At 58.8% G+C, this 115,343-nt stretch carries 91 protein-coding genes and 3 pseudogenes (2 of these 94 only partly in view); 49 read left to right on the top strand and 45 right to left on the bottom strand.

Going from position 1 to position 115,343, the window contains the following annotated elements; genetic code table 11:
- The 3 genes from GH656_RS11875 to GH656_RS11865 form a co-directional block, all read left to right on the top strand.
- Positions 1-188 carry the 3' end of a pilin gene (locus GH656_RS11875; RefSeq protein WP_246184310.1) on the top strand. 298 nt of this gene lie to the left of the window's left edge, so 188 of the gene's 486 nt are visible here — the last part of the coding sequence; its start codon lies off the left edge, out of view; its stop codon occupies positions 186-188.
- Positions 189-302: 114 nt separating this feature from the next.
- A complete protein-coding gene (locus GH656_RS11870; protein ID WP_153076117.1) occupies positions 303-2,087 on the top strand; it encodes a PglL family O-oligosaccharyltransferase in 1,785 nt (594 codons plus the stop codon).
- A 502-nt stretch (positions 2,088-2,589) separates the two neighbouring features.
- Positions 2,590-4,041: a M14-type cytosolic carboxypeptidase gene (locus tag GH656_RS11865; protein ID WP_153076116.1), complete on the top strand. Its 1,452-nt coding sequence runs from the start codon at positions 2,590-2,592 to the stop codon at positions 4,039-4,041.
- A gap of 37 nt (positions 4,042-4,078) precedes the next feature.
- Here GH656_RS11865 and moaC read toward each other — a convergent pair whose 3' ends face one another.
- Positions 4,079-4,558: a cyclic pyranopterin monophosphate synthase MoaC gene (gene moaC / locus GH656_RS11860; protein ID WP_153076115.1), complete on the bottom strand. Its 480-nt coding sequence runs from the start codon at positions 4,556-4,558 to the stop codon at positions 4,079-4,081.
- A gap of 190 nt (positions 4,559-4,748) precedes the next feature.
- On the opposite strand from moaC, the gene GH656_RS11855 reads away from it, so the two are divergent.
- Positions 4,749-6,431, top strand: a complete 1,683-nt coding sequence (locus tag GH656_RS11855) for a M48 family metalloprotease (protein ID WP_153076114.1) — start codon at positions 4,749-4,751, stop codon at positions 6,429-6,431.
- A gap of 155 nt (positions 6,432-6,586) precedes the next feature.
- Here the strand turns inward: GH656_RS11855 and GH656_RS11850 are convergent, their stop codons facing one another.
- The 6 genes from GH656_RS11850 to GH656_RS11825 form a co-directional block, all read right to left on the bottom strand.
- A complete protein-coding gene (locus GH656_RS11850; RefSeq protein ID WP_153076113.1) occupies positions 6,587-7,168 on the bottom strand; it encodes a DUF2946 family protein in 582 nt (193 codons plus the stop codon).
- The gene (locus GH656_RS11845; protein WP_153076112.1) at positions 7,161-8,282 is read right to left on the bottom strand and encodes a YheT family hydrolase; all 1,122 of its coding nucleotides are present in this window, start codon (positions 8,280-8,282) and stop codon (positions 7,161-7,163) included. Before GH656_RS11845 ends, GH656_RS11850 begins: the two co-directional genes overlap by 8 nt.
- Positions 8,283-8,348: 66 nt before the next feature.
- Positions 8,349-8,795, bottom strand: a complete 447-nt coding sequence (locus GH656_RS11840; RefSeq protein ID WP_153076111.1) for a nuclear transport factor 2 family protein — start codon at positions 8,793-8,795, stop codon at positions 8,349-8,351.
- A gap of 98 nt (positions 8,796-8,893) precedes the next feature.
- Positions 8,894-9,916: a lipopolysaccharide heptosyltransferase II gene (gene waaF, locus GH656_RS11835; protein WP_153076110.1), complete on the bottom strand. Its 1,023-nt coding sequence runs from the start codon at positions 9,914-9,916 to the stop codon at positions 8,894-8,896.
- 309 nt (positions 9,917-10,225) lie between these two features.
- Entirely contained in the window at positions 10,226-10,420 is a 195-nt protein-coding gene (locus GH656_RS11830) for a zinc-finger domain-containing protein (protein WP_153076109.1), read from the bottom strand.
- 61 nt (positions 10,421-10,481) lie between these two features.
- Positions 10,482-11,405, bottom strand: coding sequence for a branched-chain amino acid transaminase (locus GH656_RS11825; RefSeq protein ID WP_153076108.1), 924 nt, complete (start codon positions 11,403-11,405; stop codon positions 10,482-10,484).
- Positions 11,406-11,758: 353 nt separating this feature from the next.
- Between GH656_RS11825 and GH656_RS11820 the strand changes: the two genes are divergently transcribed.
- The 9 genes from GH656_RS11820 to GH656_RS11780 all read left to right on the top strand — a co-directional run bounded on the left by GH656_RS11820 (position 11,759) and on the right by GH656_RS11780 (position 21,400).
- Positions 11,759-12,508: an AzlC family ABC transporter permease gene (locus GH656_RS11820; RefSeq protein ID WP_153076107.1), complete on the top strand. Its 750-nt coding sequence runs from the start codon at positions 11,759-11,761 to the stop codon at positions 12,506-12,508.
- Entirely contained in the window at positions 12,505-12,828 is a 324-nt protein-coding gene (locus GH656_RS11815; RefSeq protein ID WP_153076106.1) for an AzlD domain-containing protein, read from the top strand. Before GH656_RS11820 ends, GH656_RS11815 begins: the two co-directional genes overlap by 4 nt.
- 335 nt (positions 12,829-13,163) lie before the next feature.
- Positions 13,164-14,363 carry a phosphoglycerate kinase gene (locus GH656_RS11810; RefSeq protein WP_153076105.1) on the top strand — a complete coding sequence of 400 codons (1,200 nt, stop codon included), beginning with the start codon at positions 13,164-13,166 and terminating at the stop codon, positions 14,361-14,363.
- A gap of 256 nt (positions 14,364-14,619) precedes the next feature.
- Positions 14,620-16,056, top strand: coding sequence for a pyruvate kinase (pyk, locus tag GH656_RS11805; RefSeq protein ID WP_153076104.1), 1,437 nt, complete (start codon positions 14,620-14,622; stop codon positions 16,054-16,056).
- A 275-nt stretch (positions 16,057-16,331) separates the two neighbouring features.
- Positions 16,332-17,396 (top strand): class II fructose-bisphosphate aldolase, encoded by a 1,065-nt coding sequence (fba, locus tag GH656_RS11800; RefSeq protein WP_153076103.1) that lies wholly within the window; start codon positions 16,332-16,334, stop codon positions 17,394-17,396.
- A 155-nt stretch (positions 17,397-17,551) separates the two neighbouring features.
- Positions 17,552-18,448 carry a phosphoribosylaminoimidazolesuccinocarboxamide synthase gene (locus tag GH656_RS11795; RefSeq protein ID WP_153076102.1) on the top strand — a complete coding sequence of 299 codons (897 nt, stop codon included), beginning with the start codon at positions 17,552-17,554 and terminating at the stop codon, positions 18,446-18,448.
- Between the two features lie 24 nt (positions 18,449-18,472).
- Positions 18,473-18,991 carry a 5-(carboxyamino)imidazole ribonucleotide mutase gene (gene purE / locus GH656_RS11790; protein ID WP_153076101.1) on the top strand — a complete coding sequence of 173 codons (519 nt, stop codon included), beginning with the start codon at positions 18,473-18,475 and terminating at the stop codon, positions 18,989-18,991.
- Between the two features lie 65 nt (positions 18,992-19,056).
- Positions 19,057-20,262 carry a 5-(carboxyamino)imidazole ribonucleotide synthase gene (locus GH656_RS11785; protein WP_153076100.1) on the top strand — a complete coding sequence of 402 codons (1,206 nt, stop codon included), beginning with the start codon at positions 19,057-19,059 and terminating at the stop codon, positions 20,260-20,262.
- A 97-nt stretch (positions 20,263-20,359) separates the two neighbouring features.
- Positions 20,360-21,400 carry an L-threonylcarbamoyladenylate synthase gene (locus GH656_RS11780; RefSeq protein ID WP_153076099.1) on the top strand — a complete coding sequence of 347 codons (1,041 nt, stop codon included), beginning with the start codon at positions 20,360-20,362 and terminating at the stop codon, positions 21,398-21,400.
- Positions 21,401-21,619: 219 nt separating this feature from the next.
- Here GH656_RS11780 and GH656_RS11775 read toward each other — a convergent pair whose 3' ends face one another.
- The 3 genes from GH656_RS11775 to dacB all read right to left on the bottom strand — a co-directional run bounded on the left by GH656_RS11775 (position 21,620) and on the right by dacB (position 25,656).
- Positions 21,620-22,747, bottom strand: coding sequence for an SGNH/GDSL hydrolase family protein (locus GH656_RS11775; protein WP_153076098.1), 1,128 nt, complete (start codon positions 22,745-22,747; stop codon positions 21,620-21,622).
- Positions 22,748-22,828: 81 nt separating this feature from the next.
- Complete coding sequence (locus GH656_RS11770) at positions 22,829-23,800, bottom strand: sterol desaturase family protein (RefSeq protein WP_153076097.1); 972 nt, start codon at positions 23,798-23,800, stop codon at positions 22,829-22,831.
- 245 nt (positions 23,801-24,045) lie between these two features.
- Positions 24,046-25,656, bottom strand: coding sequence for a D-alanyl-D-alanine carboxypeptidase/D-alanyl-D-alanine endopeptidase (gene dacB, locus GH656_RS11765; RefSeq protein ID WP_425495880.1), 1,611 nt, complete (start codon positions 25,654-25,656; stop codon positions 24,046-24,048).
- A 467-nt stretch (positions 25,657-26,123) separates the two neighbouring features.
- On the opposite strand from dacB, the gene GH656_RS11760 reads away from it, so the two are divergent.
- The 3 genes from GH656_RS11760 to GH656_RS11750 all read left to right on the top strand — a co-directional run bounded on the left by GH656_RS11760 (position 26,124) and on the right by GH656_RS11750 (position 28,098).
- Positions 26,124-26,630 carry a carboxypeptidase regulatory-like domain-containing protein gene (locus tag GH656_RS11760; RefSeq protein WP_425495861.1) on the top strand — a complete coding sequence of 169 codons (507 nt, stop codon included), beginning with the start codon at positions 26,124-26,126 and terminating at the stop codon, positions 26,628-26,630.
- Positions 26,631-26,873: 243 nt separating this feature from the next.
- On the top strand, positions 26,874-27,296 hold the full coding sequence (locus GH656_RS11755) for a DUF427 domain-containing protein (protein WP_153076095.1): 423 nt from the start codon (positions 26,874-26,876) through the stop codon (positions 27,294-27,296).
- A 40-nt stretch (positions 27,297-27,336) separates the two neighbouring features.
- Positions 27,337-28,098, top strand: coding sequence for an SRPBCC family protein (locus GH656_RS11750; RefSeq protein ID WP_153076094.1), 762 nt, complete (start codon positions 27,337-27,339; stop codon positions 28,096-28,098).
- Here GH656_RS11750 and GH656_RS11745 read toward each other — a convergent pair.
- Positions 28,085-28,804 carry a TetR family transcriptional regulator gene (locus GH656_RS11745; protein ID WP_153076093.1) on the bottom strand — a complete coding sequence of 240 codons (720 nt, stop codon included), beginning with the start codon at positions 28,802-28,804 and terminating at the stop codon, positions 28,085-28,087. The genes GH656_RS11750 and GH656_RS11745 overlap by 14 nt on opposite strands.
- A gap of 445 nt (positions 28,805-29,249) precedes the next feature.
- On the opposite strand from GH656_RS11745, the gene GH656_RS11740 reads away from it, so the two are divergent.
- The 3 genes from GH656_RS11740 to GH656_RS11730 are packed head-to-tail and all read left to right on the top strand — an operon-like array spanning position 29,250 to position 35,217.
- Positions 29,250-30,488, top strand: a complete 1,239-nt coding sequence (locus GH656_RS11740) for an efflux RND transporter periplasmic adaptor subunit (RefSeq protein WP_153076092.1) — start codon at positions 29,250-29,252, stop codon at positions 30,486-30,488.
- 18 nt (positions 30,489-30,506) lie between these two features.
- Positions 30,507-33,695, top strand: a complete 3,189-nt coding sequence (locus GH656_RS11735) for an efflux RND transporter permease subunit (protein WP_153076091.1) — start codon at positions 30,507-30,509, stop codon at positions 33,693-33,695.
- 1 nt (position 33,696) lies between these two features.
- Positions 33,697-35,217: an efflux transporter outer membrane subunit gene (locus GH656_RS11730; RefSeq protein WP_153076090.1), complete on the top strand. Its 1,521-nt coding sequence runs from the start codon at positions 33,697-33,699 to the stop codon at positions 35,215-35,217.
- Between the two features lie 189 nt (positions 35,218-35,406).
- Here the strand turns inward: GH656_RS11730 and GH656_RS11725 are convergent, their stop codons facing one another.
- Positions 35,407-36,846, bottom strand: coding sequence for a nucleobase:cation symporter-2 family protein (locus tag GH656_RS11725; protein ID WP_246184256.1), 1,440 nt, complete (start codon positions 36,844-36,846; stop codon positions 35,407-35,409).
- 616 nt (positions 36,847-37,462) lie between these two features.
- On the opposite strand from GH656_RS11725, the gene GH656_RS11720 reads away from it, so the two are divergent.
- Positions 37,463-38,569 (top strand): S-(hydroxymethyl)glutathione dehydrogenase/class III alcohol dehydrogenase, encoded by a 1,107-nt coding sequence (locus GH656_RS11720; protein ID WP_153076089.1) that lies wholly within the window; start codon positions 37,463-37,465, stop codon positions 38,567-38,569.
- Between the two features lie 10 nt (positions 38,570-38,579).
- On the top strand, positions 38,580-39,434 hold the full coding sequence (gene fghA / locus GH656_RS11715; RefSeq protein WP_153076088.1) for an S-formylglutathione hydrolase: 855 nt from the start codon (positions 38,580-38,582) through the stop codon (positions 39,432-39,434).
- Between the two features lie 88 nt (positions 39,435-39,522).
- Here the strand turns inward: fghA and GH656_RS11710 are convergent, their stop codons facing one another.
- From GH656_RS11710 to kynB, 8 genes are all read right to left on the bottom strand, one after another.
- Positions 39,523-40,305: a metal ABC transporter permease gene (locus GH656_RS11710; RefSeq protein WP_153076660.1), complete on the bottom strand. Its 783-nt coding sequence runs from the start codon at positions 40,303-40,305 to the stop codon at positions 39,523-39,525.
- Positions 40,298-41,179, bottom strand: a complete 882-nt coding sequence (locus GH656_RS11705) for a metal ABC transporter ATP-binding protein (protein ID WP_153076087.1) — start codon at positions 41,177-41,179, stop codon at positions 40,298-40,300. Before GH656_RS11705 ends, GH656_RS11710 begins: the two co-directional genes overlap by 8 nt.
- Entirely contained in the window at positions 41,176-42,153 is a 978-nt protein-coding gene (locus GH656_RS11700) for a metal ABC transporter solute-binding protein (RefSeq protein ID WP_153076086.1), read from the bottom strand. Before GH656_RS11700 ends, GH656_RS11705 begins: the two co-directional genes overlap by 4 nt.
- A gap of 45 nt (positions 42,154-42,198) precedes the next feature.
- The gene (locus tag GH656_RS11695) at positions 42,199-42,696 is read right to left on the bottom strand and encodes a Fur family transcriptional regulator (protein ID WP_153076085.1); all 498 of its coding nucleotides are present in this window, start codon (positions 42,694-42,696) and stop codon (positions 42,199-42,201) included.
- Between the two features lie 165 nt (positions 42,697-42,861).
- Positions 42,862-45,453, bottom strand: coding sequence for a hypothetical protein (locus GH656_RS11690; RefSeq protein ID WP_153076084.1), 2,592 nt, complete (start codon positions 45,451-45,453; stop codon positions 42,862-42,864).
- Complete coding sequence (kynA, locus tag GH656_RS11685; protein ID WP_153076083.1) at positions 45,429-46,403, bottom strand: tryptophan 2,3-dioxygenase; 975 nt, start codon at positions 46,401-46,403, stop codon at positions 45,429-45,431. The genes GH656_RS11690 and kynA overlap by 25 nt, the downstream gene beginning before the upstream one ends.
- Positions 46,404-46,413: 10 nt before the next feature.
- Positions 46,414-47,664: a kynureninase gene (kynU, locus tag GH656_RS11680; RefSeq protein ID WP_153076082.1), complete on the bottom strand. Its 1,251-nt coding sequence runs from the start codon at positions 47,662-47,664 to the stop codon at positions 46,414-46,416.
- 78 nt (positions 47,665-47,742) lie between these two features.
- Complete coding sequence (kynB, locus tag GH656_RS11675) at positions 47,743-48,378, bottom strand: arylformamidase (RefSeq protein ID WP_153076081.1); 636 nt, start codon at positions 48,376-48,378, stop codon at positions 47,743-47,745.
- A gap of 138 nt (positions 48,379-48,516) precedes the next feature.
- On the opposite strand from kynB, the gene GH656_RS11670 reads away from it, so the two are divergent.
- Positions 48,517-49,035: an Lrp/AsnC family transcriptional regulator gene (locus tag GH656_RS11670; protein WP_153076080.1), complete on the top strand. Its 519-nt coding sequence runs from the start codon at positions 48,517-48,519 to the stop codon at positions 49,033-49,035.
- Positions 49,036-49,098: 63 nt separating this feature from the next.
- On the opposite strand, the gene GH656_RS11665 is transcribed toward GH656_RS11670, so the two are convergent.
- The gene (locus GH656_RS11665; protein ID WP_153076079.1) at positions 49,099-49,608 is read right to left on the bottom strand and encodes a flavin reductase family protein; all 510 of its coding nucleotides are present in this window, start codon (positions 49,606-49,608) and stop codon (positions 49,099-49,101) included.
- A 203-nt stretch (positions 49,609-49,811) separates the two neighbouring features.
- Here GH656_RS11665 and msrA point away from each other — a divergent pair, with 203 nt between their 5' ends.
- Positions 49,812-50,360 (top strand): peptide-methionine (S)-S-oxide reductase MsrA, encoded by a 549-nt coding sequence (msrA, locus tag GH656_RS11660; protein ID WP_153076078.1) that lies wholly within the window; start codon positions 49,812-49,814, stop codon positions 50,358-50,360.
- A gap of 114 nt (positions 50,361-50,474) precedes the next feature.
- Here msrA and GH656_RS11655 read toward each other — a convergent pair whose 3' ends face one another.
- Together GH656_RS11655 and pdxH are read right to left on the bottom strand one after the other, a co-directional pair.
- Positions 50,475-51,683, bottom strand: coding sequence for an SAM-dependent methyltransferase (locus GH656_RS11655; RefSeq protein ID WP_153076077.1), 1,209 nt, complete (start codon positions 51,681-51,683; stop codon positions 50,475-50,477).
- A gap of 214 nt (positions 51,684-51,897) precedes the next feature.
- Positions 51,898-52,536 (bottom strand): pyridoxamine 5'-phosphate oxidase, encoded by a 639-nt coding sequence (pdxH, locus tag GH656_RS11650; protein WP_153076076.1) that lies wholly within the window; start codon positions 52,534-52,536, stop codon positions 51,898-51,900.
- Between the two features lie 197 nt (positions 52,537-52,733).
- On the opposite strand from pdxH, the gene GH656_RS11645 reads away from it, so the two are divergent.
- Entirely contained in the window at positions 52,734-53,642 is a 909-nt protein-coding gene (locus tag GH656_RS11645) for a tRNA threonylcarbamoyladenosine dehydratase (RefSeq protein WP_153076075.1), read from the top strand.
- Positions 53,643-53,726: 84 nt separating this feature from the next.
- Here the strand turns inward: GH656_RS11645 and trxA are convergent, their stop codons facing one another.
- Both trxA and GH656_RS11635 read right to left on the bottom strand, forming a co-directional pair.
- Positions 53,727-54,575 (bottom strand): thioredoxin, encoded by an 849-nt coding sequence (gene trxA, locus GH656_RS11640; RefSeq protein WP_153076074.1) that lies wholly within the window; start codon positions 54,573-54,575, stop codon positions 53,727-53,729.
- A gap of 144 nt (positions 54,576-54,719) precedes the next feature.
- The gene (locus GH656_RS11635) at positions 54,720-55,607 is read right to left on the bottom strand and encodes a pirin family protein (RefSeq protein WP_153076073.1); all 888 of its coding nucleotides are present in this window, start codon (positions 55,605-55,607) and stop codon (positions 54,720-54,722) included.
- A gap of 175 nt (positions 55,608-55,782) precedes the next feature.
- On the opposite strand from GH656_RS11635, the gene GH656_RS11630 reads away from it, so the two are divergent.
- Positions 55,783-56,670 (top strand): EamA family transporter, encoded by an 888-nt coding sequence (locus tag GH656_RS11630; protein ID WP_153076072.1) that lies wholly within the window; start codon positions 55,783-55,785, stop codon positions 56,668-56,670.
- A gap of 122 nt (positions 56,671-56,792) precedes the next feature.
- Here the strand turns inward: GH656_RS11630 and GH656_RS11625 are convergent, their stop codons facing one another.
- Together GH656_RS11625 and tsaE are read right to left on the bottom strand one after the other, a co-directional pair.
- Positions 56,793-58,340, bottom strand: a complete 1,548-nt coding sequence (locus GH656_RS11625; RefSeq protein ID WP_153076071.1) for an N-acetylmuramoyl-L-alanine amidase — start codon at positions 58,338-58,340, stop codon at positions 56,793-56,795.
- Positions 58,322-58,876, bottom strand: a complete 555-nt coding sequence (tsaE, locus tag GH656_RS11620) for a tRNA (adenosine(37)-N6)-threonylcarbamoyltransferase complex ATPase subunit type 1 TsaE (RefSeq protein WP_153076070.1) — start codon at positions 58,874-58,876, stop codon at positions 58,322-58,324. The genes GH656_RS11625 and tsaE overlap by 19 nt, the downstream gene beginning before the upstream one ends.
- Positions 58,877-58,893: 17 nt before the next feature.
- On the opposite strand from tsaE, the gene queG reads away from it, so the two are divergent.
- The 3 genes from queG (at position 58,894) to xerD (ending at position 61,830) form a co-directional block, all read left to right on the top strand.
- Positions 58,894-60,249: a tRNA epoxyqueuosine(34) reductase QueG gene (gene queG / locus GH656_RS11615; RefSeq protein ID WP_246184255.1), complete on the top strand. Its 1,356-nt coding sequence runs from the start codon at positions 58,894-58,896 to the stop codon at positions 60,247-60,249.
- A 178-nt stretch (positions 60,250-60,427) separates the two neighbouring features.
- On the top strand, positions 60,428-60,904 hold the full coding sequence (locus tag GH656_RS11610) for a methylated-DNA--[protein]-cysteine S-methyltransferase (protein ID WP_153076069.1): 477 nt from the start codon (positions 60,428-60,430) through the stop codon (positions 60,902-60,904).
- The gene (gene xerD, locus GH656_RS11605) at positions 60,901-61,830 is read left to right on the top strand and encodes a site-specific tyrosine recombinase XerD (RefSeq protein WP_153076068.1); all 930 of its coding nucleotides are present in this window, start codon (positions 60,901-60,903) and stop codon (positions 61,828-61,830) included. Before GH656_RS11610 ends, xerD begins: the two co-directional genes overlap by 4 nt.
- 240 nt (positions 61,831-62,070) lie before the next feature.
- Here xerD and GH656_RS11595 read toward each other — a convergent pair whose 3' ends face one another.
- Complete coding sequence (locus GH656_RS11595) at positions 62,071-63,603, bottom strand: class I adenylate-forming enzyme family protein (protein ID WP_246184308.1); 1,533 nt, start codon at positions 63,601-63,603, stop codon at positions 62,071-62,073.
- A gap of 235 nt (positions 63,604-63,838) precedes the next feature.
- Between GH656_RS11595 and GH656_RS11590 the strand changes: the two genes are divergently transcribed.
- Both GH656_RS11590 and plsY read left to right on the top strand, forming a co-directional pair.
- Positions 63,839-64,330 (top strand): aminoacyl-tRNA deacylase, encoded by a 492-nt coding sequence (locus GH656_RS11590; protein WP_153076066.1) that lies wholly within the window; start codon positions 63,839-63,841, stop codon positions 64,328-64,330.
- Between the two features lie 117 nt (positions 64,331-64,447).
- Positions 64,448-65,086, top strand: coding sequence for a glycerol-3-phosphate 1-O-acyltransferase PlsY (gene plsY / locus GH656_RS11585; protein WP_153076657.1), 639 nt, complete (start codon positions 64,448-64,450; stop codon positions 65,084-65,086).
- 34 nt (positions 65,087-65,120) lie between these two features.
- Here the strand turns inward: plsY and GH656_RS11580 are convergent, their stop codons facing one another.
- On the bottom strand, positions 65,121-65,606 hold the full coding sequence (locus tag GH656_RS11580) for a YajQ family cyclic di-GMP-binding protein (protein WP_153076065.1): 486 nt from the start codon (positions 65,604-65,606) through the stop codon (positions 65,121-65,123).
- A 169-nt stretch (positions 65,607-65,775) separates the two neighbouring features.
- On the opposite strand from GH656_RS11580, the gene murB reads away from it, so the two are divergent.
- A complete protein-coding gene (gene murB / locus GH656_RS11575) occupies positions 65,776-66,813 on the top strand; it encodes a UDP-N-acetylmuramate dehydrogenase (RefSeq protein WP_153076064.1) in 1,038 nt (345 codons plus the stop codon).
- Positions 66,814-67,006: 193 nt separating this feature from the next.
- Here murB and GH656_RS11570 read toward each other — a convergent pair whose 3' ends face one another.
- The gene (locus GH656_RS11570) at positions 67,007-68,233 is read right to left on the bottom strand and encodes an argininosuccinate synthase (RefSeq protein WP_153076063.1); all 1,227 of its coding nucleotides are present in this window, start codon (positions 68,231-68,233) and stop codon (positions 67,007-67,009) included.
- Positions 68,234-68,406: 173 nt separating this feature from the next.
- Positions 68,407-69,335 (bottom strand): annotated as a pseudogene (argF, locus tag GH656_RS11565) (ornithine carbamoyltransferase).
- A gap of 361 nt (positions 69,336-69,696) precedes the next feature.
- On the opposite strand from argF, the gene GH656_RS11560 reads away from it, so the two are divergent.
- Positions 69,697-70,035: a DUF3579 domain-containing protein gene (locus GH656_RS11560; protein ID WP_153076062.1), complete on the top strand. Its 339-nt coding sequence runs from the start codon at positions 69,697-69,699 to the stop codon at positions 70,033-70,035.
- Positions 70,036-70,178: 143 nt separating this feature from the next.
- Here the strand turns inward: GH656_RS11560 and rpsT are convergent, their stop codons facing one another.
- Complete coding sequence (gene rpsT, locus GH656_RS11555; protein ID WP_153076061.1) at positions 70,179-70,457, bottom strand: 30S ribosomal protein S20; 279 nt, start codon at positions 70,455-70,457, stop codon at positions 70,179-70,181.
- 436 nt (positions 70,458-70,893) lie between these two features.
- On the opposite strand from rpsT, the gene murJ reads away from it, so the two are divergent.
- Together murJ and GH656_RS11545 are read left to right on the top strand one after the other, a co-directional pair.
- On the top strand, positions 70,894-72,444 hold the full coding sequence (gene murJ / locus GH656_RS11550; protein WP_153076060.1) for a murein biosynthesis integral membrane protein MurJ: 1,551 nt from the start codon (positions 70,894-70,896) through the stop codon (positions 72,442-72,444).
- Positions 72,445-72,449: 5 nt separating this feature from the next.
- Positions 72,450-73,292 (top strand): SirB1 family protein, encoded by an 843-nt coding sequence (locus GH656_RS11545; protein ID WP_153076656.1) that lies wholly within the window; start codon positions 72,450-72,452, stop codon positions 73,290-73,292.
- A gap of 40 nt (positions 73,293-73,332) precedes the next feature.
- Here GH656_RS11545 and GH656_RS11540 read toward each other — a convergent pair whose 3' ends face one another.
- The 5 genes from GH656_RS11540 to lpxK all read right to left on the bottom strand — a co-directional run bounded on the left by GH656_RS11540 (position 73,333) and on the right by lpxK (position 77,415).
- Entirely contained in the window at positions 73,333-74,091 is a 759-nt protein-coding gene (locus GH656_RS11540) for a 3-hydroxyacyl-CoA dehydrogenase (protein WP_153076059.1), read from the bottom strand.
- Between the two features lie 160 nt (positions 74,092-74,251).
- The gene (gene adk, locus GH656_RS11535) at positions 74,252-74,917 is read right to left on the bottom strand and encodes an adenylate kinase (protein WP_153076058.1); all 666 of its coding nucleotides are present in this window, start codon (positions 74,915-74,917) and stop codon (positions 74,252-74,254) included.
- A 203-nt stretch (positions 74,918-75,120) separates the two neighbouring features.
- Positions 75,121-75,948 carry a 3-deoxy-manno-octulosonate cytidylyltransferase gene (gene kdsB, locus GH656_RS11530; protein WP_153076057.1) on the bottom strand — a complete coding sequence of 276 codons (828 nt, stop codon included), beginning with the start codon at positions 75,946-75,948 and terminating at the stop codon, positions 75,121-75,123.
- A gap of 266 nt (positions 75,949-76,214) precedes the next feature.
- Positions 76,215-76,418, bottom strand: a complete 204-nt coding sequence (locus tag GH656_RS11525; RefSeq protein ID WP_153076056.1) for a Trm112 family protein — start codon at positions 76,416-76,418, stop codon at positions 76,215-76,217.
- Entirely contained in the window at positions 76,399-77,415 is a 1,017-nt protein-coding gene (gene lpxK, locus GH656_RS11520; protein ID WP_153076055.1) for a tetraacyldisaccharide 4'-kinase, read from the bottom strand. Before lpxK ends, GH656_RS11525 begins: the two co-directional genes overlap by 20 nt.
- Before the next feature lie 534 nt (positions 77,416-77,949).
- On the opposite strand from lpxK, the gene xseA reads away from it, so the two are divergent.
- The gene (gene xseA / locus GH656_RS11515; RefSeq protein ID WP_153076054.1) at positions 77,950-79,329 is read left to right on the top strand and encodes an exodeoxyribonuclease VII large subunit; all 1,380 of its coding nucleotides are present in this window, start codon (positions 77,950-77,952) and stop codon (positions 79,327-79,329) included.
- Positions 79,330-79,658: 329 nt separating this feature from the next.
- Positions 79,659-80,237: a superoxide dismutase gene (locus tag GH656_RS11510; protein WP_153076053.1), complete on the top strand. Its 579-nt coding sequence runs from the start codon at positions 79,659-79,661 to the stop codon at positions 80,235-80,237.
- A 275-nt stretch (positions 80,238-80,512) separates the two neighbouring features.
- Here the strand turns inward: GH656_RS11510 and GH656_RS11505 are convergent, their stop codons facing one another.
- The 5 genes and pseudogenes from GH656_RS11505 to GH656_RS18295 form a co-directional block, all read right to left on the bottom strand.
- Positions 80,513-88,570, bottom strand: coding sequence for a YadA-like family protein (locus tag GH656_RS11505; protein ID WP_246184253.1), 8,058 nt, complete (start codon positions 88,568-88,570; stop codon positions 80,513-80,515).
- 138 nt (positions 88,571-88,708) lie between these two features.
- Positions 88,709-88,834 (bottom strand): annotated as a pseudogene (locus GH656_RS18300) (ESPR domain-containing protein); the annotation flags it as partial.
- 655 nt (positions 88,835-89,489) lie between these two features.
- Positions 89,490-90,947: an ISL3 family transposase gene (locus GH656_RS11500; RefSeq protein WP_153076051.1), complete on the bottom strand. Its 1,458-nt coding sequence runs from the start codon at positions 90,945-90,947 to the stop codon at positions 89,490-89,492.
- A 657-nt stretch (positions 90,948-91,604) separates the two neighbouring features.
- Entirely contained in the window at positions 91,605-94,826 is a 3,222-nt protein-coding gene (locus tag GH656_RS11495; RefSeq protein WP_246184252.1) for a YadA-like family protein, read from the bottom strand.
- A 291-nt stretch (positions 94,827-95,117) separates the two neighbouring features.
- A pseudogene (locus GH656_RS18295) lies at positions 95,118-95,246 on the bottom strand (ESPR domain-containing protein); the annotation flags it as partial.
- A 1,611-nt stretch (positions 95,247-96,857) separates the two neighbouring features.
- On the opposite strand from GH656_RS18295, the gene GH656_RS11490 reads away from it, so the two are divergent.
- The 6 genes from GH656_RS11490 to GH656_RS11465 all read left to right on the top strand — a co-directional run bounded on the left by GH656_RS11490 (position 96,858) and on the right by GH656_RS11465 (position 103,596).
- Positions 96,858-97,586 (top strand): IclR family transcriptional regulator, encoded by a 729-nt coding sequence (locus GH656_RS11490; RefSeq protein WP_153076048.1) that lies wholly within the window; start codon positions 96,858-96,860, stop codon positions 97,584-97,586.
- A 68-nt stretch (positions 97,587-97,654) separates the two neighbouring features.
- Positions 97,655-99,274: an OPT/YSL family transporter gene (locus GH656_RS11485; RefSeq protein WP_153076046.1), complete on the top strand. Its 1,620-nt coding sequence runs from the start codon at positions 97,655-97,657 to the stop codon at positions 99,272-99,274.
- Between the two features lie 35 nt (positions 99,275-99,309).
- Positions 99,310-100,494, top strand: coding sequence for an aminotransferase class V-fold PLP-dependent enzyme (locus GH656_RS11480; RefSeq protein WP_153076044.1), 1,185 nt, complete (start codon positions 99,310-99,312; stop codon positions 100,492-100,494).
- 37 nt (positions 100,495-100,531) lie between these two features.
- Positions 100,532-101,287 (top strand): dipeptidase PepE, encoded by a 756-nt coding sequence (pepE, locus tag GH656_RS11475; protein ID WP_153076042.1) that lies wholly within the window; start codon positions 100,532-100,534, stop codon positions 101,285-101,287.
- A gap of 94 nt (positions 101,288-101,381) precedes the next feature.
- Complete coding sequence (locus GH656_RS11470; protein WP_153076041.1) at positions 101,382-102,527, top strand: porin; 1,146 nt, start codon at positions 101,382-101,384, stop codon at positions 102,525-102,527.
- 94 nt (positions 102,528-102,621) lie between these two features.
- Positions 102,622-103,596, top strand: a complete 975-nt coding sequence (locus tag GH656_RS11465) for a DUF1177 domain-containing protein (RefSeq protein ID WP_153076039.1) — start codon at positions 102,622-102,624, stop codon at positions 103,594-103,596.
- Between the two features lie 77 nt (positions 103,597-103,673).
- Here GH656_RS11465 and GH656_RS11460 read toward each other — a convergent pair whose 3' ends face one another.
- The 3 genes from GH656_RS11460 to manD form a co-directional block, all read right to left on the bottom strand.
- Positions 103,674-104,045 carry a VOC family protein gene (locus GH656_RS11460; RefSeq protein ID WP_153076037.1) on the bottom strand — a complete coding sequence of 124 codons (372 nt, stop codon included), beginning with the start codon at positions 104,043-104,045 and terminating at the stop codon, positions 103,674-103,676.
- A 135-nt stretch (positions 104,046-104,180) separates the two neighbouring features.
- Positions 104,181-105,215: a Zn-dependent oxidoreductase gene (locus GH656_RS11455; RefSeq protein ID WP_153076036.1), complete on the bottom strand. Its 1,035-nt coding sequence runs from the start codon at positions 105,213-105,215 to the stop codon at positions 104,181-104,183.
- Positions 105,216-105,285: 70 nt separating this feature from the next.
- On the bottom strand, positions 105,286-106,494 hold the full coding sequence (gene manD, locus GH656_RS11450) for a D-mannonate dehydratase ManD (RefSeq protein WP_153076034.1): 1,209 nt from the start codon (positions 106,492-106,494) through the stop codon (positions 105,286-105,288).
- 409 nt (positions 106,495-106,903) lie between these two features.
- Between manD and GH656_RS11445 the strand changes: the two genes are divergently transcribed.
- The 7 genes from GH656_RS11445 to GH656_RS11410 all read left to right on the top strand — a co-directional run.
- Positions 106,904-108,367, top strand: a complete 1,464-nt coding sequence (locus GH656_RS11445) for a mannitol dehydrogenase family protein (protein WP_425495860.1) — start codon at positions 106,904-106,906, stop codon at positions 108,365-108,367.
- Between the two features lie 127 nt (positions 108,368-108,494).
- Complete coding sequence (locus GH656_RS11440; protein ID WP_153076031.1) at positions 108,495-109,808, top strand: MFS transporter; 1,314 nt, start codon at positions 108,495-108,497, stop codon at positions 109,806-109,808.
- A gap of 276 nt (positions 109,809-110,084) precedes the next feature.
- The gene (locus GH656_RS11435) at positions 110,085-111,143 is read left to right on the top strand and encodes a hypothetical protein (RefSeq protein WP_153076030.1); all 1,059 of its coding nucleotides are present in this window, start codon (positions 110,085-110,087) and stop codon (positions 111,141-111,143) included.
- A gap of 1,015 nt (positions 111,144-112,158) precedes the next feature.
- A complete protein-coding gene (locus tag GH656_RS11425; protein WP_153076026.1) occupies positions 112,159-112,617 on the top strand; it encodes a hypothetical protein in 459 nt (152 codons plus the stop codon).
- A 95-nt stretch (positions 112,618-112,712) separates the two neighbouring features.
- Positions 112,713-113,132 carry a hypothetical protein gene (locus tag GH656_RS11420; protein WP_153076025.1) on the top strand — a complete coding sequence of 140 codons (420 nt, stop codon included), beginning with the start codon at positions 112,713-112,715 and terminating at the stop codon, positions 113,130-113,132.
- A gap of 339 nt (positions 113,133-113,471) precedes the next feature.
- Positions 113,472-114,026, top strand: a complete 555-nt coding sequence (locus GH656_RS11415) for a hypothetical protein (protein ID WP_153076023.1) — start codon at positions 113,472-113,474, stop codon at positions 114,024-114,026.
- Positions 114,023-115,343, top strand: the 5' portion of a protein-coding gene (locus tag GH656_RS11410) for a hypothetical protein (RefSeq protein WP_153076021.1). 290 nt of this gene lie beyond the right edge of the window; 1,321 of the gene's 1,611 nt are visible here — the first part of the coding sequence; its start codon is at positions 114,023-114,025; its stop codon lies beyond the right edge, outside the window. Before GH656_RS11415 ends, GH656_RS11410 begins: the two co-directional genes overlap by 4 nt.

Genomic DNA, 115,343 nt, shown 5'->3' with positions numbered 1-115,343 from the left:
ATAACGCCAACGCTCCGACCGCGCGTGTGGCGTTGAGCAAGGGAGCGGTTCAGGCGGGGTCCGTGACATGGGAGTGCTTTGCTGCGGGTAAGGCCGCCTCATCGTTGCCTGCGCCGGGGGCCGGCCCATCTCCTGCTGAAGCCCCTACGCTAGCGGCCAAGCTGGTTCCGCCAGAGTGCCGCGCTTAATGCGGTAACAACGGGTTAAGGCGTGGCACAGTTTTGCGCTATTTCGCCCGATCCGGCGCACAACGAAGGGTTTTCTTTGTATAGTGCGCCGGTCTCTGACCCCACCGGTTCCTCATGCCTAGCCCTTTTGCCCGTTTTCTGTCGCTTGCCTTGCTCTGCCTGGCGTTGACTATTCCGTATACCGTTGCCGCTCATACCTATCCGATACCCACGTTTTACGCGGAGTTCACGGCGTTATCGCTGTATTTGCTAATGGGGGCTTCGATTGTGCTGCTGGTGCGCACCGCCAGGCCGCGCCTCACGCTGGCGTTTCCCGTCGTCGGGCTGGTGCCGTTGGTGTTTGCGTTGCTGCTGGTCACGCAGTCGCTGGTCTTGCCGACCAGCCGCGCTTCGATGAACTGGCTGGGGGCGGGTTGCCTGCTCGTCGGCTTGATGGCGGCTCAGGCGGGTTACACCCTGGTGCGTGCCCGGCTGGCTGAAACCGCATTGCGTTGGGCTGCCGTGGCTTTGGTGGTGGGCGGGGCGTTTGCGGTGTTTTGCCAGTTGATCCAGTTGTTTCATCTGGAAGCGAAGGTGACACCGCTGGTGGTCGCATACAACGTTCTGGTTGAGCGCAGGCCGTTTGGCAATATGGCGCAGGCCAATCACCTCGCTACCTGCATCGCATTTGCGATGGCTGGCGCGCTATTTCTGGTGCAGACCCGGCGTCTGAATCTGTTCGTGTGGCTGGGGTTGGCGACGCTGTTCTCGCTAGGCATGGCGCTGACCGTTTCGCGCGGGCCGTGGTTGCAGATGGCCGTGATCGTGGTGGCGGGGTTCTGGATGGCGTTTGCTGAGCAGCGGCGCGAGCCAGGGTCAACGCTGCGTTATCGGGCGTGGCTGATTCCGGTGTTGCTGGCGGTGCTGTTTGTGGTGGTGAATGCGGCCGTGCGCTGGGCCAATGTCCGCTATCAGCTTGAACTCGGGCAGTCAGCCGCTGAGCGCTTCAAGGACGCAGGTCAGATCGCGCCGCGTCTTGCGCTGTGGAAGTACGGCTGGACGATGTTTTATACCCATCCGCTGCTTGGCGTGGGCTGGGGCGAGTTTCCGCGTTACCAGCTGGCGCTAGTGAAATCGCTGGGTGGGGTTGAGATCGCTAATAACGCACACGACATTTTTATCGACCTGCTGGCCAAGACGGGCCTGATCGGATTGGCGATCGCGCTGTTTGGCCTCGGTGCGTGGCTGATACGAGTGTTGCGTGTGCCGCATACGGCGGCGCGTGTGTTTGGTCTGGCGCTGATCGGAGTGCTGGTGATGCACGCGCTGGTGGAGTATCCGCAGCAGTACCTGTTTTTCCTGCTTCCGGCGATGCTCGTGTTGGGCTTGCTGGAGACGCGGTCTTTGCGGCTGGTGCCCAGTGGTCTGGCGTCTGGCGTGTACGGGCTGGTGGTGCTGGCCGGGCTGGCGATGCTGTATCCGGTGTACCGCGATTACACCCGGGCCGAAGTGCTGTATTACGGCACGCGTCCGGCTGAGCAATACCGGGCTGCGCCATCGTTCCTGTTCGGTGCCTGGGGCAACTACGGCATGGCGACGTTGCAGCCGATGACCACGGAGAATTTGCCGCACAAGCTGGCGATGCACCAGGATGCGCTCGCGCTGTTGCCTGGTGAGACGGTGTTGCGGCGCTACGCAGTGCTGCAGGCATTGAGCGGCGATACCGCGGGTGCACTCGATAGCGTTGAGCGCCTGAAAATCTTTGCCGAAGAATTGCGCGACTGGCCGTTGCAGCTGGAGCGTCTGTATGCGCTGTGCGACGAGCACAAGACGCTGAAGGACTTCAAGGCGACTTTGGTGGCCAGGTATGGGGTGCCGTTGAAAGCAGGACAACTGGGTGACGATGACGAAGGCGAATGAATGAAGCCGGTGGCCTGGGCCTTGCCTGTTCTTGGCGGGCAGGCCCTGGCGGTCTTGCAGATCGTGTTGGTGATTCTGATTATTTTGCTGATTCAATCGTTATGCCGATCAAATTAGTTTGTCGTGAACCGATAACGCGGGCCGTGCGCTTGACCGTATTCGGTGCGCTCAGTAATGGTTGCCATAGTGATCGGCGCTGATGGCATGTTGCCCTAACCAGTCTGTGCACCCGCATGAGCCGCGCTCTATTGGCCGCCGCGAAATATTCGGCGTGCATGGTGCTTATTCATGGCTTTTCCGATAAAATTTTTCAGCCCGCTTTTTAGAGAAAGCGCACGGGCGAAATACGAATAAACCTTAAGCTCGCTTGATTAAATACCTTGAAGCAGCGGCAATGTCTGCGTTAATCAAATTAAACGGAAATATCTGCGTTAATCAAATTAAGTGGCAATGCCTGCATTAGTCAAATGCATTTTGCAATTAAAAAAATACTGAGAAAAATATGACTCCAGCATATAAAACCCTTTGGCGCTCTGTTTTTTATAGTCTGCTCATTACCTTTCTGGTGGCCTGTGGCAGCACGATCAATAACAGCCAGTCCGTCCATTTTTCAGCTGATTTCGAATCAGGCAGTCTGCCGTTGGTGAAGCAACTGGATCAGCAAGGTTTGTCTTATGAATTGGCGCTGCGCAATGACAACAATGACGCGACCTTGCCAGACAGTTTTCGCACCTGGTGGTATGTCCGTGCTGATAACGTGCCGGTGCAGAAAAACCTGCAGCTTGTATTTACCCGTCTGGGTTTTCCAAATTACTTTGTCCCGGTTTATTCGTACGACAACAAGACATGGCAATACTTCGATGAAAAGGATGTCTCTCTCGCACCGGGCTGCGACATCACACTTCCCGAAACCTGCCGTCTGACTATCAGCAAGACCTTCGCTTCTCCGACGGTATGGATCGCGCGGACCTTTCCCTACACCACGCAAGACCTGGCCTCGTTCATCGCTTCGGTATCGGCCAGCCCTTATTTCCAGACAGAGATGATCGGGCTTTCGCCGGGTTTGGCTAAGCCGTTGCAGCTCATCACGCTTGCCGATAACACGGTTGTCACGCCACGGCAAACCATCTGGATTCATGCGCGCACGCATGCCGCCGAAACGGGGCCGTCGTATTTACTGGAAGGCTTGATTCAAGCGGTATTGTCGAATAACGCACTTGGTCAGGCTTTGCGCCAGCACTACATTTTTAAAATTGTTCCGATGCACAACGTGGATGGCATCGTGCTCGGCAATTACCGCACCAATGCCGCCAGCATCAATCTTGAGCCCGAGTGGTTATTTGATGAGGGCAATGTGTATTTGAATGATGCCGCGCCGTTGGAAAACCGGCTGATCAACCGGATGGCGATGGCACCAGCGATGTTGAATCAGGATGCGCCTGTCGTGCTGGCTTTGAACCTGCATTCATCGAATTCCGATCCTGACACCGGGGCATTTTTCTTTCCGCACTTCGGCAGTGATCCGGCTCGTTATTCCGCACAACAGATCAACTTGTGGAACAAGCAGATCAGTTTCATCAAGGCGCTCGCAGTGAGTTATGGCGGAAAGATTGAGCGCCCGCCCGTTGACGGCGGCGCTGGATTTCTTCAGAGCGCGTTCCCGGAAACCTGGTGGTGGGCCCAGCGGGCAGATGCGGTGACTGCGATTACGCTCGAAACCACTTATGGCCGGGCAGGCTTCAATCACTGGGTGACCCAAAGCGATTTGCGTGAACTGGGTACGGCCGTGGCTAACGCGATTGGCGGTATGGGCGCGGCCTGGAGTCAAACCGGGGTTCAAGCTGGGGTTCAAGCCACGGCGCAAGCTGGGACGCTGCAAGCCGAGCCTGCTGCGGATGATATGTCGATGTTCCGTTTGCCCTTCAAACCGGAAATTTACAAACCGGCGGAATAAGTTCGGTTCTAGTGTGGCGTGGAGGTAAGGCAGTGCCTCACTCTCCCGCCACCCAATCCCCCGATTTCCCGCCACGCTTCTCCAGCACCCTCACATCGGTAATCGTCATCCCGCGATCCACTGCCTTGCACATGTCGTACACCGTCAGCAAGCCGATTTGCACGGCGCTCAGCGCTTCCATCTCAACTCCGGTGCGCCCGAGCGTTTCAACCTGAACGGTGCAGTGCAAGCCAGGCAGCGCATCATCGAGTTCGAACTCAACGGTGATTCGCGTCAACGCCAGCGGATGGCATAGCGGGATCAAATCGGCGGTGCGCTTGGCACCCTGAATCGCGGCGATCCGGGCGATGCCGATCACATCACCTTTCTTCGCGTTGCCGTCACGAATCAATCCGAGGGTTTCTGGCCGCATGCGGATGGACCCGCGTGCGCGCGCGATGCGCCGGGTTTCTGCCTTGCCGCCGACGTCCACCATGTGGGCGTGTCCCGCAGCATCGAAATGGGTCAGTTCAGGCATCAATCACTCCTTGAGAAGGGCGCTCATCATACTGCGTGCCTGGCGCATCACGGCTGCTGTTCAGCATTCGTTGAGCCGGGTTGGGCGCGCGTGACGCTCGTTACAATGAGCGCCAGTTTGCTCCATGCCCGGTCTCGCGCCGAGCGCATGTCTTTTCTTCTTTTCCTGTCTTCCGCTATAGCCCGCCGTGATGCGTCTGAAACGCTCCCTTGCTGCGCTGCTAGCTGCCTTGCTGGCGGTCCCGCCCTGTGCTCTGGCGCAGCTTTCCGCGAGCACGCCTGCCGCTCAAACCGGCCTTGCTGCGCCATCGCCGTCATCATCGCCCGCTGCTATCGCACCTGGCGTATTTGGCGTTTATGGTGGGGCGCAAAGTCGTTTCAATGGTGATGCAGGTGGTTTGGCTGGCTGGCGGACTTCGTCGGTGATGCCGCAACTGCCGGATCTGGGTGATGGCTCGGGCGGCTCGCTTACGCCTCAGGCCGAATTTCGCCTCGGCGAGCGCATCATGCGTCAGGTCCGGCGTGATCCCGATTATCTCGATGACTGGCTGGTGCGCGATTACCTGAATTCGGTCGCGGCAAAACTTTCTGCTGCGGCGAGCGCGCAGTACATCGGTGCTTATCGGCCCGCGTTCGATTTGTTTGCGATGCGTGATGCGCAGATCAATGCGTTTTCGTTGCCGGGTGGCTTTATCGGGGTGAACACCGGCTTGATTACCGCGACTCAGACGGAGTCCGAACTGGCTTCGGTGCTGGGCCATGAGATGGGGCATGTGTTACAGCGCCATATCGCCCGGATGATGGCGACGGGCGAGCGCAGTAGTTACGCCGCGCTCGCTGGGATTTTGCTGGGTGTTCTCGCGGGGGTTGTCGCGCGTAGCGGCGATTTGGGCAGCGCGATTGCGTTAGGTAGTCAGGCGTATGCGGTGGATAGTCAGTTGCGTTTTTCCCGTGCCGCAGAGCATGAAGCCGACCGGATCGGGTTTCAACTGCTCTCGGGTGCGGGCTACGATCCGTATGGCATGACGATGTTTTTCCGTCAGCTTGAGCGCTCTGCGATGGGCGACACCGGCGTGCCGTCGTATGTGCGCACGCATCCGCTTACCGGCGAGCGCATCGCTGACATGGAGGACCGCGCCCGCCGCGCGCCGTACCGGCAGCCGCGTCAGGCGGCTGAATATGGCTTTGTCCGGGCGCGGGTGCGTGTTTTGCAGGAGCGTTCGCGCGGTGCTTATGCCGATGTGGTGTCGCGCCTGCGCAGTGAGATCAATGAGCGGACCGCCTTGAATCTCGCGGCGAATCAATACGGCATCGCTTTGGCTCAAATGCTGCTGGAACGCTATGACGAGGCGGAGGTATCGCTGGCGGCGGCGCGGCAGAGTTTCGCTGCGATGCAGCCGGATGCGCATGGCGCGCAGCGCAGCTCGCCTAGCCTTGACGTGCTGGCGGCCGAGATCGCCCGGCGTGCGGGGCGTGGTCTCGAAGCCGAGCGCCTCGCGGCCCAGGCCCAGGCGCGCTGGCCGGAGTCGCATGCCGCGATTGAAACGCATCTGCAAACTTTGCTGAGCGCTCGGCGCTTTGCTGCCGCTCAAGCACTGGCGGAACAGGAGACACGCGCGGACCCGTTACAGCCAGCATGGTGGCGTTATCTGGCGCAAGCGAGTGCTAGCACGGGCGATGTGCTGACACAGCAGCGTGCGTTGGCGGAGAAGTTTGCGCTGGAGGGGGCATGGCCGTCAGCGATTCGCCAACTGAAGCAGGCGCGTGATATCAAGGGCACGAATTTCTACACGTCGTCGGCCATCAATGCGCGTTTGCACGATTTCGAGGCGCGTTATCAGGAGGAGCGGGATGACGAGAAACAGAGCCACTGATGGTTGTTATGGCCAGCGCGTGTGGGGGCTTGGGCGGTGCGGATAATTCGGATAACTCAGGTAGCCGATAGCTCAGACAGATTAGATAGCCCAGCCCAGCCCAGCCCAGCCCAGCCAACCCAGCCAACCCAGCCAACCCAGCCAACTCAGCCAACTCAGCCAACCCGTGACGCCGGGCTCATGACAAAGCCGAAACGCGCCGGCAATGCGTCACGCGTAGTGGCTTCCAGTAGCAGCGGGAGCACCGGTGCCGGACGCCACCGGAACACCCCGCTATGCCCGGTCTCATCCAGCGTCGCATGTTCAGCGAACAACTCAAGGTCATGGTCGTGCAGCAACGCAAGCCGTGGTGGCGTGGCGTTATCGGCAAAGAGCACGCTGCCTTCTTCGTCGATCAGCCCGATGTCAGGTTCGAACGCGTTACCCGCCTGATCGGTCAGCGTGAGCGTGCCTTGGGCGTCGGTGGCGAGGCGCACGCTCCATGGCGCATACGCCAGTTCGACGTAGACCCGTTGCGGTCCATTCTGAAAAAACCACTGGCCGTGCTCATCGCAGGCGTAATTCCGGTTGATGAAGCTGAGCAGCGCGCGATGGCGGATCGGCTCGCCTGCCGTGCCGCTCGCCTGGGTGGCTTCGTCGCGCATGCGCCAGTTGCCACGCCGGTCGAGCAGCAGCCAGCCGGTGCAGGCTGGCACGTTGGGCCATTTAATCAATGCCTGGCGGACGGTTTCATCCATGGCGGGCAAAGGGCGTGAGATAGCCCAGAACACGCTGCGCGAGCCATTCGATCCGGCCGGGAAATGGCCCGGTCATAAAGCCGACATGGCCGCCATGCTCGGGCTGATCGAGTTCGACGGTCGGGGCGACTTCGGCTGGTGTGGGCAGCGCGGAACTGGGCAGGAACGGGTCGTTGCGTGCATTCAGAATCAACGTGGGCACTGTGATGTGCGGCAGCAGCGGACGCGTGGTGGCGCGAGTCCAGTAATCGTCGGCATTACGAAAACCATGCAGCGGCGCTGTCACCACATTGTCGAATTCATACATCGTGCGGCTGGCTTGCATCGCTGCATGGTCGAAGAGGCCGGGGTATTGCAGGAGCTTTTGCTGGGCTTTGCGTTTGAGCGTTTTCAGGAAATTGCGTGTGTAGATCATGCCGAACCCTTGCGCTAGCACGCGGCCGCCAGCATGCACATCAAGGGGGGCGGAAATCGCTGCGGCAGCGGCGATGAACCCAGCATCAGCGCGGCGCTCGCCGAGCCAGCGCAGCAGCACGTTGCCGCCGAGCGAAACCCCCGCGACGACGATCGGCCCGCGATGAGCCGAGCGCAAACGCCGCAGCACCCAGTCCACTTCGGCGCTGTCCGCCAGATGATAAAAACGCGGCAGCAGATTGAGCGGCCCGCTGCAACTGCGGAAGTGCGGCACGACGCCGCGCCAGCCGAGGCCTCGGGCCGCTGCCATCAAAACATGCGCATAGTGCGAAGCCGAGCCTCCTTCCAGCCCGTGAAACAGCACGAAGAGTGGGGCTTCTGCGTGGGTGTCCTGAGCGCTGGTGGCGCTGACGCTGGGCGGTGACGGGACGAGCCAGTCGAGTTCGATGAAATCACCATCGGGCGTGTCCCAGCGTTCGCGTTGATAGGTGACGTCAGGGCGAGGTGCGATGAGCGCGGGAACGATGGTCTGAAGATGGCCGCTGGGCAGCCAGAAGGGCGCGCGATAGTGCGCTGCTTGAGGTCCAGCCTGAGGTTCAGCCTGAAGTCCGGCTTGATGCCCGGAATGCACTGGCGTGTGGTTTGCGCCAGTGCTGGCCGTAGTTGTGGTTGAGGTGGTGTGTTTGTGGCTGGGGCGCATGGTTGCTGGCTTGACGGGGCTAAATGGGCATTGCCAGCCACGTCGCGGGCAAAAGCGCGGACAGGGTCAATGTAATGCGTCCTGGCCGCGCCGTAGTTTTTGCATGAGTTGCTGAGCGGTCGCTTCGGGCACCGGGCTTGAATGAATATGGGCGATACGCCATTCGCCGCGTTCCTGAACCATCACATAGGTGCTGAAAACCAGCATCGCAGGCGCGCTTTGACCTGGTGAGCTATGCGCTTCCGCGATCACATAAACGACGGTGCCAAGGCTGTCATACACACGGATATCAAGCGGTTCAATCACGGTTGGCATGGCTTCGAGCTGGACCAGCAACCCGGCGCGAATCTGTTCGAGGCCATGCAGATGCTCGCCGCTGGAGCAGATGAAACTGGCGAATTCTTCGTCGATCCACAGTGACATCAGGCGGTCGATATTGGCTTCAGAGATGGCTTGATACCAGGCGTAAAGAGTGTCTGCGGCAGCTTCGAAGATATGGGCGAAACGTGGCATGGCTTGTTGGTCTCAGGTGCGCAGCGCGCAGGTTGGCGGAGTAAGCGTTAGCGCGGAGCCAGCGTGCCTGGTGCTCGCTGGCGCGTAAAAACTGGACGCTAACGGTACAGCAGCATGCCGCGCAGATCGCCAAAGACTTGTTCGGCGCTCAGTTGCCGCAGGCAGTTCAGATGGCCAAGCGGGCATTCACGCGCAAAGCATGGGCTGCATTCAAGGTGGAGCCATTGTACCTTCGCGGACTCTGACAGCGGAGGGGTATGGCGTGGATCGGTTGAGCCGAACACGGCCACTAGCGGGCGGCGCAGCGCAGCTGCGACGTGCATCAGCCCAGAATCGTTCGTCACCACCGCGCTGGCCCGCGCGATCAGCGCGCAGGCTTCGCCTAGCGCTGTCTGGCCACACAGGTTGCGCACGTGCGGCGCGCGCTCAGCGATGGCTTGCGCCAGCGGTGCATCCTTTGCTGAGCCGAGCGCGATGATCTGCGTGTACGGGAACGACTGGCTGACCATTTGCGCGAGGGCGGCAAAGTGCTCGGGCGGCCAGCGCTTGGCGGGTCCATATTCAGCCCCGGGGCAAAACACCAGCAACGGCACGCGCGTATCCAGGTTAAAGCGGGCCGAAACGCGTGCGGCTTCGTTCAGATCGGTTTCGAGATGGGGCGGGGGCAATTCGCCGGGCGCTTTTGCTCCGGGTGCGTAGGCGAGCGCGGCGTAGCGCTCGACCATCGGCATGCGCAGATCTTTGCCGGGGTTGGCGTGGCGCACATTCAGCAGGCCGTAGCGATGCTCGCCGGTGTAGCCGATACGCAGCGGAATCGCGGCCATCCAGGGAATCAGCGCGGATTTAAGCGAATTAGGCAGCACATAGGCGGCGTCGTAGCCGACTTCGCGCAAGTCGCTGGCAAGCTGCCAGCGCCGCAGTATTTGCAGCTTGCCATGGGCGAGGCTGGTTGCGTAGACGTCGCGGACTTGCGGCATGCGCTCAAGCACGGGGGCGACCCAGGTGGGCGCAACCGCGTCGATAACGATGCGTGGGTGCAGCTTGACGAGGCGTGAGAGCAATGGCTGCGCCATCAACGCGTCACCGATCCAGTTCGGTGCGATAACCAGCGCACGGCGCATCAAATAGTTTCCGGAGTTAAAAGAACATGCGACGCGTGATGCGCGCAGCGCTCTGGGGGTTATCAGGGAGGGGGCAGGGCAGTGACGCCTGCCGGCAGGCCTGGGGTCGCTTAAGCAACAGGCTTGAAGCAACAGGCTTGAAGCAACAGGCTTGAAGCAACAGGCTTGAAGCAACAGGTTTAAGTAACAGCCAAGGCCAGGCGGTTCCAGCGGGTACCTGGCCGATGCGGTTACCTGATGCGCTTACCTACGCTTGCCCGCGCTACACCGCGGGCTGTGCCTGGCAAACGGGCAAACGAGCTAATCGGGCTAATGGCCTTTGACGACTTCACCCTCACGCAGCTTGTAACGCGTGCCGCAGTATGGGCAGCGTGCTTCGCCGTGCGTGATATCAATAAAAACCCGGGGATGTGTATTCCAGCGCGACATCGAAGGATTGGGGCAATACGCGGGCAGATCATGGGCTGACAGCTCGACGAGTGGCATTAATCTGGTTTCGCTCATGGGGAGATTCTCTTTCTGGCGTGTTTATAAATGAATGGCGGTTGCGGGCGGTGGGCCGGGCCTAGATTTTGGTGAGCCAGTGGGCGTAGCGCGGATCTTTGCCGTGCACGATGTCGAAGAACCTGGCTTGCAGCTTTTCGGTGACAGGGCCACGTGCGCCGGAGCCAATCGTGCGGTTGTCGAGTTCGCGGATCGGCGTGACTTCAGCGGCGGTGCCGGTGAAGAAGGCTTCGTCGGCGGTATAGACCTCGTCACGGGTAATGCGTTTTTCGATGACTTCGATGCCTGCCTCGCGCGCCAGCGTAATGACTGTATCGCGCGTAATGCCATCGAGGCATGAGGCGAGATCCGGCGTATACAGCTTGCCGTGGTTGACGAGGAAGAAGTTTTCGCCGGAGCCTTCCGAGACATAGCCATCGACGTCCAGCAGCAAGGCTTCGTCATAGCCGTCCGTCGTGGCTTCCTGATTGGCGAGGATCGAATTGACGTACCAGCCGGATGCCTTTGCCCGCACCATCGATACATTCACGTGATGGCGGGTGAATGATGAGGTTTTGACGCGGATGCCTTTTTTCAGGCCGTCGTCGCCCAGATAAGCACCCCACGGCCAGGCGGCGATGGCGACGTGAATTGTGTTGCCCTTGGCGGATACGCCCAGTTTTTCTGAGCCGACCCAGATGATCGGGCGCAAATAGCAGGATTCGAGCTTGTTCTCGCGGACGACTTCGAGTTGCGCGGCGGCGAGCGTGGCGTGATCGAACGGCACGTCCATCTGGAAAATCTTGGCCGAATTGAGCAGGCGTTTGGTGTGTTCGTTCAGGCGGAAGATGGCTGTGCTGCCATCGGTGCCCTGATAGGCGCGCACGCCTTCGAAGACACCCATGCCGTAATGCAGCGTATGGGTCAGGACGTGGATGTTGGCGTCGCGCCAGTCGATGAGCTTGCCATCCATCCAGATTTTGCCGTCGCGGTCGGCCATTGACATGTAATTCTCCAGGCGGGTGCAGGTGTGGGGGCCATGGGTTTGATGAACCGTCTTGCTGGCCCGCACGGGGATAGTGCCGACCAAGCGGCGAAAACCGGCATCTTAGCGTTTTTTTGCCTGCTTAATTAAGCAAACCGGGGCCAAACCAGTGCTAAACCGGAGTAAAACCTGGCCTGGAGCGGCGCTAAATCAAGCGTTGAATCAGTGTTTCAGGCAGATAAGACGCTGGCTTGGCGGAAGCTATAATTCGCGCCATCGCGTTCTATATCAAAAATGCATTTGCGCCAGCGATAGACAGAACGAGTGCCCATTTTGCCGTCACCTGGCGGCGGCCTGCCCGCTGGAGTGCTGGTTTGACGCTTGCTCGCTTGTCTGAGGTTAATCGCCACGCTTTTCGTGAAGGCGTGCGCACCTATTCCCCAACACTGATGGCGATTTTTTCCTGGGGGCTCGTGACGGGCATCGCCATGAGCAAATCGGCGCTCACCGTGCCGCAGTCGCTGGCGATGTCGCTGCTGGTCTACGCTGGTTCGTCACAACTGGCCGTGTTGCCGTTGCTGGTGGCCAAGCTGCCGTTATGGACCATTTTGCTGACAGCCGCGATGGTGAACCTGCGTTTCGTGATCTTCAGCGTGGGGCTGGCCCCGCATTTTTCCCGCTTGCCGCTCTGGCGGCGTTTGCTGGTGGGCTATTTCAACGGCGACGTGATTTATCTGCTGTTCCAGGCGAAAAATTTCCCGACTGATCCCGTGCCAGGCAAGGAAGCGTATTTCTGGGGCATGGCGCTGTCTAGCTGGCTGATGTGGCAGGTTTCGTCGGTGGTGGGCATTTTGCTCGCCAGTCTGTTTCCTGATAACTGGGGCCTTATGTTAGTGGGCACGCTGGCGCTGATTCCGGTCATGGTGTCGGCGATTGTCACGCGTTCAACCCTCGTGGCGGTGGCCGTTGCCTGTGTGGTGGCGCTACTGGCGTTTAATTTGCCGTACCGGCTGGCGTTGCCGCTGGCTGTGATCGCCGCGATTGCGGCGGGCAGCTTCACTGATCTGATGCTAGAGCGCGCCGATTTGCGCCGGATTCGCCAGCACAAGCCGGATACCTTATGAGCTCAACCGAGATCTGGCTGGCCATTTTGGGCATGACCCTCGTCACGATGCTGACCCGCGCGTTCTTTTTGCTGGGCGGTGAGCGCATGGTGTTGCCATCCCGGGTGCAGCGTCTGCTGCGCTACGCGCCTGCCGCCGCGCTGGCTGCCGTGGTGCTCTCGAGTGTGCTGGCAACGCCCCAAGGCTTGTCGTTTTCCCTTTCGAACCACGCGTTGTATGCGGCCCTGGCTGGGCTTGGCTGGTATTTGTGGCGTCGCAGCATGCTGGGCACGATCGTCGTCGGCATGCTGGCATTCACCCTGCTCAGGCTGATGCTGTAGCGTCGTAGCGTTGCGCAGCAGCGGTTGCGACGCGATATCCGGCGCGCTGTGTCTACTGCGCGCGAATACCCGGCATTCGGTATCGCATGAGCCAGAACGGGATGGGGATCGGCTAAAATAGCGCCCTTTCCAGATGCACGCGTAATGCGCAGCCCCCACGTGACACTTCGGTGCTCAATTCGCTGGTTCTCCGTCAATTTCCCGCTGATTGTCCAGCGCTCCGTTGGCCATGCTGGCTGTTTCGGCCAGCGGGTCATTCGTTGCTTCCTCCGGCTGCCGGCCGGCATTTCGCGCGCTGTCTGTCCGTTTTTTCTCTCAACTGCCTCCCCACGCCCATGAACCAGGTATTGCGTCTTTCTGATCTGATCGCTGCCGGCAAGCTTGCCGGCAAACGCGTCTTTATCCGCGCTGACCTGAACGTGCCGCAAGACGAGCACGGCAACATCACCGAAGACACCCGTATCCGCGCTTCCGTGCCCGCGATCCGCGCCGCGCTGGACGCGGGTGCTGCGGTGATGGTCACGTCGCACCTTGGCCGCCCGACCGAAGGCGTGTTCCGGCCTGAAGATTCGCTGACACCAGTGGCGGCCCGCCTGACCGAGCTTCTCGGCTGTGATGTGCCGCTGGTGGCGCATTGGGTTGAGGATGGTGTGAACGTGGCACCGGGCCACGTCGTGTTGCTGGAAAATTGCCGTTTGAACAAGGGCGAGAAGAGCGATTCCGACGAGCTGGCGCAGAAGATGGCACAGCTTTGCGACATCTACGTCAACGATGCGTTTGGCACGGCGCATCGCGCTGAAGCCACCACCCACGGCATCGCCCGTTATGCCCCGGTCGCCTGCGCGGGCCCGCTGCTCGCAGCGGAACTCGATGCGCTGGGCAGTGCGCTGGGCGCACCCCGGCGTCCGCTGGTGGCGATCGTTGCGGGCTCGAAGGTGTCTACCAAGCTAACCATTCTGAAATCGCTCGCAGACAAAGTGGATCAATTGATTGTCGGCGGCGGGATTGCCAACACGTTCATGCTCGCGGCCGGGCTCAAGATCGGCAAATCGCTGGCGGAGGCCGATCTGGTCGCAGAGGCGAAAACCATCATCGACCAGGCACGCGCACGCGGTGCCTCGGTGCCGATTCCTACCGATGTCGTCACGGCTAAAGCCTTCTCCGCTACAGCCACGGCTGAAATCAAGGCCGCGACCGAAGTCGCAGATGACGACCTGATTCTCGATATCGGCCCTGATACGGCCCGGGCGCTGGCGGCGCAACTGGGCAAGGCGGGCACGATCGTCTGGAATGGCCCGGTGGGGGTGTTTGAATTCGACCAGTTTGGCAACGGCACGAAAGTCCTTGCCGAAGCGATTGCCCGCTCGTCAGCCTTTTCGATTGCGGGCGGCGGCGACACTCTCGCGGCCATTGCCAAATACGGCATTCACGACCAGATCAGCTATATCTCGACCGGTGGCGGGGCGTTCCTTGAGTTCCTCGAAGGCAAGACGCTACCCGCGGTCGAAGTGCTCGAAGCACGGGCCCGCGGCTAGCGTGGCGGCCTGCGCCAAACGGGCCCGGCGTGCGCTGCGGCTGAGGCAGGCCGTGAGCGCACGCGCTGGGGCGGCGCTTGCGCCCGTATTGGGTCCTGCTGCCGCTGGCCCTGTAGTTGGCCCTGCCGTTGGCCTGTCTGCGGCACATTCCAGCGTTTTTAGAGCTACAGCGCCAGATTCCACTGGCGCACCTTTCCGTGTAACGCCCGCCGCATGCGGCGTTCATTCCGATGATTCCAGCCAGACGAGGAGATACATGCATCGCGCCACCAAGATTGTTGCCACTATTGGCCCTGCCTCAAGCACGCCCGAAATTCTTCTGCAGATGATGCAGGCGGGTCTTGATGTGGTGCGGCTCAATTTCTCGCATGGCACGGCGGACGACCACCGCCAGCGCGCCCAGTTCGTCCGTGAGGCGGCGCGCAAGGTCGGCCGGGAAGTGGCGATCATGGCTGACCTGCAAGGCCCGAAAATCCGCGTCGGCAAATTCGAAAACGGCAAAACGATGCTGGTGGCGGGCAACGAATTTGTGCTTGATGCCACTTGTGAGCTGGGCGATGACGAGCGCGTCGGGCTCGATTACAAAGACCTGCCGCGCGATCTGAAGCCGGGCGACGTGCTGTTGCTGAACGACGGCCTGATTGTGCTGGACGTGGCCCGGGTGATCGGCAGCGAAATCCACACCATCGTGAAGATTGGCGGCGAGCTGTCGAACAACAAAGGCATTAACCGCCAGGGTGGCGGCCTGTCGGCCCCTGCGCTGACGGCCAAGGACATGGAAGATATCCGCACAGCGATGTCGCTCGGGGTGGATTTTGTCGCTGTATCGTTCCCGAAAAATGCCACTGACATGGAAATGGCGCGCCAACTGGCCAATATTGCTGGCGCTCCCTATGGCATCAAGCCGAAGATGATCGCCAAGATCGAGCGGGCCGAAGCGATTCCGGCGCTGCAAGGGATTCTCGATGCCTCGGACGGCATCATGGTGGCGCGCGGCGATCTGGCGGTAGAGGTGGGCAATGCGGCGGTGCCAGCCTTGCAAAAACGCATGATCCGCATGGCGCGCGAATCCAACAAACTGGTCATTACCGCGACGCAAATGATGGAGTCGATGATCTACGCGCCGGTGCCAACCCGGGCGGAGGTGTCGGATGTGGCCAATGCGGTGCTCGATGGCACGGATGCGGTGATGCTGTCGGCGGAAACCGCTGCGGGCAAATACCCGGTGCAGACCATCGAAACCATGGCGGCGATTTGCCTCGAAGCGGAAAAATCCGAACAAGTCGAACTCGACAAGGATTTTCTCGACCGCACTTTTACCCGGATCGACCAGTCGATAGCGATGGGTGCGCTGTTCACGGCGTATCACCTTGGGGCCAAGGCGATTGTGGCGTTGACCGAATCCGGCGCGACCGCGCTCTGGATGTCACGACACTGGACCCAGGTGCCGATTTTTGCACTCACCCCCCGCATCGGCAGCGAGCGCGCGATGGCGCTGTACCGCAATGTCACCTCGCTGCATCTCGATACCAGCACTGACCGCGATACCGCGTTACAGCAGGCACTGGAGATCGTGGTCAGAAACGGCCATGCATCGCATGGCGACATGGTGGTGCTGACGGTGGGCGAGCCGATGGGGCAAGCCGGCGGTACCAATACGCTGAAAATCGTGCGGGTGGGCGAGCCTTATTGAGCTAGCTGGAATGGCGGGATACATCGGGATAACTGATTGACCCGGATGAGTGGCCAGCGCGAGGTGCTGTGCCACTCACGCTGGCAGCAAATCAAACAAATCACGTAGATCACGCAGATCAAACCCCACAAACACAACCGGCACAGACCGGTGCCGTCAGGCCAGCCGCAAAGGCCTACCGCTACGCAGTTCCGGGTATGCGGTTTGCTTCACGATAAAATCCCGGAATTGATGCCGACGGCACAGCAATTCGTTTCAATCTCAGGAGCTTCACCATGCCTCTCGTATCAATGCGTCAACTGCTGGACCATGCCGCGGAAAACGGCTATGCGCTGCCAGCGTTCAATGTCAACAACCTCGAACAAATTCAGGGAATCATGGCTGCCGCTGATCAGGTCGGCGCGCCAGTCATCATGCAGGCTTCGGCCGGGGCCCGGAAGTATTCGGGCGAACCGTTTCTGCGCCATTTGATCGAAGCCGCGATCGAATCGTATCCACACATTCCGGTGGTGATGCACCAGGACCACGGCCAGTCGCCCGCTGTGTGCATGGCCGCGATCCGCAGCGGTTTTAGCAGCGTGATGATGGATGGCTCGCTGGAGGCCGATGGCAAGACCGTGGCTTCTTACGAATACAACGTCGAGGTTTCGCGCAAGGTGGTAGAGCTGGCGCATTCGATTGGCGTGACGGTCGAAGCCGAACTTGGCGTGCTGGGCTCGCTTGAAACCATGAAGGGCGACAAGGAAGACGGCCACGGCGCGGAAGGCACGATGACCCGCGAGCAGCTTCTGACCAACCCTGAGCAAGCCGCTGATTTCGTCAAACTGACACAATGCGATGCGCTGGCGATTGCGATCGGCACTTCGCACGGGGCGTACAAGTTCAGCAAGAAGCCGACGGGCGATATTTTGTCCATCGAGCGCATCAAGGAAATTCACCAGCGTATTCCGAATACCCACTTGGTCATGCATGGTTCGTCGTCGGTGCCGCAAGAACTGCTGGCGGAAATCCGCGAGTTCGGTGGCGACATGAAAGAAACCTATGGTGTGCCAGTGCAGGAAATCCAGGAAGGCATCCGTCATGGCGTGCGCAAGATCAATATCGACACCGATCTGCGTCTGGCGATCACCGGCGCGATCCGGCGCTACCTGGTTGAAAACCCGTCAAAGTTCGATCCGCGCGATTATCTGAAGCCCGCGCGTGAAGCGATGAAGCAGGTTTGCGTTGACCGCTATCTGGCGTTTGGCTGCGAAGGTCAGGCGGCGAAGATCAAGCCGGTGTCACTCGAAAAAATGGCTGAAAAATACCGCTCGGGCGCTCTCGCGCAGATCGTCCGCTGATTGTCTGCTGGTCGTTCGCTGATAGTTCGATAACTCGCAGGTCGCAGTGCAACCTGGCTGTGAAGCCAGGTTGCTGTCTGGTCGCCGTTCCCGCATGATCCGGGGAACGGCGTTTCCCTTTTTTGTTCTGGTTTCATTTTTGGCGAGTCACGACAATGCCTTCCCTTTACGAATCCACGCTTCGCTCGCTACCCCTGCTTGGCCGCGGCAAAGTCCGTGACAATTACGCGGTGGGCAAAGACCAGTTGCTGATTGTCACCACCGATCGTCTGTCGGCATTCGACGTCATCATGGGCGAACCGATCCCGGCCAAGGGCCAGGTGCTGAATCAGATGGCTAATTTCTGGTTCGACAAGCTGTCGGCAATCGTGCCCAACCATCTCACCGGCATCACCCCTGAATCCGTGGTGGCACCTGATGAGGTCGATCAGGTGAAGGGCCGGGCGGTAGTCGTGAAGCGGCTGGAGCCGATTCTGGTTGAAGCCGTGGTGCGGGGGTATCTGGCGGGTAGCGGCTGGAAAGATTACCAGGCTACCGGTGCCGTATGCGGCGTGCAGTTGCCGCCCGGTTTGCAAAATGCGCAGAAGCTGCCTGAGCCGATTTTCACGCCCGCCGCGAAAGCCGAGATGGGTCATCACGACGAGAACATCAGCTACGACGAGATGGAGCGCCGCATTGGCACTGAGCTGTCGGCCACCATCCGTGATATTTCGCTGCGGCTCTACAAGGACGCGGCCGCCTATGCCGCGACGCGCGGCATCATCATTGCCGACACCAAGTTTGAGTTCGGCCTGGACACCCGGGGTGAGCTCTATCTGATGGATGAGGCCTTGACCGCTGACTCCTCCCGCTTCTGGCCCGCTGACCAATACCAGGTTGGCACCAATCCGCCATCGTTCGATAAACAGTTCGTGCGCGACTGGCTCGAAACCCAGAACTGGAATAAAGAAGCCCCTGCGCCGAAGTTGCCAGATGAGGTTGTCACCAAAACCGCTGAAAAATACCGTGAAGCGCTTGAACGTCTCACCGGTCAAACGCTCGCTCAGGCTTGAGCGCCGCTATAAGGAACTCCGCTGATGAGCGAAATTCAAACCAGCCACACACATAGCGCGCCACTGGTGGGCGTGCTGATGGGCTCCAGTTCCGACTGGGACACGATGAAGCACGCTGTGGCGATCCTGCAGGAATTCGGTGTGCCATACGAAGCGAAGGTGGTCTCCGCGCACCGCATGCCTGATGAAATGTTTGCCTATGCGGAGCGCGCCCGCGAGCGTGGTTTGCAGGCGATTATTGCGGGCGCGGGCGGCGCAGCGCACCTGCCTGGCATGCTGGCGGCTAAAACCACCTTGCCGGTGTTGGGTGTGCCGGTTGCCAGCCGCTATCTGAAAGGTGTCGATTCCCTGCATTCGATTGTGCAAATGCCGAAAGGCGTGCCGGTGGCAACCTTTGCGATTGGCGAAGCCGGCGCGGCGAATGCGGCGCTGTTTGCCGTGTCGGTGTTGAGCGGGGCGCACCCGCACTATGTCAGCTTGCTAGCCGCGTTTCGCACGCGGCAAAACGAAGCGGCGCATGCGATGACCTTGCCTGCGTTGTAAGCGTTCAGGCTGTTTTTTGCCAGACCCGGCCAGCGCAGGTGCGCTGGCTGTGACCGACCATTCAGATGAATCCAGATACCTCCCCCACGTCCCCCATCTTGCCAGGCGCATGGCTTGGCATGGTGGGCGGCGGTCAGCTTGGCCGCATGTTCTGTTTTGCCGCTCAGGCGATGGGTTATCGCGTTGCGGTGCTTGATCCCGATGCCAATAGCCCGGCCGGTGCCGTGGCGGACCGGCATGTGTGTGCGGCCTACGACGACCCAACCGCGCTGACTGAACTGGCCCGGCTGTGTGCTGCCGTATCGACCGAATTTGAAAATGTGCCTGCGGCCAGCCTGGATTTTCTCGCGCGCAGCACTTTCGTCAGCCCGGCCGGGCGGTGCGTTGCGATTGCCCAGGAGCGGATTGCCGAGAAGCGCTTTATCGCGTCAGCGGGGGTGCCGGTCGCGCCTTATGTGGTGATCGAATCGTCCGCCGCGCTGGCGGCGCTTGGTGATGCGGAGCTTGAAGCCGTGTTGCCGGGCATCCTCAAGACGGCCCGGCTTGGCTATGACGGTAAAGGCCAGGCGCGGGTGAGCAACGCCCAGGAAGTGCGTGAAGCGCATGCCGCGCTGGGTGGCATCGCCTGCGTACTCGAAAAGCGCCTGCCGCTGAAGTTCGAGGTGTCGGCGCTGATCGCCCGTGGGGTTCACGGTGCCGCGGCGGTCTATCCGCTGGCGCAAAACACGCATCATGACGGCGTGCTGGCGCTGACGGTCGTTCCGGCCCCCGACGCTAACGCGCAGCTCGTGCAGCAGGCCCAGCAAGCCGCGTTGCAGATTGCCGAAAAACTGGGCTACGTTGGCGTGCTGTGCGTGGAGTTCTTCATCCTGGAAGACGGCTCACTGGTGGCCAACGAAATGGCACCCCGTCCGCACAATTCTGGCCACTACACCGTTGATGCCTGCGCGACTAGCCAGTTCGAGCAGCAAGTCCGGACGATGACCGGAATGCCGCTGGGCGATACGCGTCAGCATTCGCCTGCGGCGATGCTGAATATTCTTGGTGACGTGTGGTTCCCCGTGCAGGGTGGTGAGTCTGTGGTTCATCCAGTAACGCCGCCGTGGGCCGACGTTGCGGCGTTGCCTGCGGCGCGCCTGCATTTGTATGGCAAGGAAGAGGCCCGCCGGGGGCGCAAGATGGGGCATGTCAATTTCACGGCGGCAACGCTTGATGAAGCGCGCGCGGCAGCTCGAGACTGTGCCCGGCTGCTGCATATGGCGAATGCCTGATGTTATTTCCGGGTTATCCCCGGGTTATTCCCGAATGATCGCCTTGCCGGTGCCATCCTTTCTTTGATCCATCACCGTTTTGCTGAGCCACCGCCCCATGTCCGATCATCCCCATTCTGCTGATGCATCCATGCCGGACGCCGCACAGATCGACCATGCGGCGGCTTTGCTTGATGCGGGCGAACTGGTCGCGTTTCCCACTGAAACCGTCTATGGCCTCGGCGGAGACGCTGCCAGCACAGAAGCCGTCGCGCGCATTTACGCGGCGAAAGGGCGGCCAGCGAATCACCCGGTCATTGTTCATCTCGCTCCGCAGGGCGACCCGCGTTACTGGGTTGAAGCTTGGCCAGCCAGCGCGCAGCAACTGGTTGACGCGTTCTGGCCAGGGCCGCTCACGCTGATCTTGAAGCGGGCCACACGAATTCCCGCAGCCGTGAGCGGAGGGCAGGATTCGATTGGTTTGCGCTGCCCGTCGCACCCGGTGGCTCAGGCGTTGCTGACGGCGTTCAGTGCGCGCCGTGCTGGGCATGGCGGCGTCGCCGCGCCCTCGGCGAACCGCTTTGGCCACGTGAGTCCCACCACGGCACAGCATGTGCGTGATGAGTTTGGTGGTGCGATTCATGTGCTGGATGGCGGCGCGTCAGAGGTTGGGATCGAATCGACCATTCTTGACCTGTCCCGTGGTTTTCCGGTGCTGTTGCGTCCGGGGCGGGTCACTCCCGCTGAGATCGCGGCCGTGCTGGGCGAAGCGCCTCGTCTGGCCGATGGCTCGGATGCCAGCACGCCGCGCGCGTCGGGTACGCTCAAGGCGCATTACGCGCCAGGAACGCCGCTCGTCTTGCTGCCGTTCGAGGCACTGGAAACACTCCTGCGTCACGCAAGCCTCGCCCATGAGCGCGTCGCGCTGGTCGCACGAGCTTCGCGTGCGGGTCTTTGGGCGCAGGCCGATGGCGTGCATTTCGTCGCCGCGCCAGAAGATCCACAGAGTTACGCCCGTGCGCTATATAGCTTGCTGCGGACCTTGGACCGGGCGAACGTCACGCGCATCCTGATCGAAAAATTGCCCAGTACGCCTGAGTGGATCGCGGTCAATGACCGTCTAGGCCGGGCAGCAGCAGCGTTCGACACGCAAATTTAGGCGGTACGCGCCAGATGGCAGGCAGTAAGCGGCGAGTGGCGGAGGGTGCGGAGAGCGCGGAGGTTTGGCGCAATCCAGGCTCGTGTCCAGGCTGCACCTCATTGACTCAGGTATGACACGCGCAAAAGATAAAGCCCGGCTTCGAGTCACAAGCCGGGCTTTATCTTTTGCGGTGCTGCCGCTAGTTGAAACCAGCTGAAACCAGCGGCAGCACAGACTTTACTTACCCAGACCCGTAGCGGCGATCTGCGTTTCCACGTACTGCGCGAACATCGCATGCACCTTGGTGCTCGGGTGTACCGAGTCGGCGAAGATGTATGTCTGGTCAGCGTTCTGCACGGTATAGGTTTGCGGTGAACAGAATAGCGCCGTGCCAAAAGCACTCGGCGACGGCGCACCAAACGCGGTTGCCGCTGCCACCATCGCTTTCAGGTTACAGGCGGTATCGGTATTCGAAACCGTAAAGCCATTGGCCTGATAGTTAGCCAGCAAGTTGTCCTGCCAGGTGTAGGTGTCGATCTGGATCAGCTTGGCTGGATCAACTTGCAAAGCCGCCAGGGTACCCGCGAGCGTCTTGTTGAAAAGCCCCGCCAGCCCTGTCAGCGTGGTTTGCGCGCCGGTTGCGATAGCTTGCGGCGTTGAGCCCAGATTCGGCAGGTTGATGAGCACGACGTGTGTCGCACCAGCCTGGATGATCTGCGCGACGGAGTTAGCTAATTGCTGCGCTGCCAGCCCGACTTGCTGGGCTGTGTTTTGCTGGGTCGCTACCGGGTCGGCCCCTGCTGCGATTGCCGCGCCTGCCGCGGTGGCTTGATAAAAGATGTCGTTGGCACCGCCGTTCACCAGGACCAACTGGTTCGCGTTGAAGCTGCCATTCGCCGCGATGTACTGCTGGATCTGTGTCTGGACCGGCACCGTGGTGGCCTGGGCGTAATCAGGCATGCCAGCGGGAGCATGTCCAATGCCGTTTGGATCGGTGATCCGCGAGCCACCCTGGGCATAACCCAGCCCGGTCGACGCGGCCAATGGCTTGCCAAAGCCGCCCAAGTACGCTGGCGTGAGTGTGCCGCCGTAGTATTCCGCAATCTTCTGCGTCCAGACTTCGCCTGGGTTAGTGGTGAAGCGTCCACCGCCGAAGTTGGCCTGAATCACCGGCGAATACGTGCCGGTATCTGACAGGCTGTCGCCAAACGACACCACCTGCAGTTTGATTCCGCCAGCAGGGGTGCTGGCATTGTTGTTGTCGTCTCCGCCGCCGCAGGCAGCAAGCATGACGAACGCCGCGCTGGCGACGGCAACTTGCGCCATGCGCAGCAGGTTCCGGTGTGGTGAGCCGTAGTGTTTCATGTGACTTCATCTCCTCGTATAAATGGCGTTCTTGCCGTGTGATGCAGGCAGCGTTCGCCGCATGCGCGGCGTGACAGCAGCTTACAGACTCTGGTGCGGGCCGCGCGGTGTTTCAAACGCGGCCATAGGGTTTTCAGGAGCGTTTGGTGCGGCGCTCTTTATTGCATCGGGTGTTGCGCCAGTTGCGCCAGGCAATGCATGCCGCTGCCGCCAGAGGCCTGGCCACTCAGGCGGGCCGAATACAGCATGCAGCTTGTCGCGCCAGCCTGGCATGCGAATCACGTCGCGGACCATCGCATGCCATTCGTGAAACGTCGCCTTCAGCGGGTTATAGGTATGCAGCGGCTCGACGATGCCGTACACCGGTGCCTCAAGCGGATCTTCGTCGACATAGCTGCCAAATAGCCGGTCCCAGATCACGAGCACACCGGCATAGTTGCGGTCGATATAAGCGCGATTGCGCGCGTGATGCACGCGATGAATCGATGGCGTGTTGAACAGATATTCGAGCCAGCCCAGCCGTCCCACGGTTTGGGTGTGAACGAAGAACTGAAACCCCAGATTGATGAGCACGATGGCGACAATCTGCGCGGGAGGAAACCCCAGCAGCGCCAGCGGAATCCAGAACAGCCACATGCCCGCTACGGGATACATCAGACTCTGGCGAAACGCGGTCGAAAAATTCAGCCGCTCCGACGAGTGATGCACGACATGCGCGGCCCACAGCCAGCGCACCCGGTGGCTGCAACGGTGAAAAACGTAATACAGCAGGTCTTGCGCGACGAATAAAAGCAGAAACGACAGCCAGCCAGCTTGCCAGGTGAACAGACGCCAGTGCGTATACACATACGCATACACCGGGAGCACGAACAGCCACGCGAGCTTGTCCGCCGCTTGCTGCAGCAATGCCAGCGCGGCGTTGCAGGCGGTGTCGCGCCAGCTGTAAAGGTGCTCGGTGGGGCGTGTGCGGTGCAGGTGCCATGCTTCCCAGCTGATGCATGCAAGAAAGACTGGAGCCATGGCAAGCAGGAGCAATTCGGCATCGAATTGCATGGGTGTCGTCCTCCGGGGTCCCCACTGCTGCATAGCGTGCGGCAGGGTGTTGTCGTTATCGTGCTGATTGATGGTGTTTGCGAGGGACGTAAGGCGGGCCGCCCCCAGGCACTAGAGCGAACTGCAAACCCTTGATGGAGGCTTTCGCAGCGGAGCTGTCGCGCGTTTCAAACACTGCCCGACAGCGTACACGTTCCGTTGCTGGCCGCGAGCGGCTTTTTGCCCGATTTCGCTAGAGGAATTACTCAATGCCCGGCACGGCGCTGCGGGTTTTTCCTGGATTTGCCACGCGCTTTGGCCGCCGGTACAGCAATGGGTTGCGATGGTCCGGCGTAGACCCATTCGAGCAGCGCATCGTGTACGGCCTGGGCGGCTTCAGCATGGTCATCGTTAATCAGGCTGACCACCACATAGCTATTGCCATCTGCCGATGCCACATAGCCCGCAATCGCACGCACATCACGCAGCGTGCCGGTCTTGATGTGTGCATTGCCACCTACTGGCCGGGCTGTCAGGCGCTTGCGCATGGTGCCATCGACGCCTGCTATCGGAAGTGATTCGACGAACGCCTGAGCTACCGGGCTGGCGTTCGCGTTTTGCAGCAGGTCAGCCAGCGCCAGCGTAGAAATATGCTCGTTGCGCGACAGTCCCGAGCCGTTCTCGAGCGCTAGATGCTCCATGGGCAGCCCGTTGCGGTGCAGGAAGTCTTCGATGACACGGGCGGACTGTTCTGGCGTAGCAGGCGGTTTGCCCATCGCCGCGCCGATGGTCAGGAACAGGTTGCGCGCCATCGTGTTGTTGCTGAATTTGTTGATATCCCGCACGACATCCGCTAGAACCGGGCCGCGATGGGTCGCCACCAGATGCGCGCCTGGCGGCACCGGGCCTTCGAGGGTCGTGCCGTTAAACGTGCCCCCGGTTTGCTGCCATAACGCGAGAAAGCCACCAGAGAAGAAGGTCGTATGGTCCAGCACGGCGATGTTGATGGTGCGTGCGCCACAACGCAGCGGATAGTCACCCTGAAACTGGGCTGAGAGTGTGCCGCCGGGGTTCGTTGTGACGCTGGGGGCGAGTGCGGTGGCCTCATTGCGGCATGGTCCGCTGCTTGAGCGCAACTGGTTGTCAATTTGCAACTGGGCGAGCGCGGGCAGCACTTCAATGGTGACGGTGCCATCGGGTGTTGGCGTGAGAGTGAAAGAAAGCGACTTGAAGGCATACAGCAGCGGATCAGGGCCGACGTTATAGGGGGCGTTGAGATCGCTGTCGAAGGCTGGCAGATCACGCGTCGAAGGATCAAAAAAGCGCTTGTCGAGCACCAGTGAACCATCAATGCCATTAATGCCCGTTTTGCGAATTTTCTGTACCAGGTCAATCAGCTCTTCTGGCACTAGCTTGGGGTCCCCGGTGCCCTGGAGATACAGGTTGCCGTGCAGCATGCCATTGCTGTCGACGGTGCCATCGGTGTAGGCCGTGGTGCGCCAGCGATAATCCGGACCGAGCAGCGACAGGCCCGCATAGGTCGTGACGAGCTTCATGGTCGAAGCGGGCAGCATCTGCTGGCCCGCATTGAGCGCGACGATGGGGGTGGGGGATCCGATCTTTTCCACCACGACGCTGAGCGCTGACAACGGCACCTTGGCTTGCCGCAAACCCGCCATCACCGAAGGCGGCAGCACGGTACTGACATTGACGGATGGATGGGCGGTTTTTTTGCGTGCTTCGGCGGGGGATGCCCCAAGCAGCGCCGCGCATGCCAGCAGCAGGATTGCGCCGCGCACGAGGCCACGATGCGATGGTGCGGCGGCGCAAGGTCTGTTGGACAATGCAGCACCATCCGGGGCGGCGTGGCGGGTCAGCGAAGAAGTGGGCGAAGTAGTCAGAGCGTGCATGGTGGACAAGGGAGCAAAGGGATAACCCGAGTGAATTGGACAGGGCCACGCGCCGCATGCAGATCGTTGACAGAAGCAGAAGTAGACGTGCTTCAACGCAAACGCAAATGCAACTGGCACCCGTGCGCAGTCAAGCGGCTGCAGCGCAAGAGCAGGTGTCTTTGGCGCACTCATGCATCCCGCTGGCAATCTTGTGCGTCAGGCAGAGAACCCTGAGTTTGAATCAGGCAAAGTCGCTCATTGTAGAGATACGGCGGGTGGTGCCAGCGAAAACTCACGGGTGCTGATGGCACGGGCAGGGGGCTAGTGAGCGGGAGCTAAAATGCGCGCTTACGGAGCAGCGCGGGCTAGCCGGCTGATGTGATGAGCGCTGACCGAGGGCGGCCGGAACCGTCATTCAACTATCCAAATGGATATAAAGAGGAACACACACGATGAAAATCTCAGGAAAACACTCCTACCTGGCGCTGAGCGCCGTGCTAGCCGCGTTCATGTTTGGCGCGGGTTCGATGAGTTCTGCTTATGCCAGCAGTTCGAACACATCAATCCTGGGTGGCACGACCACGGATAACACCAGCGCTGGTAATGAGAACGGCGGCGGGCTGCCGCAGATCCAGCAACAGGGCAATGTGTCATTTGTTTCCGGTGGTGTGGGGCAGGACGAATCGAACGCGCTGCAACAGGCGCAAAACCAGTGGCCGTTATCGTTGCGCTTTACGGGCCCTGGCGCGGATTTTCTGTCTGAGGTGAAGGTGAAGATTAATGATGCGCATGGCGCGGAAATCCTGAATGCGACTGCGGACGGACCTTATATGCTGGTTCGGCTTTTGCCAGGACGCTATACCGTCCATGCGGCATATAAGGGGCATGACCAAAGCCGAGTGATAACGATTCCCGCTAAAGGAAATGCGAAATCGGTATTTCGCTGGACTATTCAGTAAGCGCATTGAGGGTTTAAAAATTTGCAGGTAAAAAAGCCAGGCATTGCGGATTAATGGTTTGACGGGCTAAAGAACCACGCGCAACAGGCGCATCTTTGGCCGATAATGAAAGCCACGCGGTTGATTTAACCCGTGGCTTTTTATTGTCAGATGCAGTGTGATGCTGCTGTGTCTGAGGGTTAGCACCAGATGCACCTAAGCTTGGCGTAGCCAGGTCTAGCTGCTTTTGACGGAGCCGTTCACATGAAACCCGCTTCTGTGTCTGAGCCAGATCCTGCCGCTGCTGGTGCAGCCGAACCACCAGCTGGCACGCAGCCCGCAGGGGCGCGAATCAATATCACGGCCAATCGCCACCGGGTGCGGGTGATTCATCATGGCGTGACCATCGCAGATTCTCTCGCAGCGCTCACACTGGCCGAAACCGGCTTGCCCGACGTCATTTATTTTCCGCGCGCGGATGTCAACATGGCGCGGCTTGAGCGTTCTTTACATACGTCGCACTGCCCCTATAAAGGCATGGCGGCGTATTTTCATTTGCGCACAGAAGAAGGCTGGGTTGAAAACGCAGTCTGGAGCTATGAGCAGCCTGCTATTGAGGCTGAACCTGTGAAAGGGTATCTGGCTTTTTATGCTGCGCAGGTCGACCGTATTGATCAGACATCTTAGTTTTTCGTGGTTTGCCGAATATCACTCGGGGGAGATTGCCATGGAACTGAATGACGCATTACGGATTCCGCTTGCACTAGAAGACGTTTGTGCTGCGCTGCAAGATATCGCGTTGTTACGGGCTAGCCTTGACCATTGCGAATCGTTCAGCCTTCAGGCGAATGGCGGATATGCGCTGACGCTGACTGTGCCGCTGGGGCCGTTGCGGGCCTGCTATGAGATTCGCGCGCATGCGGCTAGTCAGGCCAAGCGGGAGGTGTTGGCCCCGAGGCAGCGAACCCTCAATTTCAAGGCCCGGGCGGATGGAATTGGGTCGCTGCGCGGCCAGATCAGTATCACGCTCAGCGTGGATAACCTCGCTGACAAGCCCGCGGCTGAACCAGGCACGCGCATCGACTATTCGGTCTGGGCGACTGCCGCTGGTGCGCTGGCGGAGCTGCCAGTGCGCCAGATCGAAAATGCGTTGCGCGAACTGGCGGATGATTTTTTCACGGAGTTTTGCGCGGTGGTGCAGGCCAAGCATGGCGTTGGGCCGAACCATGCCCGTCGTGGCGAACCGGCGCGCCGTCAGCATGTGTTCCTGCGCCCGGCGAGTGCTAGCCCTGTGGCGGTGCGTCATGCGCGTGGTCATGGCGGGGTCTTGACGGGCAGAACGGTGGCGCCGCTTCATGGTGGCCGCTGGCTCCACAGCCCCGCGCACGATGACGGCACACCACATGCCGTGCCTTACTGGGTCTGGGCCGCGACGATCTTCCTCGCGGCGCTGCTGCTTTATCTGGCGCGCTGGTTCAATGCGGCTTAATTTGATTTGATGTGGCCTCGACTGCCCCGGAGGCGGTGCCAGATAGGGACGGTGAGGGCGGTGCTGGCTGTGAACTGGTGCGCATCCCAGGGCTGAGGCGCAGCGTGTCGAATATCGCTTCGACGGTGATTTCGGTCTGTTCGCCATAGCCTGTTGAATCTGGCAAAAACAGCATGTCACGCAGCGAACCGCTGACAAATGCATGCAGCATGGCTGCCGCGCGTGGCGTATCGAGGTCGGCGGGCAACTGCCCCTTCGAGATTGCGTTGCGCAACCCGCCTTCGATATTGCGCAACGCTTCGCGCATATTGGTTTGATAACGCAGCATCACGGGGCCCATTTCTTCAACGAATTCGCACTTCAGAAACAAAATATCGAATACCCGGCGCCGTTGCGGATTATTGGTGGTGTCGCGCAGGCACAGTGTGCAAATTTCAATTAAACGGCCTAATGGATTGGCTTCTTGCGGGTTGAGCGACGCTGCCTTGAGTTCATCAAGCGGCAAGAGCACGCGATCGAACATCTCGGTAAAAAGCTCACCCTTGTTCGCAAAATGCCAGTAAATCGCGCCGCGCGTGACCCCTGCTGCTTGGGCAATATCGGCCAGCGAAGTGCGCGAGACACCTTTTTCGAAAAAAATCTGTTCAGCGGCATCCAGGATGCTATTGCGCGTCTCCTGCGCTTCTTCCTTGGTTCTTCGGACCATATGGGTATGCCTGTTATAAGTGCGGAATGTCTCGGGTGGGCTGGCGGAGGTGCTTGATTACGCTCAAAAAAAATCGCTCATCTGGAAATGGGCGAATCAGTTTGCTGCCGGTACGTGGTGTGACGGGTTGTCTTGAGGGTTGTCTTGTTATACATGCGTTCGTGAATGTATGTATGATAGCATCCCGTCGGGTTGATAGCCCAAGCGGCGGCGACCGGTTAATATCCGTCACGGTTGTTTTACTGCACGGTTTGCCAGATGGCTTGCACGCTGGTTTGCGCTAAATGAAGTTCGCGCCAGTTTTGTGCAGGCCGCGCAAGCGTTGTTGCCAGCCATGTTTTGCCAGGGTTTTATCACGCGTTGCAGGACGCATGTGTGCGCCATTACCTTTATTCAGGAATGCGCGCCATTTTTTTATTCTCAGATCATTGACAGAGGTCGCTCCATGCGCTTCGAACGGATTCCATTGCGCTTAATTAGTGCCGCGACGACTGCTGTATTGCTGGCAGCGTGCGGACCCAAATCATCGGCTCCACCTCAGCAAACGCCGGAAGTCGGCGTGGTTGCGGTTCAGCCTACTCCCGTGCCGGTGGTCATCGAGTTGCCTGGCCGCACCAGTGCCTATCTGGTTGCTGAGGTGCGTGCGCGGGTGGACGGAATCGTGCTGCGGCGCGAATTTGTTGAGGGCAGCGAGGTCAAGGCTGGGCAGCGCCTTTACAAGATCGACCCAGCTCCTTACATCGCGGCGCTGAATACCGCGAAAGCAACGCTCGCCAGAGCCCAGGCCAACCTGGCTAGCACCACCGCCCAGGCAGAGCGCTACAAGGTGCTGGTTGCCGCCAACGCTGTGAGCAAGCAAGACTACGACAACGCTGTCGCCGCACAAGGGCAGGCAGCCGCCGATGTCGCGTCTGGCAAGGCCGCAGTCGATACCGCGCGAATCAATCTCGGCTATACCGATGTCACGTCTCCTATTACTGGCCGCATCGGCCTGTCGTCGGTGACACCTGGCGCTTACGTGCAGGCCAGCCAGGCCACGCTGCTCTCAACGGTGCAGCAGCTTGATCCGGTGTACGTCAATCTGACCCAGTCCAGTCTCGATGGCTTGCGGCTGCGTCGTGAAATTCAGGAAGGGCGTCTGAAAACCAGCGGCCTGCATGCCGCCAAGGTCAATCTGATTCTTGAAGACGGCCGTCCTTATTCTGAGACAGGCCGGCTTGAGTTTGCCGATGTCACGGTTGACCAGAGCACCGGTTCGGTGACAGTTCGCGGGATTTTCCAGAACAAGGACCGGGTGTTGCTGCCGGGCATGTTCGTGCGTGCGCGCATTGAAGAGGGCGTGAATGAACGGGCGTTCCTTGTGCCGCAAGTGGGTATTACGCATGACCAGAAAGGTCAGCCGGTGGCGCTCATCGTCGACAAGGACAACAAAGTGGCATTGCGGCCGCTGGTGACCTCGGCCACGTCGGGTTCTAACTGGGTGGTCGAAAGCGGTTTGAACCCCGGTGACCAGGTGATTGTTCAGGGCACTGACAAAGTGCGTCCAGGCATGCCAGTCAAAGCTGTTCCTGCCAAGTTGCCGCCGCCTGCCACGCCGGGTTCTGACGCCTCGGCCGCAGCTGCGCCCGCGTCAGCCGCCAGCGGTGCACCCGCTAACGCTGCCTCCGCTGCCTCCGGCGCGTAATAACAGGGAGCCTGCTTCATGGCAAAGTTCTTTATAGATCGCCCAATTTTTGCCTGGGTGATCGCGATTATCTTGATGCTCGCGGGTCTGGCGTCGATCTTCACGTTGCCGATTGCGCAATATCCCACTATTGCGCCACCGTCCGTGCAGATCAGCGCTTCCTATCCGGGCGCGTCGGCCAAAACGGTTGAAAACACCGTCACCCAGGTGATTGAGCAGCAAATGAGTGGTCTCGATCACTTGCTGTATCTATCGTCGACTTCCGATGACTCCGGCACGGCCACTATCACGCTGACTTTTGCCGCGGGTACCAATCCGGATATCGCGCAGGTGCAGGTGCAAAACAAGTTGCAGCTTGCCACGCCGCTTTTGCCGCAGGCCGTGCAGCAACTGGGTACGAAAGTCACGAAGTCCAGCAGCAGCTTCTTGCTGGTGATGGCGTTCGTGTCCGAAGACGGCAGCATGAACAAGTACGACCTGGCGAACTATGTCGCGTCGAACATTCAGGATCCGGTCAGCCGTCTGGATGGGGTGGGTACGGTCACGCTGTTCGGTTCGCAGTACGCGATGCGGATCTGGCTTGATGCGAACAAGCTCACCAACTTCAGCCTGACGCCGATTGACGTGCAGAACGCGTTAATGGCGCAAAACGTCCAGGTGGCGGGTGGGTCGCTGGGGGGCACGCCATCCGTGCCGGGCCAGATGCTGCAGGCCACTATCAGCGAGGCGACTTTGCTGAGCACGCCCGAGCAATTCGGCAACGTGCTGCTGAAGGTCAACCAGGATGGCTCGCAGGTCCGCATCAAGGACGTTGCGCGCGTCGAGCTGGGCGGCGAAAACTACAACTTCGATACCAAGTACAACGGCGCGCCGACAGCGGGTTTCGGGATTCAACTGGCCACCGATGCCAACGCGCTGCAAACCGCCAAGAACGTGCGGGCCAAGGTCGAAGAGCTGTCGAAAAACTTCCCGCACGGTCTCGTCGTGAAGTACCCGTATGACACGACGCCATTCGTGCGCCTGTCGATTGAGGAAGTGGTCAAGACGCTGATTGAGGGCATCGTGCTGGTGTTCCTCGTGATGTATCTGTTCCTGCAAAACCTCCGCGCCACGCTGATCCCGACGATTGCCGTGCCGGTGGTGCTGCTGGGCACTTTCGCGGTGATGAATGTGGTCGGGTTTTCGATCAACACGCTGTCGATGTTTGGCCTTGTGCTCGCCATCGGGCTGTTGGTCGATGACGCGATTGTGGTGGTCGAGAACGTCGAGCGGGTGATGGCCGAAGAAGGACTGTCGCCGCGCGAGGCAACCCGCAAGGCGATGGACCAGATCACCGGGGCGCTGGTGGGCGTGGCGCTGGTGCTGTCGGCAGTGTTCGTGCCGGTGGCGTTTTCGGGTGGGTCGGTGGGGGCGATTTATCGTCAGTTCTCGCTGACGATTGTTACGGCGATGGTGCTGTCGGTGCTGGTGGCGTTGATTCTCACGCCCGCGCTGTGCGCGACCATTCTGAAGCCGATTCCCAAAGGTCATCACGAAGAGAAGAAAGGTTTCTTCGGCTGGTTTAACCGGAACTTTGAACGTAGCCGCGACAAGTATCACGTCGGCGTGCACCACGTCATCAAGCGCTCGGGCCGTTGGCTGATTATTTATCTCGTCGTGATCGTCGCGGTTGGGCTGCTGTTTGCACGTCTGCCGAAGTCGTTCCTGCCGGATGAAGACCAGGGGCTGATGTTCGTGCTGGTGCAGACTCCGCCAGGGTCGACCCAGGAGCGCACGGCACGCGCGCTGGCTGACGTCTCTGACTATCTGCTCAAGTCCGAAGGCAGCATTGTTGAATCCACCTTTACGGTGAACGGTTTCAGCTTTGCTGGCCGGGGCCAGAATGCGGGTCTCGTGTTTGTGCGGATGAAGGATTACGCCGAGCGGCAGTCGTCTGACCAGAAGGTGCAGGCACTGGTTGGGCGTTTGTTCATGCACTTTGGCGGCTATAAGGACGCGCTGGTTTATCCAGTGAATCCGCCGTCGATTCCCGAGCTGGGTACCGCAGCGGGCTTTGACTTCGAGCTGCAAGACCGTTCCGGGCTGGGTCACGATGCATTGATGGCTGCCCGTAACCAGTTGCTGGGTATGGCAGCGAAAGATCCGGTGCTCGCTCAGGTGCGTCCGAATGGTTTGAACGACACGCCGCAGTTCAAGGTGTCGATCGACCATGAGAAAGCCGCTGCGCTGGGGGTTCCGCTGTCCAGTATCGATCAGACCTTCTCGATTGCATGGGCGTCGCAATATGTGAACAACTTCCTCGATACCGATAACCGGATCAAGAAGGTGTTCCTTCAAGGCGATGCGCCGTTCCGTATGAATCCAGACAATCTGAGCGACTGGTACGTGCGTAATGCCACCGGTGGCATGGTGCCGTTCACCTCGTTTGCGTCGGGAACATGGACTTACGGTTCGCCGAAGCTCGAGCGTTATAACGGCATCTCGGCGGTCGAAATTCAGGGTGCTGCTGCGCCAGGCAAATCCACCGGCCAGGCAATGGCGGCCATGGAAGCGCTCGCGGCGAAGCTGCCAGCCGGGATTGGCTACGAATGGACCGGGTTGTCGTTCCAGGAACGTCAGTCGGGTTCGCAGGCACCGATTCTGTACGGCATCTCGATTCTCGTCGTGTTCCTGTGTCTGGCCGCGCTGTATGAAAGCTGGTCGATTCCGTTCTCGGTCATCATGGTCGTGCCACTCGGGGTGCTGGGGGCGCTGCTCGCCGCCACGCTGCGCGGTCTGGAAAACGACGTGTTCTTCCAGGTGGGGCTGCTGACAACCGTGGGGCTATCGGCGAAAAACGCGATTCTGATTGTCGAGTTCGCCCGTGAGTTGCAGGAAGGCCAGAAGATGGGGCCGGTCGAGGCTGCGCTGGAAGCTGCGCGCCTGCGGTTGCGCCCGATCCTGATGACCTCGCTGGCGTTCATTCTCGGTGTGATGCCACTGGCGATCAGTAACGGTGCCGGTTCGGCAAGCCAGCACGCAATTGGTACCGGCGTGATCGGCGGGATGCTGACGGCGACGTTCCTCGCCATCTTCATGATCCCGATGTTCTTCGTCGTGGTGCGTGCCCGCCTGGGCGGCGAACGGGAAGATCCAGACGCTGCGCTTGCGCACTATAACCAGCACCACCCAGAGGGCAGTAATGGCTCGGGCAAGGAAGGGCATTGAGATGCAAAAACATTCTTTGATAGCGGTGGCTGTAGCGCTGGTGGCGGCAGGCTGCACGATGGCACCCAAATACGAGCGTCCAGTGGCACCGGTTTCCGGTGAGTTTCCGCAGGGCGGTGTGTATGCCACCCAGCCGGTGGCGACGGCTGGCCGCACGGCGGGTAACCGGGCGGCACCTGATATCGGCTGGCGTGAGTTCTTTGTTGATCCGCGCTTGCAACGGCTGATCGAGATCGCGCAGAAAAACAACCGTGATTTGCGCGTGTCGGTGCTGAATATCCAGGCGGCCCGGGCGCAGTATCAGATCACCCGTGCGGGCCTGTTTCCTTCGTTGAATGCGGCGGGTTCGGAAACCAAAACGCGGACGCCAGGCACGCTGTCGCTGCCTGGCCGGGAAGTCTCGAACCAGTATTCGGTAGGGCTTAACGCTGCGTGGGAAATCGACTTCTTCGGCCGCATTCAGAGCCTGAAAGACCAGGCGCTGGCGCAGTATCTGGCCACGGCACAGGCGCGCAAGGCAGCGGAGATCGCGCTGGTGTCGTCGGTGGCGGATCAGTATCTGACGGTGCTGGCTTATGACGACTTGCTGACGGTGACGCAAGACACGCTGAAGGCCGCGCAAGATTCGTACAACATTACGAAGTTGCAGTTCGACATTGGCAGTGGTTCTGAGCTTGATTTGCGCCAGGCCGAAACCATCGTGGCTCAAGCTAGCGCCAATCTGCAGTCGCAGGCGCGTTTGCGCGCTCAGGCGGAAAACGCGCTGGTTCTGCTGGTTGGCGAGCCGCTGCCTGCTGATTTGCCACAAGGGTTGCCGCTTAGCAGCCAGAACCTGCTGACCGATATCCCGGCAGGCCTGCCTTCGGATCTGCTGACCCGCCGTCCTGACATCATCGAAGCCGAGCAGCAGTTGCGCGCGGCTAACGCGAATATCGGTGCGGCACGGGCGGCATTCTTCCCGAAGATTTCGCTGACGGGCAATTTCGGCACGTTGAGCCCGACGTTAGGCGGGCTCTTCAAAGCGGGTTCGGCGGCGTGGGGTTTTGCGCCAGAAATCACGCTGCCGATTTTCGAGGCGGGTTCAAATCTGGCTAACCTCGATCTCGCTCACGTGCAGAAAAACATCCAGATCGCGCAGTACGAAAAAGCGATTCAGACGGCGTTCCGGGAAGTGGCGGATGGTCTTGCGGCACGTGGCACCTACGATCAGCAGATCGTCGCGCTGGAGCGCAACAATTTTGCGCAACAGCGCCGGCTCGATTTGTCGGACCTGCGTTACAAGAATGGGGTGGACAGTTACCTGTCGGTGCTGACCGCGCAAACCGACTTGTACGCCGCGCAGCAAACGTTGATTACCGCGCGCTTGCAGCGTCTGACGAACCTGGTTGATCTGTATCAGTACCTTGGTGGTGGCTGGATCGAGCGTGAAGGCGAACAACCGCGCCCGGCTGATGCACCCGTCGATTACGGTTCAGCGGCAAGCGCACCGGCAGTGGCGGTTGCGCCTGCCGCGGCTAGCTGAGATCTGCTCCGGTTTCGGTCAAGACGTTTAGACATTTGTTTAGCCGGGCAGTCTGAGAGAAGTACAGGCAGTAAAAAAACCCACGGCAAAGTTTTTGCCGTGGGTTTTTTATTGCGGTGAAGGTGAAGGCATCACGGGTGGAGCTATCTCTTTGCCTGCACCGCCGCCCGTCTAAGCGTTCTTGCGGGTTTAGTGCACGCGGACCTCGTTGCTGCTGTGTCGCCGTTCTTCAGGTGCGGTGGCTGCATCGCCCTTGTTCTTGCTCTTGTCGCCACGCCGGTCAAAATCGCGTCCTGCTTCGCCGATTTCTTTTTTCGCGGCGCGTTCGCCTTTGACTCCGTTAAACACCAGATTCAACACGACGGCCGAGGCTGATGCCAGCAAGATTCCGCTGTGCAAGATCGGTGAGAGCGCATCCGGCAAGCGGGAGAAAAAGTTTGGCGCAACCACCGGCACGAGCCCGAGCCCAACGCTGACTGCAACGATAAACAGGTTGTGCTGGTTTTTGACGAAATCGACTTTAGACAGCACCTTGATGCCATTCGCGGCAACCATGCCGAACATCACGATGCCAGCGCCTCCGAGCACGAATGGCGGCACCGAGGCGACCACTTGCGCCATCTTCGGGAAAAGACCCAGCAGAACCAGGATCACGCCGCCCATCGCGCACACGAAACGGCTTCTGACACCCGTGACACCAATCAGGCCGACATTTTGTGAAAACGAAGTGTGAGGAAACGAATTGAAGATGCCGCCAATCAGCGTGCCGAGACCATCGACGCGCAGGCCGCGCACGAGTGCTTTCTGATCGACTGGACGCTCGACCATATCGCCCACCGCGAGAAACATTCCGGTCGATTCGATGAACGTGACGAACATCACGGTGACCATGGTTGCGATGGCGAGCGGATCGAAACGCGGCAAGCCAAAGTGGAACGGCATGACGATACCGACCCATGGCGCGCTGGTGACGCCATCCATGCTGACGCGGCCCAGCAGCGCGGCGATGATGAAGCCTGCAACGATGCCAAGCAGCACGGAGATATTCGCCATGAAGCCTTTGCCGAACTTGTTGATGAGCAAGATCAGCATCAGCACGATCAATGAGAGGCCCAGATACAGCGGATTGCCGTAGTCAGGGTTGCCAACGCCGCCTGCTGCCCAGTTGATGCCGACTTCCATCAGCGATAGTCCGATCACCGCAATGACGGTGCCTACCACGACCGGTGGGAAAAAGCGCAGGAGCTTGCCAATCGCGGGCGCTACCACAATGCCGATTAGCCCGGCGGCAATGGTGGCACCGAAGATATCGAGAATGCCGAGCTCTGGATTGGTGCCGATAGCGACCATCGGGCCGACCGCGGCGAAAGTACAGCCCATGATGACCGGCAGGCGAATGCCGAAAATCCACAGGCCAAGTGTCTGAATGAGTGTGGCAACACCACAGCAAAAGAGATCGGCGCTAATGAGAAAGGCGATCTGGTCTTTAGGCAGATTAAGTGCGCTGCCGAGAATCAGCGGCACCGCGACGGCACCGGCGTACATCACGAGAACATGTTGAATTCCGAGCGTGAGCAACTGGCTGGCAGGCAGTCGCTCGTCGCACGGATGAACTGTGCTGGAGTGCATTTTGTCTCTCTCCACTTCTAATTTCGGGGAATGTTGCAAGGTATGCTGAACGAAAATTTGCAACAAGCCCACTGGGTACTATTCCACCCTTTCCAGTGATGATATGCAGGGAACCTTTTTATATGACGCAGGATTTGCCGTGCTGCTCGCCAAGCGCGCAAACCCTTGCGAAGCTGGACGAAGCCATCTGTCAACCAAGGACAGCACCAGAATCAACATATGGCTCAACTTATGATGTTTATCGGCGCTAGCGCATAGTGAGATTTTGGCGTGGCAACTGACATGGCTGGGTTAACCCTTGATGGGCGGACTTTCGCGCTGCAAAAAGCGAAATCATGGCCGGGTTGCCTAGTCATAATTTCGTGTTGCTTATAGTGGCTGACAACTTCCCTGCATCACACTGAGCCTCTTGATCCGTTATCCGGTTAGTGCACACGTCATGCCTACAATGTCGCCTGCCGGCAAAGAAGCGGCGAGCTGGGTCATTTAGCCAGAAGGCTTTTCGGCGACGATGGCGGATGAACCCGGTCTGCACTGTTTTGCCACCGCTTCACGCGTGATTTGCCTGACCCCAGGCAGACGCCAGACGCTTAACGACCTGAAAGGAAGCTGCACGATGAAAACCAAAGCCGCTGTCGCATGGAAAGCCGGTGCGCCGTTGACGATCGAAGAGGTCGATCTCGAAGGCCCGCGCGCGGGTGAAGTGCTGATCGAAGTCAAGGCCACGGGCATTTGCCATACCGATTACTACACGCTCTCAGGGGCCGATCCAGAGGGTATTTTTCCCGCGATTCTCGGCCATGAAGGTGCGGGAGTGATCGTCGATATCGGGCCTGGTGTGAGCACCCTCAAAAAGGGCGATCACGTGATCCCGCTCTATACGCCGGAATGCCGTCAGTGCAAGTTCTGCCTTTCGCGCAAGACCAACCTGTGCCAGTCGATCCGCGCCACCCAGGGCAAAGGCCTGATGCCCGACGCCACCTCGCGTTTTTCTCTCGATGGCAAGCCGCTATTTCATTACATGGGCACCTCGACCTTTGCGAATTACATCGTCGTGCCAGAAATCGCCGTGGCAAAAGTGCGTGAAGACGCGCCGTTCGACAAGATCTGCTATATCGGCTGCGGCGTGACGACCGGCGTGGGCGCGGTGGTGTATTCGGCCAAAGTTGAAGCGGGGGCGAATGTGGTGGTGTTCGGCCTGGGCGGTATCGGGCTGAACGTGATTCAGGGTGCGAAGATGGTCGGGGCCGACAAGATCATCGGGGTGGATCTGAACCCGGGCCGTGTCGCGCTGGCAAAGCAATTCGGCATGACTCACTTCATCAACCCGAATGAGTGCGAAAACGTGGTCGATCAAATCGTGCAACTGACCGACGGCGGCGCGGATTATTCATTCGAATGTATTGGCAATACCAAAGTGATGCGTCAGGCGCTGGAGTGCACCCATAAGGGCTGGGGCCAGTCATTCATCATCGGCGTGGCAGCGGCGGGCGAAGAAATCAGCACCCGGCCGTTCCAGCTGGTGACTGGCCGTGAGTGGAAAGGCTCGGCGTTCGGCGGTGCGCGTGGCCGGACCGATGTGCCGAAGATCGTCGACTGGTACATGGAAGGCAAGATCAATATTGATGACCTGATTACGCACCGTTTGCCGCTCGAGCGGATCAATGAAGGTTTTGACTTGATGAAAGCGGGCGAGTCGATTCGCTCGGTGGTTCTTTATTAAGGCCGCGCCCATGCTTGAACTTCTGGCTTCGCATGCCTGTCATGGCGGCGTGCAGCGTTTTTATCAGCATCAATCCCAGGTGACGGGCCTGCCCATGCGTTTTGCGGCGTATCTGCCGCCGCAGGCATTACAGGCGGGGGCAGCGCCTGTGCCGGCGCTGTTTTATCTGGCGGGTCTTACCTGCACTGAAGAAACTTTTGCGCTCAAGGCACAGGCCCAGCGCTTTGCGGCCCAGCATGGGATTGCGCTTATCGCGCCCGATACCAGCCCACGTGGTGCCAATCTGCCGCACGAAAGTGATGCGTGGGATTTCGGCGCAGGTGCGGGCTTTTATGTCGATGCCACTGAGGCACCGTGGTCGAAGCACTACCAGATGTATTCGTATGTGCGTGACGAATTGCGGGAGGTGGTGCTGGCCAGCTTGCCTGTCGATGGTGCGCGGCTTGGCATCTTTGGCCACTCGATGGGGGGGCATGGTGCGCTGGTGCTGGCGCTGCGCAATCCAGAAATTTTCCGCTCGGTGTCGGCGTTCGCCCCTATTGCCGCGCCGATGCAATGCCCGTGGGGCGAAAAGGCATTCGGCGGCTATCTTGGCGCGGCGCGCGACACATGGCGTCAATACGATGCCAGCGAACTGGTGCGGCAAGGTCCGGTGCGTTTTGCCGCGGGCATTTTGCTCGACCAGGGGTTGGCCGATCCGTTTCTTGCCACGCAGTTGCATCCGCAGATATTCGAAGCGGCATGCCTGGCCGCCGGACAGCCGCTCACGTTACGCCGCCACCCGGATTACGACCACGGGTATTACTTCATCGCCACCTTTATCGCTGATCACCTCGCGCATCATGCGCGGGCGCTGGGGCCTTGATGTCCCGCCGTGCCTTTGAGGTGCCTTTTGAGGTGTCCTTGATGTGCTCTTGAGCCTGTGAGGTCCCCGGGGCGGCCGGGGCGTTGTGTTAGCGCCGCCGTAACAGGCTTGCGCCATACACCAGCGCTGCCATCACGGTGATCCAGAAGCTCGTTGGGAAGTCGGTATAAAACGCGAGCGTGATGCCTAACCATGCTTGTGCCAGCGCCAGCACGGCGGCCAGCACCAGGCCAGTGGAAAGCCGTGCCGTCAGGTTTTGCGCCGCAGCGGCGGGCCCAACCATCAGGGTGAACACCAGCAATACGCCAACAATCTGCGTGCTGGCTGCGACGGCCAGGGCTGCGATGGCCAGAAACAGCATTGACACGAGGCGTAGCGACACGCCCCTGGCTTCGGCTAGTTCAGGCTGGAGTGAAGCGAAGAGCAGCGGCCGCATGATGGCCGCCAGCGCGAGCAGGCTCACCACACTCAAGCCTGCCAGCACGCAGAGCATCGCTCGATTGACCCCCAGGATGTTGCCAAATAGCAGCGCAGTGACTTGTGTGGCGTAGGTGGTGAAAAAGTGCAGGCACAGCAGCCCAATGCCGAGTGCCAGTGACAGCACCATGCCGATGCCAACATCGCGCCCGGCTAGCCGCTCGCCCAGCGCGCCCATTGCAATCCCAGCGCTGAGGGTGAAGCCGACCATGCCCCAGATCGGCGACAAGCCAAGCAGCGCGGCCCCGGTAGCGCCCGTAAAGCCGACGTGCGAAAGAGCATGGCCAGCGAAGGTCTGTCCGCGCAGCACGAGGAAGTAGCCCACTACGCCAGCGAGCACCGCGACAATGCCCGATGCCGCGAAGGCATTCACCATGAAATCGTATTCAAGCATCGTGCGGCTTTCCGTGTTTGTGACCACCGGATGACGGGTGGGCGTGCGAGTGAGCATGACCATCTGCTTCATGCTCGTGATCGTGTTTTTCGATTTCGATAGCGCCGGACATGACGAAGATGCGGCCATTCACGCGCATCACGTCGATGGCCGAGCCGTACAGGCGCGATAACACGGGCTTGGTGATGACTTCATCGACCGTGCCGAGCGCAGCGACGCCATTTCCCAGATACAGCACCCGATCCAGCGCTTGCAGCAGCGGGTTGAGTTCATGCGCTGAAAACAGCACCGTGATGCCCAACGCTTGCTGCACCCGGCGCACAAGCTCAACGACGCTTGTTTGATGGTGCGGATCAAGGCTGATTAATGGCTCATCCAGCAGCAGCAGCCTGGGCTGGCCTAGCAGGCATTGCGCCAGCAGCAAGCGCTGGCATTCGCCACCGGAGAGTTCCGACAGCGGGCGCTCAGCCAGGGCTCGGCCATCTACCAGATCCAGCACGCGGTCTACTTCAGCGCGAGTCTGGGCGCTGGCGCGCGGCCAGCCCCAGCGGTGGCCGTCGGCGGCCATGGCGATGAAGTCGCGGCCGCGCACGTGCCGGCTGGTTAGCGCGCTGCGGGTTTGCGGCATATAACCGATCGCCGGGTTGCCGCGCATCACCGGTTGTCCAAGCACCCGGAGCGAGCCGCCTGATACCGGCACGAGGCCTAGCAGGGCGCGCATCAGCGTGGTTTTGCCCGCGCCATTTGGCCCGAGCACACCAATGAATTCGCCCTGGTTGATGCTCAGGCTGGCGTCATGCAAGAGCGTGCGGCCACCGAGCGTGAGCCGCACATGTTCCAGATCAAGCACAGGGAGGGACGTTGCTGGGCTCATGGCTTGGTGACTGGGTGTGACGGTGTGCGTGACGGCGCGTGTGACGGCGTGCTGCTGGCATCGCCTGCGGCCAGCGCAGCATCGAGTGCGTCGAGTTGCGCCAGCATCCATTGCTGGAAGGTTTTGCCCGCTGGCTGTGTTTCGGTGACGCTGATTGCCGGCACGTTCGAGCGGCGCGCGAGCGCGAGCAGGCGCTGGGTCAGCGGTTCAGTGGCCTGGCTGTTGTAGATCAGCACGCGCACGCGCCGGTTACGCAAATCGCTTTCGAAAGCTGCGATATCGGCGGCGCTGGCCTCAGTGTCGTTCATCGCCGCGAGCTGGAAACGCTGGTTGCGCATCGTCAGGCCAATGGCAGCGGAAAGATAGCCAAATACGGGTTCGGTCGCGGTGACCGGCAAGCCGGCATAACGCGTGCGCAACGTGGCGATTTTGTCGTCGAGCGGTTTGAGTGACGTCAGAAACTGCGTCAGGTTTGCTTCATACGTGGCTTTGTGCGAAGGATCTGCGGCGATCAGGGCGGCGCTAATGGCGCGCGCCACGGCTGGCATGGTGGCCGGGTCATACCACAGGTGCGGATTGTCGCCACTCTTTTTACCTGTGAGCTGAGCCGCGACGATCACCGTGCGCTGCGGATTGCTCGATACATCCAGCAGCTTTTTCATCCATGGGTCGTAATCGGCACCGTTATAGATGACCAGGCGCGCCTGGTGCAGTGCGCGAGCCGTTTTCGGGCTGGCTTCGAACAGATGCGGATCTTGATCGGGGTTGCTCAGAATGCTGCTGACTTCAACCTGGTCGCCACCCAGTTGCCGCGCGACGTCGCCATAGAAATTCTCGGCGGCGACCACGGGAATCTTCGTGCTGGCGGCGTAAGCCACATGCGTGAGCATCAAGGCAGCCGCGGCGGCAGCCAGAAATTTCGGCACAGCGAGCGCGCGGCGTGCATTGGGCCACAACGAACGGGTGAGTTTCATGGGCATTCCTGAAAAGGTGAAGGGGAATGGCGCGGCGCGCCGCGGTTAGCGCGAGTGGCTGGGCGTTGCTGCCGCCTGGATTTGCCGCGCTTTGCATGTGGCGCACAGGCCACTGAGCTCGACCACCTGATGATGCACTTCGAAACCATGGGCTGGGTGGGTGTGCGCTAGCTGTTCGGCGAGCGCGCCGCCAGGGATTTCGACCGTGTTGCCACAGGTTTCGCAAATCAGAAACTGGCTTTGATGCGGTTCGCCGATCTCGCAGCAGGCAAAAAAGGCATTTTTTGACTCGATACGGTGAATAAAACCGTTGTCGACGAGGAATTCGAGCGTGCGGTAAACCGTGGTGGGCGGTACGCGTCCGCGTTCGGGCGCGAGTGCCGCTAGCAGATCGTAGGCCCCAATGGGTTTGCCGCTGGCAAGGATCAGCGCATACACCTGGCGGCGCAACGGCGTGAGCGCCAGGCCGCGTTTGGCCGCGAGGGTATCGGCATGCTGAAGGCGGATGGTGAAACTGTTGCTGCTGGCGGACGGACTAGCCATGGATGGGGGACAGGGGCGCCTGGAACTGAATGAGGTCGCAATGATATAACGTATCGCGTTGGTGTGTCATGGTGTGTGACATGGGGCTGAGGCTGCCCGGCCGCGTGCTGCGAGACCGGGCAAGCCCGTTGCTTGCGCCGGGAGGCAGCAGGCAACGGTGGGGGGTCAGGCGGCTGGAACTTCAGAGGACTGAAGGGTTTTCTCTCCATTTTTGGTTTCAATCAGTTTGAGACTGAACCTCTTCTGCAGGATTATTTTTTCAACTGGCTCAAGATCATCTAGTGTGATTTGCTCGATTTTTTCAGGAGATGTTTTGGGGCTAAATACTTTTCTGATAAAGCTAAAAGGATTAGATTTTTCGGCCGGTTTAATGTCGGACCATTTTTGGGTTTGTGCATCCAGTTGCTTGATGAAACTGAGCATGGTCTCGATGTCGATATGTTTTTCTGAATTGGCCAAAGGAATTGATGCTTTAATTTTTTGCAGAACATCTTTTATTGATTGGAATTTATTGTTAATTCTCTGTAGTTTGTCAATGTTGCCAAATGTATCAGGAGAGGTGGATGATCCATTTATTTTTGTAATGTTTTCGATTAAGGTGAGTGCTGCCTGATTTAGAAGGGTTGAGCCGATTTGTTTGCCGCTGAAATCCGGGATTTTAGCCGAAATGGCTTGGGAGTGCTGGTTTATATTTTTCAGCCATAAATGTAAAAATTCAATTGGAGATGGTACCTCATCTATCAGCTTGGAGATAAGGCTATCTTCCGAACTGAAATCATATCTGAAATTATTTTGCAGAAAATTTACGAGGTAGTTATTTACTTCGACCGGTGTTTTAGGGAAAATTTCGGATTTAACAGGGGATTCGCTGTTTGGTACGGTTACGGGCGAATCATTCTTTATTTCATCAGTTATGTCGGATTCTTTATTTTCATGCTCAATAGGATTCTTGTTCGGGGTAGATGAATTCGAACTGATTTCAGCCGATTCCTCGGAGTTGTTTTCACTCGCAGAAGTGCTGGATATAGGCACAAAAAGCTCTGTGAGCTTGATTTCATTTGTGCCTGGAGAAAGAAAGGAATTGATTGTTGACAGTGCTGATAGATTTTCGGGAATGTCGGTGTTTTTTATTGTTTTTGCGTAATTATCTTTGGTAAGGTGCAGTGCGCTTAATAAATTTTTGTATTCAGGTGATGTTTTGTCTTGAACGTAGACAGCCTTGACTTTTTCCAAGTCATTTAATGCGCAGTCCAGCTCCTTTAATATGACTACTTTATTGTCCGTCAGAACAAAATCTTTCATTGCTAGAGCGATAGCTGTTAGTTTATCTTGGTACATTGCAATGCTATCGTCGTACGGTAAATTAATACTTCTTTTTTCCAGTTCGCCCTTGATGTATGCTTTTTGGGAATCGAGCGTCTCAGAGGACTCGTATTCCTTTTCTAGCGATACAGTGTCCTTAATTTTGTCGATATTTTTGCAATATTCATCAATAATCGCATAATCGTGAAGATGATTATCCAGTTCAATCGCTTTTTCACCGACATATTTCCCCTTGCCCGGAAACGTTGCGTTTACCAGATCGGTAATTTCGGCGTACCTATTCAATTCAATTTTAATTAGATCAATGCGACTGGAACTATCGGATGTACTTGAGTTTATATCGGAAACGGTATTTTTAATGACATTGGCGAATGTAACACAGCGCCAATCCTTGGGCTGGTTTGCCCAGGCGTTGAGCGTTGTAAGTACGTGGCGAGTGACGGGGGCATGATTGACCGTATCTTTATTTTCCATCCCCGGCTGTACGGCAGAAGTTTCATTAATCACGGCCGTGATATCTGCGGTACCACAGCTATTCCGAATTTGGTCTATCAGGTTAGCGATATTAGCCATGTGGGTAACAAGACCTTTAGCTTCCTGATTTTGGTGTTTCTTAAGTAACTCTTGTCTCTCTTCTTTTAATTTGATAACAAGCGATGTGATATTTTTCTTGTTAAGCAATTGAGTTGCCGCAGCGTTAAATTTAGAATGTGTTGCATCGGTTGAATCAAGATTTATATTTTTGAGTAATTTTTCGGTTTTTTCACGGATGCTTTTTTGCAAGTCATTAAGATGAGGCTGATGTTGTGTATCAGAAGAGGTGAGCCGGGTTAATTTTTCAAATGCCTCGGCAATAAGCACGATAATATTTTCGTTGTCACCTTCAATAATCTCGTGATTCGAGATGCAAGTCGGATTTGCGATGCTTGAATCATTGATGTAAGCATGAATGTATGTTTCAAGTTTTGTTCGTGCGCTCTCGGCATCCGGATGAAGGCTCGGGGATGTACGGCCCTGCAGGATGTGCTTGGCTTCTTCGATCGCATCCCAGCACTCCTTAACCGAAAAGACGGACTCCGTTCTGGTTTTTTTCGGCGGTGAGGCCACGCTTGCGTTTTTGATAGGGTTGCCGGTTGACTGGGGGTGGCCTTCGGTGCGCTTCTCGCCATCTGTTTTGCTCAGGAACGAGAATAATCTCTTGGTGGGTTTCTTTTCCACCGGTGATGAATCAGAGGTATGCGTGGCTGGCGAAGTACTCGCGGATGTCGTTGTTAGCGTCACGATGGTCGTTCCAGAAAAATAAATAGGTATGTGCCCCTTTAGTAACCATCGGTAGCGATCCGTTCCACCTATCGCAGCGTTTGCCCGCGCGGCCTCAGCCTCTTCACTGGGGCCGCCCTGGCGGCCCCTTAAAGCAGTGTCCGCACATGCCACAGCTCGGGGAATAGCACGACGTCCAGCATCCGGCGCAAGTAGGGTGCGCCGTTCGTGCCGCCGGTCCCGGGCTTGAAGCCGATGATCCGTTCAACCGTGGTCACATGACGGAAGCGCCACTGGCGAAATGCGTCTTCCAGATCCACCAGTTCTTCCGCCATTTCGTACAGGTCCCAGTGTTGCGCTGGGTTGCGATAGATCTCCAGCCAGGCAGCTTCTACCGAGGCGTCATGGCTGGTTGGCTGGGTCCAGTCAGCCGCCAGCCGCGCTGGGGCGAGCGCAAAGCCGCGCCGGGCGAGCAGCCGCACGACTTCGTCATAAAACGATGGCGCTTCCAGTGCCGCCTTGACCTCGGCGTAAATCTCCGGGCGATGCGCATGGGGCTTGAGCATCTGTGCGTTCTTGTTGCCCAGCATGAATTCGAGCAAGCGGTACTGATGCGATTGAAAGCCCGACGAGCTGCCCAGATACGGACGCATGGCGCTGTACTCGGACGGCGTGAGCGTGGCGAGCACGCTCCATGCCTGCACCAGTTGTTCAAGAATTCGTGACACGCGCGCGAGCATCTTGAACGCTGACGGCAGTGCGTCATGGCGCACGGCATCACAGGCGGCGCGCAGTTCGTATAGCGCGAGCTTCATCCATAGCTCGCTGGTCTGATGCTGGACGATAAACAGCATCTCGTTGTGATCGGGCGAGCGCGGGTGCTGCGCCGAGAGCAGCGTATCCAGCGCCAGGTAATCGCCGTAACTCATCGACTGGGCAAAATCGAGCTGCGCGTGGTGCCAGCCCTCTGGGTGGCTGGCGTCAGCCTGGGGTGCGGAGGTGGGCGCGTGCTGGCCAAACGGGCAGCCGGAAGCCACAGGGACGGTGGCCGCGGCAGTGACGGTTTGGGTTTCAGCCGTAACCTCAGCCGCAGCGCTGACGGGTGGTTGTAGCGGATCAGTCATCACTCGCTCCTTACGTGACGCTGCCGCGTGCGGCGAATGCGGGCGCACGCCATGCTTCGGTGGCGAGCACGTCTTCGAGCGCGGCGACGGCATCCCAGACATCGACGAAGCGCGTATAGAGCGGAGTGAAGCCGAAGCGCATCACATGCGGCTCACGGTAATCGCCAATCACACCGCGTGCGCTTAGCGCCTGGATCAGCGCATAGCCTTGCGGATGCTCGAAGCTAACTTGCGAGCCTCGCTGGGCGTGGTCGAGCGGTGTGATGAGATTGAGCCCGTAGGCTGCGCAACGGGTCTGCACCTGCTCGATAAACAGATCCGCCAGCGCCAGCGATTTACGCCGCAGCGCTGCCATGTCGGTCTGCAAAAACACATCGAGCCCGCATTCCACCAGCGCCATCGACACGATCGGCTGCGTGCCGCACAAAAAGCGCCCGATGCCATGCCCGGGCTGGTAATCCGGCTGCATCTCGAATGGCGCGCGATGCCCCCACCAGCCGGATAGCGGTTGCGTGCAACGGTCCTGATGCCGCCGCGCGACCCAGGCAAAAGCCGGTGAGCCAGGACCGCCATTCAAATATTTGTAGGTGCAGCCCACGGCGTAATCGGCGTTCGCCTGATTCAGATCGACGGGCACCGCACCGGCCGAATGCGCCAGATCCCATAACGCCAGCGCGCCTTTTTGCTGAATCATCTGGGTCAGCGCGGCCATGTCGTGCATGTAGCCGGTGCGGTAGTTCACGTGCGTCAGCATCACGAGTGCGGCGGTGTCATCAATGGCCTGCGCCAGTTCGGCGGGATCATCCACCAGACGCAGCGTATAGCCCCGGTCAAGCTGCTCGATCAACCCTTGGGCGATATACAGATCGGTGGGGAAGTTGGCTCGTTCGGAGACGATCACGCGGCGCTGTGGCGCGCGCTCGTGCTGTAGCCGCAAGCCCGCCGACAGCAGTTTGAACAGATTCACCGAGATCGTATCGGTCACCACGACTTCATCGGCGGCAGCACCGATCAGCGGCGCGAGTTTGTTGCCGAGACGGCGTGGCAGGGCGAACCAGCCCGCGTTATTCCAGCTGCGAATCAGCCCTTCGCCCCATTCGGCCGCGATTACCACCTGGGCGCGCTGAGCTGCGGCGGCGGGCGGCACGCCGAGAGAATTGCCATCGAGGTAGATCGTTTGGGCGGGTAACGCGAACTGGTCGCGTAACGGGGCCAGTGGGTCGGTGCTATCGAGCGCAAGCGCGTCGTCACGAGTGGTCATGGCGTGGGTGCAGGTGGGTTGTGAAAGAGGTGAAAGAGATGAACGAGCGCACCGGTGGCGTACGTGGCGCGGTTTGGTTCAGGCCGGCCATGCTCGCAGCACGGCCCGGACTGGGCTGGCATCGAGCGTGGTGAATTTAAGCGGCAGCGCAATCAGCTCGTAGTCGCCTGGTGCGACTTCATCGAGCACCAGGCCTTCGAGAATCGCCATTTGATGACAGCGAATGCGTTGATGTGCGCTCATGGCGCTTGATTGCTGTGGGTCGAGCGAGGGCGTATCAATCCCGATCAGACGCACGCCGTGAGCCGCTAACAAATCGATGGTGCTGGGTGCGACAGCGCAAAACGCGCTGTCCCAGTGCGTCACTGGTGCTTGCTGCCAGGTGCGCAGCAACACGCGCGGCGGCAATGGCGTCGTTAGTGCGGCGGCGAGATGCGCGGGGGTGATGAGCGGCGCAGCGCCGATGCAATGAATGACCCGGCAGGGGCCCAGATAAGCATCGAGCGGCACTGCACCAATAGCCGCGCCGTGAGCGTCGTAATGCAATGGCGCATCGGCATGAGCACCGGTATGGGGCGACAGCGTGACGCGCGCGACATTCACCGGTGAGCCCGCCTCCATGCGCCAGACGGGCGTGATACTGAGTGGCGTATCGCCGGGCCAGACCGGCGTGCCAGAGTGAATCGCGGGCGTGATGTCCCACAGCGTGCGCATAGAGAAACCCTCAGCGGGAAAGATCGGTTGGTGCTTCAGATCATAGGCGGGGTAGGACGCAATGTGCTTGCGAAGAAAACTTCTTGAATGGCGTTCGCCGGCACATAATTTGAGAGAAACCGCAAACGGAGACAAAAAATGAATGCAATCTCACTTGATGCCACCGATTGCCGCATCCTGACCGTGCTGCAGCAAGAGGGACGGATTAGCAATCTAGACCTCGCCGAGCGTATTTCACTGTCGCCTTCGGCGTGTTTGCGGCGGCTGCGGCTGCTGGAAGAGCAAGGCGTGATCGACCGTTACCGGGCGTGTCTGAACCGGGAGGTTTTAGGGTTTGAGCTGGAAGCGTTTGTTCAGGTTTCGATGCGTAACGATCAGGAAAACTGGCACGAGCGTTTCGCGCTGGCGTTACGTGACTGGCCGGAAGTGGCGGCGGCGTATGTCGTGACGGGTGAAAGCCATTACCTGCTGCGGGTGCTGGCGCACAACCTGAAACATTATTCGGATTTCGTGCTGGAGCGCTTGTATAAAGCGCCGGGTGTGATGGACATTCGCTCGAACATTGTGTTGCGCACCCTGAAAGAAGACGCCGGTGTGCCGGTGGCGCTGGTGCCCAACGGGACGCCGGGCACTAGTGCAGCGAAAGACGTGGTTTAGGGCCCGATGGCACGGGCAGCCTGGGCGCTAAAGCAAGCACTAAAGCAAGCGTTAAAGCAGGCATTAAAGCGTTTTTAGCCCATGAAACAGGCCGCTCTGAAACACCAGCGGCGCGAGTTCAGCGGCATCGGGATGCACGCCGCAGCGTTCCACCTCGCCGACAAAAATCACGTGATCGCCTTCTTCATAGCGGCTGCGGTTATGGCATTCGAACCACGCCAGCGAGCCATCGAGCACGGGCATGCCGCTATCGCCAGCAGCATGTGAGACTCCTTCGAAGCGATCGCCTTTGAGCGTGGCAAAACGCTGGCACAACCCGAGTTGCGACGCGGCTAGCACATTGATCACATAGTGGCTGTTCATCTGGAACACGGGCATGGACGCTGACCGGGTGGCGAGGCTCCACAGCACAAGTGGCGGCGTGAGCGAGACGGAGTTGAATGAACTGGCGGTGATGCCGATCAACTCGCCCGTGGGCGCGCGAGTGGTGATGACCGTGACACCGGTGGCGAACTGGCTCAGCGCGCGTTTGAACGCACCCTGATCGAAATTAGGCGGACTAGCACGCTTCATTAAACGAAAACCTCTTGAACTGCCCAGCCAGCGGGCAGATGCGCCTGAGCGGAGAAAACTGCATTGAAAGTCATACAAAAGACCGGCGAAAGTTGCCCGATTTTAACGGAAGCAGAGCGAACCGGATGGGTGGCGGTGGCGTTGCCGGGAAAAACCGCTAAGCTGCAAAACACCTCACGATCGAGCTAAAAGGAGTCAGCATCATGAATCACATCAACGAAACTGCGACGCTGGGCGGGGGCTGCTTCTGGTGTCTGGAAGCGGTATTCCTGCAAGTCGATGGCGTGAGCGCGGTCGAATCGGGTTATGCCGGTGGCCATACCGCGCAGCCCACCTATGAACAGGTGTGCGATGGCACCACGGGCCATGCGGAAGTTGTGCAAGTGAGGTTCGATCCCGCGCGGATCAATTACCGGGAAATACTCGATATTTTCTTTGCGATCCACGACCCGACGCAGCTCAACCGGCAGGGCAATGATGTCGGTACGCAATACCGCTCGGTGATCTTCACGCGCTCAGAGGAGCAACGTGCCAGCGCTTTGCAGGCGATTGGCGCGCTTGAGGCGCAGAACGTGTACGACGGCAAGATTGTGACCGAGGTGTTGCCGCTGGATGTGCCGTACTGGCCCGCTGAGGCGTATCACCAGAATTACTTCGCACAGCATCCGGAGCAGGGCTATTGCGCCTTTGTGGTCGCGCCGAAGGTGGCCAAATTTCGCCAGAAGTTCGCGCAGCGGATCAAGCGAGACTAAAAACGAGGCTAAAAACCGTGCGGCGCTGAGGCATGACTGCTTCAGCGCCGTGTTTCGAGCATGACGGGCGCAATGCCCGCCATGTCAGCGCGCCAGGGTCAGGCAGATTTCTGCTCATACCTCATACATATAGCGCCGCGACCACGGCAAGGTCGAAGCGGGGCGTCCCGCCTTGCGGCACACCACTTGATAGATCGATACGTCGTCTTCCTGAAACGCATAGGCGCAACCAGCGAGATAAACGCGCCAGATGCGGAACTTCTCCTCATCGACCAGCTTGCTCGCTTCCTGCGCATGAGCTTCGAAATTCGCAGCCCACAGGTCGAGCGTGCGGGCGTAGTGCCGCCGTAGGTTTTCGACGTCCAGTGCTTCCAGCCCGCCCTGTTGCATTGCTTCAAGCGCTAGGCCGATATGCGGCAGCTCACCATCGGGAAACACATAACGGTCGATAAATTCCCCGCCGCCCAGCGCGGTTTCGCCGCTGTTGTAATCGGTCGAGGTGATGCCGTGGTTCATTGCTACGCCGTCGTCTGCCAGCAAGTCGTGAATCTTCGTGAAGTACGCCGGTAGTTTTTTCCGACCGACGTGTTCGAACATGCCGACGCTCGTGATCCGGTCGAATTGCCCGGTGACGTCGCGGTAGTCCTGCAGGCGAATCTCGATCTGGTTTTCAAGCCCGGCGGCGGCGACGCGCTGGGTGGCCAGGTCGAACTGGTTTTGCGACAGCGTGATGCCGATGCATTGCGCGCCGAATTTTTGCGCGGCCCGCAGCACCAGCGCGCCCCAGCCGCAGCCAATATCGAGCAGGCGTTGCCCAGGCTGCAACTGGATCTTGGTCAGGATGTGGTCGATTTTCTTGATCTGCGCGGTGGCCAGATCTTCATCGCCGTTTTCGAAGTACGCACACGAATACACCATGTTTTCGTCGAGCCATAACTGATAGAACTCGTTCGACACATCGTAGTGGTACTGGATGGCTTTTTTATCGGTGGTTTTGGAGTGGTGGAAATAGCGCCGCACGCGTGCGAGCTGACTGGCGCTGCTGGCGGTGTTGCGCGCCAGCGCATAGCCGATGTCGATGATGTCCGACAGCTTGCCGTCGATGTCGATCTTGCCCTTGATGTAGGCCTCGCCCAGGTTGTCGAGACTGGGCTTGAGCAGGTAAGGCAGCGCCGTGGCGCTTTTCACGTGCAGCGTGACTTGAGGCGAGGCGAACTGTCCAAAATCGTGTTGCTGCCCATCCCACAAGACGAGTCGTGCGGGCAAATTAGCCTGGGTTTTGACTTCATCAACCCAGTGCATCAGTTTTTTCTCCCAGAACATGCTGTTTTCTCCGTTTTGAATGACATTCAAAGAAAAACCTGCGGCATCGCTGTGTGTGGCACCGGGTAAATCATTGACGGTAAAACGTGAGGCGTGATGCCGGTTGCCACCGTACAGCACATCAAGCGATTGAGCCCGAAGCGCAACACGCCTCCGGGTTCAATAGCGGAAAACACAACGTTAAAGAAGCCTTGATAAAACCAGAATGAAAAACTTAAGGGGCCAGCCGGGCGATTTGCCACTCGCCTTGTGCGGTGCGCGTATAGCGTAGCCGGTCATGCAGGCGTGATGGCCGGCCTTGCCAGAATTCAAGCATCTCAGGCACCAGACGGTAGCCGCCCCAGTGCGGCGGGCGCGGTGGATGGTCTCCGTAGTGTGCGGCGATTTCCTGCTCGCGTGCTTCGAGCCATGCACGGTTTTCAATCACTTTGCTTTGCGGTGAGGCCCATGCGCCGAGCCTTGAACCGAGCGGGCGCGAGGCGTAATACGCATCGCTTTCGGCCGCCTCGACGCGTACCACCGGGCCTTCAATGCGGATCTGCCGCTCAAGCTCGGGCCAGTAAAAAAGCAGGCAGGCGTGCGGGTTATGCGTGAGATCCATGCCTTTGCGGCTGGTGTAGTTGGTAAAGAACACAAAGCCGCGCTCATCCACGCCCTTGATGAGCACGGTGCGCGCTGACGGCCTGCCGTGCTCGTCGGCGGTGGCGAGTGTCATGGCGTTGGGTTCGGGAAGCTGGGCGCTCAATGCCTGGGAAAACCAGGCATTGAATTGATGAACGGGATTGGCATTGACACCGGTTTCATCCAGTGAGCCGAGAGCGTAGGTTTTGCGGAGTTCTGCGAGTGAGGTCATGTTGTGTGCGAATACTTCAGTCCGGCCAGTCAGAACGGGGGAGTGAGTTTCGGCGCGCATTGTGTCAGGGCGATGTTGCTTGCATGAAGCAGGCCTGATGCACGTTGCGTCCGGTGGCGTAATGCGGAAGCGACAGAAACGATGCGCTTGTAGTGAGGCGATCAGGCAGAATACGGGCGTTCAATTCCGAGCTTTCAATGATGACAATGCCCAGCGTTGCCGCACCTGTCCGCGATCTTACTCCCAGCACGAGCGCATTAAAAGACGCTGAGCGCGAGCGCCGTTTCGGCGGCGTGGCGCGGTTGTATGGCGCGGCGGCGCTGAAATCGTTTGCGCAGGCGCATGTCGCGGTGATCGGGATTGGTGGCGTGGGCTCGTGGGCAGCAGAAGCGCTCGCGCGCAGCGCGATTGGCCGGTTGACGCTGATTGATCTGGATAACGTTGGCGAGAGCAACACCAACCGGCAGATTCACGCGCTTGACGGCAACTACGGTAAAGCCAAAGTCGAAGCGATGGCCGAGCGCATTGCGCTGATTGATCCGGCATGTGAAGTGCGGGTGGTCGAAGACTTCGTTGGGCCGGACAATTTCGCTGCGTTGCTGGGGGGCGGTTTCGACTATGTGATTGATGCGATTGACAGCGTGCGGACCAAGACCGCGTTGATCGCATGGTGTGCCGAACATGGGCAGCGTTTGATTACCGTGGGGGGCGCGGGCGGGCAACTCGATCCGACGCGCATTCGCATTGACGACCTGGCGTTCACGATTCAAGACCCGTTGCTGTCGAAAGTGCGGGCGCAACTGCGCAAACAACATGGCTTTCCGCGCGGAGCCAAAGCGAAGTTCAAGGTGAGCGCGGTGTATTCGGACGAGCCGTTGATTTATCCAGCGCGGCTGGCAGAGGAACGTGATGAAAGCGATGAGCGTGGTGCAGAGCAGGACGGCGTGACGGCCGCTGGTGCATCTGCTGTATTTGCTGAATCTGCTTCGGCGGGGGTGGCGGGGCTGAATTGCGCGGGGTTTGGTTCAAGTGTGTGCGTGACGGCGAGTTTTGGTTTTGCCGCTGCCGCACACGTGTTGCGTGCGCTGATGCCGCGCGTTGACTAATTACTGGGTACTGGGCGGCTAGATGGGTCTAGCTAGCCGGTTACTTAAGCTACTGAGCCACCCGAGCCACCCAATGACCAACACTTAAAACAGCGCGGCGCTCAGCTTTCTGCGCCATTGCGCGACGAGCGCTGGCTGGTGTGCGGCGAGATCGAAGACCGAGAGCATGGTCTTGCGCGCGAGATCATCACGAAACGTCCGGTCGCGCTGCACGATGAACAGCAGATGGCCTAGCGCTTCGTCGTACTGGCAGCGCGCGATAAATGCGCTGGCCAGATCGAAGCGCGCTTCAAGGTCATCGGGATGACTGGCGACCTGGGCTTCAAGAGCGTCGGGCGGTGGCAGCGCGGCAGCTGCTTCGAGCGCATCAAACCGGGTCTTGAAGGCGTTGTAACGCGCATCAATGCCTTGTGTGGTTTTCGGCGAAAGCTGCGCGGCTTCACTCCGTGCCTCATCCAGGCGATTGTCTTCCAGCAGTAATTCGAGCAGGTCGAGGCGGATTTCGTCATCGTCCGGCTCATGCGCGAGCCCATCGCGGAGCACGGCGAATGCGTCGTCACGGCGGCCTTCGGCCAGCGCGGTTTGCGCGACGCTCCGGGCTGATGTGGCAGCGTCCGGCACGAGCCGCTGCAAAAAAGCTCGCAACTGGCCTTCCGGCAGCACGCCATTGAACTGGTCAACCGGGCGTCCGCCCAGAAACGCAACGACATGCGGAATGCTGCGCACCTGAAAATGCGCCGCCAGTTCCTGGTTTTCATCGACATTCACCTTGACCAGCCGCCACTGGCCTGCGGCTTCACTTTCGAGCTTTTCCAGCACCGGGCCCAGGGCTTTGCAGGGCTCGCACCACGGAGCCCAGAAATCAACCAGCACGGGCATCTGCATGGAAGCGGCGATGACGTCGTTTTCGAAAGTAGCTAGCGTGGTATCCATTGCATCCTCGTTTTTGAAACTGGGTTGGCTGGCGGCAGTTAGGGTGAAGCGGGCCGCATGAGTGTCTGAGTGTCTGAATGCCAGTGCGGCCTGGCATGAGCTTGTGCGTGCTGACGTGCCCATGAATGGGCTCATTCATGGGCATTAACGCGGCTTGATGGGCGGCTGGGCGATCCATTGGGTTTCGCCTGGTACCTGGCCCATGGTCTGGTTCGCCCAGGCGGCTCTGGCGCGCGCAAGGCGCTCGCGCGTGCTGGCGACAAAATTCCATTCGATCAGGTGGTCGCCCGGCAGTTTCGCGCCGCCCAGCAGCATCGCCGTCGCGCCTGTGCGGCTGGTGAGCGTGACGCTCGCGCCGGGCGTCAATACGGCCATCTGCTGTACATCGAGCGGAGTGTTGTCTAGCGCCAGCTCGCCATCGACAAGATAAACGCCGCGCTCGTCATGTTCCGCTTCGAAGGTAAAGCGGCTGTCTGGCGCGAAATGAGCCGCGGCGTACAGCAGGGGTGAGAAGGTCGTGACCGGAGAGGTTGCGCCGAACCCCGTCCCCGCTAGCAGATGCAAGGTCACACCGGCGCGCTCGAGATGCGGCAGGGTAGCGGCGGGATAGTGCTCGAACGAGGGCGGGCGGTCTTCCTGGCTGGCAGGCAGTGCGACCCAGCTTTGAATGCCATGCAGGCGCTGGTTTGCAGCGGGATGGTCCGGCGCGGAAGGGGTGCGCTCGGAGTGCACGATGCCCCGGCCCGCGGTCATCCAGTTCACGTCGCCGGGGACAATCTGTTGCACCGAACCCAGGCTGTCACGATGCAGCAGCGTGCCTTCGAACAGATAAGTCACCGTCGAGAGCCCGATATGCGGATGTGGCGGCACGTCCACGCGTTGAGCCGTGTCATTGGCGCGCTGATCCATGTGATCGAAGAAGATGAAAGGGCCGATCAAACGTGCGGCCATGGCGGGCAGCAAACGGGCCACCTGCAGGCCGCTGACGTCACGTTGATGCGGTTTTAGAACAGCTTTGACTGAAGTGGACATAGCTACTCCATAGGGTGGGGTAGGGGGGCATTCTACTGTGTACTGTGCTGGCCCAGCTTCGCCAGAGACCCCAGCAAATCTTGCCGAAGCCCCACCCAGTGGGCTTCAGCGTTATCTCAATATATTCGGTAGACTCCGGCGTTTGAATCTGTGCCGTGCAAACAGGGAGTGGTTGATGTCGCCGAAGGATTTATTGCTGGCGTTAGTGGTGGTCTTGGCATGGGGGGTCAACTTCGTCGTGATCAAGATTGGTTTGCATGGGGTGCCGCCGATGCTGCTGGGCGCGTTGCGTTTTACCCTGGCGGCTGTGCCGGCCGTGTTTCTGGTGAAGCGTCCGGCGGTGCCATGGCGCTGGTTGCTGGCCTATGGCGGCACGATTTCGCTGTGCCAGTTTGTGTTTTTGTTTTCGGCGATGTCGTCAGGAATGCCTGCGGGGCTTGCGTCGCTGGTGCTTCAGGCACAGGCGTTTTTCACGCTGATTTTCGCGGTGCTGTTTTTGCAGGAACGGTTTCGCGTGCAGAACGCCGCGGGGCTTTTGATCGCGGCAGTGGGGCTGGCGGTGATCGGTCTGGATGGCGGGCACACGATGACGCTCGCGGGTTTTGCGCTGACGCTGTGCGCGGCGGTGTCGTGGGCGCTAGGCAATATCGTGACGAAGAAAATCGGCGCGTTTGGCCGGATTGATCTGGTGGGCCTGGTGGTGTGGGGCAGCGTGATTCCGCCGCTGCCATTTTTTGCGCTGTCGTATGTGTTCGAAGGACCGCAGCGCATTGGCGCGGCGCTGGCGGGCATTAGCGTGACCTCAGTGCTCGCGGTGGTTTATCTGTCGTTCGTGGCGACCCTGCTGGGCTATGGCCTCTGGAGCCGTTTGCTGTCGCGCTATCCAGCAAGCCAGGTCGCGCCATTTTCGCTGCTGGTGCCGATTGTCGGGCTTGCTTCGGCGGCATGGCTGCTGGATGAGCATCTGTCGCTGATGGCGCTTGGCGGCGCAGCGCTGGTGATGACTGGGCTTGCTGTCAATGTGTTCGGTGGCTGGGTGGCGCAGCGTTTCGCGTTGCGCTGAGCGGAGGGCCTGAGCTGCGCCATCTACGCCGTCTGCGCCCTCTACTCCCTCTACTCCCGCACTTGGCGCTTGAGCGGCAAGTCACGCCTTACTACTGCTGCCGCTGCGCCGGATGCGTCACTTCAGGTCATGCGGTTTTTCGCCAGCGGCGGGTTCGCTGCGAAATAACGTTTGATGCCGGTCAGGATCGCGTCTGCCATCTTGTTGCGATAGGCGTCGTCGTTCAGGCGGCGCTCTTCTTCCGGATTGCTGAGGAAGGCGGTTTCGACCAGGATCGACGGAATATCAGGCGCTTTCAGCACGGCAAACCCGGCTTGCTCAACCGAGCCTTTGTGCAGCTTGTTGATCCCACCGATCTCTTTGAGCACATAGCTGCCATAACGCATCGAGTCGCGGATTTGCGCGGTGGTGGACATATCGAACAGCGCCCGGTTCACCGTCGCATCAGCTGACTTGACGTTGATGCCACCGATTTTGTCGGAGGCGTTTTCTTTATTCGCCATCCAGCGCGCAGCAGCGCTCGATGCACCGTTTTCAGACAGGGCGAAGACCGACGAGCCGCTGGCCGAGGGCGTGGTGAAGGCGTCCGCGTGGATCGAGACGAACAGGTCGGCGCCCACCCGGCGCGCCTTTTGCACCCGGACATTGAGCGGGACGAAGAAGTCGGCATCACGCGTCATCATCGCGCGCATATTCGGCTGGGCATCGATTTTCGCCCGCAGCTTTTTGGCGATATCGAGCACAACGTTCTTTTCGTAGGTGCCGCTGCCGCCTACTGCGCCGGGATCTTCACCGCCGTGGCCGGGGTCGATGGCGACCGTCAGCAGACGGCGGGTGCCTGCTTTGCCGGGCGTGGTGAACGCATAAGCGTCGTCCGGGCTGTCGTTGCGGGCGCTGACGGTTGGTGGTGCTGCTGGGCTGCTGGGGGTGGGTTTGACTGGCGGCGTGCTGGACAGAATCGGCGGCACCGGTGCGCCGCCGCGCGCGGGAGCGGAGGGCGAGGCGGATTTGGCCGGCGGGCTGTTCTGGGCGTACTGCTCGAAAAACGCGTCGCTGTCGGCGGCGGGTGCCGTGGTGGGGCCGCTTAAGGTTGCGGGAGGCGGAGTCGCCGCTGCATTGCTGGTGTCATTCAGGCTCTGCTCCTTGCGCTCGGATTGCGCCAGAAGCTCCATCAGCGGATCAGGTGCGACAGCGGGATAAAGATCGAATACCAGCCGATAGCGATAAGTGCCGACCGGCGGCAAGGTGAACACCTGCGGCTTGACCGAGCCTTTCAGGTCGAACACCATCCGCACCACGTGTGGCTGGTACTGACCCACGCGCACGGACTGGATTTGCGGATCGTTGGGGGTGATCTTCGAGACCAGGTCTTTCAACGACTGGTCGAGCTCAAGGCCATCCAGATCGACCACCAGCCGGTCGGGGCCCTCCAGCAGTTTTTGCGTGTTTTGCAGTGGCTGGTCGGATTCGATCGTGACGCGGGTGTAATCGCGTGCGGGCCACACCCGCACCCCCAGCACGGCGCTCGCCCAGGCCATACGAGGGACAGTCAGCCCAAGCACGAGACAGGAAGCGCCTGCACGCAAAATCTGCCGCCGCCGCCAGTTATGCGTCGCGGTAGCGGCGGATTCGATCGAATGAAACGGTTTAATCAACATCTTTCGAGACATGCCTTTCCTGATTCGCTATACGCCCGGGCGGCAAGCTGGCGGCCAGTGCCGCTGCTGTCGAGATCGAGTGAGAACACGAGATCCGGCGTGCCAAGCAGCGTGCCAGCCCGTTGCGGCCATTCGACAAAACAAATAGCACCACTGCCGAAATAGTCACGCAGGCCAGCATCGGCCCATTCAGCCGGATCGGTGAAACGGTAGAGATCGAAGTGATAGAGCGCAAGTTCCCCGTCCGGTTGATCGACGGTATAGGGCTCAACCAGGGTGTAGGTAGGGCTGCGCACGCGGCCGGTGTGGCCAAGGCCGTGCAGGGTGGCGCGCACGAGGGCGGTTTTGCCCGCACCGAGGTCGCCGCGAAGCTGGATCTGGAGCCCCTGAAACGCCGGGCCCATCGCATGCCGCAACTCGCTGATCGCTTCGGCAAGCTGTGCGCCGAATGCGTCTGTGGCGGCTGCATTGACCAGCGTGAAGTGACGCTCGAACAGAACGGCGGCGGGTGGTATGAGCGCGGAAGCGGAATCGGGCTGAACAGGCATGCTCGTAAAATGGCGTGATGAACCGAAGTCCTGAAAGTCCTGAAGATCCCACTATGACTGATGTGCCTGCCCTGAGCGAGGCTGTGCGCCCGTTGAATGACGCGGCGCTGATGGCGCTGGCGCAGCGCATTCGGGCGTGGGGCGGTGAACTGGGTTTCGGTGCCGTTGGCATTAGCGATACCGATCTCGAGGAAGCTGAGGCGGGGCTGGCTGCATGGCTCGAAGCCGGTTACCACGGCGAGTTGGATTATATGGCGAAACACGGGATGAAACGTGCGCGGCCGGCCGAACTGGTGCCGGGGACGCTGCGGGTGATTAGCGTGCGGCTGGCCTATTTACCGGCTGCCGTGCTGGAGCCGGCTAGTTTTGAGGCTGTGGCCTGTGCGGACAGCACGAACAGCACGGACAGCACGAACAGCACGAACAGCACGAACAGCACGAACAGCACGAACAGCACGAACAGCACGAACAGCACGAACAGCACGAACAGCACCCATCGCAGCGCTGGCAGCGCCAACTGGCGTGCGGACGAATTTGCCCGGCTGGCAGATCCTGCGGCGGCGGTGGTCTCGGTGTATGCCCGTGGCCGCGATTATCACAAGGTGATGCGTCAGCGGCTGCAGCGTCTTGCGGAAAAAATCGCAGCGGAGATTGGGCCGTATGGTTACCGGGTGTTCACTGATTCAGCGCCAGTGCTTGAAGTGGCGCTGGCACAAAAAGCGGGCATTGGCTGGCGTGGCAAACACACGCTGTTGTTGCAGCAAGACGCGGGGTCGCTGTTTTTTCTCGGTGAAATTTACCTTGATGTGCCGTTGCCCACTGACGCCCAGATCACCCCCGCGCAGGCCCCGCAAACCGCTGGCGCGCATTGCGGCAGTTGCACCCGTTGCCTGACGGCGTGTCCTACAGGGGCAATTGTTGCGCCTTACAAGGTGGACGCACGGCGTTGCATTTCATATTTGACGATTGAACTCAAGGGCAGCATCCCGGAAGATTTACGGCCGCTGATCGGCAACCGTATTTACGGCTGCGACGATTGCCAACTGGTGTGCCCGTGGAACAAATTTGCGCAGGCGTCGCCGGTTGCAGATTTCGATGTGCGCCATGGACTGGACCGGGCATCGCTGGTCCAGCTGTTTGCCTGGAGCGCGGAGGATTTCGAGGCGCGCATGCAGGGCAGTGCGATCCGCCGGATTGGCTATGAGCGCTGGCTGCGTAACCTTGCCGTCGGGATGGGCAATGCGTTGCGTGCGGAAGCGGGCAGTCTCACGCCTGAGGTGCGCCGGGCGCTTGTCGATGCGTTACGGGCCCGGCTGGATGATCCTTCGCCGCTGGTCTGCGAGCATGTGCGCTGGGCGCTTGAAGCGGTGTAGTTCGTGGCGGGATGCGGGTTTCTGTTTGATGGCCGCTTGCTCGCTGCAAAGGTTTTTCAGCCAGCGTTTTCTGGGCCGGGATTGGGATAGCGTGGTGAAGCACCGGATAACGCGCCAGGCGAGTGCGATTCCGGCTTGAGCGGAATGGAGAAGAATTGAGCGGAAAGGGAGTGAAGTGATGTTCAGTGCAGTCATGAGTGCGCCCTTTGGCAAGGTGGGTATCCGCATTGCTCAGGGTGAAGTGCGCGAGATCGTTTATCTGCCGCAGGAAACGCCGGTGCTCGCTCCCGATACGCCATTGGCGCAGCAGGCCGTGGCGCAGATCGAGCGCTATTTGCATCAGCCGTCGGCGGCTTTTGCGTTGCCGCTGGCGGGGCTGGGCTCGGCGTTTCAGCGCCGGGTCTGGCAGGCGATCAGTGGCATTGCCCCCGGCCAGGTGCTGACTTACGGGCAACTGGCGCAGCAGGTTGGCAGCGTGCCGCGCGCGGTAGGCCAGGCGTGCGGCTCGAATTTATTTCCGCTGGTGATTCCATGTCACCGGGTGGTCGCAGCGAATGGCATCGGCGGTTTCGCGCATCACGCGGGCGATGATTTCTTTCGCCAGGTGAAGCGCTGGCTGCTGGCTCACGAGGGCGTTTTACGCTACGCGGCATGAGCGAGAACACGGCAGCAGAAAATGCAGCGGCTGAACAGCGGCGGCTGAGCAGCACTTCGATTGACACCTTCTGCGACGCGTTGTGGCTCGAACACGGCCTGTCGCGCAACACCATCGACGCTTATCGCAGCGACCTGCGGCTTTTCGCTGAATGGCTGGCGTGGCGCGGCATGTCACTGGATGCCGTGCACGAAGCCGATCTCGATGCCTACAGCGTGGTGCGGCTGAAAGACCGGCCGACGTCATCCAATCGCCGTCTTTCGGTATTTCGCCGCTATTACGCCTGGGCTGTACGTGAACATCGCATCAACGCGGACCCAACCTTGCGCGTGCGTTCAGCGAAGCAACCGTTGCGCTTTCCGTCGACGCTGACCGAAAGCCAGGTTGAAATGCTGCTCGCGGCCCCGCTGATCGACACGCCACGGGGCCTGCGCGATCGCACGATGCTGGAGTTGATGTACGCCAGCGGCTTGCGTGTGACCGAACTGGTGACGCTAAAAACCGTCGCGGTGGGGCTCAATGAGGGCGTGGTACGCGTGATGGGCAAGGGCGCGAAAGAGCGCCTGGTGCCGTTTGGCGACGAAGCACGCGGCTGGATTGAGCGGTATTTGCGCGATGGCCGCCCTGCGTTGCTCGGCGCACGCGCTGCTGATGCGCTGTTTGTGACCAGCCGTGCCGAGGGCATGACGCGGCATCAGTTCTGGCACATCGTGAAGCGCCATGCGCGGACGGCGGAGATTCACGCGCCACTGTCACCGCATACGTTGCGTCATGCGTTTGCCACGCATCTGCTGAACCACGGCGCGGATCTGCGCGTGGTGCAAATGCTGCTGGGTCATACGGATATTTCGACGACGCAGATTTACACCCACGTCGCCCGTGAACGTCTGAAAGTGCTGCATGCGCAGCACCATCCGCGTGGTTGATCGGGCTGATACGGCTGATAGGGCTGATACGGCTGATAGGGCTGATACGGTTGATAGGGCTGATACGGTTGATAGGGCTGATACGGTTGATAGGGCTGATACGGTTGATAGGGCCGATAGGGCCGATACGGTTGGGCCGAGACCGCCGTGCCGCATGCAGGTTCATGCAGGTCCACGCAGGTCACGTAGCGCGGTGAAGTGGCGTGGCGTGAAGTGACGAAGTGACGTAGAAGCGCATCTTCACAGTAAATCGCGCAAGCGATGCTTTAGCAGCTTGCCGGTTGCAGCGGCGGGCAAGGCTGCTAACACATGGATTTCCGCCGGGCGTTTATAGGGGGCGAGACGGGCGCTGCTCCACGCGATCAGTTCGGCGGCTGAAACCTGTGCATGAGCGGCTAGCTCGACGAACGCGATGACTTCTTCGTTGCCCTCAACCGGGCGTCCGATCACCGCGGACTGCACCACTTCAGGATGCGCATTCAGCACCTGCTCCACTTCAGCCGGATAGACATTGAAGCCGGAGCGGATGATGAGTTCCTTGCTGCGCCCCACGATATGTAATGCACCATCGGCATCCTGCCGGGCGAGGTCGCCGGTTTTCAGCCAGCCTTCGGCGTTGACGGTGAGGCGGGTTTGCTCAGGATTGCGGTAATAGCCCAGCATCACATTGGGGCCGCGCACCCATATTTCGCCGGTCTCACCTGTGGCTGCAGGGGTGCCGTCAGGCAACATGAAACAGACTTCGACACCCGGAATGATCTGCCCGGCTGAGGTATCGCTGCGCGGCGCATCAAGCATGGTTTGAGCGATGGTTGGGCTGCTTTCAGTCATGCCGTACCCGTTATGCAGGGTGACGCCGTAGACGCTTTCAACGCGCGCCTTGAGCGCCGCATCGAGGGGCGAGCCGCCCGAATAAGCGAAACGCAAATGTGGTGCGACCCATGGCAAGCCTTGCGCATGCAGGTGGTCGAGCAGTTTGGCGTGCATGGCGGGCACGCCCTGGAAGATCGACACGTGTTCGTTGGCCAGCGCGTGCCGCACGGCCTCCGGGGTGAAGCGTGGCGCTAGCCGTAGCGTGGCTCCGGCATACAGGCTGCCGAGGCAGACGGAGGCCAGCCCGTACACGTGCGAGACAGGCAAAACGGTGTAGACCACATCGCCGGGCGCGACACGGCGCAGGGTGCTGGAGATCGCCGCGATAAACAGCAGATTGCGATGTGACAGCATCACGCCCTTTGGCGCACCGGTGGTGCCGGTGGTATAGATCAGCGCGGCGCATTGGTGGCTGCTGGCGGTGCTGGCACCGCTAGTGGTTTCGGCTGTCACTTGCGGGTCAAGCGTATAGGCCCACTGACCTATTTCAGGGCCATGGATGGCGGTGGGAGCAGCTTGCGCCTGATGCCGCTGCGCATGGTGTTGTGCATCAGCGGAGGTTTCGAGCACATACGCCACCACGCGCGGCTGGGCATGCGCACGAATCGCATCGAGCTCCGCTGCCGACAGGCGCGCATTGGATACCAGCGCCCACGCATCCAGCGAGGCACTGGCCAGTAGCAGCACGATTTGCGCGATGCTGTTTTCGGCGACGATCATCACCCTGTCGCCTGACTGGACGCCCCATTCGCTTAGCTGAGCGGCCGTGGCCTGGATTGCCTGGAGCAGTTGCGCGCGGCTGAGGTGCCGCCCGTCTTCGATTAACGCGAGCGCTTCAGGCTGAAGCGCGGCGGAGCGCACCACGATGTCGCTGATCCGGCTGGGCAGGGTGGCCAGCAGCGCGGGAAGATCGAATGGCGCGGCGGGGGTGGTTGCGAGGGTGGCCGCAACAGAGACGGTGGCGCTTTGGACCTGAGGTTGGGATATCAATGCGGTCTCCTTGATATGACGGCTGCCCCAGAATTTCCTGCTCCAGGGCAGCCGGTAGCGAACGATCGTGCCATAGCCGGGTGGCCTGCACAATCAGCCATCTGGCTAGTGGCGCGAGCAGCAAAGCCGCGCTTACAATGCGCCGATGAGCAAATCCAGACACGTTTCCGAAACCCCCGCCACGCAGTTTTTGCGCCGTCATGGCGTGATTTTTGGCGAGCATCCCTATGCCTATCTCGAGCATGGCGGCACGGCAGAATCCGCGCGTCAGCTAGGCGTGGATGAGCACAACGTCATCAAGACCCTGGTGATGGAAGACGAGCACGCCAAGCCGCTGATTGTGCTGATGCACGGTGACCGTACCGTTTCAACCAAAAATCTTGCGCGGCAAGCCGGGGCAAAACGCATTGAGCCGTGCAAGCCCGAGGTGGCGAACCGTCATTCCGGTTATCTGATCGGTGGCACGTCGCCGTTTGGCACGCGCAAGGCGATGCCGGTTTATGTCGAGGCGAGCGTGCTGGCGTTGCCCACCGTCTGGCTGAATGGCGGCCGAAGGGGTTTTCTCATCAGCCTCGCCCCTGATGTGCTGACCACGCTGCTCAAGGCCATACCCGTGCAGTGCGCCAGTGTTGATTGAACTCGCTACGCCAGCGGTTTAGCGCGCATGGCATTCGGTAGAATGCGCGCTACTTCATATACGCCGCAGCAGACAGTGACGCTGCTGGCTTCCCCCGATGCTGACAAGAGCTCTTCCATGGAAAACCTGATCGTCGCCGTTGCCGCTTATCTGATTGGCTCGGTGTCATTTGCTGTGATTGTGAGTGCGGCGATGGGGCTGGCTGACCCGCGTTCATACGGTTCAAAAAATCCTGGCGCGACCAACGTGCTGCGCAGCGGCAACCGCGCAGCGGCGGTGCTGACCTTGCTGGGCGATGCGTTTAAAGGCTGGCTGGCGGTCTGGCTGGTGAGTTATTTCGGGCCGCGTTACGGGTTGGGCGACGGCGCGATTGCTGTGGCTGCATTAGCGGTGTTTCTCGGCCATCTGTACCCGGTGTTTTTTCGCTTCAAAGGCGGCAAGGGCGTGGCGACAGCGGCGGGTGTGCTGTTCGCAATCAGTCCGGTGCTAGGGCTGGCCACCATGCTGACCTGGGCGATCGTCGCGTTTTTCTTTCGCTATTCGTCGCTGGCGGCGCTGGCGGCTGCGGTGTTCGCTCCGCTTTATGACGGCTTTCTGTTCGGCGCGAATATCGTCGCGCTGGCAATTGCGCTGATGAGTGCGCTATTGATCTGGCGGCATCGCGGCAATATTGCCAAGCTGATGGCGGGGCAGGAAAGCCGCCTTGGCCATAAGGCGGGTGAGGCAGCCCGCCCGGGGCGCAACCACAAACGCTAGCGCTAGCGTGCGGCGCACCGGGCGGCTTAGGGTTTTAGTCGCGGAAATTATTGAAATCGAGTGGCGTATCGGTTACGTCTTTGCGCAACATGGCCATTACGTTTTGCAAGTCGTCACGCTTGGCACCTGAGACGCGTACCGCATCGCCCTGGATGCTCGCCTGAACCTTGATCTTGCTGTCCTTCACCAGCTTGACGATTTTCTTGGCGAGTTCGCCTGAAACTCCTTTTTTGACCGTGACGACCTGCTTCACCTTGTCGCCGCCAATTTTCTCGATCTTGCCGTATTCAAGAAAGCGCACATCGACGCCGCGCTTGGCCATCTTCGATAGCAGGACATCCTTGACCTGGCTGAGCTTAAAGTCATCGTCGGCGAATGCGGTCAGCTCACGTTCTTTTTGTTCGACGCGTGCGTCGGAACCCTTGAAATCGAAGCGCGTGGAAATCTCCTTGTTGGATTGCTCCAGCGCGTTTTTGACTTCGATCATGTCGGCTTCTGAAACGACGTCGAACGATGGCATGGTGATTTTTCCTTTGAGCTTTTGAGTGCGGTGACCAGAGCGCGAGCCGGATGGCTGGCCTCGGGGCGGCCGCTATAATAGCGAACTGGGCGCCATTCTACCGGCGCCTTTCTTTTTCCCCAAAGGCCGTTGTGCCAGGCCGTCTCCACGTTTATCCCGATTGATCCCGATGTCGCCATCTAACGCTCCCCGGTTTAGCGCTGACTATCCGCTTCGTGCGCACAACACGTTCGGTTTTGATGTCCGGGCGCGCCTGGCCTGCGAGATTCAGCACGAGGCGCAACTGCCTATCGCGTTGCAGGCGGCCGTGGCGGCTGGCCTGCCACGGCTGGTGCTGGGCGGGGGCAGCAACGTGGTGTTCACCCGTGACTTCGAGGGGCTGGTGCTGCGCATGACGCTGCGTGGGCGGCGCGTGGTGGGTGAGGACGATCACGCGTGGTATGTCGAAGCCGCGGCTGGAGAGAACTGGCATCAGTTTGTCTGCTGGACGCTGGAGCAAGGCATGCCGGGTCTTGAGAATCTCGCGCTGATTCCCGGCACCGTGGGCGCTGCGCCGATTCAGAATATTGGCGCGTATGGGCTGGAAATGAGCGAGCACCTGGTCTCGCTGCGCGCACTGGAGCTTTCGAGTGGCGAGCCGGTGGTGTTGACTGCCGCCGCTTGCCGCCTTGGCTACCGCGACAGCTTTTTCAAGCAGGAGGGGCGTAATCGCTTCGCTATTACAGCGGTAACGTTCCGTTTGCCAAAGGCATGGGCAGCGCGTGCGGGCTACGCGGATCTGGAGCGTGAGCTGGTGGCTCAAGGCGGCGCGGCACGTCCTGATGCGCAAGCAATTTTCGCGGCGGTGGTGGCAGTGCGGCGTGCCAAGCTGCCTGATCCAGAGGTGCTGGGCAATGCCGGGAGTTTCTTTAAAAATCCGGTGATTGAGGCTGAGCATTTCACGCTGCTGCGCGAGCGTGAACCTGGGCTTGTGTCGTATCCGCAGCCGGATGGCCGGGTCAAGCTGGCCGCTGGCTGGCTGATTGACCAGTGTGGCTGGAAGGGGCGTGCGCTAGGCGCGGCGGCGGTGCATGAGCGTCAGGCGCTGGTGCTGGTCAATCGCGGTGGCGCGAACGGCACGCAAATGCTGGCGCTGGCGCGAGCGATCCAGAACGACGTAACCGAACGCTTTGGCATCGTGCTTGAACCCGAGCCGGTGTGTTTATAGGAAGCTGTGCAGACAACCCGCGCAAACAACACGATGGGCAGAAGGCAGAAGGCAGAAGGCAGAAGGCAGAAGGCAGAAGGCAGAAGGCAAAAAAGCCGCCGATTTGATCGTTTGATCGCCGGCGGCTTTTTGTCGTTTGCCCGTGATTCAGGCGGCTGTCTTCAGGGTTGAATCTTTAGGCAGCGGCAGAGGGTTAGCCGCGCTGACGGCGGGCATTCTCTGCAATTCGCATCCGCAGGGCATTGAGCTTGATAAAGCCGCCCGCGTCCGCCTGGTTGTAGGCACCGCCGTCGTCGTCGAACGTGGCGATGGTTTTATCGAACAGCGTTTCTTTGGAGTCGCGCGCGACCACGGTGACGCTGCCTTTGTACAGCTTGACGCGCACCCAGCCGTTTACCTTCTCCTGGGTGTGGTCGATCAACACCTGAAGCGCGCGGCGCTCCGGGCTCCACCAGTAGCCGTTGTAAATCAGCGCGGCATAACGGGCCATCAGGTCGTCTTTCAGATGAGCGACTTCGCGGTCGAGCGTGATGGATTCGATGCCGCGATGGCCTTTGAGCATGATGGTGCCGCCAGGCGTTTCATAGCAGCCGCGTGACTTCATGCCAACGTAGCGGTTCTCCACCAGATCCAGCCGCCCGATGCCGTGCTTGCCACCCAGGCGGTTGAGTTCGGTCAGCATCGCGGCTGGCGTCAGGCGTTTGCCGTTCAGCGCGACCGGGTCGCCGTGTTCGTATTCGATATCGAGGTATTCGGCCTGGTCTGGCGCGGCTTCTGGTGCGACTGTCCAGCGCCACATGTCGGCTTCAGCTTCGGCTTTCGGGTCTTCGAGATGGCGGCCTTCAAACGAGATGTGCAGCAGGTTGGCATCCATCGAATACGGCGCGCCGCCTTGCTTGTGCTTCATTTCAATTGGGATGCCCGCTTTTTCTGCATAGGCCAGCAGTTTTTCGCGTGATAGCAGGTCCCATTCGCGCCATGGAGCGATGACCTTGATGCCGGGTTCGAGCGCGTAATAACCGAGCTCGAAACGCACCTGGTCGTTGCCTTTACCTGTTGCGCCGTGCGATACCGCTTGCGCGCCACAGGCGCGGGCGATTTCGATCTGGCGTTTGGAGATCAGCGGCCGCGCGATTGAGGTGCCGAGCAGATATTCGCCTTCGTAAATCGTATTGGCGCGGAACATCGGAAACACGTAATCGCGCACGAATTCTTCGCGCAGGTCTTCGATGTGGATGTTTTCGGGTTTGATGCCAAGTTGCAGGGCTTTTTTACGCGCTGGTTCCAGCTCTTCGCCCTGACCGATATCGGCGGTGAAGGTGACGACTTCGGCGTCGTAGTTGTCCTGTAACCATTTCAGGATGACGGAGGTATCGAGGCCGCCGGAATAGGCGAGCACGACTTTCTTGATATCGCTCATGGTGAACTCGTGGCAGAGAGGCTGGCTGATGCGAGCCGGTTAGGCGCGCGGAAAAGGCGCTATTTTGACATCAAACCCATTGCGCTTTGTGTTTTTAGACTGGCTAAAGCGGAATAGAAAAAGATAAGGCTGCAGCATCAGGCCGGTGTGGCCGGGTGCTGCAGCCGGGTGGGTCAGTGATTGAGCTGGCCCAGCAGCAAAAATTCCATCAGGGCTTTTTGCACATGCAGGCGGTTTTCTGCTTCGTCCCACACGACGCTTTGCGGGCCGTCGATTACTTCAGCACTGACTTCCTCGCCGCGATGGGCTGGCAGGCAATGCATGAACAGCGCATCGGGGTTGGCGCGCGCCATCATTGCGGCATCGACGCACCAGTTGGCGAAGGCTTGCTTGCGCGCTTCGTTTTCGGCTTCGTAGCCCATGCTGGTCCAGACGTCGGTGGTGATGAGGTCGGCACCGACGCACGCTTCGCGGGGATCGGCGAATTCACGGTAAAGCGGCGCGCCTTGTGAGGCGACCCGCGCTGGATCGAGTGCGTAGCCGGGGGGGTGGACAGATGCAGGTTGAAACCGAGTATTTCGGCCGCTTCGATCCACGTGTAAAGCATGTTGTTGGCGTCGCCGATCCACGTCACGGTTTTGCCGCGAATGGGTCCGCGATGTTCGACGTAGGTGAAGATGTCCGCCAGCACCTGGCATGGGTGAAACTCATTGGTGAGCCCATTGATGACTGGCACGCGTGAATTTTCGGCAAAGCGCTGGATGATTTCCTGGCCGAAGGTGCGAATCATGATGATGTCGACCATCCGCGAGATCACTTGGGCTGCGTCTTCGATGGGTTCGCCGCGCCCAAGCTGGGTGTCGCGTGTGCTCATGAAAACTGCGTGGCCGCCCAGCTGGAAGATGCCGGCTTCGAACGACAGACGGGTACGCGTCGAGTTTTTTTCGAAGATCATCGCCAGCGTGCGATCGTGCAGCGGGTGATAGGTTTCGTAGTTTTTGAATTTGCGTTTCAGGATGCGTGCGCGTTCCAGCACGTATTCGTAATCTTCCAGGGAGAAATCCTTGAACTGCAAATAGTGACGAATTTTCTTGGTAGTCATGAAACGGGGGCAGCGCTCGTACCCGGCAGTATTGCTGGGGCCGATGCTGTTATTTAGGGATGGTTGAAGGTGAGCTCGAAGCAGCATAAAGGAATTCGCAGCGTTTGACGAGTTAGCCAAAAGGCTTGCTGGATATGGCGCGAGTGTCTCTCAAGGGCTTTTTTGCGGCCGGCGGCAGTGCGGGGGCGGGGGCGCTGCGCTATAATTTCAAGGTTTTTGTCAGCCCAGCCGGTCAGGTTTATGCCTGCAAGACACGGCTTGAGTCATCTGGTGTTTCATGCGTACTGGTGGCCGGGACTGCAGAGCATCCACAAGATGTTCCGGCAGCTTGACCGCCGGGCAGCCGCACAGGTATCCCTACATGGTCGAAGTACCCCCAACCGAATTCTTTATTCAAGGCATTACTAAAAGCGGCAAAAAATTCCGGCCAAGCGACTGGTCGGAACGGCTCGCGGGTGTGATGTCGAGCTTCGGGCCGGGCGCGCGCGGGCCAAACGCCCGTTTGCAATATTCGCTGTATGTGCGTCCAACCATGCTGGGCGACCTCAAGTGTGTGATTCTCGATTCCCGTTTGCGTGAAATTGAACCGATGGCGTTCGATTTTGTGATGAATTTCGCCAAAGACAACGATCTTGTCGTGACCGAAGCGTGTGAGTTGCCGCCCGAGCACGGCACGCAGCAAAAGGGCGTGGCCCGCTAGCTGGTAGCGATGCCTTTCTGCCTTTCCGGGCTTCGGAATAAAAAAGACCAGAAATAAAAAAGCACCCTGATGGGTGCTTTTTTATGGTGCAGCGGAAACAGGAAGTAACCCGCTATGGCGGGCTAACCGGAATGCGATGCGAATTACTGAGCTGCTGTTGCCTGCAGGCCTTTGATGGCTGCAGAAAGGCGGCTTTTCAGACGGGCTGCCTTGTTTTTGTGAACGATGTTCTTGTCAGCGATGATGTCGATCGTTTTGGCTGATGCCTGGAAAATTTCAGCGGCTTTCGCTTTGTCGCCACTGTCGACTGCTTTGCGCACGGCCTTGATGGCGGTACGGAATTTCGAGCGCAGTGCCGAGTTGTGCGAGTTGGCCTTGGCGGCCTGGCGAGCGCGTTTGCGTGCTTGTGCGGTGTTTGCCATGACGGTTCCTTATCCTGTTCCTGTTTCCAGAGCCTGGCCTTTTAAAGGTGGCCGGGCACTGCTTTGCTTTAGATCCGAACCCCTGGAAGCGATTGCCCAAGGGCGCAAAAAATATCGAAGGCTACTGGTTTGCCCCGCTCTCCATCCGTTTTGCCCCGTTTTTTGCCGCTTATTGCTGACTTGCCGCTGAGTAATCAGGCTAATCAGACATAACCCCGGCGCTGACGGAATGGCTTCTGAAGCAATAAAATTCAGGCTATCTGAAAATTGAGCGAGCTTCGAAACCGAAGATTATAGCAACAAAATCAGCGATGTGCGAGAAAAAGCACAGCCATGAAGTTGCTAGGGAGGCTGTGGCGGATAGTTTTTGCTGGGCGGGGCCAGTCTGGTGCGCGCGGGTAGTATCTGCGGGCGGTATCCGTATAATGAGCGCCCCATGAATCTCTTCCGAGCCTTACTGACGGTCAGCGGTTTCACGCTGCTGTCGCGCGTGACCGGATTGGCCCGCGAAACACTGATCGCCCGTGCGTTTGGCGCCAGTCCATACACCGACGCGTTTTACGTCGCTTTCCGTATTCCGAACCTGCTGCGCCGGATTTCCGCCGAAGGCGCGTTCTCGCAGGCTTTCGTGCCGATTCTTGCCGAATTCAAAAACCAGCAAGGCCATGACGCCACCAAGGCGCTGGTTGATGCGACCTCGACCGTGCTGGCGTGGGCTCTGGCGCTGCTGTCACTGATTGGCGTGGCGGGGGCGTCATGGGTGGTGCTGATTGTCGCGTCCGGCCTGCGGGCTGAGGGCGAGGCCTACGCGCTGGCCGTCACGATGACACGCATCATGTTCCCGTACATCGTGCTGATTTCGCTGACGTCGCTCGCGTCCAGCGTGCTTAATACCTACAAAAATTTCTCGCTGCCCGCGTTCGCGCCGGTGTTGCTCAATCTCGCGTTTATCGCCGCGGCCTTGTTTATTGCGCCGTTGCTGCACACGCCGGTGTACGCGCTGGCATGGGCGGTGATTGTTGGCGGGGTGCTGCAGTTCGTGGTGCAACTGCCCGGATTAAAGAAGATCGGCATGCTGCCGCGCATTGGCCTGAACCCGCTGCGAGCGCTTGCGCATCAGGGCGTCAAGCGGGTGCTGGCGAAGATGGTGCCGGCGATGTTCGCGGTGTCGGTGGCGCAGATCAGTCTCATCATCAATACCAATATCGCGTCGCATATCGGGCCCGGCGCGGTGTCGTGGATCAATTACGCTGACCGCCTGATGGAGTTCCCCACCGCGCTGCTGGGTGTGGCGCTCGGGACTATCTTGCTGCCCAGCCTGTCAAAGGCCCACGTTGATGCCGACGAGCACGAGTATTCGTCGCTGCTCGACTGGGGCTTGCGCGTGACCTTCCTGCTGGCGGCACCTAGTGCGGTTGCGCTGTTTTTCTTTGCCGAACCGCTCACGGCGACCCTGTTTCATTACGGCAAGTTCGATGACCATGCGGTGGTGATGGTGGCGCGTGCGCTGGCCGCGTATGGCATCGGTCTGATCGGCTTGATCCTGATAAAAATTCTCGCGCCGGGTTTTTATGCCAAACAGGACATCAAGACGCCGGTGAAAATCGGCATCGGTGTGCTGATCGCCACCCAGCTTGGCAACCTGGTATTCGTGCCGTTGTTCGCTCATGCGGGGCTGACGCTCAGTGTTGGGCTAGGTGCCTGTGTGAATGCATTACTGCTGTTCGCTGGTTTGCGCCGGCGCGGAATTTACCTGCCGTCGCAAGGCTGGCTCAAATTTCTCGTGCAGCTCGCGGGGGCGTGCCTCGTGCTGGCGGGGGCGATGCACTGGTTTTCGGCCAACTTTGACTGGATTGGCCTGCACGCCAGGCCGTTCGAGCGCATGGCGTTGCTGGGGGCGTGCCTCGTGCTCTTCGCCTCGCTTTATTTCGGTATGCTCTGGGCAATGGGCTTCAAGTACGCCTATTTCAGACGACGAGTGGCGTAATGACCATAACCCGGGTTCTCGATTACTTCAGCACGCTGGTGGCCGACGATGACAGTCTGCCGCTCACCGAAGCGGCACTGGCGCTAGCCCAGGACGCTTATCCCGATCTCGACTTGCAAGGCACGCTGGCTGAGCTTGATGCGTTGATTCTGCGGTTGCAGCAGCGCTTGCCGCGAGAGGCCAGCATCAAGCAGAAAGTCGCCTTGCTGAACCAGTTTTTCTTTCGTGAGCTGGGCTTCTCCAGCAACCTCAACGATTACTACGATCCCGACAACAGTTATCTGAACCGGGTGCTCAAGCGGCGGCGTGGAATTCCGGTGTCGCTCGCGGTGCTGTATCTGGAAATGGCTGGGCAGATTGGGATTCCGGTGCGCGGGGTTTCTTTTCCGGGGCATTTTCTACTCCGCGTCATGACGCCAGCGGGTGATGTGATGCTCGATCCCACAACCGGGCACTCGCTGTCCGAGAGCGAGATGATCGAGATGCTTGAGCCTTATGTGGCGAAGGCGGGGGAGCCGGTCGGGCGGGCGTTGCGCTTGCTGCTGCAACCGGCCACACGGCGCGAGATCGTCGCGCGCATGCTGCGTAACCTGAAGACCACGTATTTGCAGACCGAGCGCTGGCAGCGCTTGCTGGCCGTGCAGCAACGGCTGGTGATCTTGCTGCCGGACAGTATCGAAGAAGTGCGCGACCGTGGGTTTGCCTACGCCCGTTTGAATTACCTGCGTCCCGCGCTCGAAGATCTTGAGCACTATCTGGGCGATTGCCCGGATGCCGGGGACGCTACCCTCATCGAGACGCAATTGCAGGAGCTGCGTCAGCGTGCCCAGCACAACGACCACGAATGATGCGATGTGACGCGATGATGGCTGCGGCGCGGGCCGCGCTTTACTTCGGTTGCATCCGGATCGCGCCATCCAGGCGAATCACTTCGCCATTCAGCATCGGGTTATCGAAAATCTGTTTGACCAGCATCGCGTATTCCGCCGGTTTGCCGAGGCGCGGCGGAAACGGCACCATCGCGCCAAGCGCATCCTGAACTTCCTGTGGCATGCCCAGCAGCATCGGCGTTTCGAAGATGCCGGGGGCGATGGTCATCACCCGGATCGCGTTGCGTGACAGGTCGCGGGCGATGGGCAGCGTCATCCCAGCAATACCCGCCTTGGATGCCGCATACGCGGCCTGACCCATTTGCCCATCGAAGGCGGCTACCGAGGCCGTGTTCACCACCACTCCTCGTTCACTCTGCGCATTGGGCTCGTTCTGCGCCATCGCCGCTGCGGCGAGCCGCAGCATGTTGAAGGTGCCGGTGAGATTGATTGACAGCGTGCGGGTAAAGGCCTCTAGCGGATGTGGCCCTTCCTTGCCGAGGGTTTTGATCGCAGGCGCGATGCCAGCGCAATTGACGAGCCCGCGTAATGTGCCCAGTTGCGTGGCCGCTGCGACCGCTTGCTGAGCGTCTTCTTCGCGGCTGACATCGCACTTCACAAACACGCCGCCAAGCTGCTGCGCGAGGGCTTGGCCTGCCTCCTGGTTCAGATCGGCCAGCACCACCTTGCCGCCGTGCTGCGCGAAGAGCTGCGCCGTTGCCGCGCCCAGCCCGGAGGCCCCGCCCGTAATCAGAAATACATTGCCGTGAAGCTCCATGTTGTCTCCTGGGTGTCAGCGTAGGTGTAGAGGGTGTTTTGTTTGAGCCGAACGATTCGAGCGGCGCTATGGATGTGAGTGGACCAAAACAAAACCCGCCAGGGCATGAACTTGCTGGCGGGTTTTGTATAAGACGGCGGCGAACCGGGCGGCGTGGCGCTTACTTCAGCGCATCCAGCACGCGAGTGCGAATTTCTTCGACACTGCCCAGCCCTGAAATGCGGCGGTACTGCGGTGCCTTGAGCGGTGTGGCGGGGTCGCCATTTTGGGCCCAGCCGTTGTAGTAGTCGATCAGCGGCCGGGTTTGCGCGACATACACATCGAGCCGCTTGCGCACGGTTTCTTCCTTGTCGTCATCGCGCTGGATGAGCGGCTCGCCGGTGAGGTCGTCGTGACCAGCGTGCTTGGGTGGATTGAAGCGGTCATGGTAGGTCCGGCCCGATGCCGCGTGAACCCGGCGTCCGCTCATGCGTACGATGATTTCGTCAAATGGCACGTCGATTTCAACTACGTAGTCGATGGCGACGCCTGCCTGCTTCATGGCTTCGGCTTGCGGCAGCGTGCGTGGAAAACCGTCGAACAGATAGCCATTGGCGCAGTCAGGGGCCAGCAGACGTTCTTTGACCAGGCCGATGATGAGCTCGTCTGGCACGAGTTCGCCCGCGTCCATGTAGCGTTTGGCTTCGACGCCAAGAGGTGAGCCTGCCTTGACCGCAGCGCGCAGCATGTCGCCCGTGGAAATCTGCGGAATGCCGAACTCGGTCTTGATGAAGTTTGCCTGGGTGCCCTTGCCCGCTCCGGGAGCGCCCAACAGGATCAAACGCATGTGATATCTCCAGATCTATGTGAATTTCGTGCAGCGCGGCCCGTGCTTGAAGATGCGGCTTGCTGCTTCTCCAAGTCGTTGTGTTTCGCACTGCGCAGTGAAACTGGCGGTGCGGCAAAACAGGCGAAAAGGAGCTGGGGCAGGTAAAGCCGGATGCAAATCTGACGAGCGGTGTAGCGAAGTGGGGCGCGCAAAACGTCCGATTATGCCATGGGTTTTTCTGCCCCCGAGGCAAATCCCGAGGCGAATAGCGCCTGCACCCGTGCTAGATCGGCGGGGGTGTCGACTCCGGGGAGCGGCGCGTCACTGGTGAGCAGCACAGCGATGCGCTCGCCATGCCACAGCGCGCGGAGTTGTTCGAGCGCTTCGGCTTGTTCGATGGGGGCTTGGGTGAGCGTCGGGTAGGTGCGCAGAAACTGTGCGCGATAGGCGTACAGGCCGATGTGGCGGTAGACCGTCACCGCTGCGGGCGGCGTGGGCATCGCGCCAATTTCAGGCCAGTGCGGCTGATAGGCATCGCGGGCCCAGGGGATCGGCGCGCGGGAAAAATACAGCGCGATGTCGCGCGCGTCGAGCACGACTTTGACAACGTTCGGATTAAAGATGTCGGCAGGGTCGGTGATGGGGTGGGCGGCGGTGGCGATGGCGCAGCCGGGGTTCGCTGCCAGATGCGCGGCGACGCCGCGCACGAGTGCTGGGTCGATCAATGGCTCATCGCCTTGCACATTGACGATGAGGGTGTCGTCGCTCCAGCCGAATTGCGCTGCTACTTCTGCCAGACGATCCGTGCCGGAGGGGTGATCGGCACGGGTGAGCACTGCTTCGAAGCCGTGCTGGCGGGCTGCGTCGAGGACCGCTGGCGCATCCGAGGCGACGAGTACCTGGCTCGCTCCGGCGGCGCGGGCGCGTTCCGCGACGCGCACCACCATCGGTTTGCCGCCGATATCAGCGAGAGGCTTGTTGGGTAGCCGGGTAGAGGCGAGGCGTGCAGGCACTACGGCAATGAACGGGACGGCAGGGGAGTTGGTCATCGGGAGCAACGCGCTAGCGCTAGGTGGGCTGTCTGGAACCGGAGGGGTGAGGCGGCGGGTTGGTGCCGCCTGGCACGTGGTGAACTGGGTTCGGCCTGGTGCCGTTTAAAGGGTGCTTAAAGGGTGCTTAAAGGGTACTTAAAGGGGTCTGCCAAAGCTTAAAGAGCGAATAAAGGGTGCTCAAGGAGTACTTGAAGGCAGACACACTCAGCCCGGTCGTGGGTGGCCGTGGGCTGAGCTGAGTGAGCTGGATTGAGCGTGCCTTGTCAGGCTGGGCGCGCGGGATCGGGGTCGACGAGTGTGCCTTCGACGGTTTGCCGGGCTTCGTCGACGAGCATCACAGGAATGCCGTCGCGGATCGGATAAGCCAGTTTGTCCACACTGCAAACGAGTTCTTGTGCCGCACGCACATAACTAAGCGGCCCTTTGCACAGCGGACAGACAATGATTTCAAGCAAGCGAGCGTCCACGGAGTTTCTCCACAACTAGGGCAATGAGGCGGGGGTCCAGCACGGCTTCGACTGGGACAACCCAGATTCGGGCATCGCGCCAGGCGGCCAATTTTACTGCATCCTTTTCGGTGACCAGAATGGCGTCCGAGTCGACTGCCGCGAACGGATTGCTGCTGAACGCGTAATGATCGGGCAGTGCGAGCGTGCGTGGGGTGATGCCCGCCGCGCGGACGGTGGCGAAAAAGCGCTCAGGCGCACCGATGCCCGCGGCTGCCAGCACGCGCTGGTCGCTGAACTGCGCCAGCGGCCGCCGCAGTGACGGTTGATTGAGATGCCAGGCATCCGCGGGCACGAGATTGAGGGCAAAGGTGTTGGGCCAGGGCGGCAGCACTGCTTCATAAGGGTTGTTAACCAGCGTGGCATCGCGGCGGCGTGATAGCGGTTCGCGCAACGGGCCTGCGGGTAGCAGGAAGCCATTGCCGCCCAGCCGGTGATCGAACACCACCACCTCGACATCGCGCGCGAGCCGGTAGTGCTGCAAGCCATCGTCGCTGACGATCACGTCGACTTGCGGCTGGGCGTGGCAGAGCGCGGTGGCGGCCGCGACGCGATCCGGGCAGACCCAGACCGGTGCGCCAGTGCGGCGCGCGATCAGGAGCGGTTCATCGCCCGTTTCGCTGGCGTTTGAGGTGGGGCTGACCGGGACCGGCTGGCGCACCGTCGCGCCATAGCCGCGCGACACGACGCCCGGCGTGAAGCCCGCGCTACGCAGCGCTTCGACCAGCGCGATCACGCTGGGCGTTTTGCCGGTGCCGCCAACCGTCACATTGCCGACGACCACAACGGGCACGTGCAGCTGCACTGCCTGGCACCAGCCCAGCGCATACGCGGCGCGGCGGGCCGCCGTGATGGCCGCAAACAGGCAGGCCAGCGGTGTCAGAGCCCAGGCCAGCGGGCCGCGATGCTGCCATTCCTGGGTAAGACGGGCCTCAATGCGGCCGCGTAAGCCGCTCATGTCAGTTGCGCCACAACGGCGTCAGGCAAGACCTGCATGGAAGGGATTCTCCGGGGAAGGTGAAAGATGCCGGGGTGAGAGGGCAGGAGGGCGGCTGGCCGAAGTCCGGTGCTTGATGAGCGATTAATTGAGCAACTACTGAACATGAGCCCCTGTGCCGGAGTGGCCGCGCGAAACCCCGGCACTCTAGCGTGCGACCTAGCCGCGCGGCAAGCCGCGTGCCGTGTTTGCGTGGTGGACGGGAGTGGAAGCGCCCCGTCCAGCCTGTGGATAACTTTGTGGAGAATTCACTGTTTCACGTCTAGAAAAGGCCGTCCAGCCGTGTTGTTATCGTCATTCAGCATTGTTTTATGGATAAAAAGCATAAATAAATCAAAGGCTTGATGCGGATTTAGTAGATCTGGCAAGCAATCTGGGCATATTTGGGACAAAAGCCGGAAATTGTGAACATTTTGTGTTTCCCGGGCGCTGCGCTGGACGTTGGCGGCGCGTCGGTCTATCGTCTGGACCACTCTGTCAAACCGGTTTTCCCGTATGAATTCCACGCCTGATTTTTCTTCCCCCGAGCTGGCTAGTGCCGAGGTTGTCGTGCCGGTTTCGGCCCTGAACCGGGCGATTGGCTCGATGCTGGAGCGCTCGTTTCCGCTGGTCTGGGTCGGTGGCGAGGTGTCGAACTTTACGCGCGCCGCCAGCGGCCATTGGTACTTTTCACTCAAGGACACGCAGGCGCAGATGCGCTGCGTGATGTTCCGTGGCCGGGCGCAGCATGCGGGCTTTACGCCGCGCGAAGGCGACCATATCGAAGTGCGGGCGCTGGTCACGATGTACGAGCCGCGCGGTGAGCTGCAACTGAATGTCGAAGCGGTGCGCCGTACCGGCCAAGGCCGGCTGTACGAGGCGTTCCTGAAGCTCAAGGCGCAGCTCGACGCGGAAGGGCTCTTCGCCGCTGAGCGTAAGCGTCCGTTGCCGCTTCATCCGCGCGCGATCGGGATCGTCACATCATTGCAGGCGGCGGCATTGCGCGATGTGTTGACCACCTTGGCACGCCGCGCGCCGCATATCGCGTTGATCGTGTATCCCGCGCCAGTGCAGGGCGCAGGCGTAAGCGCCAGGCTCGCGGCGATGGTGAACGCGGCCAGTGCGCGGCGTGAGGTCGAGGTGCTGATTGTGTGCCGGGGCGGCGGGTCGATTGAAGACCTGTGGGCGTTCAACGAGGAGGTGCTGGCGCGGGCGATTGCGGCGTGCGAGATACCCGTGGTGAGCGGCGTGGGCCATGAAACTGATTTCACGATTGCCGATTTTGCGGCGGATGTTCGCGCGCCGACGCCAACTGCCGCCGCTGAACTGGTCAGCCCGCAACGGGCTGTGTTGCTGCGTGAGCTGACGCAGCGCCAGGCGATGCTGGCGCGCGGTTTCGAGCGTCTGCGCGAACGGCGGGCGCAGCAGCTCGACTGGCTGGCGCGGCGGCTGGTGTCGCCCGCTGAGCGGCTGGCGCGCCAGCGCATGCATTTGCAGCAACTAGGAGTGCGCTTGGCGTCGGCGGGCGCGCGTCCCGTGCGCGACGCGCGGGCGCGCTTTGCGTTGACGCAGATGCGCTGGCAGCGCTGGCGCCCCGATCTGGCCGCACATCAGTCACGGCTGACGGGGCTGACGCAGCGTCTTGATCAGGCGCTGCTGCGGCGGCATGAACGACACGTCGCGCGGGTGGCGACATTGGCCGCGCGGCTTGAGGTGCTGAGCCCGCAACGCACGCTGGAGCGCGGCTATGCGGCTGTGCTCGAGGCGCATAGCGGCCGTGCAGTGCGGACACCCGCGACACTGAAGCCGGGCCGGCGTCTGACGCTGCATCTGGCTGATGGCACGGCCGATATCACGCTCGCCGATGTGCAGGCGCGGCTTGGTGACGATTTCTAGCTGGCTAGCTGGTTGGCTGGCTCGGGTGGGGGCGGTTGAATATGCTCCCGGTGCGTATTGCCAGGCACCGCCATACCACGCCTGGTCGATGCCTTTCTCCGGGAGGCTGTCGCCAATCGTTGGGTAGTGCTGAGGAGATAGCACGCGGGTTCGGTGGCTCAGCGTCACGCCGCGTCGCCTTCTGCTGCGAGGCACGCGCGGCCAGGCTGGTAGAGCGGGTTTAGCGTAAGTGCAGCTGGTTTGCGGGGTTATTCCAACTCGCCTACAATCGAGCGTTCTACGGCGTTATCCCGCAGATCCCCCACAAACAGACAGAAAGGAACAACACCATGGAACATACGCTCCCAGCGTTGCCTTATGCGAAAAATGCGCTTGCCCCGCATATGTCGGAAGAAACCCTTGAGTTTCACTACGGCAAGCATCATCAAACCTATGTGACCAATCTGAACAATCTGATCAAGGGGACGGAGTTTGAAAATCTGTCGCTCGAAGAGATTGTCAAGAAAGCGAATGGCGGCATTTTCAACAACGCCGCGCAAATCTGGAATCACACCTTTTTCTGGAACAGCCTGTCGCCCAAAGGTGGCGGCGCACCGGCTGGCGCACTAGGTGACGCCATCAACCAGAAGTGGGGCTCCTACGACAAGTTCAAGGAAGAGTTCGCCAAGACCGCAGTCGGCACGTTCGGCTCAGGCTGGGCGTGGCTCGTGAAGAAGCCGGACGGCTCGCTCGACCTGGTGTCGACCAGCAATGCCGCTACCCCGCTGACCACAGACTCAAAGGCACTCCTGACGATTGATGTGTGGGAGCACGCGTACTACATCGACTACCGCAATGCCCGTCCGAAGTTCGTTGAAGCGTTCTGGAACCTGGTTAACTGGGACTTCGCAGCGAAGAACTTTGCTTGAGTTTTGTCGGGGTTTTATCTGACAGACAGAGCTGTTGTGGCGTCGACGTGATTCTCTGATCTAGCCTGGAAAATCCAGGCGGGTCGCCGCAGCAAGATTTGGCATTGATAGCAGGAGTGAAAGCCCTCGGTATGAGGGCTTTTTTTATGGTGCGCTCAGCATGGGCGCACCATAAAAAACGAGACGTCAAACATCGACGTCCCGTTGTTACCCCATTGTTGCCATCGTCAGCGCCTGGCTTTGGCTAGCGCGGCGCTGACGTACTCAGGAAACGACTAGAACTCGTAGCCAACCTGAGTGCGCACCCCAGCATCGCCGGTTGAGGTCACTGAGACAGCGCCATTGACGAGCCAGCGTCCATTCATCGAGCGGTACGTCACACTCGCTGCGGCAGCGGAGCCATTTTTATAGTTCGCCGCACCGGCCGCGACGATCGTGCGGCCAGGGCCGGACGGCGTCATGCTTGGCATCGCCATGGCTGCTGCAACACCCGAATAAGCACTGCGTGCCACGGAGTTGATCGCATGCTGGGCTGAGTCGAAGCGGCTGTTCAACTGCCCCAGGTTGACGGCATCGGTTGGTGCTACACCCGCTGCGACGTTGGTGATCTGACGCTCCGCTCCGGCCGCGCCGACCGAGACAGTGTTATCCCGGTCAGCGAGTGAGCCCTGGCCGAGCGCCACTGCGTTGTCTGCAGGTGCTGCGGCACCGTTGCCGATAGCCAGACTGCCGTTGCCCGTTGCTTGCGCACCCGTGCCAATGGCGATGCTGCCGGTAGACGGATTACTCGTGCCTGGCAGGCCATTCAGGCCTGCAATCCCCTGGCCTCCTATGGCTCCGGTGAAACCTTGGGCACCGTCATTGCCGTGCGTCACCTTTTCGTTGAGATCTTTGACATGGCCATTCAGCGAATTGAACTTGTCGTTGATCTGCTCTTGCAGGGTGAACAACTGGCCCCCGTTGATCGCCTCCATGCTGTCCGAGGCGACCCGGCCTTTACTGAGGTTACCGATCACCGTGCCGTGAGTGCCGCCTAGCGTGGCATGGCCGAGCGAGATGTCGTCATAGACCACAGCGCCCATCATCTTGCCGCTCGCATCGACCAGACCAACTGATTTCAACTGCGCCACGGTGACGGCATCGCGGTCGTTGACACCATTGGCGACACCTGTAATCACACGCGGCCCAGCCGATCCAGCGACATTGATGAGCTCACCGCCCTGAGTGCTGGCGATGGTGATGTTGTGCGTCACTGGATCTTGCTGGACGAGGCCGGTGGTGCCGTTGGTGATGTTGTTCACCGTGGTGTTGAGGGTGGTGATGTCGCCGGTGTTTTTCGTGGTGGCGGCATCGAGGCTGGAGAGCGCTGAGCCAACGTTGTTGGCCGTGGTGCCCTGGACTACGTAAGAAGGTGCCTTGATGGAGCCATCGGCATTAACCTCTGCACCGCCACCTAATGCTGTCGTCACCCCTTTGAGTTGCGAGACGTTGACCGCGTCGGTATCCACTGTGCCTTTCGATACACCGTTCAACTGACGCGTGCCAGCCGTGCCGGTGAAATCGACGGTGGTGCCGCCCGTGCTTTTGGCAACGGTGATGGCGTTGCTGGTGGCGTCCTGCTGGACAAGGCCGGTCGCGCCGCTGGTGATGTTGTTCACCGTGGTGCTGAGGTTGGTGATGTCGCCGGTGTTTTTCGTGGTGGCGGTATCGAGGCTGGAGAGTGCTGAGCCAACGTTGTTGGCTGTGGTGCCCTGTACTACGTAAGAAGGTGCCTTGATGGAGCCATCGGCATTGACCTCTGCACCACCTCCTAATGCTGTGGTTACGCCCTTGAGCTGCGAGACGTTGACCGCGTCGGTATCTACCGCGCCTTTCGATACGCCATTCAACTGACGTGTGCCCGCCGTGCCGGTGAAATCCACAGTGGTGCCGTCAGTGCTTTTGGCGACGGTGATGGCCTTGCTGGTGGCGTCCTGCTGGACGAGGCCGGTGGTGCCGCTGGTGATGTTGTTCACGGTGGTGCTGAGGTTGGTGATATCGCCTGAATGCTTCGAGATATCGCTGGTGTTTTTGTTGATGTTGGTGGTGTTGGTGATGATGTCGCCCGTGTTTTTCGTGGTGGCGGCATCAATGCTGGCCAACGCCGTGCCAACGTTGTTAGCGGACGCGCCCTGGACCAGATAAGAAGGTGCCTTGATGGAGCCATCAGCATTGACCGCTGCATCACCTCCTAACGCTGCCGTTACCCCCCTGAGCTGGGAGACGTTGACCGCGTCGGTATCTACTGCGCCTTTCGATACACCGTTTAACTGACGAGTGCCCGCCGTGCCGGTGAAATCCACAGTGGTGCCGCCCGTGCTTTTGGCGACGGTGATGGCCTTGCTGGTGGCGTCCTGCTGGACGAGGCCGGTGGTGCCGCTGATGATGTTGTTCACCGTGGTGCTGAGGTTGGTGATGTCGCCGGTGTTTTTACTGATGTTGGTGGTGTTGTTGTTGATATCGCCAGTGTTTTTGCTGATGTTGTTGGTGTTGGTGGTGATATCACCAGTGTTTTTCGTTACGGCGGCATCAATGCTGGCCAACGCCGTGCCAACGTTGTTAGCAGACGTGCCCTGGACTACGTAAGAAGGTGCCTTGATAGAGCCATCGGCATTAACCGCTGCATCACCTCCTAACGCTGCCGTTACCCCCCTGAGCTGCGAAACGTTGACCGCGTCGGTATCTACTGCGCCTTTCGATACGCCATTCAACTGACGTGTGCCAGCTGTGCCGGTGAAATCGACGGTGGTGCCGCCCGTGCTTTTGGCGACGGTGATGGCGTTGCTGGTGGCGTCCTGCTGGACGAGGCCGGTGGTGCCGCTGGTGATGTTGTTCACCGTGGTGCTGAGGTTGGTGATGTCGCCGGTGTTTTTGTTGATGTTGGTGGTGTTGGTAGTGATGTCGCCCGTGTTTTTCGTGGTGGCGGTATCGAGGCTGGAGAGCGCTGAGCCAACGTTGTTGGCTGTGGTGCCCTGTACTACGTAAGAAGGTGCCTTGATGGAGCCATCGGTGCTGACTTCTGCACCACCTCCTAGCGCAGTGGTTACGCCCTTGAGTTGCGAGACGTTGACCGCATCGGTATCTATTACGCCTTTCGATACGCCATTCAACTGACGTGTGCCAGCCGTGCCGGTGAAATCGACGGTGGTGCCGCCCGTGCTTTTGGCAACGGTGATGGCGTTGCTGGTGGCGTCCTGCTGGACGAGGCCGGTGGTGCCGCTGGTGATGTTGTTCACCGTGGTGCTGAGGTTGGTGATATCGCCTGAATGCTTCGAGATATCGCTGGTGTTTTTGTTGATGTTGGTGGTGTTGGTGTTGATGTCGCCCGTGTTTTTCGTGGTGGCGGTATCGAGGCTGGAGAGCGCTGAGCCAACGTTGTTGGCTGTGGTGCCCTGGACTATGTAAGAAGGTGCCTTGATGGAGCCATCAGCATTGACCGCTGCATCACCTCCTAACGCTGCCGTTACCCCCCTGAGCTGCGAAACGTTGACCGCGTCGGTATCTACTGCGCCTTTCGATACACCGTTCAACTGACGAGTGCCCGCCGTGCCGGTGAAATCCACAGTGGTGCCGCCCGTGCTTTTGGCGACGGTGATGGCGTTGCTGGTGGCGTCCTGCTGGACGAGGCCGGTCGCGCCGCTGGTGATGTTGTTCACCGTGGTGCTGAGGTTGGTGATGTCGCCGGTGTTTTTACTGATGTTGGTGGTGTTGTTGTTGATATCGCCAGTGTTTTTGCTGATGTTGTTGGTGTTGGTGGTGATATCACCAGTATTTTTCGTGGTGGCGGCATCAATGCTGGCCAACGCCGTGCCAACGTTGTTAGCAGACGTGCCCTGGACTACGTAAGAAGGTGCCTTGATAGAGCCATCGGCATTAACCGCTGCATCACCTCCTAACGCTGCCGTTACCCCCATGAGCTGCGAAACGTTGACCGCGTCGGTATCTACTGCGCCTTTCGATACGCCATTCAACTGACGTGTGCCAGCTGTGCCGGTGAAATCGACGGTGGTGCCGCCCGTGCTTTTGGCGACGGTGATGGCGTTGCTGGTGGCGTCCTGCTGGACGAGGCCGGTGGTGCCACTGGTGATGTTGTTCACCGTAGTGCTGAGGTTGGTGATGTCCCCAGTGTTTTTGCTGATGTTGGTGGTGTTGGTGTTGATGTCCCCCGTGTTTTTCGTGGTGGCGGCATCAATGCTGGCCAACGCCGTGCCAACGTTGTTAGCGGACGCGCCCTGGACCAGATAAGAAGGTGCCTTGATGGAGCCATCAGCATTGACCGCTGCATCACCTCCTAACGCTGCCGTTACCCCCCTGAGCTGCGAGACGTTGACCGCATCGGTATCTACTGCGCCTTTCGATACACCGTTTAACTGACGAGTGCCAGCCGTGCCAGTGAAATCGACAGTGGTGCCGCCCGTGCTTTTGGCAACGGTGATGGCGTTGCTGGTGGCGTCCTGCTGGACGAGGCCGGTGGTGCCGCTGGTGATGTTGTTCACCGTGGTGCTGAGGTTGGTGATATCGCCTGAATGCTTCGAGATATCGCTGGTGTTTTTGTTGATGTTGGTGGTGTTGGTGATGATGTCGCCCGTGTTTTTCGTGGTGGCGGCATCAATGCTGGAGAGCGCTGAGCCAACGTTGTTGGCTGTGGTGCCCTGGACTATGTAAGAAGGTGCCTTGATGGAGCCATCGGCATTGACCTCTGCATCACCTCCTAACGCTGCCGTTACCCCCCTGAGCTGCGAAACGTTGACCGCATCGGTATCTACTGCGCCTTTCGATACACCGTTCAACTGACGAGTGCCAGCCGTGCCAGTGAAATCGACGGTGGTGCCGCCCGTGCTTTTGGCGACGGTGATGGCCTCGCTGGTGGCGTCCTGCTGGACAAGGCCGGTGGTGCCGCTGGTGATGTTGTTCACCGTGGTGCTGAGGTTGGTGATGTCGCCGGTGTTTTTACTGATGTTGGTGGTGTTGGTGGTGATATCACCAGTATTTTTCGTTACGGCGGCATCAATGCTGGCCAACGCCGTGCCAACGTTGTTAGCGGACGTGCCCTGGACTACGTAAGAAGGTGCCTTGATAGAGCCATCGGCATTAACCGCTGCATCACCTCCTAACGCTGCCGTTACCCCCCTGAGCTGCGAAACGTTGACCGCGTCGGTATCTACTGCGCCTTTCGATACGCCATTCAACTGACGTGTGCCAGCTGTGCCGGTGAAATCCACAGTGGTGCCGCCCGTGCTTTTGGCAACGGTGATGGCGTTGCTGGTGGCGTCCTGCTGGACGAGGCCGGTGGTGCCGCTGGTGATGTTGTTCACGGTGGTGCTGAGGTTGGTGATATCGCCTGAATGCTTCGAGATATCGCTGGTGTTTTTGTTGATGTTGGTGGTGTTGGTGTTGATGTCCCCCGTGTTTTTCGTGGTGGCGGCATCAATGCTGGCCAACGCCGTGCCAACGTTGTTAGCGGATGCGCCCTGGACTACGTAAGAAGGTGCCTTGATAGAGCCATCGGCATTGACCGCTGCATCACCTCCTAACGCTGCCGTTACCCCCCTGAGCTGGGAGACGTTGACCGCGTCGGTATCTACTGCGCCTTTCGATACACCGTTCAACTGACGAGTGCCAGCCGTGCCAGTGAAATCGACGGTGGTGCCGCCCGTGCTTTTGGCAACGGTGATGGCGTTGCTGGTGGCGTCCTGCTGGACGAGGCCGGTGGTGCCGCTGGTGATGTTGTTCACCGTGGTGCTGAGGTTGGTGATGTCGCCGGTGTTTTTGTTGATGTTGGTGGTGTTGTTGTTGATATCGCCAGTGTTTTTGCTGATGTTGTTGGTGTTGGTGGTGATATCACCAGTATTTTTCGTTACGGCGGCATCAATGCTGGCCAACGCCGTGCCAACGTTGTTAGCAGACGTGCCCTGGACTATGTAAGAAGGTGCCTTGATAGAGCCATCGGCATTAACCGCTGCATCACCTCCTAACGCTGCCGTTACCCCCCTGAGCTGCGAAACGTTGACCGCGTCGGTATCTACTGCGCCTTTCGATACGCCATTCAACTGACGTGTGCCAGCTGTGCCGGTGAAATCCACAGTGGTGCCGCCCGTGCTTTTGGCGACGGTGATGGCCTTGCTGGTGGCGTCCTGCTGGACGAGGCCGGTGGTGCCGCTGGTGATGTTGTTCACCGTGGTGCTGAGGTTGGTGATGTCGCCGGTGTTTTTACTGATGTTGGTGGTGTTGTTGTTGATATCGCCAGTGTTTTTGCTGATGTTGTTGGTGTTGGTGGTGATATCACCAGTGTTTTTCGTTACGGCGGCATCAATGCTGGCCAACGCCGTGCCAACGTTGTTAGCAGACGTGCCCTGGACTACGTAAGAAGGTGCCTTGATAGAGCCATCGGCATTAACCGCTGCATCACCTCCTAACGCTGCCGTTACCCCCCTGAGCTGCGAGACGTTGACCGCGTCGGTATCTACTGCGCCTTTCGATACACCGTTTAACTGACGAGTGCCAGCCGTGCCGGTGAAATCGACAGTGGTGCCGTCAGTGCTTTTGGCGACGGTGATGGCGTTGCTGGTGGCGTCCTGCTGGACGAGGCCGGTGGTGCCACTGGTGATGTTGTTCACCGTAGTGCTGAGGTTGGTGATGTCCCCAGTGTTTTTGCTGATGTTGGTGGTGTTGGTGTTGATGTCCCCCGTGTTTTTCGTGGTGGCGGCATCAATGCTGGCCAACGCCGTGCCAACGTTGTTAGCGGACGTGCCCTGCACCAGATAAGAAGGTGCCTTGATGGAGCCATCGGCATTGACCGCTGCATCACCTCCTAACGCTGCCGTTACCCCCCTGAGCTGCGAGACGTTGACCGCGTCGGTATCTACCGCGCCTTTCGATACACCGTTCAACTGACGCGTGCCAGCCGTGCCAGTGAAATCCACAGTGGTGCCGCCCGTGCTTTTGGCAACGGTGATGGCCTTGCTGGTGGCGTCCTGCTGGACGAGGCCAGTGACACCGTTAGCGAGATTGTTGATATCACTAGCGTTTTTACTGATGTTGCTGGTGTTGGTGGTGATGTCATCAGTGTTTTTCGTTATGGCGTTATCGAGGTTGGTCAATGCCGTGCCGATGTCGCTGGAGATCGAGTACTGCACCGCGTAATAAGGTTTCTTGATAGAGCCATCAGCGCTGACTTCTGCGCCACCTCCTAGCACCGTGGCTATCCCCTTGAGTTGCGAGACGTTGACCGCATCGGTATCCACCGCACCTTTCGATACGCCCTTCAACTGACGCGTGCCAGCCGTGCCAGTGAAATCGACCGTGGTGCCGCCCGTGCTTTTGGCAACGGTGATGGCGTTGCTGGTGGCGTCCTGCTGGACGAGGCTGGTGGTACCGCTGGTGATGTTGTTCACCGTGGTGGTGAGGTTGGAGATATCACCCGTGTTTTTCTTGATGGTGGTATCGAGGCTGGCCAATGCTGTGCCAACGTTGTTGGCGGACGTGCCCTGCACCATATAAGTAGGTGCCTTGATAGAGCCATCGGCATTAACCGCTGCATCCCCCCCTAATGCTGTCACCACACCCGTGAGCTGCGAAACGTTGACCGCATCGGTGGTGGCCGTGCCAGCCGCGACATTGACGATCCGGCGTTCGCTGCCGCTCTTGCCGATTGACACGGTCTTAGCCTGAGTCGCCAGGCTGTCTGAGCCCAGTGCTACCGAGCCGTCGGCTGAAGCCGTGGCGTTGTTGCCCAATGCCACAGCGCTGCTTCCGGTGGTGAATGTATAGCGGCCTATGGCGGCGCTGGCGAACCCGGTAGCCGTGCTGGAGTAGCCAAGTGCGAGCGAGCGGTTGCCCGTGGAAATGGTGTCGCCACCAATCGCAATCGCGCCGGTTTGTCCGCTGTTGCCCGCCAGTGCGTTCTGGCCGATGGCAATCCGGTCGACACCGCCGCTCCCGCCTACTGTTCTAGCGCCAGAACCAATCGCAATCGAGCCATCGCCTTCCGCAGACGCGCTTGCGTTCTTGTCGTTGGCATTGGCTACGAAGGAAGACATGGACGCATCGAGCTGCGCCTTGTTCACCGCATCGCCTGAGCTCGTTCCAGCCGCGAGCGAGGTGATTTTCTTGTTGCCCATGTCAAGGTTGTCTGTGGCGAAAAGCCCGGTGTTCGAGATTCTTAACTTGTCCACCCCATTGGCACCCAGTCTGAGCGTATTGGGATCGGTGGCAGTAATGAACGAGCCCCAGGCACCCTTGGCATCGTAAGAAACGAGCGCGGCCTGCTGGCCGCCACCCGCAGAGTCGCACACTGAGCTTGATTGTGAAATAAATCCCGGAGCCGACGATGATAAGCATCCATTTCCCACCGTGAGTTTGCTTAAGATGCCGACGGCGAAAGAATTATTGGGTGCCGCCATGGCGTCCATTGTTCCAAGGCTCCCGCTCCCCGCGAGAATCACTGCGGCGAGCAGCTTTTTATTCGTACTGCCTTTACGGGGTCCACTGGTAATTTCAGACGCGACGGTCCAGAGGTGGCGGGCGTTATTCCAGATAACTCTATAGATTCGGTTCATGAATAAAAAGCTCCACAAGGAAATGAAAAGATGTTCTACGGCCTATCGGTTATTGCGTTACCGGCGATGTCAGGTACGGATTAGTTATTATTTTAATTAATGCGTAAGATTTACAAACTCTTAAAAATTTCACCATCTTTGGGAGGTGCAATATAAGAGACCCATATTTATGCTTAATGGATGGTTTAAGAATTTTTCTGCATGCAGAATAATTTGTTTTAGACGTGCGTGAATAGGCCCACTCACCGTGGCTAGGGAGCTTGACGAACGAAACGGTATGCGGAAGCACAATGAATTATGTGCTCTGGATAATTTGCGAACTTAAAAGGGACAAATGTTTTTCAGGTAGATCTCCGGTTTTATCGTGAGTAAATAAGCATTGCGCGCATTTTTCTTAAGTCTTGCGTTATGTAATGAGAGAATAGTTTTGGTTGAAATGGAACTACATACTGCTAACTATTCGGCGGAAATATGGAAAATCATCTAAAAAATTATCCAGGATGAATCTGCGTTGCATAAACGCGACTCCCGGTGAAAGTTTTTACAGGAGAAATAAAGTTGATGCTTTTTCGCCGCAGGCGGACTGTTTATTGCTGGATTATTGATAATAAAAATTCCGCAGCCGAAGGGCATGTCGAAATTTCGTTCAACTGTTTCAGGAACTGGAATCTGTCCGGTGCATAAGACCGGTCTTAGTGTGAAATTGGGTAAAGCACGGTCGACACAGGAATACCCCTTTAGCCTTGTGTTCTCCGCTAACAATCAGTGCTGTGTCACTCAGAAAAAGCTCTGTTGGTTCGAATTTCCCACGGCAGGAAAAGCAGTGTGAAACCTGCTCCAGGAGTAGGCGAGCCCGTGTCCGGGCTCGAATCAGGTAGTGAGGCAGGCGGGCTTTGGCCACCGTGCAGGCCATTTTCAGCTCTTGCGCGGGCGTGGCCGATGGCGCTGCCGACTTGCCTGGGAAGCCGAGTCCCTTGAACAGAATCCGCGCTCGCAGTACTTCGAACGAGTAGCCGCGCCCCATCTGGCTTGTCACTTTGGCGATGCCGTTCAGCGCTTCGGTGTAGGCGCTCATGACGGGGAAGTCGAAGTAATTGAGGATCTGTGCCCGCCAGTTCTTCATGGCCTGTATCAGGTCACCCAAGTCTTTCTGGCCTACCTTCTGCGCGGATGCCAGCCATGCGTCATACGTTTCGATGGCCTCGGCTTTCGACAGGCCGTAGATGCGAAACAGTGCTTCCTTGAACTCGTCTGCCTTCCGGATCTCCGGGGGATGCTCAAGTCTTGTCCCGCGTGTCGCCTGCGGCTTTTCGATCAGATGGTGCTGGCCCGGTGAGATGTGCCTCCTGGCAGCTTTTTTCTCCTGGGCAGGGCGCAGGCGGCGCGGGATGTTTTCCAGCACGGTGTTCATCATTCTGGCGACGTGGAACTTGTCCAGCACCACCGGCACGCCAAGAACCTCGTTGACTGCGTCGCGGTAATCCGTACACAAATCAGTCGATACCGCCTTGATGCTGCTGCGGAAAGGATAGTTTTGCAGCCAGCAGACGATGGCCTGCTTGTCGCAGCCCTGAATGATGTCCACCGGCTTCTGGCTTGCCACGTCCGCAATCATGGCGCATATCTCGCCGCCCAGATAAAGCTCGCCGATGCCCAGATATTCAACCTCTGGCAATGCGTATTGCCCGTTTAGCTTGTGAATATAGTCAGCTGCGACATGCCGCACGGTCGTCTCGTTGAGACCCAGTTGGGTGGCGATGTTCGTGAAGGTGTCGTGCAGGCACTGCTTGGCGATGTATTCGGCGCACCGCACGGTCATCAGCCTGCCGGGTTCCATGTTGTCAAGCGCCTGCTGGAAGGTGCTGCCGCAGTTCCGGCACTTGAAGCGCTGGACATTGACCATCAAGCGGACAGGGTGACCAGAAATAGGGCTGTCGCGGTAGATAACAGGCTTCTGGCCGTGCTTGTACAAGCGCCCGGTGGTGCCGCATTTCTGGCAGGAATCGGGCTGCTTGTCGTAGGTAACCTCAAGCTCGTACTCATTGCCGACAAGCCGCTTGCCAGCAACGTGCCAGCCAGGAAGGCCCTGATTGTTAGCGAAAATGCCCGTCATTTCGACCCGCCAGTCAGCTGAAAAAGCTGGTCGCAGTACTGAACATTACAACGGTGGGAAAGTTTTTTGTCGGCTTTCAACTCGTCTTGGGTTTGCTTGCAGACTTTGCCGTGTTCCAGAGGGTTCCAACGTTGGAAGCTTGTCTGCTGGGGGCTGGCGCTCGGAGAATCGTTGTGCCAGTTGCCAATCGCATCGGGCTCGCGGGCCCATTTGCTCACAGTCATGAAAATTTTTTACACACGTTAATTTGATACGGAGTCTACACGATAAATTCAGTTTGCATACACATTTATGACAATTCGCCATTCGTCGTGATGGGCTGGTAGAACCCGGATTCTTTTGTGAAAAATAATTATGGTTTCCTTAATTAATCATGAATGGGTTGCTTCGGTAGCGGATGGCGGATGAGTGCATGGCGATTTTTCGGCCACGCATGGCATGGCTTCTACCTCGCCGTGATGTTGTGCCAGGCTCATCCGTCATTGGAGCGCGGTCTCGATGGGTCTCGATGGCGGGTGAGGGAAGGTTCGCGCGTTTCGTATCTCTGCGGCATAAAAAACGGGACGTCAATGAACTGAATTGACGTCCCGTTTTTGCTGCCAGGCGTTTGCTTTAACCGGCTTCGGCGAGTGCGGCGCTGGTGCGTTTAGCCAAAGACTAGAACTCGTAGCCGACCTGGGTGCGTACCCCGGCGTCGCCGGTTGAGGTCACCGAGATGGCGCCATTGACGAGCCAGCGTTCGTTCATTGAGCGGTACGTCACGCCTGCTGCGGCAGCGGAGCCATTTTTATAGTTCGCCGCACCGGCTGCGATGATCGTGCGGCCAGGGCCCGATGGCGTCATGTTTGGCATCGCCATGGCGGCTGCAATCCCCGCATAAGCATTGCGTGCTACGGAGCCGATCGCCTGCTGGGCTGAGTCGAAGCGGCTGTTCAACTGACTCATGTTGGCGGCATCGGTTGGCGCGATGCCATCCGCGACATTGGTGATCTGACGCTCCGCGCCGGGTGAGCCGACCGAGACAGTGTTATCCCGGTCAGCGAGCGAACCCTGACCAAGTGCCACTGCATTGGCTGCGGGTGCTGCCGCACCATGGCCGATAGCAATGCTGCCGTTGCCCGTCGCTTGCGCACCCGTGCCAATCACGATGTTGCCGCTTGAGGGATCAATCGTGCCTTGCAAGCTCTTGATGATCTGAATTTCACGGATTCCTGAATTATTAGACAGCTCCTGTGAGACTTGGTTGCTGTTCGTCACCTTGTCGTCGAGATCATTGACCCGGCCATTCAATGATGTGAGCTTGTCGCTGATCTGCTCTTGCAGGGTGAACAACTGGCCGCCGTTGACCGCTTCCAGGCTGTCAGCCGTGATCTGGCCATTGGCGAGATTTGCTATCACTGTGCCGTGAGTGCCGCCTAGCGTGGCACGGCCGAGAGAGATGTCGTCATAGAGCACGGCCCCCATCATCTTGCCGCCTGGATCGACCAGACCAACTGATTTCAATTGGGCCACGGTGACCGCGTCGTGGTTGTTGACGCCGTTGGCGAGGCCAGTCATCACGCGCGGCCCAGCCGATCCCGCGATATTGATTAACCCGCCGCCTTGCGTGCTGGCGATGGTGATTTTTTGCGTCGTGTGATCTTGCTGGACGAGGCCGGTAGTACCGCTGGCGATGTCGCTGATCGAGGTGCCGAGGCTGGAGATATCGCTGGTGTTTTTCGTGGTGGCGGCATCGAGGCTGCTCAAAGCCGCGCCCACGTTGTTAGCGGTTGTGCCTTGCACCACATAAGACGGTGCCTTGATGGAGCCATCGGCATTGATTTCTGCGTTGCCCCCTAGTACGGCAGTGACGCCCTTGAGCTGTGAGACGTTGACCGCATCGGTATCTGCTGCGCCTTTCGATACGCCATTGAGTTGACGTGTGCCAGCGGTGCCGGTGAGGTCTAGCGTGGTGCCGCCTGTGCTTTGGGCGACGGTGATGGCCTGGCTGGTGGCGTCCTGCTGGATGAAGCTGGTTGCGCTGCCGCTGATGTTGTTTACCGTGTTGCTAAGGGTCGAGATGTCGTCCGAATGCCTGGAGATATCGTGGGCATTTTTGTTGATGCTGGTGGCGTTGGTAACGATGTCACCGGCGTTTTCCGTGGTGGCTTCATTGAGGATGGTTAGTGCCGCGCCCACGTTGTTGACGGTTGTGCCCTGCATCACATAAGACGGTGCCTTGATGGAGCCATCGGCATTGACTTTCGCACCACCGCCTAACGCTGTCGTCGCACGTTTGAGCTGCGAGACGTTGACCGCATCGGTATCTGCCGCGCCTTTCGATACGCCATTGAGTTGACGTGTGCCAGCGGTGCCGGTGAGGTCTAGCGTGGTGCCGCCCGTGTTTTTGGCAATGGTGATGACCTTGCTGGTGGCGTTTTGCTGGACGAGGCCGGTGGTGCCACTGGTGACGTTGTTCACCGTGGTGTTGAGCGTCGAAATATCGCTGGCATTTTTGTTGATGCTGGTGGTGTTGATAACGATGTCACCGGTGTTTTTCGTGGTGACGGTATCGAGGCTGGCCAGTGCCGAGCCTACGTTGCTAGCGCTCACACCTTGCACCAGATAAGACGGTGCCTTGATGGAGCCATCGGCATTGACTTTTGCACCACCGCCTAGCGCGGTCGTCGCACTCTTGAGTTGCGAGACGTTGACTGCATCAGTTTCCGCAGCGCCTTTCGACACGCCAGTTAATTGACGTGCGCCATCGGAGCCGGTGAAGTCGACACTGGTGCCGCCCGTGTTTTTGGCAATGGTGATGGCCTTGCTGGTGGCGTTTTGCTGGACGAAGCTGGTTGCTCCGTCAGCAATGTTGTTCACCTTGGTGTTGAGCTTGGAGATATCGCCGGAGTGCTGCGAAATATCGCTGGTGTTTTTGTTGATGCTGGTGGTGTTGGTAACGATGTCACCGGTGTTTTTCGTGGTGACGGTATCGAGGCTGGCCAGTGCCGAGCCTACGTTGCTAGTGCTCACACCTTGCACCAGATAAGACGGTGCCTCGATGGAGCCATCGGCCTTGACCGCCGCACCACCACCTAATGCTGTGGTTGCGCTTTTGAGCTGCGAGACATTGACTGCATCGGTATTGGCCGCGCCTTCCGAGATGCCGTTTAACTGGCGTGTGCCAGCAGAGCCCTTGAAGTTCACGGTAGTGCCATCCGTGTCTTTGGCGACAGTGATGGCCCCGTCGGTTGGGTGCTGCCGGATAAAGCCAATTGCGCCTTTGGCGAGGTTGTTCGCGTCGGCCCAGAGGTGAGCGATAGTGACTGATTGCGTGGCGACATCGCCTCCCAGCTTCGAGATAGCGCGGGTGTTTCTATTGATGACGACGGTGTTGCTGGATATACCGCGGGTGTTGTTACTGACGGCGGTATCGAGACTGCTCAGTGCTGCACCCACGGTGTTGGCAGTCGCCCCTTGCACGCTATAAGACGGTGCCTTGATAGAGCCATCAGCCGTGACTGCTGCATCACCGCCTAGCGTTGTCGTTACGCCCTGGAGTTGCGAGACGTTGAGCGCATCGGTAGCGGCGGTACCCGAGGCAACATTGACGATCCGGCGTTTGTTGTCGCTCGTCCCGATGGACACGGTCTGTTCCTGATTCGCCACGCTGTTTGAGCCCAGTGCTACCGAGTCATTAGCCGAAGCTAGTGCGTTGTTTCCCAGTGCGACGGTATTACCACGACTGCCTGATGCCCAGGCATGGTTGCCTAGCGCAACGCTGCCGGCCCCGACGGCCTTGCTGGCGGATCCAAGCGCAATCGAGCCTCCGTCGGATGCGAACGCTTCCGAAATTGAGCTCGAGTCACCAGCGCCAGTGGCCGCAAAGTAAACGTCCATACCGTTCGCCGCCATTCTGGGTGTGCGTAAGGAGACTTTCTCGTGGTTCAGCCTTGGCGTGCGGGTGCCGGTTGTGCTGAGGTTCGCGTCTGGGACGCCATTGGCATCAGATGAAACGGATGCTGTCTGCAGGGGACTCGGCTCCGAAGCACAAGCGTTGGCCGTTTGCGCCATGTTTTCCGGAGAGGGTGACGACAGACATTCACTGGCAGAGGCGTTCATGCTAACGAGGCCGATGGCACAAGCACTAGCTAGCATCGCTACGGCCCTGATTGATCGAGCGCTTCTGCCTCCAGCGAGTATCGCGGCGGCGAGAGTTCTTTTATTCGTCCCGCCTTTACGCCGGCCGCTGGCTATTTCAGAGGCGACGGCCCAGGCGTGGTGAGTGCTATTCCAGATAACGCGATAGATCCTGTTCATGAGTAAAAAATTCCATAGGTGAATGAAGATAAATTTGCTATGCCTTTCCCTTCGGTGCTTTACTGCTGTGCTTGATATAGGCTGATTATTATTTTCAGGGGATGAAGTCTCAGATTGTCAAAATCTGATGAGTTTTGGGTGCGCGATTTAAATCGTCGTGATGCGCGACTGATAAGTGAATTGAGGAATTATTCTAAATTTAAAATAATTCGTTATAGATGCGCGAACTCGCTCAGCCATCGTGCTGAAAGGCTTGATGGGAAGGGGTTTATGTGCAGGAGTAAGCGGCTTGTGTATTACGGGGAAACTGTTACAAAAAAATTTTCAGGCAGATATCAGGTTCCCTTGTGAAAAATAATTAAGGCGCGCATTTTTTATTAAATACATGCCGCAATCAATAAAATTGCTAATTAAAATTGGACAAAGATCCATGCCGCTAAAGATTGAGCGGAGGAGCGAAAAAATATAAAAGATGTTGTTATTGTCTGCGGACTAACTGTTGCCGGATTTGAATAATAAAAATTACGCTTCCAGAGGGCGTGTGGAAATTCCGGCTAATTGCTTCAGGAGGTGGCTTCGCGTGAGGCGCGGCTGACATAAGCGCACCCTGGGAGAGTGCCTGATGAGCCTTGTGTGCTTCGCAGACAACCGGTGCTGCGTTGCCCAACAACATTCTGGCGGTGCGGGTACAAGCGGCGGGTGATGCGGTGTTTCAGGTCTGCATCAGGCTATTGGCCGCGGGTAACGTCATTAGATTCGTTACCGGGAAGCCGTTTGCCTGCAATGTGCCAGCTAGCTTCCATTCAAACACGCAGTCCTTAGCATTGAACTGGGCATGCCGGTAACGGTATGCCCAGTTCAATGCCAGGAATTCGCTTGCAGGCTGAGGCCTGGATCAGGGAAACCCTGGCGTGGAAGCCAGTTTTGCTGTGAATTGCTGCCTTGGCCGCTGTGCCGCTTGCCAGTCACGCTGCGCTTGCGGAACGCCTGGAGGCTTTCTTTCCAGGCTCTTTGGGCCATTTGCTTCGTACTCTTGTGGATTTCTTTCCACACGTTAATCTGAAGCGGAGTGTACACGAAACAATTCAATACGCATACATTTTTATGACAAATTTAAATTTCCTTGTGCTAAGCAAGCAAATTTTCTTTGCGTCCGAAAATTGATTGCGTCTCCTGAGCGAATCGTTATGACGCACTTCTTCTCGTCACAAGTGGTGGACACGTTCAGCGTGCTTCTCCCGTCAGACGGGGCGCAGCGCCTGTCAGCATGAAGGTTGCGCAAGGCTAGGCAACGCAATCAGAACGTGGTCTCGCTGACCGGAAAGTTCGCAAGGTCAGCATGCGACCCCAAGCCAGACATCAAGCGCTTGTCTCACCCATCACATGCATTAACCACCTGGCAGATGAGCCCGGCGCTGCCCGGCAGTTCATTAGCCATCACTAGAAGATTAAAAGTTCGAAAGGAAAGAGAAAGCTTTCGGCGGGAGCGCTTTGTGGATTGATGCGCGGCTTTTTCTCGAGGGCTTATCTCGTTAACCCGATATTGACGCTCCAATTCCTATCGCATATTCTTTTTTCAACAAGAGACGCTGTATCTCATAGAGAGACAACATGTTAAAAACACTAGATAGCGCATTGGCTTTACTGACCCGTTTCACGATTGATGAACCAACGTGGGGCGTGCGCGAACTTGCAAAAGCAACCGGGACGCATCACGCGGTTGTGCATCGTGTGCTGGCGACCTTCGCGGCGAACGGCTTTCTGATGCAGGACAGCGCAGGCCGTTACGCGCTCGGTTTGCGTTTGTTCGAGCTAGGGCAGGTCGCTCATCAAACCTTCGTGCCGTCAGCGGTGGTCCAGCCTGCGTTAGACGCGCTGGCCGAACACTGCGGCGAGACGGTCTTTTTGACGCTGCTAGATGGCAACGAAGGGGTTTGCACCGACATCGGGCAAAGCCAGCAGCAACTGCGTTTTTCCGTTGAGCTTGGCCAGCGCTTTTCGTTGCTGGCAGGTGCTCACGCGAAAGTCATCCTGGCGTTCCAGTCAGATGAGTTTCGGGCGGCGATTTATCAGAGCGCGGACATTGCCGATGCCGCCACGATTGACGGCGATCTTGCCCGGATTCGCGCCGATGGCTGGAGCTACACCCGTGAAGAGGCTGCTGCCACGGTAGCGGGCGTGGCCTTGCCACTGCGCTCGTCCGACCGGCGCCGAGTCATTGGTTCGCTGGGAATTGCTGGCCCCCTGCAACGGATTGAAGGTGAGACGGTTACCCAATTAGTCGAAATTCTGAAGAAAACGCGTGAAACGATTGAACCCGTGGTTGGGTTGAATCGTTAGGCACGCTGAGCATCCCTTACTTTTTATTCATTACATAGCGTAACAGCCGCAGCCGGAGACAAAACATCATGAAAGCAGTTGTGGACCTTCCCGATACACCCGAAACACCCTCCGGTCCGAAGCCCGAACGCACCCGCGTTTCGTTCTTCGAGCCACTGCTGATGCTGGTTTCTATTGGGCTGTCGGTTCTGGGCGCGATCATCGGGATGCAATTGATCGTGTCGCTGGGCATCTCGGCCAACACGTCGATCATCGGTGCGCTGATTGCCATCGTGTTCTCGCGTATTCCATTGGCCATCACGCGCCGCTTCCGGGTGCTGGAGCGCCAGAACCTGGTGCAGACCTCGATTTCATCGGCCACGTTCGGCGCGGCTAACTCACTGATGATTCCGCTTGGTGTGCCTTTTGCCATGGGTATGCCGGAGCTCGTCACGCCGATGATGATCGGCTCGATTGCCGCGATGCTGGTGGATGGCGCAATGCTGTACTTCCTCTTCGGCAGCAAGGTTTTCCCCGCGACGGGGACCTGGCCTGCGGGTGTGGCGACTGCCGAAGCGATCTGGGCTGGCGATCAGGGCGGCCGTAAGGCGGCATTCCTCGGGCTGGGTGTGGCCGCAGGGGTCGCCGGTGCCGTGATGGGCGTGCCGATGTCCGCGTTTGGCGCGGCGTTTCTCGGCAACCTGGCTGCGCTGACGGCATTTGGGATTGGTTTGCTGACGCGCGGTTACTCAATGCCGCTATTCAATGTGGACCTTGCCGCAGCCTACGTGCCTCATGGATTAATGATTGGCGCGGGTCTGGTGGCGTTGTTTCAGGTTGCACGCGAGATTCACCGCTCGCGCGATAGCGCGGTTGATCCGAGGAACGCTGAAATGAGCGGCACGCGCGCCAGGCGTGTGCTGTCAGCGGGCTTCTTCGCCTACATGCTGGTGGCACTTCTGATCTCGGTTCTCGCTGGGCACATTACTGAGTTGTCGCCAGGCATGCTGATCGCCTTTGTGTTCTATGCCGCGTTCGCCGCTTACGCACATGAACTGATCGTGGGCATCGCAGCGATGCATTCGGGCTGGTTTCCTGCCTTTGCCGTCGCACTGATTACGTTGACCATCGGTATCGTGATTGGCTTTCCGCCGAGCGCGCTCGCCGTGCTGGCAGGCTTTTCGGCCGCGACCGGACCGGCCTTTGCCGATATGGGATACGACCTGAAAACCGGTTATCTGCTTCGCGGCGAAGGCCGTGACATGGAAGCCGAACGCGCGGGCCGTAAGCAGCAACTGATTGCCGCGATGGCGGGCTTCCTGGTCGCGGCGGTGGTGGTGATTTTCTTCCATGACCACTTCTTCTCGCGCGGCATGCTGCCACCTGTTGACCGTGTGTATGCCGCTTCCATCAAGGCTGGATCGTCGATGGAAATCGCCACCAGTCTCGCGCTCTGGGCAATTCCTGGGGCACTGATCCAGCTTTTCGGGGGTGCTAAACGTCAGCTCGGCATTTTGCTGTCGACCGGGATGCTGATCGCATCGCCTCTCGCTGGGTGGGCCGTTCTTGCTGGTTTGGCTATCCGCTTCGTGGTGATTCGTCTGCGCGGCGAGCGTCATTCGGCTGAAATGAGTGCCTTTGCTGGCGGTGTGATCGCGGGTGATGCGCTGTTTAGCTTCGGCAACTCGATGACGCGTCTGCACAAATAGCCTGTTTTCCCCCTTTACTGCCTGGAGAGATTCCCATGGACATTCAAGCGATCCGTCAAGCGACCCCGCTCACCGCCACCACCGTCTATATGGATACGGCCGCGGCTTCCTTGCCGCCCGATGTGGTGCTGGACGAGGTCTGCGAGTACCTGCGCGACACCGGCCGGATCGGTATCTACCTGCCGTCGTTTCGCAAACAGACTTACGCCCGGGTGGAGGCAGTGCGGGCACAGCTCGCGGCTTTTCTTGGCGCGCAAACCAGCGAAGTGGCCTTTACCAAGAATGCGACGGAGTCGATTTCTCTCGTGGCCCGTGGCCTGACATGGCAAGCAGGCGACGAAATTCTGGTGGCCGACACAGAGATGCTGAGTAATTTGTTGCCATGGCGTCGGCTTGAAGAAACCCATGGTGTGGTGGTCAAGATGATTGCCGCCGATTCATCCGGGTTGCTAAGCGCCAGCGCATTCGCGCAAGCGATTACGCCTCGCACCCGGTTGCTGACGTTCTCGCATGTGCCGAACTCCACCGGCGCGGTGCAGCCCGCGATGGAGATCTGCCAGGTGGCTCGCGCGCAAGGGGTGATGTCACTGGTCAACGCGGCGCAAAGCGTCGGCATGTTGCCAGTGAACGTGGCCGAGCTAGGGTGCGATTTTCTTGCCGGATGTGGCCGCAAGGCGCTCAGGGCAACTGAGGGGTCGGGCTTTCTGTACGTGAGTGAGCGCCATATCACGGCGCTTGAGCCGGTGCTGGCGGGCTGGTGGAACGGCGCTTACGACCGCTCCACGGGTGAGCTTTCGTTCGTTGATGGCGCGCGCCGGCTTGAAGCGGGTTGTCCAATCGTGCCCGCGATCCTCGCGCTGGGCGCAGCACTCAGCTACGCCGGGCAGATCGGTATCGACGAGATTGCCGCGCGCGTGCGCGATCTGACCGCGTATGCCGTGCAGCAACTCGGCAGTTTGCCTGGCTTCGAGTTGTACGGCCCCCGGGATGTGGCCCAGCGGATTGGCATCGTGCCGTTCAACTTGCGTGGCATCGACCCTGCCACGCTCGTGACGGCGCTCGAAGCCCAGCACTGCATCATCGAAGCAGGCGGTTTCATGGCCGATGCGATCCTCGCGCGTTATGGCGTGAGCACGATGGCGCGTGTGTCGCTGCATTACTTCAATACGCACGAAGAAATCGACCGCGTGGTGGACATCATCCGCAAGACGGTCGCCTGAATTCCCTCTTTTGACATTAATCAGCAGGAACCCAGCCATGACACAACGCATTCTTTTGATGAGCAGTTCGCGCAAAGACAACCTTGGTTATCTCGAACACGCCAGCCAGCAGATTCATGCCTTGATGGAGCGTCAGCCGAAAAAAGTGCTGTTCGTGCCTTACGCGGGGGTGACGTTCAGCTTCGAGCACTACGAAAGCATGGTCAAACCGGTGTTCGAAAAACTGGGCTATGCACTGGAGTCGATCCATCACAGCCAAGACCCGCGAGCCGCGATTGAGCGCGCCGAGGTGATTGCAGTGGGTGGGGGTAACACCTTCGCGCTGCTGAAACGTATGTATGACGCGGGCATTGTTGACGCAATCCGCGCGAAGGTGAAAGCCGGGACGCCTTACGTGGGCTGGAGTGCTGGCAGCAATGTGGCCTGCCCAACGATACGGACCACCAACGATATGCCGATCGTGCAACCACCCTCGTTGCGCGCGCTTGGCCTGGTGCCGTTCCAGATCAATCCGCACTTCATCAGCGGCAAACCCGCCGGACATAACGGCGAAAGCCGCGAGGAGCGTCTGGCGGAGTTTTTGCAGATCAACGCTCCTGAGCAGGTTTTTGCTTTGCCGGAAGGCTCCGCGCTGCTGGCGGATGGCGTCAACGGCACCGTCCTCGGTGAGCGCGGCGCGCTGCATTTCGACAGCGATGGTTCGGCCACAACGATTTCAGAAGGCGAGACCTTTGCGCTTTCCCGCATTACGGGCCCCACGGACATGGCTAACTGGCCCGCGATGCGGACCTGAATCCAGCACTAAACACTGATTGCGCCAGACATCATCACCAGCGGCGAGGCCGCTGGCGGGAGGCGCTCGTCTATTTACTCTGCAAGGCTTTCAGATGAACTCAACTCGTTACCTCTCCGCCCTCGCGCTGATGCTGCCATGTGCTGCATGGGCGCAATCCAGCGTCACCCTGTATGGCGTGATTGATGCCGCATTGACTTATCAGACCCATGCCAATTCATCGGGCGATAGCGTGATTGGTCTTCAGCAAGGAAACGAAGGTTTTCTGTCCGGTAGCCGTTTTGGCCTGAAGGGCACGGAAGATTTGGGTGGGGGTGTTAAAGCGGGCTTCACCCTTGAAAACGGTTTTCTCGCTAACTCAGGCAAGCTCGACCAGCAAGGCCAGTTGTTTGGCCGCCAGGCTTTCGTGAAAATTGGCAACCAGTACGGCGATCTCGCATTTGGCCGTCAATACACCACCGCCAACACGATGCTGTATTACGTCGATCCGCTGGGTATCGGTGCCGCGCCGTCGAATTCATGGCTGGTGTATTTAACGGGCCAGCGTTACGACAATTCAGTGAGCTATACCGGCACCTACGGGCCGTTGATGGGGATTGCGCAATATGCGTTCGGTGGCATAGCAGGGGACGCTAGCGCCAGGTCATCGCAGTCATTTGGCTTGAAGTACGCGGGTGGCCCTGTCACGGTGATTGGCGATGCGCAGTTCACCCACGACAGCCAGAGCCGCACCGCGCGGATTTATATCGCTGGGTTGAAGGCGACAGTAGGTCCAACCCGTCTGTTCGCCAACTACATCTATAGCAACCGCGACGCAGGCTTTGACGCGTCGAATGGCGGCACCGACACCGCGTCGATCACCAGCATGTCGACGGGTGCAACTGCCACCAACGCTGCAGCGATTGGTTCCGTGTTCGCCAGCAAGCGCCGTGATGATTTCTTTACCGTTGGGGCCAGTTGGCTGGCGACGCCGGCCGTCACGCTGACTGCCAGCGCGATGTATAACCGCACGCGTGCGGATGGCTTCAATGGCACTCGTGCGACGACCTACGGCGTGGCTGACTATGCGCTGAGCAAACGTAGTGATGTTTATCTGGCTGTGGCCTATGACTGGGTCGGCGGCGACTGGAGCGGTCTGCTTGGCAACAGCACGACGAACTGGACCGGCGGAGCGGGCAAGCCGTTGAACGGCAACAACAATCAGACCACGGTGATGGCGGGCTTGCGGCACGTTTTCTAGGCAAACCGCTCTGCGCCTCGCCTCGTGTGATGCGGCGCGCTATCACCCGCGCCGCGCGTTTCGCATTAATTTTCTTTAGGAAAACGATTTCATCATGTCACTGCAACCCACTCTCACTGTGTATGAAGCGCTCGATAGCGCAACCGTCAATGGCCAGAGCATCAAGGAGATGTTCGCGCCTTACGCTGAGTTCGGCGTCACGGTGACGGTCACGACGGTCAACAACGAATTGCCGCAAGGTTCGTTGGCCACGACGGACTTTGTCTCGATCCTGATTCCTGGCTCCAGCGGCAAGACCAGCGGTGGTACCACGCGCACGCTTGGCGTGGTTGGCCGCAATGGTGCGATTGGTGCCCGTCCGGCCCGGATCGGCATGGTGTCTGACGCGGATGGCGCGATTGGTGCGATCGCGGTGGGCCTCAAGCTGGCACAGATGAAAGCGCGGGGCGATCACCTTCCTGGCGACGTGCTGGCGACGACCCATCTCTCCACGGATGCGCCGATGAGTCTCAACGACGGGATTCCGTTTATGGGCATGCCGGTTTCGTCGGCGACGATGAACACCTACGAGGTGTCGCCGGAGATGGATGCGATTTTGTCGCTCGATGCATCGAAAGGAAACAGCATCATCAAGCAGCGCGGCTTTGCGATTTCACCAACTGCGATGCAGGGTTACATCCTGCGCGTGTCGCCTGATCTGGTGAAGATCATGGAGTCGACCACCGGCAAGCCAGCCGTCACCTGGCCCATTAGTCAGCAAGACATCACGCCTTACGACAATGGCCTGTATCACTTCAACAGCATCATGCAGCCGCACGTGGCAACGAGTGCGCCGGTGGTCGGGGTTGCGCTGACGGCACGCTCGGTGGTTGGGGGCAACGATTCAAGCGCGAATCATGAGATTGACATCGCGGAAGCCGTGCGCTTCTGTGTGGAAGTCGCCAAGCGCTTTACGGTTGCAGCGCCGGGTTATTCCTGCGAGTTTTACAACACGGTGGAGTGGCAAAAGATTCGCGCGGTGTATCCGGATTTGACGGTTTTTCAGGGTAACGGTGTGCAGGCGTCGTAACGCTTGCCGTTTGGCTAGGCACGTGTGGCAAATGTTTGCCGCGCGTGCTTCAGGTTTGCGCGTGTTCGGCATGCTGGCTAGCCACGCAGGCCGATGCAGTTGCCCCATGGGTCGAGAATCTGGCACATGCGCAGCCCGTCCTGGATCTCCAGCGGCCCACGATACAAGCGGCCGCCCAGCGCAAGAAAATGAGCGACGCTCTGGTCAAAATCAACCGCGCGCCAGTAAACGACACTCCCTGCAGCACCCGCTGTTACTTTCGCGTCACTCGGCACTAGTTCGAGATGCACGCCGTTTATGTCCAGCAGATAAAAATCAAACGCTTTCAGATAGCGCCGCACTGCATGTGGAAACGCGCGCTGGTACCAGGTCAGCGCCGCGTTGACGTCGGACACGTGAACCAGAACAGCGCTGATGGGAGAGGGGGCGGCAGCAGGGCAGGCGGGCATCGTGGAAAGCCAAATTAGCGGGGTGGCCCGACAGAGTAGCCGTAACGCATGCATCGTGCCGTTTTGGTTCGCGTGATTGCAGCCTGGTGGTTGCAGTCCGGTGGTTATATCCCGCTCATGTATGCCGTTATGCCGTTAGTCTCCCGGAGCGAAATCAAGCAGCACCTTGCAGCTCGATTTCGGCCGAGATTCCGCCAATTCAAACGCCCGCGCCGCGTCACGAAAATCAACGGTGTCGGTGATGATCCGCTCGGGCTGAACCAGGCCACGGCTAATCCAGTCGATCACTTTGGGGAACATGGCGCAGTTCAGGCGCGATGCGTACAGCGTCAGTTCCTTCTTCGTGAGTTCTTGCTGGGCGATCGCCGATGGCGTCGATGAGAATCCCAGCACGCCGATGCGTCCCGCTGGTGCTGCGATTCGCACCGCTTCTTCCAGAATCGACGGGTGGCATACGGCGTCGTAAATCAGCGTCGGGCCACCTTCCACGCCACGGTTGCGCAGCGCCTCGGGTAGCGATTCATGGAGCGTATTGATGGTTTCATCGGCGCTGGCTCCGCATGCACGCGCGAGTGCGAGACGTTCATCGAGCTGGTCGGTGATGAAGGTGCGCACGCCATAAACCTGCTTGAGCACTTGCAGCAAGTTCAGCCCTACGGTGCCCGCGCCGTAGATCAGTGCGATATCGCTGGGCAGCACCCCGGTGCGGGCCGTGACGTTGGCGGCGACAGCGAACGGCTCGATGATGGCGGCACAGGTTGAGGCGATGGTTTCCGGCACGGTGTAAGCGTTTTTGCCGGGGACGCAGACGTATTCGCTAAAACCACCATCGCGGTGCACCCCCAGCACAGTCAGCTTGCTGCAGACGTTTTGCCGGCCGATGAGGCATGCATGGCATGCGCCACAACTGATGACGGGATCAACCGCGACCCGCTCACCCAGGCGGGCGGGGTTGACGCCCGCGCCCACGGCTTCGATCTGTCCAACAAACTCATGGCCAATGATGCGCGGGTAGGACACGAACGGATTCTTGCCGCGATAAATATGCAGATCTGAGCCGCAGATGCCTGCATAGCGCACCCGGACACGGACTTCTCCTGCCGTGGGCGTGGGGAGCGGCATAACGCGCACGCTCAGGCTGTCTGGTTGATCGACAACGATGCTCAACATGATTAAGGACTCCGCTGGTTTGGTGATAAAGACGGTGTGCGCTAGAAGATAAAACGGTGTTGTTGCCGGGCTACCAGTTCCACATCGAACCATCGCGCAGCCGTGCTACTGGCAGATAAGCCCGTTCATACGGATACTTCGCGGCGAGCGCTTCGTCGATCTCGACACCTAGGCCCGGCACCTCATCCATCACAAGGAAGCCTTTGTCGAAACGGTAGTTGTGCGGGAAGACTTCATCGGTGAGCGCGCTATGTGGCATCAGTTCCTGAACGCCGAAGTTAGGCACCCAAAGACCAAAATTCACTGCCGCGGCCATGCAGACCGGGGAAAGATCAGTGGCCCCATGAAAGCCGGTGCGCACCTGGTAGAGCGCGGCGTAATCGGCGATGCGGCGTACATGGCTGATGCCGCCCGCGTGAACGATCGTCGCGCGGATGTAGTCGATGAGCTGCTCACGGATCAAATCCTTGCAGTCCCAGATTGAGTTATGCACTTCGCCCACCGCGAGGGGCGTGGTGGTGTGCTGGCGAATCAGGCGGAATGCTTCCTGGTTTTCGGAGGGAGTCGCATCTTCCAGCCAGAACAGCCGGAACGGCTCCAGATCCTGGCCCAGCCGGGCAGCTTCAATGGGGGTGAGGCGGTGATGTGCGTCGTGCAACAGATGCGGCTCGAAGCCAACCGCGTCGCGCACCTTGCGAAACAGTTCAGGGGTATGACGCAGATAAAGTGCGGTATCCCAGGGTTCTTCAGGCGGCAGGCCTTTCTCGGCAGGCTCGTAAGCGCCAGCCTGCTTGCCGACGCCATATACCTTGTCCAGACCGGGCACGCCCGATTGCACGCGAATCGCGTGATAACCCATTTCGATATGTTGCTGCACAGCTTCGATGGCTTCGGCGTGGTCGCGGCCATTGGCATGGCCGTACACCATCACACCATCACGGCTTTTGCCACCCAGCAACTGATACACCGGCATGCCTGCGAGCTTGCCGAGGATGTCCCACAACGCCATGTCGATTGCGGCGATTGCGCTCATCGTGACTGGGCCACGGCGCCAGTACGCGCCACGGTAAAGGTATTGCCAGATGTCTTCAATCTGACGCGGATCACGCCCGATGAGGCAAGGGAATACGTGTTCTTCGAGATACGCGCAGACGGCTAGTTCGCGCCCGTTGAGGGTGGCATCGCCTAGGCCGTACACGCCTTCATCCGTGACGATTTTGACGGTGACGAAATTGCGCCCGGGGCAGGTGACGATGGTGTACAGGCGTTCGATTTTCAAGGCAAAGCTCCAGCGGATAAAGGTTCAAATGGGATAAATGTGTGCGGCTTGCAGGCGATGAATGCCCGAACGGTGCGGGGGCGCGATAACTTAAGTCTTTAAACCCCGTGTTTAAACCCTTCAGTCGCGCGTGACGCGTTGAGCGAAGCCTGAGGCAATTGAGGGTGTTTGAATGAGGTTTGTGGGGGGTGTTGGGTTTAGTGGGGTTTGTTTGGGTTTTGGTCCGGGCTGAATAGCCGCTTTTAATAAGATAAAACAGGGTGTGAGGAAAATTTTTCGCCATGTTAATTAGGGCAACTGGATTTAGCAAGACTGGTGTATACGCCAATAAAAATCAGGACTATTAGATTTTATTCTTGCGCCCACGTCGCTGTCCGGCGACGGTCTTCCACTGGGTTGGTTAATTGCCGTGACGTTTCTGAATTACCTGAGCTGCGAGCTTCTTTCGGACGCTGTGAGCCGTCCATCCTACGACCGGAAGCGCGTGCGCCCGGGCATCGTTCACCTTGGCCTTGGCGCATTTCATCGCGCCCATCAGGCGCTCTATACCGAAGCATTACTGGCGCGCGGCGACCCTCGCTGGGGCATCGTCGGAGTGCATCTGCGCGAACCGCGAATGGCAGGGGTTCTAGCCAGACAAGATTATTTGTATTCCGTCACCGAGCGCACCGGCGAGACCGCGACGACCCGTGTCGTCGGGGCGCTGTGTGGCGCACTACATGCGCCCACAGCCCTGCCCAGGGTGCTCAGCCTGCTAGCCGAGCCGACGGTTTCAATCATTAGTACGACTGTGACCGAGAAAGGCTACAGCCTGAATCCCGCCACTGGCGATCTGGATCAGAACGATCCCGATCTGGCCCATGACCTCGAACATCCAGAGATGCCGCGCAGCACGCTCGGCGTGCTGGCAGCCGGGATTCGCCAGCGGCCGGCTACGGCACCGCTGTCGGTCGTGTGCTGCGACAACATGACAGCTAATGGCAGCACGTTACGCAAACTGCTGTTTCAGTACGCCTCGTTGTTTGATCGCGCACTTGCGCAACGTATTCACGACGACATCGCTTTTCCAGACTGCATGGTGGATCGCATCGTGCCAGCGGCGACCCCCGCCACCCTCGCTGAGGCTGAAGCCCGGCTGGGCGTGCGGGATGAGGCCGCCATTGTCTGCGAGCCCTTCACACAATGGGTGATCGAAGACCGCTTTAGCGGCCCACGTCCGGCATGGGAAGAGGCCGGTGCGCTGCTTACCCGGGACGTCGCGTTGTATCAGTCGATGAAATTACGGCTACTCAATGGCACGCATTCGGCCCTGGCTTATCTCGGCCAGTTGCGTAACCGTGCGACGGTCGCGGAGGCGATGACGGACCCATTACTCGCGGCTTTCGTCACACGTCTGATGTGCGTGGATCTGCTTGCTACTGTGACCGTGCCAGACGGATTTGACGTGCAGGCGTACTGCCGCGATCTGCTGCAACGCTTTACCAATCCAACGCTCGCGCATCAGACCCAGCAGATTGCGATGGATGGCACCCAGAAAGTGCCGGTGCGCTGGCTACCCGCGCTACGCGAAAGCCAGGCGCTAGGGCTTGAGCGGCCCGCGCTCGAACGGGCGCTCGCAGCGTGGCTGCATTACCTGTACTGCGGCCGCAACGAGGCAGGCACGCCGCTGGTGATGAGTGATCCCGGCGCGGCGTCACTCATCACCCGGTTGCAGGCGAGCGCGAATGCGAGTGCGCTCGCGCAAGCCGCGTTCGAGCACACCAGCGTGTTCGGCACAGCACCATGGCCGCAGGCGCTGATCGTGCGCATTGCGCGGTACCTGACCCAGTTGCGCGAGGGCGGCACGGATGCATTGCTGGCCAGTGCCGGTTAGCGGCCCTGCGTGAGCCTCAATGCCGATGCCGGGAAGGCCAGACAACGTCGTCATTCCCGCCTGAAGCAGCAAAAGCAGAAAGAAAAACAGTAAGCCGGTTTATCAAATATTCAGGAGAAGAAAGTAAATGAAGCAACGCACAATGACCTGGGTCACGATTTTTTTATTGTTTATGGTCTACATGATTAATTATCTGGACCGTGTCGCGCTATCAGTCACCGCGCCCATGGTGCAGCAAGACCTCGGTCTCGACGCCACCCAGATGGGCGTGATTTTTAGCGGGTTCTTCCTCGGCTACACCGTCTTTAATTTTCTTGGCGGACTCGCCAGCGACAAGCTTGGCCCCAAGCTCGTGTTTATTCTCGCGGTGACGTTCTGGTCACTGTTTTGCGGCCTCACGGCGCTGGCCACCGGGTTTGTCAGCATGCTGGTGCTGCGGGTGCTGTTCGGCATGGCGGAAGGACCGTTGTGCTCGGCCGCCAACAAGATGGTGAATAACTGGCTGCCACACCGGCGAGCCGCCTCGGCGATGGGACTGCTCAGCGCGGGCTCGCCGCTGGGTGGCGCAATGGCCGGCCCGGTTGTAGGTTTGCTGGCACTCAGTTTCGGCTGGCGTTTGACGTTCTGGATTGTTTGCGCCATCGGCCTCGTGTGGGTTGTGGTCTGGATGCTGACGACTACCGACAAGCCCGAACAGAATCGTCACATCACCCGCACGACGGCGGATGGCCTGACTGATGAGACAACAGCAAAGTCCAGCGAGGCGAGCCGCACCGAAATCCCCGCTGTGGCTAAAGGCTCGCCCGAACGGCTGCTGCATTACCTGAAACAACCGCTGGTGCTTGCCACCGCGTTTGCATTCTTTGGCTACAACTACGTGCTGTTCTTTTTCCTGAGCTGGTTTCCGAGTTATCTGATGCAGGCCCATCACCTGAATCTCAAGGAGATGAGCTTGGCCACCGTGATTCCGTGGTCAATCGGCACGGTGGGACTCGCCTTAGGCGGATTGATTTCCGACGCGATTTACAAATGGACAGGTTATCTGCTGTTCTCTCGCAAGGTGGTGCTGGCGAGCTGCCTGTTTGGCACCGGCGTGTGTGTTGCCGCGGCCGGAACGGTGCAGGGCGCGGGTGGCGCGATTGGGCTGATGTCAGTGGCGCTGTTTTTGCTGTATGTGACCGGCGCGATTTACTGGGCCATCGTGCAAGACGTCGTGCATCCCGACAAGGTGGGCAGCGTCAGTGGATGCATTCATTGCGTAGGCAGTTTGTCCGGCGTAGTGGGCCCTGCATTGACAGGTTTTCTCGTGACCCGCACAGGTTCATTTACCGTGGCTTTTATTCTGGCGGGTGGGGTGGCGCTGGTGGGTGCGTTGCTATCCGGGCTGCTGATTCGTGATTCGCGCGTGCCGCCTGATGATGCCGTGCCTGCGACGGTTTGAGTGAGCGTGGTTTGGGTAAGCGGGGGAGCGGGTGTTGGGGCTTGGGTTTGCTTCGCGGCGTCTGGCCGTCTGGTATTGCCCTGACGACTGGATTGGACGTGTCTCTCGCGGGTGTCCCGCTTGCCATAGTGGTAGTAATGAATGGCGCAGTAGGCGCTATTAGTGATCCGGCATTAAGCGCCTAGCCTGGCCGGCCGATTTGGAATGCGTTGGCTGGCCCGGGCCGGGCCAAAACATCATCGATTTTTCTAAATTGTCTCTTCGGTTTGGGATTGATTGATCGTCTTGATTTTTGATCTGGTTCTTGATCTTAATGGCGACGGTATTCACAGCAGTGGCGTCGCTCTGTCCCGGGTTCATTTCGACTTCGCAGGCGAAGGCAGCCGCACGCACACCGGCTGGATCACCACCGGCGATGGTTTTCTCGTCCTCGTCCTTGACCGCAACAACAACGGTGCCATCGACACCGGCGCGGAACTCTTCAGCAACTTCACCAAACTCGCCAACGGCATGCTCGCCGCCAACGGTTTCGACGCGCTACGCGAATACGACAGCAATAAAGACGGCGTGATCCAGCAGGGCGAACTGCTGACACTAGACCAGTCAGGCATCGTCGAAATCCGCTTAAGCAAGGACGGCACCATCCGCACGCTGGAAAACGGCAACATGGTGCGCGGCAAAGGCAGCTTCATACAGATCGTGGATGGCAAACATACCGGACGAGAAATGCTCGAAGTATGGTCTGGCCAGGACACGCTGCATCAAAAGTTCGACACGGCGATTGCGTTACGCGACGACGTGACTGCGTTACCAGACATCAACGGGGCGGGCAATGTGCGCGACCTGTGGCAGGCGGCGAGTATGGAGACGGCTGAGGGCGCGGCACTGCGCACGCTGCTCCGGCAGGTGGCGACAGCGACCACAAGAACTCAACTGGTGACCCAGGTTGAAGCATTACTGAACGCATGGACCGCGACTTCGGCCATGACCACCACGCAGACATTAATAATGGCGGGCACCCGCCGGATAGAAGGCGATCCTGCTGCGCCGGGATGGGCGAGCCGTCTGGCCGTTATGGAAAAGATGGGCGGCACGATGCTGGGCGCACGTGGCGATGGTGTTGTGGCGCTTATCAATGAACGTTTCTGGATGGTGCAGCGGGCATGGGCAACCTTGACCCGGTCGGTGTATGTGGCGCTGGCATCGCAGACCACGTGGAAACCGTATCTGGACACGATCCGCTACCGGTTTGACACGTTCTACAAAGTTGTCGAGCAGTTCAAGTTCGCCAACGGCACGGCCTGGAAAAAGTCGACGCTATCAATCAATTGGTAACTGTTTCTGGATGTGAGCGGTAAGAGGTTAGGCGATGCCACGATTTTTTTTGGGGCTGGAGGCGAAGAGTTATTCTTGGTTCTGTGACAAATGGATATTTGGTGCATCGTATGGCATATAAAGGTTCTAATTATATTTATGCGGGAATTCATATGTTTGCCAATATTGAGATGTATTTAATGAATTAAATCATGGGTTGGCGAGGCTGGAAAATATTATAAAAAATGGACAATGTGAAAATGTGTCAAATTTCAAGCGATCTATTGAAAAATAAATCTTCTGTGTAATAATGTGGAATCAGATTGAATCAATTTTGTAATGATTGGTCTCGCTGCGCGTGAGGGCTTTTGCACGCATTAAATAAATGTGCTATCGGATGATAGGGTTATTTTCCGGGTAGCCTGATTTTTGGTGATTGAAAAGTCATCTTGTTGGGGTGGTATTTTCATGTTCTGGTGAGGTGTTATGTGAAATTCAGTGAGTTAATGAAAATAAGGGAGAAGCCCCTCGAATTTTATCGGGTAACTTTTTTGAGGATAATCTGGTTTTCGATATTTTTAATTGCTATTCTGGCAATGTTTTCTCCTGATGAAATTCCTGATGGCAATTTGGCGTATGGATTGTCGAAAATGGGATTAGTGCTTCCTAGAATTGAAGAATATTCAAGGCGGACGTCGTTTCCATTTGCGTTGCTTGTTAGCTACGGCAGTGCATTCTGGCTTGGGTGGGGAGGAGGTTTTTTCATTTATTTGATCAGTACAATTAATCCGTGGATGAAAAAAAGAACGAGTCTTTTCACTCCCAAGGCGATGCGGTCTAGCATTGTTGTGTCAATTATATTGATCGGATTTATTTTGGGAAGAGATGGTGAAGACGAGCCAATTTACTGGTTGTTTAGGTTGATGACAGAGTCGAGGGTTTGTTTGGCGATGATATCAGGGAGCATGCTTTTTCTTAACTTCCTGACATCTGTTATGTTTTTTTATTCAATCGAATACTATGTAAGGAGATACATATGGCAACGATGACAGATGAGGCGCTTTTGACGGGGGATACGCATAATCGCGCTCCAGTTCTGGTTTCTGATAGTGATATTAGGGCGGCTATTGAATTTCTGCGGAATGATACCGTGGGTACGATATGGGACTCTGTTAGTAGCGGGGCGGATGAAGTTCTATTGCGGGTGACTCGGGGGGAGATAGTCGCAAAAATGGAATATGACGCTCTTGGACAAAAAATGGCATCTGCCATGGAGAAATATCAGCAGAGGATTGTTGTAATAGCGAATCAGGCCAAATCGGAGAAGGTCCGGACAATACTCCGGTATACAGCGGAATCAATGCGTGGAGGAATGGCGAGACTGAATAGTGGAGGTAGCGGAGCGTATGCGAAGTATGCTGAATCGGTGATTTCGCTGACACGTGCAGCTGCGGCCCGTGCGGCATTAGGTCGAGCGAGTCAGTTGGTCAACTAGTTGAGCAGGGCGAACTGCTGGCACTAGACCAGCCAGGCATCGTCGAAATCCGCTTAAGCAAGGACGGCACCATCCGCACGCTGGAAAACGGCAACATGGTGCGCGGCAAAGGCAGCTTCGTACAGATCGTGGATGGCAAACATACCGGACGAGAAATGCTCGAAGTATGGTTTGGCCAGGACACGTTGCATCAAAAATTCGACACGGCGATTGCGTTACGCGGCGACGTGACTGCGTTACCAGACATCAACGGGGCGGGCAATGTGCGCGACCTGTGGCAGGCGGCGAGTATGGAGACGGCTGAGAGTTCTGGATGCCGGTTAGTACCGGCTGCAGACCGAAGCCGCTTCATCCGATTGAGCAAGCCGTTTGACGGGGTGAGAAACAAGCAGCGCACGATGCGCGGTGGATGTCTCGACGGACTGCCCGGGCAAGACATAAGCTGGAATCAAACTCTGCCTGTTTTGCTAAAAGCGATAGTTGTTGCGCCAGAGGTTTGTATGCAAAATGCATAATTCAAATGTTATTACGCCGATAAGATAATTCTTATGCTTAAAATATTGAGATGTATTTTTTAAATAAAATCATAGAGATAAAGATATCAGACGATTTTTGAAAAATTCGCTAATTGTAAAATTGTGTCAATAACGAATTTAATTGTTTGGATGGTGAATTTTTCGTGTAAGAATTACGATTCTTGAGGGGCGAGGAGAGTAGGCGGGGATCGAGATTTATTGCTCACCAAAAAGCACAATTTGTGCCGGCTATAAGATTTGTTGTGGCTAAAGGAAAAATATTCCTCCTGGAGATTTTTGGGAGATGTGGAGAAATTTTGCGCTGTATTTGGAGGAGAGGTGGATCAAAATAAAATAGATAGTTTTATAAAGCCGATTTTTCGTGTTGAATATGTTAGAAAAATTTTTTACACAATATCGGCAGTGCTATTTCTTGTTGCCATTTTATTTCCTGCTGAAATAAGTTCTGACCATGGCACTGCAAACAAAATGTGCCAATTTTTTAGGTTCGTTCCAATTGTTCGGGCATTTGGCGCGCTGAGTGATTACCCTTGTACTGTGGCAGTGGCTTATGGTCCAGCCATATGTTTGGGATTTTTTGGTGGAATATTTTTATGCTTTTGTAAATTCAAAGAACCCATTGATATCAGTTTTATATCTGAATGGGGGAAAATGCAAAAAATTTCCACCGTAATATTTCTGTGTGCTTTTGTTGCTGGATCCTGGCTTGTTTCTCAGCCGCCATCTTCACCTAGGACTATGGGCATATTCATATCGAATAGGTTGGGTATCGCGGTAGGTGCTTCAGGCTATTTTGGTGCGACCATGGTAGTTTGGGCGGTGCTTATTTGTATAGGGAAATTCTACTTTTTTAATTCAGGAGATAAAAAGTGACAGCTTTAACGCAAGAAAAACTTAATTCAATTGTGGATGCTGTGGCGAATAATTCCACGGAAATTCTGGGTATTTCTGCAGGAATGGCATCAGGTGCGTTGGAATGGGCATCTAAAAATAAAACAGCATCCGCAAAAGAGTATGAAATGTTCGGCCGTGCTATGGCTGACCAGGCTAGTAGCCTGGCATATGAACTAATGAATTTAGGTAATGGAGGAGGGACACCAAATCAGCGAATTTTTTTTAAGGAGGCTAGTCAAGCTATGGCCTCTGATATGGAGAGGTTGAGGGCTGGTGGTGCGCAAGCATATGCTCGTTATGGAGAAAATATTGCAGCGGCGGCACGTGCTTCAAAGTTTGCAAAAGGCTTTGGTATCGCTGGAGCGTTCATAGATGGAGGAACGCTGGCGGCAGCGACTCGGAAGGCGGAGCAGACGGGTAACTGGGTTCCCGTTGCTGGAGCAATAGGTGGCATGCTCAGTGCTGCGGCGGTTGGCAGCCAAATTGTTAGTAAGATGGGAGCCCCTGCGGTAGCTTTGACCTTGATTAGGGTGCTTCATCCGATAGGTGCCGTTGTGGTTATAGGGTTGCTGCTGGCAGCTAGTGGATTTTTGGCCAGTAAAGCCGGTGAACTAGCAGGAATAATCGTCGGCAACCTTCTTCTCGGGCAAGATCCTCGACCCGACATGACGGCCTTTTTCATAGAATTGGGCCGGACAATCGGCATGATCGACCCCCTAATCCTCGATCTAAACGGCGACGGCATCCACACCACCGGCGTCGACCAGTCCAGCGCCCATTTCGATTTCTCAGGCGAAGGCAGCCGCACCCACACCGGCTGGATCACCACCGGCGACGGTTTTCTCGTCCTCGACCGCAACAACAACGGTGCCATCGACACCGGCGCGGAACTCTTCAGCAACTTCACCAAACTCGCCAACGGCATGCTCGCCGCCAACGGTTTCGACGCGCTACGCGAATACGACAGCAATAAAGACGGCGTGATCGACCGCCACGATGCGATCTGGTCTTCGCTAAAAATCTGGCACGACGGCAACAGCGACGGCATGACCCAGCAGGGCGAACTGCTGACACTAGACCAGTCAGGCATCGTCGAAATCCGCTTAAGCAAGGACGGCACCATCCGCACGCTGGAAAACGGCAACATGGTGCGCGGCAAAGGCAGCTTCGTACAGATCGTAGATGGCAAACATACCGAACGAGAAATGCTCGAAGTATGGTTTGGCCAGGACACGCTGCATCAAAAATTCGACACGGCGATTGCGTTACGCGACGACGTGACTGCGTTACCAGACA

The organism is Paraburkholderia bonniea, from assembly GCF_009455625.1.
Taxonomy (GTDB): domain Bacteria; phylum Pseudomonadota; class Gammaproteobacteria; order Burkholderiales; family Burkholderiaceae; genus Paraburkholderia; species Paraburkholderia bonniea.
Note: the sequence above shows the minus strand (reverse complement) of the source record. Positions and strands in the feature narration are given on the sequence as shown.

What these genes read in the sequence shown, in the direction of transcription:
- GH656_RS11870 (WP_153076117.1), top strand. Translation starts at nt 303, where the DNA reads ATGCCTAGCCCTTTTGCCCGTTTTCTGTCGCTTGCCTTGCTCTGCCTG.
- GH656_RS11865 (WP_153076116.1), top strand. Translation starts at nt 2,590, where the DNA reads ATGACTCCAGCATATAAAACCCTTTGGCGCTCTGTTTTTTATAGTCTG.
- moaC (WP_153076115.1), bottom strand. Translation starts at nt 4,558, where the DNA reads ATGCCTGAACTGACCCATTTCGATGCTGCGGGACACGCCCACATGGTG.
- GH656_RS11855 (WP_153076114.1), top strand. Translation starts at nt 4,749, where the DNA reads ATGCGTCTGAAACGCTCCCTTGCTGCGCTGCTAGCTGCCTTGCTGGCG.
- GH656_RS11850 (WP_153076113.1), bottom strand. Translation starts at nt 7,168, where the DNA reads ATGGATGAAACCGTCCGCCAGGCATTGATTAAATGGCCCAACGTGCCA.
- GH656_RS11845 (WP_153076112.1), bottom strand. Translation starts at nt 8,282, where the DNA reads ATGCGCCCCAGCCACAAACACACCACCTCAACCACAACTACGGCCAGC.
- GH656_RS11840 (WP_153076111.1), bottom strand. Translation starts at nt 8,795, where the DNA reads ATGCCACGTTTCGCCCATATCTTCGAAGCTGCCGCAGACACTCTTTAC.
- waaF (WP_153076110.1), bottom strand. Translation starts at nt 9,916, where the DNA reads ATGCGCCGTGCGCTGGTTATCGCACCGAACTGGATCGGTGACGCGTTG.
- GH656_RS11830 (WP_153076109.1), bottom strand. Translation starts at nt 10,420, where the DNA reads ATGAGCGAAACCAGATTAATGCCACTCGTCGAGCTGTCAGCCCATGAT.
- GH656_RS11825 (WP_153076108.1), bottom strand. Translation starts at nt 11,405, where the DNA reads ATGTCAATGGCCGACCGCGACGGCAAAATCTGGATGGATGGCAAGCTC.
- GH656_RS11815 (WP_153076106.1), top strand. Translation starts at nt 12,505, where the DNA reads ATGAGCTCAACCGAGATCTGGCTGGCCATTTTGGGCATGACCCTCGTC.
- GH656_RS11810 (WP_153076105.1), top strand. Translation starts at nt 13,164, where the DNA reads ATGAACCAGGTATTGCGTCTTTCTGATCTGATCGCTGCCGGCAAGCTT.
- pyk (WP_153076104.1), top strand. Translation starts at nt 14,620, where the DNA reads ATGCATCGCGCCACCAAGATTGTTGCCACTATTGGCCCTGCCTCAAGC.
- fba (WP_153076103.1), top strand. Translation starts at nt 16,332, where the DNA reads ATGCCTCTCGTATCAATGCGTCAACTGCTGGACCATGCCGCGGAAAAC.
- GH656_RS11795 (WP_153076102.1), top strand. Translation starts at nt 17,552, where the DNA reads ATGCCTTCCCTTTACGAATCCACGCTTCGCTCGCTACCCCTGCTTGGC.
- purE (WP_153076101.1), top strand. Translation starts at nt 18,473, where the DNA reads ATGAGCGAAATTCAAACCAGCCACACACATAGCGCGCCACTGGTGGGC.
- GH656_RS11785 (WP_153076100.1), top strand. Translation starts at nt 19,057, where the DNA reads ATGAATCCAGATACCTCCCCCACGTCCCCCATCTTGCCAGGCGCATGG.
- GH656_RS11780 (WP_153076099.1), top strand. Translation starts at nt 20,360, where the DNA reads ATGTCCGATCATCCCCATTCTGCTGATGCATCCATGCCGGACGCCGCA.
- GH656_RS11775 (WP_153076098.1), bottom strand. Translation starts at nt 22,747, where the DNA reads ATGAAACACTACGGCTCACCACACCGGAACCTGCTGCGCATGGCGCAA.
- GH656_RS11770 (WP_153076097.1), bottom strand. Translation starts at nt 23,800, where the DNA reads ATGCAATTCGATGCCGAATTGCTCCTGCTTGCCATGGCTCCAGTCTTT.
- GH656_RS11760 (WP_425495861.1), top strand. Translation starts at nt 26,124, where the DNA reads ATGAAAATCTCAGGAAAACACTCCTACCTGGCGCTGAGCGCCGTGCTA.
- GH656_RS11755 (WP_153076095.1), top strand. Translation starts at nt 26,874, where the DNA reads ATGAAACCCGCTTCTGTGTCTGAGCCAGATCCTGCCGCTGCTGGTGCA.
- GH656_RS11750 (WP_153076094.1), top strand. Translation starts at nt 27,337, where the DNA reads ATGGAACTGAATGACGCATTACGGATTCCGCTTGCACTAGAAGACGTT.
- GH656_RS11745 (WP_153076093.1), bottom strand. Translation starts at nt 28,804, where the DNA reads ATGGTCCGAAGAACCAAGGAAGAAGCGCAGGAGACGCGCAATAGCATC.
- GH656_RS11740 (WP_153076092.1), top strand. Translation starts at nt 29,250, where the DNA reads ATGCGCTTCGAACGGATTCCATTGCGCTTAATTAGTGCCGCGACGACT.
- GH656_RS11735 (WP_153076091.1), top strand. Translation starts at nt 30,507, where the DNA reads ATGGCAAAGTTCTTTATAGATCGCCCAATTTTTGCCTGGGTGATCGCG.
- GH656_RS11730 (WP_153076090.1), top strand. Translation starts at nt 33,697, where the DNA reads ATGCAAAAACATTCTTTGATAGCGGTGGCTGTAGCGCTGGTGGCGGCA.
- GH656_RS11725 (WP_246184256.1), bottom strand. Translation starts at nt 36,846, where the DNA reads ATGCACTCCAGCACAGTTCATCCGTGCGACGAGCGACTGCCTGCCAGC.
- GH656_RS11720 (WP_153076089.1), top strand. Translation starts at nt 37,463, where the DNA reads ATGAAAACCAAAGCCGCTGTCGCATGGAAAGCCGGTGCGCCGTTGACG.
- fghA (WP_153076088.1), top strand. Translation starts at nt 38,580, where the DNA reads ATGCTTGAACTTCTGGCTTCGCATGCCTGTCATGGCGGCGTGCAGCGT.
- GH656_RS11710 (WP_153076660.1), bottom strand. Translation starts at nt 40,305, where the DNA reads ATGCTTGAATACGATTTCATGGTGAATGCCTTCGCGGCATCGGGCATT.
- GH656_RS11705 (WP_153076087.1), bottom strand. Translation starts at nt 41,179, where the DNA reads ATGAGCCCAGCAACGTCCCTCCCTGTGCTTGATCTGGAACATGTGCGG.
- GH656_RS11700 (WP_153076086.1), bottom strand. Translation starts at nt 42,153, where the DNA reads ATGAAACTCACCCGTTCGTTGTGGCCCAATGCACGCCGCGCGCTCGCT.
- GH656_RS11695 (WP_153076085.1), bottom strand. Translation starts at nt 42,696, where the DNA reads ATGGCTAGTCCGTCCGCCAGCAGCAACAGTTTCACCATCCGCCTTCAG.
- kynA (WP_153076083.1), bottom strand. Translation starts at nt 46,403, where the DNA reads ATGACTGATCCGCTACAACCACCCGTCAGCGCTGCGGCTGAGGTTACG.
- kynU (WP_153076082.1), bottom strand. Translation starts at nt 47,664, where the DNA reads ATGACCACTCGTGACGACGCGCTTGCGCTCGATAGCACCGACCCACTG.
- kynB (WP_153076081.1), bottom strand. Translation starts at nt 48,378, where the DNA reads ATGCGCACGCTGTGGGACATCACGCCCGCGATTCACTCTGGCACGCCG.
- GH656_RS11670 (WP_153076080.1), top strand. Translation starts at nt 48,517, where the DNA reads ATGAATGCAATCTCACTTGATGCCACCGATTGCCGCATCCTGACCGTG.
- GH656_RS11665 (WP_153076079.1), bottom strand. Translation starts at nt 49,608, where the DNA reads ATGAAGCGTGCTAGTCCGCCTAATTTCGATCAGGGTGCGTTCAAACGC.
- msrA (WP_153076078.1), top strand. Translation starts at nt 49,812, where the DNA reads ATGAATCACATCAACGAAACTGCGACGCTGGGCGGGGGCTGCTTCTGG.
- GH656_RS11655 (WP_153076077.1), bottom strand. Translation starts at nt 51,683, where the DNA reads ATGTTCTGGGAGAAAAAACTGATGCACTGGGTTGATGAAGTCAAAACC.
- pdxH (WP_153076076.1), bottom strand. Translation starts at nt 52,536, where the DNA reads ATGACCTCACTCGCAGAACTCCGCAAAACCTACGCTCTCGGCTCACTG.
- GH656_RS11645 (WP_153076075.1), top strand. Translation starts at nt 52,734, where the DNA reads ATGATGACAATGCCCAGCGTTGCCGCACCTGTCCGCGATCTTACTCCC.
- trxA (WP_153076074.1), bottom strand. Translation starts at nt 54,575, where the DNA reads ATGGATACCACGCTAGCTACTTTCGAAAACGACGTCATCGCCGCTTCC.
- GH656_RS11635 (WP_153076073.1), bottom strand. Translation starts at nt 55,607, where the DNA reads ATGTCCACTTCAGTCAAAGCTGTTCTAAAACCGCATCAACGTGACGTC.
- GH656_RS11630 (WP_153076072.1), top strand. Translation starts at nt 55,783, where the DNA reads ATGTCGCCGAAGGATTTATTGCTGGCGTTAGTGGTGGTCTTGGCATGG.
- GH656_RS11625 (WP_153076071.1), bottom strand. Translation starts at nt 58,340, where the DNA reads ATGTCTCGAAAGATGTTGATTAAACCGTTTCATTCGATCGAATCCGCC.
- tsaE (WP_153076070.1), bottom strand. Translation starts at nt 58,876, where the DNA reads ATGCCTGTTCAGCCCGATTCCGCTTCCGCGCTCATACCACCCGCCGCC.
- queG (WP_246184255.1), top strand. Translation starts at nt 58,894, where the DNA reads ATGAACCGAAGTCCTGAAAGTCCTGAAGATCCCACTATGACTGATGTG.
- GH656_RS11610 (WP_153076069.1), top strand. Translation starts at nt 60,428, where the DNA reads ATGTTCAGTGCAGTCATGAGTGCGCCCTTTGGCAAGGTGGGTATCCGC.
- xerD (WP_153076068.1), top strand. Translation starts at nt 60,901, where the DNA reads ATGAGCGAGAACACGGCAGCAGAAAATGCAGCGGCTGAACAGCGGCGG.
- GH656_RS11590 (WP_153076066.1), top strand. Translation starts at nt 63,839, where the DNA reads ATGAGCAAATCCAGACACGTTTCCGAAACCCCCGCCACGCAGTTTTTG.
- plsY (WP_153076657.1), top strand. Translation starts at nt 64,448, where the DNA reads ATGGAAAACCTGATCGTCGCCGTTGCCGCTTATCTGATTGGCTCGGTG.
- GH656_RS11580 (WP_153076065.1), bottom strand. Translation starts at nt 65,606, where the DNA reads ATGCCATCGTTCGACGTCGTTTCAGAAGCCGACATGATCGAAGTCAAA.
- murB (WP_153076064.1), top strand. Translation starts at nt 65,776, where the DNA reads ATGTCGCCATCTAACGCTCCCCGGTTTAGCGCTGACTATCCGCTTCGT.
- GH656_RS11570 (WP_153076063.1), bottom strand. Translation starts at nt 68,233, where the DNA reads ATGAGCGATATCAAGAAAGTCGTGCTCGCCTATTCCGGCGGCCTCGAT.
- GH656_RS11560 (WP_153076062.1), top strand. Translation starts at nt 69,697, where the DNA reads ATGGTCGAAGTACCCCCAACCGAATTCTTTATTCAAGGCATTACTAAA.
- rpsT (WP_153076061.1), bottom strand. Translation starts at nt 70,457, where the DNA reads ATGGCAAACACCGCACAAGCACGCAAACGCGCTCGCCAGGCCGCCAAG.
- murJ (WP_153076060.1), top strand. Translation starts at nt 70,894, where the DNA reads ATGAATCTCTTCCGAGCCTTACTGACGGTCAGCGGTTTCACGCTGCTG.
- GH656_RS11540 (WP_153076059.1), bottom strand. Translation starts at nt 74,091, where the DNA reads ATGGAGCTTCACGGCAATGTATTTCTGATTACGGGCGGGGCCTCCGGG.
- adk (WP_153076058.1), bottom strand. Translation starts at nt 74,917, where the DNA reads ATGCGTTTGATCCTGTTGGGCGCTCCCGGAGCGGGCAAGGGCACCCAG.
- kdsB (WP_153076057.1), bottom strand. Translation starts at nt 75,948, where the DNA reads ATGACCAACTCCCCTGCCGTCCCGTTCATTGCCGTAGTGCCTGCACGC.
- lpxK (WP_153076055.1), bottom strand. Translation starts at nt 77,415, where the DNA reads ATGAGCGGCTTACGCGGCCGCATTGAGGCCCGTCTTACCCAGGAATGG.
- xseA (WP_153076054.1), top strand. Translation starts at nt 77,950, where the DNA reads ATGAATTCCACGCCTGATTTTTCTTCCCCCGAGCTGGCTAGTGCCGAG.
- GH656_RS11510 (WP_153076053.1), top strand. Translation starts at nt 79,659, where the DNA reads ATGGAACATACGCTCCCAGCGTTGCCTTATGCGAAAAATGCGCTTGCC.
- GH656_RS11500 (WP_153076051.1), bottom strand. Translation starts at nt 90,947, where the DNA reads ATGACGGGCATTTTCGCTAACAATCAGGGCCTTCCTGGCTGGCACGTT.
- GH656_RS11495 (WP_246184252.1), bottom strand. Translation starts at nt 94,826, where the DNA reads ATGGACGTTTACTTTGCGGCCACTGGCGCTGGTGACTCGAGCTCAATT.
- GH656_RS11490 (WP_153076048.1), top strand. Translation starts at nt 96,858, where the DNA reads ATGTTAAAAACACTAGATAGCGCATTGGCTTTACTGACCCGTTTCACG.
- GH656_RS11485 (WP_153076046.1), top strand. Translation starts at nt 97,655, where the DNA reads ATGAAAGCAGTTGTGGACCTTCCCGATACACCCGAAACACCCTCCGGT.
- GH656_RS11480 (WP_153076044.1), top strand. Translation starts at nt 99,310, where the DNA reads ATGGACATTCAAGCGATCCGTCAAGCGACCCCGCTCACCGCCACCACC.
- pepE (WP_153076042.1), top strand. Translation starts at nt 100,532, where the DNA reads ATGACACAACGCATTCTTTTGATGAGCAGTTCGCGCAAAGACAACCTT.
- GH656_RS11470 (WP_153076041.1), top strand. Translation starts at nt 101,382, where the DNA reads ATGAACTCAACTCGTTACCTCTCCGCCCTCGCGCTGATGCTGCCATGT.
- GH656_RS11465 (WP_153076039.1), top strand. Translation starts at nt 102,622, where the DNA reads ATGTCACTGCAACCCACTCTCACTGTGTATGAAGCGCTCGATAGCGCA.
- GH656_RS11460 (WP_153076037.1), bottom strand. Translation starts at nt 104,045, where the DNA reads ATGCCCGCCTGCCCTGCTGCCGCCCCCTCTCCCATCAGCGCTGTTCTG.
- GH656_RS11455 (WP_153076036.1), bottom strand. Translation starts at nt 105,215, where the DNA reads ATGTTGAGCATCGTTGTCGATCAACCAGACAGCCTGAGCGTGCGCGTT.
- GH656_RS11440 (WP_153076031.1), top strand. Translation starts at nt 108,495, where the DNA reads ATGAAGCAACGCACAATGACCTGGGTCACGATTTTTTTATTGTTTATG.
- GH656_RS11425 (WP_153076026.1), top strand. Translation starts at nt 112,159, where the DNA reads ATGGCAACGATGACAGATGAGGCGCTTTTGACGGGGGATACGCATAAT.
- GH656_RS11420 (WP_153076025.1), top strand. Translation starts at nt 112,713, where the DNA reads ATGGTGCGCGGCAAAGGCAGCTTCGTACAGATCGTGGATGGCAAACAT.